Source organism: Paenarthrobacter nitroguajacolicus (genome assembly GCF_029952445.1).
Taxonomy (GTDB): domain Bacteria; phylum Actinomycetota; class Actinomycetes; order Actinomycetales; family Micrococcaceae; genus Arthrobacter; species Arthrobacter nitroguajacolicus_B.
This window is the reverse complement of record NZ_JAQPPK010000004.1, coordinates 1-115,343: the sequence shown is the minus strand read 5'-3', so window position 1 is coordinate 115,343 and position 115,343 is coordinate 1. Positions and strand designations below refer to the sequence as shown.

Annotated in this window: 105 protein-coding genes, 1 tRNA gene and 2 pseudogenes (1 of these 108 running past the window's edge); 47 read left to right on the top strand and 61 right to left on the bottom strand. The window is 61.8% G+C overall.

The genetic code is table 11. From position 1 onward, the window contains the following. The 4 genes in view from PJL15_RS04130 to PJL15_RS04115 are tightly spaced (at most 55 nt apart) and all read left to right on the top strand, a layout consistent with a single transcriptional unit that may run on beyond the window. Positions 1–591, top strand: partial view of a Gfo/Idh/MocA family protein gene (locus PJL15_RS04130; RefSeq protein ID WP_281449940.1) — the 3' portion only. Its footprint begins 429 nt before the window's first position; only the last 591 of its 1,020 coding nucleotides appear in the window; its start codon lies beyond the left edge, outside the window; it ends in the stop codon at positions 589–591. Then, positions 588–1,541 (top strand): ROK family protein, encoded by a 954-nt coding sequence (locus PJL15_RS04125; protein ID WP_281449939.1) that lies wholly within the window; start codon positions 588–590, stop codon positions 1,539–1,541. Before PJL15_RS04130 ends, PJL15_RS04125 begins: the two co-directional genes overlap by 4 nt. 15 nt (positions 1,542–1,556) lie before the next feature. Continuing rightward, the gene (locus PJL15_RS04120; RefSeq protein WP_281449938.1) at positions 1,557–2,336 is read left to right on the top strand and encodes a glucosamine-6-phosphate deaminase; all 780 of its coding nucleotides are present in this window, start codon (positions 1,557–1,559) and stop codon (positions 2,334–2,336) included. A 55-nt stretch (positions 2,337–2,391) separates the two neighbouring features. Further along, entirely contained in the window at positions 2,392–3,213 is an 822-nt protein-coding gene (locus tag PJL15_RS04115) for a CPBP family intramembrane glutamic endopeptidase (RefSeq protein ID WP_281449937.1), read from the top strand. Positions 3,214–3,257: 44 nt separating this feature from the next. Here the strand turns inward: PJL15_RS04115 and PJL15_RS04110 are convergent, their stop codons facing one another. The 5 genes from PJL15_RS04110 to PJL15_RS04090 form a co-directional block, all read right to left on the bottom strand. After that, positions 3,258–3,392, bottom strand: coding sequence for a hypothetical protein (locus PJL15_RS04110; protein WP_281449936.1), 135 nt, complete (start codon positions 3,390–3,392; stop codon positions 3,258–3,260). Then, complete coding sequence (locus PJL15_RS04105) at positions 3,385–4,038, bottom strand: hypothetical protein (protein WP_281449935.1); 654 nt, start codon at positions 4,036–4,038, stop codon at positions 3,385–3,387. Before PJL15_RS04105 ends, PJL15_RS04110 begins: the two co-directional genes overlap by 8 nt. Positions 4,039–4,067: 29 nt before the next feature. Beyond that, positions 4,068–4,757, bottom strand: coding sequence for a helix-turn-helix domain-containing protein (locus tag PJL15_RS04100; protein ID WP_281449934.1), 690 nt, complete (start codon positions 4,755–4,757; stop codon positions 4,068–4,070). A 107-nt stretch (positions 4,758–4,864) separates the two neighbouring features. Further along, positions 4,865–5,935, bottom strand: coding sequence for a substrate-binding domain-containing protein (locus PJL15_RS04095; protein ID WP_281449933.1), 1,071 nt, complete (start codon positions 5,933–5,935; stop codon positions 4,865–4,867). 59 nt (positions 5,936–5,994) lie between these two features. Further along, on the bottom strand, positions 5,995–8,016 hold the full coding sequence (locus PJL15_RS04090; protein WP_281449932.1) for a PQQ-binding-like beta-propeller repeat protein: 2,022 nt from the start codon (positions 8,014–8,016) through the stop codon (positions 5,995–5,997). A gap of 280 nt (positions 8,017–8,296) precedes the next feature. On the opposite strand from PJL15_RS04090, the gene PJL15_RS04085 reads away from it, so the two are divergent. From PJL15_RS04085 to PJL15_RS04065, 5 genes and pseudogenes are all read left to right on the top strand, one after another. After that, a complete protein-coding gene (locus PJL15_RS04085; RefSeq protein ID WP_281449931.1) occupies positions 8,297–9,610 on the top strand; it encodes an ABC transporter substrate-binding protein in 1,314 nt (437 codons plus the stop codon). A 55-nt stretch (positions 9,611–9,665) separates the two neighbouring features. Beyond that, positions 9,666–10,592 (top strand): carbohydrate ABC transporter permease, encoded by a 927-nt coding sequence (locus PJL15_RS04080; RefSeq protein WP_281449930.1) that lies wholly within the window; start codon positions 9,666–9,668, stop codon positions 10,590–10,592. Beyond that, positions 10,589–11,503 (top strand): carbohydrate ABC transporter permease, encoded by a 915-nt coding sequence (locus tag PJL15_RS04075; protein WP_281449929.1) that lies wholly within the window; start codon positions 10,589–10,591, stop codon positions 11,501–11,503. Before PJL15_RS04080 ends, PJL15_RS04075 begins: the two co-directional genes overlap by 4 nt. Continuing rightward, positions 11,500–12,513, top strand: a complete 1,014-nt coding sequence (locus PJL15_RS04070; protein ID WP_281449928.1) for a hydroxyacid dehydrogenase — start codon at positions 11,500–11,502, stop codon at positions 12,511–12,513. The genes PJL15_RS04075 and PJL15_RS04070 overlap by 4 nt, the downstream gene beginning before the upstream one ends. A gap of 206 nt (positions 12,514–12,719) precedes the next feature. Next, positions 12,720–12,878, top strand: a pseudogene (locus tag PJL15_RS04065) (SUMF1/EgtB/PvdO family nonheme iron enzyme); the annotation flags it as partial. Positions 12,879–12,903: 25 nt separating this feature from the next. Here PJL15_RS04065 and PJL15_RS04060 read toward each other — a convergent pair. From PJL15_RS04060 to PJL15_RS04025, 8 genes are all read right to left on the bottom strand, one after another. Beyond that, a complete protein-coding gene (locus PJL15_RS04060; protein WP_281449927.1) occupies positions 12,904–13,641 on the bottom strand; it encodes a VOC family protein in 738 nt (245 codons plus the stop codon). Positions 13,642–13,652: 11 nt separating this feature from the next. After that, positions 13,653–13,979: a PDDEXK nuclease domain-containing protein gene (locus PJL15_RS04055; protein ID WP_432443792.1), complete on the bottom strand. Its 327-nt coding sequence runs from the start codon at positions 13,977–13,979 to the stop codon at positions 13,653–13,655. 71 nt (positions 13,980–14,050) lie between these two features. Next, positions 14,051–16,486, bottom strand: a complete 2,436-nt coding sequence (locus tag PJL15_RS04050) for an AAA family ATPase (protein ID WP_281449925.1) — start codon at positions 16,484–16,486, stop codon at positions 14,051–14,053. 121 nt (positions 16,487–16,607) lie between these two features. After that, positions 16,608–17,615, bottom strand: coding sequence for a PDDEXK nuclease domain-containing protein (locus PJL15_RS04045; RefSeq protein ID WP_281450019.1), 1,008 nt, complete (start codon positions 17,613–17,615; stop codon positions 16,608–16,610). Between the two features lie 291 nt (positions 17,616–17,906). Then, positions 17,907–18,563, bottom strand: coding sequence for a GntR family transcriptional regulator (locus PJL15_RS04040; protein WP_281449924.1), 657 nt, complete (start codon positions 18,561–18,563; stop codon positions 17,907–17,909). Positions 18,564–18,701: 138 nt separating this feature from the next. Beyond that, positions 18,702–19,709 carry a transketolase family protein gene (locus PJL15_RS04035; RefSeq protein WP_281449923.1) on the bottom strand — a complete coding sequence of 336 codons (1,008 nt, stop codon included), beginning with the start codon at positions 19,707–19,709 and terminating at the stop codon, positions 18,702–18,704. Next, positions 19,706–20,599, bottom strand: coding sequence for a transketolase (locus PJL15_RS04030; protein ID WP_281449922.1), 894 nt, complete (start codon positions 20,597–20,599; stop codon positions 19,706–19,708). Before PJL15_RS04030 ends, PJL15_RS04035 begins: the two co-directional genes overlap by 4 nt. A 63-nt stretch (positions 20,600–20,662) precedes the next feature. After that, positions 20,663–22,000: an MFS transporter gene (locus PJL15_RS04025; protein WP_281449921.1), complete on the bottom strand. Its 1,338-nt coding sequence runs from the start codon at positions 21,998–22,000 to the stop codon at positions 20,663–20,665. Positions 22,001–22,204: 204 nt separating this feature from the next. Between PJL15_RS04025 and PJL15_RS04020 the strand changes: the two genes are divergently transcribed. The 5 genes from PJL15_RS04020 (at position 22,205) to PJL15_RS04000 (ending at position 26,632) form a co-directional block, all read left to right on the top strand. After that, positions 22,205–23,047, top strand: coding sequence for a sugar phosphate isomerase/epimerase family protein (locus PJL15_RS04020; protein ID WP_281449920.1), 843 nt, complete (start codon positions 22,205–22,207; stop codon positions 23,045–23,047). Between the two features lie 34 nt (positions 23,048–23,081). Then, positions 23,082–23,855 carry an SDR family NAD(P)-dependent oxidoreductase gene (locus PJL15_RS04015; protein ID WP_281449919.1) on the top strand — a complete coding sequence of 258 codons (774 nt, stop codon included), beginning with the start codon at positions 23,082–23,084 and terminating at the stop codon, positions 23,853–23,855. A gap of 40 nt (positions 23,856–23,895) precedes the next feature. Next, positions 23,896–25,632 carry a dihydroxyacetone kinase family protein gene (locus tag PJL15_RS04010; RefSeq protein WP_281449918.1) on the top strand — a complete coding sequence of 579 codons (1,737 nt, stop codon included), beginning with the start codon at positions 23,896–23,898 and terminating at the stop codon, positions 25,630–25,632. Positions 25,633–25,642: 10 nt separating this feature from the next. After that, positions 25,643–26,101, top strand: coding sequence for a ribose-5-phosphate isomerase (locus PJL15_RS04005; RefSeq protein WP_281449917.1), 459 nt, complete (start codon positions 25,643–25,645; stop codon positions 26,099–26,101). Between the two features lie 69 nt (positions 26,102–26,170). Further along, positions 26,171–26,632, top strand: a complete 462-nt coding sequence (locus PJL15_RS04000; RefSeq protein WP_281449916.1) for a phage tail protein — start codon at positions 26,171–26,173, stop codon at positions 26,630–26,632. A gap of 76 nt (positions 26,633–26,708) precedes the next feature. Here PJL15_RS04000 and PJL15_RS03995 read toward each other — a convergent pair whose 3' ends face one another. Beyond that, positions 26,709–27,440 carry a hypothetical protein gene (locus PJL15_RS03995; RefSeq protein WP_281449915.1) on the bottom strand — a complete coding sequence of 244 codons (732 nt, stop codon included), beginning with the start codon at positions 27,438–27,440 and terminating at the stop codon, positions 26,709–26,711. Between the two features lie 94 nt (positions 27,441–27,534). Beyond that, complete coding sequence (gene dnaB, locus PJL15_RS03990) at positions 27,535–28,920, bottom strand: replicative DNA helicase (protein WP_235518206.1); 1,386 nt, start codon at positions 28,918–28,920, stop codon at positions 27,535–27,537. A gap of 591 nt (positions 28,921–29,511) precedes the next feature. On the opposite strand from dnaB, the gene PJL15_RS03985 reads away from it, so the two are divergent. Further along, positions 29,512–29,985, top strand: coding sequence for a hypothetical protein (locus PJL15_RS03985; RefSeq protein WP_281450018.1), 474 nt, complete (start codon positions 29,512–29,514; stop codon positions 29,983–29,985). A 7-nt stretch (positions 29,986–29,992) separates the two neighbouring features. After that, positions 29,993–30,568 (top strand): hypothetical protein, encoded by a 576-nt coding sequence (locus PJL15_RS03980; protein WP_281449914.1) that lies wholly within the window; start codon positions 29,993–29,995, stop codon positions 30,566–30,568. On the opposite strand, the gene PJL15_RS03975 is transcribed toward PJL15_RS03980, so the two are convergent. The 5 genes from PJL15_RS03975 to PJL15_RS03955 all read right to left on the bottom strand — a co-directional run bounded on the left by PJL15_RS03975 (position 30,569) and on the right by PJL15_RS03955 (position 34,069). Continuing rightward, on the bottom strand, positions 30,569–30,949 hold the full coding sequence (locus PJL15_RS03975; RefSeq protein WP_281449913.1) for a zf-TFIIB domain-containing protein: 381 nt from the start codon (positions 30,947–30,949) through the stop codon (positions 30,569–30,571). It lies immediately after the preceding gene. 49 nt (positions 30,950–30,998) lie between these two features. Next, positions 30,999–31,625: an FMN reductase gene (locus PJL15_RS03970; protein ID WP_281450017.1), complete on the bottom strand. Its 627-nt coding sequence runs from the start codon at positions 31,623–31,625 to the stop codon at positions 30,999–31,001. Between the two features lie 90 nt (positions 31,626–31,715). Then, on the bottom strand, positions 31,716–32,561 hold the full coding sequence (locus tag PJL15_RS03965; protein WP_281449912.1) for an alpha/beta hydrolase: 846 nt from the start codon (positions 32,559–32,561) through the stop codon (positions 31,716–31,718). Between the two features lie 18 nt (positions 32,562–32,579). Next, complete coding sequence (locus PJL15_RS03960) at positions 32,580–33,662, bottom strand: alpha/beta hydrolase (protein ID WP_281449911.1); 1,083 nt, start codon at positions 33,660–33,662, stop codon at positions 32,580–32,582. Between the two features lie 200 nt (positions 33,663–33,862). Then, complete coding sequence (locus tag PJL15_RS03955; protein ID WP_281449910.1) at positions 33,863–34,069, bottom strand: hypothetical protein; 207 nt, start codon at positions 34,067–34,069, stop codon at positions 33,863–33,865. Positions 34,070–34,118: 49 nt separating this feature from the next. Between PJL15_RS03955 and PJL15_RS03950 the strand changes: the two genes are divergently transcribed. Beyond that, positions 34,119–35,369 (top strand): CaiB/BaiF CoA transferase family protein, encoded by a 1,251-nt coding sequence (locus PJL15_RS03950; protein WP_281449909.1) that lies wholly within the window; start codon positions 34,119–34,121, stop codon positions 35,367–35,369. After that, complete coding sequence (locus PJL15_RS03945; protein WP_281449908.1) at positions 35,366–36,316, top strand: hydroxymethylglutaryl-CoA lyase; 951 nt, start codon at positions 35,366–35,368, stop codon at positions 36,314–36,316. The genes PJL15_RS03950 and PJL15_RS03945 overlap by 4 nt, the downstream gene beginning before the upstream one ends. Here the strand turns inward: PJL15_RS03945 and PJL15_RS03940 are convergent. Further along, the gene (locus PJL15_RS03940) at positions 36,313–36,762 is read right to left on the bottom strand and encodes an SRPBCC family protein (RefSeq protein WP_281449907.1); all 450 of its coding nucleotides are present in this window, start codon (positions 36,760–36,762) and stop codon (positions 36,313–36,315) included. The two genes, PJL15_RS03945 and PJL15_RS03940, sit on opposite strands and share 4 nt — an antisense overlap. Before the next feature lie 185 nt (positions 36,763–36,947). On the opposite strand from PJL15_RS03940, the gene PJL15_RS03935 reads away from it, so the two are divergent. After that, complete coding sequence (locus PJL15_RS03935; protein ID WP_281449906.1) at positions 36,948–37,859, top strand: hypothetical protein; 912 nt, start codon at positions 36,948–36,950, stop codon at positions 37,857–37,859. Between the two features lie 8 nt (positions 37,860–37,867). Here the strand turns inward: PJL15_RS03935 and PJL15_RS03930 are convergent, their stop codons facing one another. Next, the gene (locus tag PJL15_RS03930; RefSeq protein ID WP_281449905.1) at positions 37,868–38,785 is read right to left on the bottom strand and encodes a diacylglycerol/lipid kinase family protein; all 918 of its coding nucleotides are present in this window, start codon (positions 38,783–38,785) and stop codon (positions 37,868–37,870) included. Positions 38,786–38,958: 173 nt separating this feature from the next. Here PJL15_RS03930 and PJL15_RS03925 point away from each other — a divergent pair, with 173 nt between their 5' ends. From PJL15_RS03925 to PJL15_RS03915, 3 genes are read left to right on the top strand one after another with little or no spacing between them, the layout of a single operon-like run. Next, entirely contained in the window at positions 38,959–39,165 is a 207-nt protein-coding gene (locus PJL15_RS03925; RefSeq protein WP_281449904.1) for a hypothetical protein, read from the top strand. Between the two features lie 46 nt (positions 39,166–39,211). Then, on the top strand, positions 39,212–39,889 hold the full coding sequence (locus PJL15_RS03920) for an ABC transporter ATP-binding protein (RefSeq protein ID WP_281449903.1): 678 nt from the start codon (positions 39,212–39,214) through the stop codon (positions 39,887–39,889). Position 39,890: 1 nt separating this feature from the next. Next, complete coding sequence (locus PJL15_RS03915; RefSeq protein ID WP_281449902.1) at positions 39,891–41,423, top strand: DUF6297 family protein; 1,533 nt, start codon at positions 39,891–39,893, stop codon at positions 41,421–41,423. A gap of 16 nt (positions 41,424–41,439) precedes the next feature. Here the strand turns inward: PJL15_RS03915 and PJL15_RS03910 are convergent, their stop codons facing one another. After that, positions 41,440–42,291 (bottom strand): PhzF family phenazine biosynthesis protein, encoded by an 852-nt coding sequence (locus PJL15_RS03910; RefSeq protein ID WP_281449901.1) that lies wholly within the window; start codon positions 42,289–42,291, stop codon positions 41,440–41,442. A gap of 58 nt (positions 42,292–42,349) precedes the next feature. Here PJL15_RS03910 and PJL15_RS03905 point away from each other — a divergent pair, with 58 nt between their 5' ends. After that, positions 42,350–42,778, top strand: coding sequence for a DUF1801 domain-containing protein (locus PJL15_RS03905; protein WP_281449900.1), 429 nt, complete (start codon positions 42,350–42,352; stop codon positions 42,776–42,778). A gap of 128 nt (positions 42,779–42,906) precedes the next feature. On the opposite strand, the gene rplI is transcribed toward PJL15_RS03905, so the two are convergent. The 4 genes from rplI to rpsF all read right to left on the bottom strand — a co-directional run bounded on the left by rplI (position 42,907) and on the right by rpsF (position 44,674). Then, complete coding sequence (gene rplI / locus PJL15_RS03900; RefSeq protein ID WP_018778531.1) at positions 42,907–43,359, bottom strand: 50S ribosomal protein L9; 453 nt, start codon at positions 43,357–43,359, stop codon at positions 42,907–42,909. An 18-nt stretch (positions 43,360–43,377) separates the two neighbouring features. Then, positions 43,378–43,617: a 30S ribosomal protein S18 gene (rpsR, locus tag PJL15_RS03895; RefSeq protein WP_003800144.1), complete on the bottom strand. Its 240-nt coding sequence runs from the start codon at positions 43,615–43,617 to the stop codon at positions 43,378–43,380. 128 nt (positions 43,618–43,745) lie between these two features. Next, positions 43,746–44,318, bottom strand: a complete 573-nt coding sequence (locus tag PJL15_RS03890) for a single-stranded DNA-binding protein (RefSeq protein WP_018778530.1) — start codon at positions 44,316–44,318, stop codon at positions 43,746–43,748. Positions 44,319–44,368: 50 nt separating this feature from the next. Further along, positions 44,369–44,674 carry a 30S ribosomal protein S6 gene (gene rpsF, locus PJL15_RS03885; RefSeq protein ID WP_011776755.1) on the bottom strand — a complete coding sequence of 102 codons (306 nt, stop codon included), beginning with the start codon at positions 44,672–44,674 and terminating at the stop codon, positions 44,369–44,371. A 243-nt stretch (positions 44,675–44,917) separates the two neighbouring features. Here rpsF and PJL15_RS03880 point away from each other — a divergent pair, with 243 nt between their 5' ends. Continuing rightward, on the top strand, positions 44,918–45,256 hold the full coding sequence (locus PJL15_RS03880; RefSeq protein WP_281449899.1) for a YnfA family protein: 339 nt from the start codon (positions 44,918–44,920) through the stop codon (positions 45,254–45,256). A 64-nt stretch (positions 45,257–45,320) separates the two neighbouring features. Here PJL15_RS03880 and PJL15_RS03875 read toward each other — a convergent pair. Next, a tRNA-Leu gene (locus tag PJL15_RS03875) sits at positions 45,321–45,403 on the bottom strand. Between the two features lie 117 nt (positions 45,404–45,520). Between PJL15_RS03875 and PJL15_RS03870 the strand changes: the two genes are divergently transcribed. Both PJL15_RS03870 and PJL15_RS03865 read left to right on the top strand, forming a co-directional pair. Beyond that, complete coding sequence (locus PJL15_RS03870) at positions 45,521–45,676, top strand: hypothetical protein (RefSeq protein WP_281449898.1); 156 nt, start codon at positions 45,521–45,523, stop codon at positions 45,674–45,676. Positions 45,677–45,690: 14 nt separating this feature from the next. Beyond that, positions 45,691–46,350, top strand: a complete 660-nt coding sequence (locus tag PJL15_RS03865; RefSeq protein ID WP_281449897.1) for a DUF1345 domain-containing protein — start codon at positions 45,691–45,693, stop codon at positions 46,348–46,350. A gap of 76 nt (positions 46,351–46,426) precedes the next feature. Here PJL15_RS03865 and PJL15_RS03860 read toward each other — a convergent pair whose 3' ends face one another. The 3 genes from PJL15_RS03860 to PJL15_RS03850 form a co-directional block, all read right to left on the bottom strand. Continuing rightward, the gene (locus tag PJL15_RS03860; RefSeq protein ID WP_281449896.1) at positions 46,427–47,842 is read right to left on the bottom strand and encodes an amino acid permease; all 1,416 of its coding nucleotides are present in this window, start codon (positions 47,840–47,842) and stop codon (positions 46,427–46,429) included. A 222-nt stretch (positions 47,843–48,064) separates the two neighbouring features. Then, complete coding sequence (locus PJL15_RS03855) at positions 48,065–49,372, bottom strand: M18 family aminopeptidase (protein WP_281449895.1); 1,308 nt, start codon at positions 49,370–49,372, stop codon at positions 48,065–48,067. Between the two features lie 63 nt (positions 49,373–49,435). After that, on the bottom strand, positions 49,436–50,323 hold the full coding sequence (locus PJL15_RS03850) for a 3,4-dioxygenase subunit beta (protein WP_281449894.1): 888 nt from the start codon (positions 50,321–50,323) through the stop codon (positions 49,436–49,438). Positions 50,324–50,499: 176 nt separating this feature from the next. On the opposite strand from PJL15_RS03850, the gene PJL15_RS03845 reads away from it, so the two are divergent. The 3 genes from PJL15_RS03845 to PJL15_RS03835 are packed head-to-tail and all read left to right on the top strand — an operon-like array spanning position 50,500 to position 52,487. After that, on the top strand, positions 50,500–50,949 hold the full coding sequence (locus tag PJL15_RS03845) for a hypothetical protein (RefSeq protein ID WP_281449893.1): 450 nt from the start codon (positions 50,500–50,502) through the stop codon (positions 50,947–50,949). Then, complete coding sequence (locus tag PJL15_RS03840; RefSeq protein ID WP_281449892.1) at positions 50,946–51,680, top strand: cyclase family protein; 735 nt, start codon at positions 50,946–50,948, stop codon at positions 51,678–51,680. Before PJL15_RS03845 ends, PJL15_RS03840 begins: the two co-directional genes overlap by 4 nt. 42 nt (positions 51,681–51,722) lie before the next feature. Beyond that, entirely contained in the window at positions 51,723–52,487 is a 765-nt protein-coding gene (locus PJL15_RS03835) for an IclR family transcriptional regulator (protein WP_281449891.1), read from the top strand. Positions 52,488–52,586: 99 nt separating this feature from the next. Here PJL15_RS03835 and PJL15_RS03830 read toward each other — a convergent pair whose 3' ends face one another. From PJL15_RS03830 to PJL15_RS03800, 7 genes are all read right to left on the bottom strand, one after another. Continuing rightward, positions 52,587–53,363, bottom strand: a complete 777-nt coding sequence (locus tag PJL15_RS03830; RefSeq protein ID WP_281449890.1) for an IclR family transcriptional regulator — start codon at positions 53,361–53,363, stop codon at positions 52,587–52,589. Between the two features lie 116 nt (positions 53,364–53,479). After that, a complete protein-coding gene (locus PJL15_RS03825) occupies positions 53,480–54,922 on the bottom strand; it encodes an amino acid permease (RefSeq protein ID WP_281449889.1) in 1,443 nt (480 codons plus the stop codon). Positions 54,923–55,098: 176 nt separating this feature from the next. After that, positions 55,099–55,788 carry a response regulator gene (locus tag PJL15_RS03820; protein WP_281449888.1) on the bottom strand — a complete coding sequence of 230 codons (690 nt, stop codon included), beginning with the start codon at positions 55,786–55,788 and terminating at the stop codon, positions 55,099–55,101. Next, positions 55,785–57,074 carry a sensor histidine kinase gene (locus PJL15_RS03815; RefSeq protein ID WP_281449887.1) on the bottom strand — a complete coding sequence of 430 codons (1,290 nt, stop codon included), beginning with the start codon at positions 57,072–57,074 and terminating at the stop codon, positions 55,785–55,787. The genes PJL15_RS03820 and PJL15_RS03815 overlap by 4 nt, the downstream gene beginning before the upstream one ends. A 26-nt stretch (positions 57,075–57,100) precedes the next feature. Next, complete coding sequence (locus PJL15_RS03810) at positions 57,101–58,000, bottom strand: ABC transporter permease (protein ID WP_281449886.1); 900 nt, start codon at positions 57,998–58,000, stop codon at positions 57,101–57,103. A gap of 5 nt (positions 58,001–58,005) precedes the next feature. Then, complete coding sequence (locus tag PJL15_RS03805; RefSeq protein ID WP_281449885.1) at positions 58,006–58,947, bottom strand: ABC transporter ATP-binding protein; 942 nt, start codon at positions 58,945–58,947, stop codon at positions 58,006–58,008. Between the two features lie 151 nt (positions 58,948–59,098). Further along, positions 59,099–60,604 carry a bifunctional phosphatase PAP2/diacylglycerol kinase family protein gene (locus tag PJL15_RS03800; protein ID WP_281449884.1) on the bottom strand — a complete coding sequence of 502 codons (1,506 nt, stop codon included), beginning with the start codon at positions 60,602–60,604 and terminating at the stop codon, positions 59,099–59,101. 55 nt (positions 60,605–60,659) lie between these two features. On the opposite strand from PJL15_RS03800, the gene PJL15_RS03795 reads away from it, so the two are divergent. Continuing rightward, positions 60,660–61,364 carry a phosphatase PAP2 family protein gene (locus tag PJL15_RS03795; RefSeq protein ID WP_281449883.1) on the top strand — a complete coding sequence of 235 codons (705 nt, stop codon included), beginning with the start codon at positions 60,660–60,662 and terminating at the stop codon, positions 61,362–61,364. Here the strand turns inward: PJL15_RS03795 and PJL15_RS03790 are convergent. From PJL15_RS03790 to PJL15_RS03780, 3 genes are all read right to left on the bottom strand, one after another. Next, the gene (locus PJL15_RS03790; protein ID WP_281449882.1) at positions 61,309–62,496 is read right to left on the bottom strand and encodes an MFS transporter; all 1,188 of its coding nucleotides are present in this window, start codon (positions 62,494–62,496) and stop codon (positions 61,309–61,311) included. The genes PJL15_RS03795 and PJL15_RS03790 overlap by 56 nt on opposite strands. Next, positions 62,493–63,260: a DeoR/GlpR family DNA-binding transcription regulator gene (locus tag PJL15_RS03785; protein ID WP_281449881.1), complete on the bottom strand. Its 768-nt coding sequence runs from the start codon at positions 63,258–63,260 to the stop codon at positions 62,493–62,495. Before PJL15_RS03785 ends, PJL15_RS03790 begins: the two co-directional genes overlap by 4 nt. 321 nt (positions 63,261–63,581) lie before the next feature. After that, positions 63,582–64,226, bottom strand: coding sequence for a TetR/AcrR family transcriptional regulator C-terminal domain-containing protein (locus PJL15_RS03780; RefSeq protein WP_281449880.1), 645 nt, complete (start codon positions 64,224–64,226; stop codon positions 63,582–63,584). A 107-nt stretch (positions 64,227–64,333) separates the two neighbouring features. Between PJL15_RS03780 and PJL15_RS03775 the strand changes: the two genes are divergently transcribed. Next, positions 64,334–64,711 carry an FAD-dependent monooxygenase gene (locus tag PJL15_RS03775; protein ID WP_281450016.1) on the top strand — a complete coding sequence of 126 codons (378 nt, stop codon included), beginning with the start codon at positions 64,334–64,336 and terminating at the stop codon, positions 64,709–64,711. Continuing rightward, positions 64,708–65,538, top strand: a complete 831-nt coding sequence (locus PJL15_RS03770) for an FAD-dependent monooxygenase (protein ID WP_281449879.1) — start codon at positions 64,708–64,710, stop codon at positions 65,536–65,538. Before PJL15_RS03775 ends, PJL15_RS03770 begins: the two co-directional genes overlap by 4 nt. A 208-nt stretch (positions 65,539–65,746) precedes the next feature. Here PJL15_RS03770 and PJL15_RS03765 read toward each other — a convergent pair whose 3' ends face one another. From PJL15_RS03765 to PJL15_RS03740, 6 genes are all read right to left on the bottom strand, one after another. Next, positions 65,747–67,429 (bottom strand): ABC-F family ATP-binding cassette domain-containing protein, encoded by a 1,683-nt coding sequence (locus tag PJL15_RS03765; RefSeq protein ID WP_281449878.1) that lies wholly within the window; start codon positions 67,427–67,429, stop codon positions 65,747–65,749. A gap of 68 nt (positions 67,430–67,497) precedes the next feature. Then, positions 67,498–68,754, bottom strand: a complete 1,257-nt coding sequence (locus PJL15_RS03760; RefSeq protein ID WP_281449877.1) for an FAD-dependent oxidoreductase — start codon at positions 68,752–68,754, stop codon at positions 67,498–67,500. A 14-nt stretch (positions 68,755–68,768) separates the two neighbouring features. Further along, the gene (locus tag PJL15_RS03755) at positions 68,769–70,748 is read right to left on the bottom strand and encodes a penicillin-binding transpeptidase domain-containing protein (RefSeq protein WP_281449876.1); all 1,980 of its coding nucleotides are present in this window, start codon (positions 70,746–70,748) and stop codon (positions 68,769–68,771) included. Between the two features lie 110 nt (positions 70,749–70,858). Further along, positions 70,859–74,707, bottom strand: a complete 3,849-nt coding sequence (locus tag PJL15_RS03750) for an NPCBM/NEW2 domain-containing protein (protein ID WP_281449875.1) — start codon at positions 74,705–74,707, stop codon at positions 70,859–70,861. Positions 74,708–74,843: 136 nt separating this feature from the next. Beyond that, positions 74,844–75,500, bottom strand: a complete 657-nt coding sequence (locus PJL15_RS03745) for a response regulator (protein WP_281449874.1) — start codon at positions 75,498–75,500, stop codon at positions 74,844–74,846. Continuing rightward, positions 75,497–76,777 carry a sensor histidine kinase gene (locus tag PJL15_RS03740; RefSeq protein ID WP_281449873.1) on the bottom strand — a complete coding sequence of 427 codons (1,281 nt, stop codon included), beginning with the start codon at positions 76,775–76,777 and terminating at the stop codon, positions 75,497–75,499. Before PJL15_RS03740 ends, PJL15_RS03745 begins: the two co-directional genes overlap by 4 nt. 195 nt (positions 76,778–76,972) lie before the next feature. Between PJL15_RS03740 and PJL15_RS03735 the strand changes: the two genes are divergently transcribed. Further along, on the top strand, positions 76,973–78,052 hold the full coding sequence (locus tag PJL15_RS03735) for an ABC transporter permease (RefSeq protein ID WP_281449872.1): 1,080 nt from the start codon (positions 76,973–76,975) through the stop codon (positions 78,050–78,052). Between the two features lie 24 nt (positions 78,053–78,076). Further along, positions 78,077–78,778: an ABC transporter ATP-binding protein gene (locus PJL15_RS03730; protein WP_281449871.1), complete on the top strand. Its 702-nt coding sequence runs from the start codon at positions 78,077–78,079 to the stop codon at positions 78,776–78,778. A gap of 48 nt (positions 78,779–78,826) precedes the next feature. Here the strand turns inward: PJL15_RS03730 and PJL15_RS03725 are convergent, their stop codons facing one another. Beyond that, on the bottom strand, positions 78,827–79,225 hold the full coding sequence (locus tag PJL15_RS03725; RefSeq protein WP_281449870.1) for a winged helix-turn-helix transcriptional regulator: 399 nt from the start codon (positions 79,223–79,225) through the stop codon (positions 78,827–78,829). An 83-nt stretch (positions 79,226–79,308) separates the two neighbouring features. Between PJL15_RS03725 and PJL15_RS03720 the strand changes: the two genes are divergently transcribed. Then, entirely contained in the window at positions 79,309–79,914 is a 606-nt protein-coding gene (locus tag PJL15_RS03720; protein WP_281449869.1) for an NAD(P)-dependent oxidoreductase, read from the top strand. A gap of 40 nt (positions 79,915–79,954) precedes the next feature. On the opposite strand, the gene PJL15_RS03715 is transcribed toward PJL15_RS03720, so the two are convergent. The 5 genes from PJL15_RS03715 to PJL15_RS03695 all read right to left on the bottom strand — a co-directional run bounded on the left by PJL15_RS03715 (position 79,955) and on the right by PJL15_RS03695 (position 85,835). Next, positions 79,955–81,400: a phytoene desaturase family protein gene (locus PJL15_RS03715; RefSeq protein WP_281449868.1), complete on the bottom strand. Its 1,446-nt coding sequence runs from the start codon at positions 81,398–81,400 to the stop codon at positions 79,955–79,957. Further along, positions 81,393–82,910, bottom strand: coding sequence for a glycosyltransferase family 87 protein (locus tag PJL15_RS03710; protein WP_281449867.1), 1,518 nt, complete (start codon positions 82,908–82,910; stop codon positions 81,393–81,395). Before PJL15_RS03710 ends, PJL15_RS03715 begins: the two co-directional genes overlap by 8 nt. Before the next feature lie 130 nt (positions 82,911–83,040). Continuing rightward, entirely contained in the window at positions 83,041–83,181 is a 141-nt protein-coding gene (locus PJL15_RS03705; RefSeq protein WP_281449866.1) for a hypothetical protein, read from the bottom strand. 606 nt (positions 83,182–83,787) lie between these two features. Continuing rightward, positions 83,788–84,369, bottom strand: coding sequence for a histidine phosphatase family protein (locus PJL15_RS03700; protein WP_189018653.1), 582 nt, complete (start codon positions 84,367–84,369; stop codon positions 83,788–83,790). Further along, the gene (locus PJL15_RS03695) at positions 84,366–85,835 is read right to left on the bottom strand and encodes a CCA tRNA nucleotidyltransferase (RefSeq protein ID WP_281449865.1); all 1,470 of its coding nucleotides are present in this window, start codon (positions 85,833–85,835) and stop codon (positions 84,366–84,368) included. The genes PJL15_RS03700 and PJL15_RS03695 overlap by 4 nt, the downstream gene beginning before the upstream one ends. Positions 85,836–86,031: 196 nt before the next feature. Between PJL15_RS03695 and PJL15_RS03690 the strand changes: the two genes are divergently transcribed. The 5 genes from PJL15_RS03690 to trxA all read left to right on the top strand — a co-directional run bounded on the left by PJL15_RS03690 (position 86,032) and on the right by trxA (position 91,933). Next, positions 86,032–86,535, top strand: a complete 504-nt coding sequence (locus PJL15_RS03690) for an NUDIX hydrolase (RefSeq protein ID WP_018778494.1) — start codon at positions 86,032–86,034, stop codon at positions 86,533–86,535. Between the two features lie 26 nt (positions 86,536–86,561). Then, positions 86,562–88,577, top strand: coding sequence for a murein biosynthesis integral membrane protein MurJ (gene murJ, locus PJL15_RS03685; RefSeq protein WP_281449864.1), 2,016 nt, complete (start codon positions 86,562–86,564; stop codon positions 88,575–88,577). 140 nt (positions 88,578–88,717) lie between these two features. Further along, positions 88,718–90,385: an ABC transporter substrate-binding protein gene (locus PJL15_RS03680; protein ID WP_281449863.1), complete on the top strand. Its 1,668-nt coding sequence runs from the start codon at positions 88,718–88,720 to the stop codon at positions 90,383–90,385. Positions 90,386–90,615: 230 nt separating this feature from the next. Beyond that, positions 90,616–91,572: a thioredoxin-disulfide reductase gene (trxB, locus tag PJL15_RS03675; protein ID WP_281449862.1), complete on the top strand. Its 957-nt coding sequence runs from the start codon at positions 90,616–90,618 to the stop codon at positions 91,570–91,572. A 34-nt stretch (positions 91,573–91,606) separates the two neighbouring features. Beyond that, a complete protein-coding gene (gene trxA / locus PJL15_RS03670; protein ID WP_281449861.1) occupies positions 91,607–91,933 on the top strand; it encodes a thioredoxin in 327 nt (108 codons plus the stop codon). A 6,119-nt stretch (positions 91,934–98,052) separates the two neighbouring features. Here the strand turns inward: trxA and PJL15_RS03665 are convergent. The 8 genes from PJL15_RS03665 to rpmH all read right to left on the bottom strand — a co-directional run bounded on the left by PJL15_RS03665 (position 98,053) and on the right by rpmH (position 103,707). Then, positions 98,053–99,288: a ParB/RepB/Spo0J family partition protein gene (locus tag PJL15_RS03665; protein ID WP_281449860.1), complete on the bottom strand. Its 1,236-nt coding sequence runs from the start codon at positions 99,286–99,288 to the stop codon at positions 98,053–98,055. A gap of 67 nt (positions 99,289–99,355) precedes the next feature. Further along, positions 99,356–100,411 (bottom strand): ParA family protein, encoded by a 1,056-nt coding sequence (locus tag PJL15_RS03660; RefSeq protein ID WP_281449859.1) that lies wholly within the window; start codon positions 100,409–100,411, stop codon positions 99,356–99,358. A gap of 87 nt (positions 100,412–100,498) precedes the next feature. Further along, positions 100,499–101,149 (bottom strand): 16S rRNA (guanine(527)-N(7))-methyltransferase RsmG, encoded by a 651-nt coding sequence (gene rsmG, locus PJL15_RS03655; protein WP_281449858.1) that lies wholly within the window; start codon positions 101,147–101,149, stop codon positions 100,499–100,501. A 5-nt stretch (positions 101,150–101,154) separates the two neighbouring features. Further along, complete coding sequence (locus tag PJL15_RS03650; RefSeq protein ID WP_281449857.1) at positions 101,155–101,706, bottom strand: protein jag; 552 nt, start codon at positions 101,704–101,706, stop codon at positions 101,155–101,157. Continuing rightward, positions 101,706–102,686: a membrane protein insertase YidC gene (gene yidC, locus PJL15_RS03645; RefSeq protein ID WP_281449856.1), complete on the bottom strand. Its 981-nt coding sequence runs from the start codon at positions 102,684–102,686 to the stop codon at positions 101,706–101,708. The genes PJL15_RS03650 and yidC overlap by 1 nt, the downstream gene beginning before the upstream one ends. 16 nt (positions 102,687–102,702) lie before the next feature. Beyond that, complete coding sequence (yidD, locus tag PJL15_RS03640) at positions 102,703–103,188, bottom strand: membrane protein insertion efficiency factor YidD (RefSeq protein ID WP_281449855.1); 486 nt, start codon at positions 103,186–103,188, stop codon at positions 102,703–102,705. Beyond that, positions 103,118–103,528 (bottom strand): ribonuclease P protein component, encoded by a 411-nt coding sequence (gene rnpA, locus PJL15_RS03635; RefSeq protein ID WP_281449854.1) that lies wholly within the window; start codon positions 103,526–103,528, stop codon positions 103,118–103,120. The genes yidD and rnpA overlap by 71 nt, the downstream gene beginning before the upstream one ends. Positions 103,529–103,569: 41 nt before the next feature. Further along, positions 103,570–103,707, bottom strand: coding sequence for a 50S ribosomal protein L34 (gene rpmH, locus PJL15_RS03630; protein WP_011776797.1), 138 nt, complete (start codon positions 103,705–103,707; stop codon positions 103,570–103,572). A 465-nt stretch (positions 103,708–104,172) separates the two neighbouring features. Here rpmH and dnaA point away from each other — a divergent pair, with 465 nt between their 5' ends. The 7 genes and pseudogenes from dnaA to gyrA all read left to right on the top strand — a co-directional run bounded on the left by dnaA (position 104,173) and on the right by gyrA (position 115,128). Continuing rightward, entirely contained in the window at positions 104,173–105,591 is a 1,419-nt protein-coding gene (gene dnaA, locus PJL15_RS03625) for a chromosomal replication initiator protein DnaA (RefSeq protein WP_281449853.1), read from the top strand. Positions 105,592–106,166: 575 nt separating this feature from the next. Then, positions 106,167–107,291, top strand: coding sequence for a DNA polymerase III subunit beta (gene dnaN / locus PJL15_RS03620; RefSeq protein WP_281449852.1), 1,125 nt, complete (start codon positions 106,167–106,169; stop codon positions 107,289–107,291). A 15-nt stretch (positions 107,292–107,306) separates the two neighbouring features. Then, positions 107,307–108,218: pseudogene (gene gnd / locus PJL15_RS03615) on the top strand (phosphogluconate dehydrogenase (NAD(+)-dependent, decarboxylating)); the annotation flags it as partial. A 23-nt stretch (positions 108,219–108,241) separates the two neighbouring features. Beyond that, a complete protein-coding gene (recF, locus tag PJL15_RS03610) occupies positions 108,242–109,435 on the top strand; it encodes a DNA replication/repair protein RecF (protein ID WP_281449851.1) in 1,194 nt (397 codons plus the stop codon). Beyond that, on the top strand, positions 109,422–109,976 hold the full coding sequence (locus PJL15_RS03605) for a DUF721 domain-containing protein (protein WP_281449850.1): 555 nt from the start codon (positions 109,422–109,424) through the stop codon (positions 109,974–109,976). The genes recF and PJL15_RS03605 overlap by 14 nt, the downstream gene beginning before the upstream one ends. A 338-nt stretch (positions 109,977–110,314) precedes the next feature. Further along, positions 110,315–112,393, top strand: a complete 2,079-nt coding sequence (gyrB, locus tag PJL15_RS03600; protein ID WP_281449849.1) for a DNA topoisomerase (ATP-hydrolyzing) subunit B — start codon at positions 110,315–110,317, stop codon at positions 112,391–112,393. Between the two features lie 65 nt (positions 112,394–112,458). Next, positions 112,459–115,128: a DNA gyrase subunit A gene (gene gyrA, locus PJL15_RS03595; protein WP_281449848.1), complete on the top strand. Its 2,670-nt coding sequence runs from the start codon at positions 112,459–112,461 to the stop codon at positions 115,126–115,128. Positions 115,129–115,343: the final 215 nt, after the last annotated feature.

Sequence of the window (115,343 nt, the reverse complement as noted above, 5' to 3'; positions counted from 1 at the left end):
TCACCCAAGCGTTTCACGCCGGAATTCCGCGCGGCCGTTTCCAGCGGCAGGCCTCGCCGGGTGGTCCTGGACGGGCCGCTACCGACCCAACCCGGACACCCCGGGTTCTCCTGGTACGGCGTGCACTTGGTGGACTTGGCCGTTGCGGCCCTTGGGCCCGGTGTCATCGCCGAAGGTGCAATCGTCGACGCCGGTGCTGCCGCGGCTGCCGTTCGCGACGCCGATGGTGCCTCTGACCGCAGCGGTGGCGCGCCGCCGTCGTACTGCTCCCTCAAGGCGACCATCCGCTGGGTTGACGGCCGGGAGGCAGTGTTGGGCGGGGACGTGGAGTGGAGCCCGCAGACCACGGGCCATCTCGAACCCCGGATGGACGGGAGCGCATTCTCGATCGAGGCCGGGGAGTCCATGCTGGCCGGGCTTTTGGAAGGCATCGTCGAGTCCGTCCGCACTGGAACCCCCAACGTGCCGTGGGCCGAAATCCTGGACATTGTGGCGCTGGTCGAGGCAATCAACCGGAGCCTCGATACCGGTTCCCCCGTCTCCTTCCGTTCCAGCTGCCTGTTGGCGCTGCAGCCAGAAAGAACACTGTGACTTCATCCACCACCGTCCGCACCGGCACCCGCACTATCCGTCTCGGGGCTGATATTGGCGGCACGAAGACCGAGGTTGTCGCTATCGATGACCACAACAATGTGCTGCACACCTTGCGCCGGCCCACGGGGTTCGGCAAAGACCAGGTCCTGGGCACTTTGTTCGGCTTGGTCCGTGACGTCCTCGGGGCCGAGACCTTGCTCGATCGGCCCGTTGCGGGCCTGGGCATCGGGATTCCCGGCATCGTTGACACGGATTCAGGCACGGTGGCAAACGCCGTTAATGTCGGTCTCAAGGACCTTGCATTGGGTTCCGTGGTCACATCCGCGCTTGGACTTCCCGTGTCCGTGGAGAATGATGTCAACGCTGCCGCCGTTGGCGCCCACCACCTTCTGGGCGCTGGTCAGGCGACCGGAACAAGCGCCTATTTGAACCTCGGAACGGGCCTTGCCGCAGGATTCGTGAGCAATGGCCAACTGGTCCGCGGCGCGTCGGGCGCAGCGGGGGAGATAGGCCACCTGCCCCTGCTTTCGGGTGACCTCGACACCGCCTGCCCGTGCGGGCAGACCGGTTGCCTTGAGCTGGTGGCATCGGGGTCCGGTCTTGCCCGTCAATGGTCAGGCTCCGGGCCGTGGCCGGCGGCCTCACTGTTCGACGCAGCGCTCGACGGCGATCCGCTCGCCCTGGACGTTCAGCAACGGTTTTTTGCCGGCGTCGCTGCCGCCGTCCGGGTCCTCGGCCTGACCTTCGACCCGGGCGTCATCTACATCGGCGGCGGCCTCAATTCGCTCGGCCAGCCGCTGCTCAGCGGAATTCGGCAAGAGCTCGCCCGCGCCGGTGCTGCATCCCCTTTCCTCGCCGGCCTGGCTCTGGGGCACCGTGTCCGATTGGTCCCGCCGGGACTTCCCACCGGTTCGGTGGGCGCCGCGATCTGCGGCAACAACAGCTAACTCAGGAGAAAGTCCATGGCAGAAGTCATCATCGTCCGCGATCAGGAAGAGGCAGGCAACGCCGCTGCGTCCCTCTTTGTTGAGCATTTGAAACACAAACCCGACGCCGTCCTGGGACTGGCCACTGGTTCGACGCCGCTGACCACGTACGCCGCCCTGGCCTCGGCTGTACGGGAACATGGCTTGGATGTTTCCAAAGTCCGGGGGTTTGCCCTGGACGAGTACCTCGGCATCCCACCGGAACACCCGCAGAGCTATCGGTCCGTCATCACCTCTGAAGTCGTGGAGCCGCTGGGGCTGACGCCTTCTTTGGTGATGACACCCCGGGGTACGGGTCCCAACGTAGAGGCAGCCGGGGACGAGTACGAACTGGCGATCCGCGCTGCTGGTGGAATCGACGTCCAGATCCTCGGCATCGGCACCAACGGCCACATCGCGTTCAATGAGCCGGGGTCTTCGCTTGGTTCCACCACCCGCCTCAAGGCACTGGCGGCACAGACCCGTGCCGACAATGCTCGATTCTTCGACTCCCCGGCCGAGGTTCCAAGCCATTGCATCACGCAAGGACTTGGCACCATACAGCGGGCCCGTCACCTGGTTCTGTTGGCCTTCGGAACAGCCAAGGCGCCCGCCGTCGCCGCCGCTTTGGAAGGACCGGTGTCCGCATCTGTCCCGGGTTCGATCGTTCAGCTTCATCCGTGGGCAACGGTGATCCTCGACGAGGAAGCGGCCTCCCAACTGATGCACGCCGATTACCACCGGCTGGCCCGTGCCGGCGTGGCCGGCCTCCGGTAGTTTGGAAACCGGGCCGGTTTCCAGCAGAGGGAACCGAATACAAGGGGGCAACAAAATGGGGCAAACAGGCCAGTCACGTTGGAAGTCTTTTTGGGAGAAGGGCGGCTGGTGGCGGGCCGTGCTGCTCGCCGCCGTCTACTTCATCCTGTATGAGCTGGGGTCCTTGCTCTTCGCGCCCCTTGCCCTGAGTATCAGCGACCAGGAAAGTGCGGCCTTCATCCTTGCCGTCTACGGGCTCCCGATCCTGCTGGGTTGCATCCTGCTGACCCTTTTCGGCTGGTCCGTTGGCTGGCTCCGCGGGCTCTTTGCCCGGCAGCCCATCCATGGGCGTGGTTGGATGTGGATTGCGGTCATTGCCGTACTGGCGTTCAATATCCTCCGCATGGCCACCATCGACTACAACTCCGTTGGTCTGGATGTTGTGGCCACTTGGCTGCTTGCCGGACTCTTTGTGGGCTTCGCCGAAGAGACGCTGACCCGCGGCTTCGTCATCAACATGCTGCGCAAAGCGCGGTACCGGGAGATCGTTGTTGCTGTTATTTCGGGTGGCATCTTCGCGGGATTGCACGCGGGCAACCTGCTCTCCGGACAGTCATTGTTCGTGACGCTCTTCCAGTTGCTCTACACGTTCGCGTTTGGCATCTGCATGTATCTGGCTTTGCGGCTGTCCGGCTCGTTGATCGTGCCCATCCTGCTGCACGCCAGCACGGATCCCAGCATCTTCCTGCAAACGGCACACGCCGCCGAAGGCCCACTTGCCGCGATTGCCGGGCTCGGAAACATAGTGGTGATCGTGGTGGGGCTCGGGTCGTTGTTCTTCATCCGTGGTCGGGTGGACGCCCCGGTTTTCGACGCAGCACTGCAAGCCCAGCGCTGACAGGCCACCAATTCGATGGCACAGTTATCGCGCGGCTCCTCCTGCTACCCCTCTTTGAGCCTGTTCACCGGCAGGAGCTGCTGCGGGTTGCTGGCCAGGATGCGTAGTGCATCCATCGCAGTTGCCCGATCAGCTTCATCAAGGAGTTGCCAGGAACGGTGGCCCGGATTCTCAAGCACCCTCTGAATTGTCAGTATGCGGCCGGTCGCTGCCGCCCATCTCTTTGGCGGTGGCAAGTGGCGTCTTGATGGTGGCGCACAGGACCACGGCGTCGTCGAGGTGCCGGTCCCGGTCGCGGGAGTCCTCCCGGTAGGCCGCACCCTTCAAGACCAAGGCACCAAGCGCGTTGGGGATGCTGATGAGGACAGGCTTGCCGTCGCCGCCCACAAGTCGGCAGTTAACCGTCCGTTTGAGCGCCTGCGTGCCGCCGGAGACTTGGAAGGGCTTGCGGCCACCGATGCTGGGAACCTTTGACTCCGGCAGATGGTCGGCGATCATGACGTCGATCTGCTGCTTGCCGCGGACGAACCGGTGCGCGGGAGCGTCATGATCGATGGATTTCTGTAGGGTGTAGCCCAGCCCGGTGAGCACTGCAGATACGGACGACGTAGTGGCCGCGCCGGTCTCGATGTGCAGCACGATGTCTACATCGGCGGTTGGCCGGGTGACGGACAGGCCGGCGACGGCGGAGTGCAGCTGGACCATGAGGCCGCCCACGAGCGTCCACTGAGTGGAGGGGAGCGCCCTGGCCAGCTCGACACACTGCGGCCACGGCGCGGCCCCCGCCTCCCGGCAGTACGGAGACGTCCCAAATTTCCCGTTCATTGGCCGCGGCCATCGCGGCCAGGTTACGCTCAGGCATGAAGCAGCTTCTCAATGATGCGCTTGCCGGCGCTGCGTTCCCGGGTGGCCAATGACCCCATCAGGTCCACTGCGACGGCGGCGACAGGTGCTCGGCCTTCGGCGAACGGCTCTGCCAGTTCGACCTCATGGATGATGACATTACCGGTCGGGTCCCCGACAAGGCCCAATGAATCAGCCAGCTCCTGGGCGTCCCCGGTCATGACATAACCTTCGGCGATGCCGCTGCCGCCAGCCATGCCGAACGTTTCGGCAGTGGATTCGTCACGCATGGCGGCGGCCCCACTGGGGATCAGGTAATGGCTGAGGCGATCCAGAGCTTCCTGTGTAGCTCTGTACCGAAAAGTGCGATCCTTATGCCTGGCGAGGGTGCAGACAGCGGCTGCATCGAGATGCCGCAGTCTGCTTTTGAGCCGGGATTTCTCCGACGATGAGATCCACGCGGGGTTCTGCCCGGACAACAATGCGAGCGCCGCCCAAGCTGTCTTGACTGTCCACGCCCTGCCTCGACGGGTGCCGACCGAGGACAGCCGCTCAACGGAGGCCGTGTCAACGAGGATGGACCGGCCCACTCGCCCTGTGGCAATGAGCTGGCCCGATTCCACGAGCTGGCGCACGGATACCTGAGTTATTCCAAGACGTTCCGCGACTTCTGCCGTTGAGAGTCCTTTGATTCCTTCCATGCTCTAATGCTTTCTCGTGGCGGTATTTGTGTCAATACGCTAAAGCTTTCTCGAGAGAGCAATAGTGTCAGCATTGATTGGGTAGTTCTTCTCTCTAAGCCAAAGTCCTAGTCCTCTGCCGCAGACGATTCCCTGACAATCAATTTCGGGGCCAGGTTCACGCGGCGCAGGGCAGGCGTGAGTGAAGCCCCCTGCTTGCCGGCCAGGCGCTCCATGCACATAGTCACCGCGGCATGCCCCACGTCCCGCTTGGGTGGCGCGATCGCGGTAAGAGGCACAGCAGCGAGGTCCGCCACCTCGTCGTCGTAAGCCACGATTGCGAAGTCGTGCGGAACGTCCAGTCCTGCGTCCTCCGCAACATGGATCAGTGTGATGGCTTCCTCGTCCGGAAGCACCAGCGCCGCGGTGGTCCCAGTGCGACGGCAGTCATCGAGGAACTGCGTCATCTCGGCCTGGTTGTTGCTCAAGCCCGGGCCAAGGCGCTCGTACTCGAGGATGGGCGCGTCGCCTTCCAACCCCAGTTTCGACACCATCCGGGCATGGCTTTCGCGAAGCCACGGAGCAGTGGCACTCCTGGCTATGGCCAATCCGATCCTGCGATGACCTTGTGCCGCCAAATGTTCAATCGCCAGTTCGGCTCCGTAGCTGTGATCCGACATGACCGATTCGAAAGCCCGGCTGGACCGTTCAACCAGGACCACGGGGATCTTCAATCCGGCCAAAAGCTCGAATGTTGGCGCACCCGGTTCCAGCGGCCCCGCTGTGGCCAAGAGGATTCCGTCCACTGAGTTTGCCACCATGCGTTGGAGTTGGCGGTGCTCGTCCTCAACGGAGTAATTGCTGACGCCAAGGATGAGCCGGGCGTTCAGGGACCGGGCAGCAGCCTCGGCACCACGGATAACTTCGGGGAAGTAATAGCCGGTGGTGGGGACGATCAAGCCGAGCGTCGCCAGGGGTTGCCGGGACCGCCGGTATTCAGCGTCGCCGGGCCGCTCGGAGGTATTCCTGACGGCCCCGCCGTGGACCCGGCGCAGGAGGCCTTGGCCGGCCAGTTGCGTCAGGTCCCGGCGGATTGTCATGGTGGAAAGGCCGGTTTTCGCGGCGAAATCGTTCACGGTCAGTGTGCCGCGCAACTCCAGTTCACGCAGGATCTTCTCGTGGCGTTCCCCGCTGAGCATGCCGCCCCTTCCGGAATCCCAATGTTCAAACAAGCATAAGTGAGCGAATGATAACCGCGTTACTTCCGTGGGTGGTCGTCGATCCGCACCAGGTTCCGGCCGCGCATCGTGTACAGGTTACCGTCCTCGTCGTTGTTGATATGCGCCCCGCTGTACCAGCCGCCGTCGATATCCGCCACGACCGTAGCCACCGCGAAAGTCTTGGGATCGAAACGGAACACGTGCGTGTTGGAGGCGCCATAAACCACGCCACGGTTGGTCACCAGGGCAGCGAATCCGTAGCTGACGGAGCTGATGTCCGAGCGGTGAACCACGGCGCGCTTGGGCAGGTCCAGGACAAAGAGTCCGCCCTTGCGGGTCACGCCGTAAAGGTACCTGCCCTGCACTGCGAGGGCAGAAATACCTGCGCCCGCACCCGCGTCCAGCCGCCACAGTTCCTTTCCGGCAACCGGGTCGAACGCCACCACGGTCCCCAGGCCGTCGAGCCCGGGGTTGCCACCGCCCAAGTAGGCCACGCCGTCACGCGTAGCCACTGCCCGGAGCAACTGGACCTTGTCGATTGGGTTGACGAAGAAGCCCTTCTTGCAGTTTTGGGGATCGTAGGTCCACAGCGATCCGCCGCCCTCGGTGTCTGCCTGCGCTGCCACGAGCACCAGCTTGTTCGCGTCGTCCCAGCAGACGTCCAGCGGCCGGTTCTGTTCCTTGGGGAAGTCCGCCACCTGCGCGATCGGCTTACCACTGCGGGGATCGTAGCTCCAGATGCCTTGGCCGCTGTACTGGCCCGTGTACAGGGCGCCGTTTACCACCACGGCGTCCTTGGCTTCACCCGGGGCGGTCAGGTTGGTCACCTCACCAGTGCTTAGGGAGCGTCGGGAAATCACGCCGTTGCCGCCCACGTAAACGTAACCGGCGCCGGCCGCGATGCCCATGACCGCTTGCGGATCCGACGGCGCACCCGCCTCGCCGAGGTCGGTTGTTCTCGTGGCACCGGAGACGGCGTCGATCTCGGCAACAAAGCCGTAGCCCGAGGTCACCAGCAGTTTGCCGTCGCGGGCGTCGACACCCCAGATTTCACCTAAAGACGGTCCTTGATACGGCATCGCCGAGACCGTATTGGCGGTTGGGCTGTACGCCAGCACCCCGGTCTCGTTGGCGAAATAGACCTTATCGCCCATAGCGGCGAAGTTCTTGGCCGTCTTGCCCTCGGATGTAACCAGCGAGTAGGACGCCGGGGTGGCCACGCTGAGTGCCGCCACTTTGGAGTTCTGTACCGAACCTGCCGAGCTCACCAGGAGCTTGTCACCCACGATGCCGAGGTCCCGGATGCTGGGATCCACCAGCATCTCGGCCGGCGTGACGTTTTTAAACGACTTTGCAGCGTGGTCGTAGGCGAACAGACATGCCCGGCTCGCGCCGCTGCCACCGTTGAGCGTGCTGCCTGCGCCGAAGAAGATGGTGGCGTCCGTAGCCGCCACGGCCCGCGCCAGCGTCGCGCCGGAATCAGGAATTCCCAGGCTGACGATCTTCTCCGTCGCGGGGTCGTATTCCCAGAGCGCCGGCGCCGTGGGGCTGCCACCGCCCACCGCATAGACACGGCCATTAGGGGCAACGCTGATATCCCGAACGTCCCGGTCCCCGATATAACCCAGCGCCTTCGCGGCGGTACCGGGGGCGGACAGGTCCCAGCGGAACAGGTTTGGCTTGGTCCCGACATCCTTCTGCAGAACGCCCGCGTACAAGTATCGACCCGACGCATCGGCAGCAAGTGTCTGGATGGAATGCCCATTGCTGAGTTCGGTCTGGCCGGTGACCTTCCCGCTGGGTACGTGGAACGCGATGATGCGGACCGGATCAAGGTTGCGCGAACCGATGTACAGCGTGTCGCCCACCAACAGCCCGCTCATCAGCGAGAACTGTACGACGGCGGGACCCAGATCCAGGACATTCGTCCCGTTGGGCTTGGGGTCGGCTTGGGCGGTGGCCGACGCCGGTTGGCCGGCTGCGAGGCCGAGGACGGCGGCGAGCGACGCTGCCCCGCCGGCCTGCAGGACGAGCCGCCTGCTGATGTTGGTTGTCTCCATGGAGATCCCCGTTTCGTGGATGGTTTGGGTTGGGAACGTGTCCGAAAGTTCTAGCAGCCCCAAATAAACACCGTCCAGCAATTCTGTTCGTTCAAACAGAAGATTTCCGAGAGTGCTTCGCAACACCAAGGCGTTGATGCACCCTTTTGGCCGTGCATGCGTGTTTGAAAATGTTTGAAATGTTGAAGATGTTCGAAACAGCAGCTTTCATGGATTCACTGACATGTGGCCCAAACCACAGATCTCCCCCCTCGCATCGCAAGTTTCAAAGGAGAACACCATGAAGCGTCGCCAACTCTTCGCAGGAGTGGCCGGTCTTGCCGCCAGCACGCTCCTGCTCGCTGCCTGCGGCACGGGCCCCAACCCGGCGTCGGCTCCTACACCGACCGAGGACCCCAGCGGCTCCATTACCTTCTGGTCGTCGCTGGCCGGAATGGACAAGGTTGCCGCTGCCTTCAACGCCAGCCAGGACAAGATCAAGGTTACGTTCGAGACCATCCCGAACGGAGCCAACGGCGGATACGCCAAACTGTCCACGGCCATCACGGCAGGCAACGGTCCCGACGTCTCCACCATCGAGTACCCGCAGCTGCCCCAATTCGTCAGCAATGGACAGGTAGTTCCCTTGGATGGCCTGATCGACAAGCCCGCCTCGGTGGACAAACTCACGGACGAAACCAAGGCCCTGGTCCAGTTCGGCGATAACACGTTCGGCCTCCCGTATGACGCAGCCCCTATGGTCATGTGGTACCGCAAAGACATGCTGGCCAAGGCCGGCGTCGACGTCCCCAAGACCTGGGACGAGTTCGAAGAAGCCGGCAAGAAGCTTCAGGCCGCACAACCTGGAGCCTACCTCGCGAGCTTCAATCCGAACGAGGTAGCTGCGAGCGCCGGCCTTGCATGGCAGGCCGGCGCCAAGTGGTTCGGCACGGAGGGTGATAGCTGGAAGGTGGGCGTCAACGACGCCGCTACCCAAAAGGTCGCCACGTACTGGCAGAAGCTGATCGACGAAAAGATCGTCAAGGTCAGCCAGGCCTACAGCGATGAGTGGAGCCTGGACCTGGCCAACGGCACGGTTGTTGGCGTGGTCGGCGCGAACTGGAGCGCCACGGGCATTCAGAAGCGCACCGAAGCCAGCGGCCAGAAGGGCCAATGGATCGCTGCGGAGCTCCCCAATTGGGGTTCGGACGCCGGCGCCTTCTATGGCGGCTCCAGCTTCAACGTGACCAAGAGCAGCAAGAACCCTGCCGCTGCAGCGAAGTTCGTCGAGTTCCTCACCACCAATCCGGAAGCCATCAAGGCGCGCGGCAACACAGGTTCAGCCTTCCTTGCCTTCCCCGGACTGACCCCCGTGGCGCAGCAGGCCTACGACGCCAGTTACTTCGGCAACGACATCTATGGCGTGTTCAGCAAGGCCTACGGCACCATCACCCCCGGCTGGCAGTGGGGACCCAACTGGGACTCCACCAACACCGCGCTCAAGGACGCCTACGGGAAGTTGACCACTGGCGGCACCATCCGTGAAGCCGTGGATACGGCGCAGCACGCAACCGTCGCCGGGTTGAAGCAATCCGGCTTGTCCGTCACTGAGTAGCCACATCAGCTTGGGGGTCCCTGCACAGGGACCCCCAAGCAGCGAGGAGAATCCCATGGCCACATTGGCCCCCACTACGCGCCGCCGAGGCCGCGCACTGGCAGGAACCGGCGGGCCCACTGCCGCATTGTTCCTGGTTCCGTTCTTTGCAGTCTTCGCACTCGCCATGATCGCCCCGGTGATCTATTCGCTGGTGCTGAGCCTCCATGCCCAGCAGAAGTCCGGCCTCGGGTTCAGCGAACCCAAGACAGTTTTTGTTGGCCTGGAGAACTACCTGCAGGTGTTCCAGTCGGAGACCTTCATGGAAGGCATCGGCAGGCTCGCCCTGTACTGCCTGATCTATATCCCCTGCATGGTGGGCGGCGCCGTGGTGTTCTCTTTGCTTCTGGATGCGGGCGTTGCCCGGGCACGCAAGCTGTTCCAGCTTCTGGTGTTCCTCCCCCACGCTGTTCCCGGTGTCATCGCGGCACTCATCTGGGCGTACCTGTACACACCGGGCATCAGCCCTCTGGTCCAGGTGCTCCAGGGTGGTGGAATCCAACTCAACTTCCTTGATGCCCATCTGGTGCTGCCGTCCATCGTGAACATCGGCGTGTGGGAGTGGACGGGCTATAACGTGATCATCCTGTTCACCGCACTCCAGGCAGTGCCCCGGGAAATCCTGGAAGCCGCCCGTGTTGATGGCGCCGGCGAGATCCGCGCAGCCTTCAGCATCAAGTTCCCGCTGATCCTGCCTGCCTTGAGCGTCATCATGCTCTTCACCATCATCGGCACGCTGCAGTTGTTCACCGAGCCCTCCATCATCTCGAAGGCGACGGCTTCGGTAACCAGCACGTGGGTTCCAAACCTCTGGGCTTACGACGCCGCTTTCATCCGGCACAACCTCAACCAGGCCGCAGCAGCTTCCATCATCATCGCCGGCCTCGCCGCGATTCTTTCCCTGGCCGTCACCCGCATCAGCTCGAGGATGAACAAGTCATGACCACCACCCTCACCCGACACCGGGGCGCTACCACTCCGCCCCCGCCCCGCAGCAGCATGAAAAGCACGACGGCGGCCGGCAGCTTCGCCAGCAAGCTCACCGTCAACGGGCTCCTGATCCTGGGATCCGCCTACATGGTGGTGCCGGTACTGTGGCTGGTCTTCGCGTCCACCAAGAATGCGGCAGACCTCTACGGAACCAGCGCGTACGCCTTGGGTAAATTCTCCCTGTTCGACAACATCGCCGCAGTGGCCTCGCAGGACAACGGCGTGTTCTTCCGATGGCTTGGAAATTCCATCCTCTACGCAGGATGCGGGGCAGTGTTCGGTGGGCTCATCTCAGTCATGGCCGGCTACGCCTTCGACAAGTTCCAGTTTCGCGGCAAGAACTCCCTGTTCGGCTTCGTCCTGGTGGGCGTCCTCATTCCCAACACCGCCACCGTGCTCCCGATGTACCTGTTGGCCTCCGTCTTCGGGATCACCAACACCATCTGGGCCATCATCATCCCTGTACTGTGCAATCCCTTTGGTGTCTATCTCGCCCGCGTGTACTCGGAGTCCTACGTTCCGGGGGAGACCTTGGAAGCGGCGCGCATGGATGGAGCCGGTCCCATCCGATCCTTCTTCTCCTTGGGGCTTCCCATGATGATGCCCGGCTACGTCACCATCGCCCTTTTCCAGTTCGTCGGCGTCTGGAACAACTTCATGCTCCCGCTGGTGATGTTGCAGGACCAAAAGCTGCTCCCGGTCAGCGTCGGCATCTCCATCTGGCAGGGCTACTCGGTCCCGCAACCGGAATTCACCCCCATGGTCATCACCGGCTCGCTGCTTTCCGTCATCCCGCTGCTCGTCGCCTTCATCCTCCTGCAGCGTTTTTGGAAGTCCGGCCTTACCGCAGGGAGCGTCAAATGAACCACACCCCCTTGAACGTCGCGTTGGCCATGGGACCCGGCGTGGCACCCCGGATCTTCCCCCCGCACCGGCTCGCCCAACTGGTTCCCGAACTGCTCCTCCTCAATACCGAACCGATGGAGGAGTTCGCATCCCCGGAATCACAGGCCATCCTGGCCCGAACCGACATCCTCATCACAGGTTGGAACTGCGCAGCCATAGATGCAGACGTCCTCCAAAAGGCCCCCCGGCTTAGATACATCCTGCACGCCGGCGGTACGGTAAAGCATCACGTGACCGACGCCTGCTGGGAACGCGGGATCCAGGTCAGCACAGCAGCCGAGGTCAACGCCATCCCCGTGGCTGAGTACACAGTGGCCATGATCCTGTTGGCCAACAAGCGTGTCCTGCAGGTGGCACGGAAGCTGCATACGGATAGAACCACCGTTGAACCGGATCAGGTGTTCCCGGACATGGGCAACTACGGCAAGCGCGTGGGCATCATCGGCGCGTCGAAGATCGGTCGCCACGTCATCCGCCTGCTCGCTCCCTACGACCTCGACGTCGTTGTCTCCGACCCCTATCTGGACAACGCCGCGGCGGCCGCGCTCGGCGTCGAGCTTGTCAGCTTGGACGAGCTCGTGGCGAGTTCCGACGTCGTAAGCCTCCACGCGCCGTCGTTACCGTCCACGGAGAACCTCATTGATGCCGGGCTGGTGGCGGAACTGCGGCCAGGCGCTACCTTCATCAACACCTCACGTGGCGAACTCGTGGACCAGGACGCGCTGCTGGACCGCATCCAGCGCGGCGATCTCTACGCCGTCCTGGACGTGACCACGCCCTGGGTCCTTCCACCGGACTCCAAGTTCTACACCCATCCCAACGTGCTCCTCACGCCGCATATGGCTGGCTCGCTGGGAACAGAACTTGGACGGATGGCGGCGAGTACCATCGATGAAGCACTGAGGGTGGCCCGCGGGAAGCCGTTGCTCCACGCGCTACATCCGAACGACCTTGCGTTCACGGCGTGAGCCACGGGAGAAGCTGTTGCGCGCCGGCCCGGGAGGCCCAGGTTCCAGTGGCTATGGCACTCAACCTGTGACCCACCCCAGGAGCGCAAAAGCCGCATCACGAAGATGTCTTTCTTACAGGTGGCAGGTTCAGGATGGGAGACGCTTTCAGCGAGGGATATCCCAGCGATGGCGAGCTGCCCGTCCACGAAGTAGTGATCACACACAACCCGGCCGGCCCCATGATCGGGGCAGGGAGAGTCATGCGGGGAGGGTCGTACCTCTGCTACGACTCGTACTGCAACCGTTATCGGGTGGCTGCGCGGACATCGAACACGGCAGAGTCCTCAAGTGGAAATTGCGGTTACCGAACAGTTGCCCGCTAACGGGAACGCCGCTGCAGGTCCGTCCCTAGCCCGCCCTCAGTACGCAGAAGTCGTTTCCCTCCGGGTCCGTGAGACACTTCCACGGCACATCACCTTGGCCGACGTCGGCATCATGCGCCCCGAGGGCGTGGAGCCTGGCGACCTCAGCCGCTTGATCGTCGCCGGGGTATGGCATCAGGTCAAGATGGATGCGGCTTTGCAAGGCGTCCGGATCGGAGGTGCGAAGAAGCTCCAGATAGGGTCCGACTCCCGACGACGACCGCAGCCTGGCATGCTCATCATTCACTTCGTGGAGGGTCCAGTCGGTTGCCTCACACCAGAAATCGGCCATGACACGGGGATTCTCACAGTTGACCACGACCGTGGCAATGGGCCCGGTGTCCTGATAGATCGGACGGGGTTCCAACACGCAGAACAGGTTGCCCTCTGGATCAGCCATCACCACCCATGGCACGTCTCCTTGGCCAATGTCGGCAGGGGTGGCACCGAGTTCCGTCAGCCGTCCAACAAGCTCCTGCTGATGCTGGGCAGAAGTCGTGGCGAGGTCCAGGTGGACCCGGTACTTCACCGTCTCGGGGTCCGGAACCGTGACAACATCCACGCAGACAGCTGCGGGATCAGGCCATTTGAAATTGAGCGGCTCCACGTTGGTGACTCCGGGTCCTTCGCTGGAAACACCCCAGCCAAGCGCATCCGCCCAGAACTGCCCGAGAGCCGAGTCGTCCCGGGCCTTGATATTCACTTGAACCAGTCGCAGTGCCATGGTTCACAACTCTAAGCCTGGACCGGGCCGGAGGCCTGGAACTTATCGCTGTCGGCACGCTCTGCCCACTCGAGAGCGGCCACCAGATGCCCTTCGTTGGGAAGCACCCGCTTCTCGGCCATAGGGAGTCTGTCATAGGTGTAGCCAGCCACCGCCATCGGTGAGGCCGAGCGGCCAAGACTGTACCGAACGCTCCTGTCGTTCTTGGTACCGCAGATCAAGATGCCGATGGTTTCGTTGTGATGCTCCCGACGCAGTACGTCATCAACAAGGGCCACATAAAAGTTGAGCTTTCCTGCGTGCTCGGGCTGGAATTTACCCGTCTTGAGTTCGATCACCACATAGCCCCTTGACCGAACTAATTGTGGACGAAAGCGACCCGGGCAAGAAGCGCTGGTCCTTCCTTCATCTACTTTTTCTTGCGGCTGGGCGCCGGAGCCTCAACAGGAGTCGCCTGTATGACCGAGGATGCCGGGTCCGTGGTTGCGTCGTCTTGATACAAAATTCGCTCGCTGGAACTTAGCGCTTTAATCGCTTCCCGGAAGCTATCAAAGCGAGGGACGTTGTTAGTGCTGAGGTCCCCGAGTTCGAAGTCGCGGGCGATACTTGATAGCTGCGGGCGGATCGCATCCCCGACTGGTGAGGCGTCGAGAGCGGATTCGAGTTCTCTCATCAACTTCTTGGCTTCGTGTTTCCTCATGCCTTGCGGATGGTTGCGTAGGAAGTTGTTCACTGCACGCTTCATACGATCATCGCTGCGGTTTCTGTCTTCTTCCGCCGACGCATCATCTAAGCGCTCAGCAAGGAAGCCTAGGAGAGCCGCAAATCGGCCTCGGAGTTCCTTGGCGCCTTGAACATTTGGGGAAACCGCCAGAAGCAAGATCACTTCTCGCGCTAGCCCAGCCTTCTCTATGTGTTCTTCTGGGAAGGCACTTGTGTACGCCTTTTCTACGGCGTCCCAGAGGCGGCCGCCGGTCTCCAAGAGATTCTTGCGTATTTCTTCAGCCGTGAAGGACTCCGTGTCCTGGTCTTGAAGATCCTCGAAACGAGCCAGGTAATTCAGCGCAGCCCGGTGTGCGATATCAATCGGAAGAAGGTCTTCGATCTCCAGAACACCAACCCCGTCGTCGACCTTCAAGCCCGACTGCGCAGCCCACGTATCAAGGCGAATTATGTATTCATCACGAAGCACGCGCTTACGTCGCGCTTCCCCCCGTCGAAGTACGTTCTCGGCTATCAGACCTGATTTGTCACCGTCCAGCAGCGCAACACAAGGGGGTTTGATCACATCCCTCCCCCTCGCCAAATAGGCCATGTACGGAATACTGTCTGCGCCCCCACAGGCTACGACCGTGACCTCATTCAGATCCAGAACTCCGGATGTACTCTGTTCTCTCTTCGCAATGTCAGCTGAAATGCCGGCCAACAGGATTTGATCCCCAGGTCCTTCAACGAAGAGATTCTTGCCGCCGATGAAGGTGGTTTCTGCAAGATTGGTGCCGATTGAAGAACGCAAAGGCTCGTATCGGTTGTTGGCGGCGTCGCGGACCACACGGGTTCCCTCGTCTTCGGAGCCTTTGTCCAACACTCTGATCCTGTGGGGCGCATTCTTGTCGATCAAGAACGGTGAATGCGTCACGTAGACAACTTGACTTTGCTGTCCATCGTCCTCGGGCAGAGCATAATCGTGCAGCACCCGCAGCAGGTCTTGCTGGCCGACGCTTGATAGGAAAGCATCCGGCTCGTCCAACAGGAGTATGTCGGGTTTGCCGTTCGTCAGTCGGTGGGCCGTTAGCTGTACAAAATAGCTCAAGAAGAAACGAAGTCCTTGGCTTCTTTCCCCGAATGAATACTTCGATCCGGTCCGATCCAAAATCGTGAACGCCAGCTCGTGTTCCCGCGCCTCAACCAGGAGCTCGAAGTCGCGGTCCTGTGACCACCAGCGCTGGACGTTTAGGTTCTCCTTGATAGCCGAGTTCATTGCCCCAATGATTGCCTCAACCTGGCCCTCGCGCCCGGACCTAATCGCCTCTTGCAACTCCGTGAAGGCTCGTCGATCTATACCGGCGGCGTCGATGAGTAGCTGGCGTGCCAACTCGAATTCCGCCTTGCGTTTCACTTCGGCTTCAACACTGGCGGGATCGGTACCTTCAGTAAGCGCCGGCAGAACCGCTGCTCCGGCTGCCTCCGCGGTCAGGGGAACGAGGCTTCCTAGCTGTTCTAGTATGTCGGTACGGGTTTTCCTGAGGTGTAGCTGACGGTGAGGCTGTCCGGCGAGCTCGGCAATGGAGACACTGTTCGGAATGGCCAGGTCAGTTCTCAGCTCGTGATACGACGGGAGGGCCGCTTCCAAGCGCTCAAGTTCGTCTGCACCTAGTGGGGTCTTCTCACCATTGACGAGTAGGAAGGGATCCCCTGCTCCCGGACGGTAGAAGCTGAACTCTGTCGCTCCCTCGAGGGCGTTGATCCCGGCTCGATTTTCCGCCGGATCGAGTTCAAAGGTGCAACCAAACTCAGGCAACCTAAGCTCATTGGTCTTCACTGAATACAACTCGCTGTAACGACAAAAGTCTGAGCGATCGATTGGGTTACCTGTTAGAGCAGCTTTGATTGCAGTCAGTAACTGACTCTTGCCAGACTCGTTGGCTCCAACAATCGCCGTGATTTCCGGATCCAAAGGTATGCGGACAAAGGGATACCACGCCGGATCAACGTCCTCCCAAGGTGCTGGCTGATTCTTGATCCGAGACTTCAGCTCGTAGTCGTAGTTGAACGAGCGAAAGAACCGGACATCCAGTCTCCTAAACTTCATGATCTCCCCAAGCACCGCGTATTTTCGAGTCAACGCTTTGATGCGAGCTTAGAGCATGCGGCAGACAACATCCGGACGACCGCGTAGGAGTCCTTCAAACGAACGTGGTGTAAGAAGGGTGTTGCCGTGCACCAAGCGTTCGGTCCCATACCCCTCAGTCCTCGCCCTCAGAGTCAGTCACAGTTCCCTGCTCAAGCGCAGCAGTAATTGCTTCCGGAGATGGCAGAGCTGCCCTCTCCTCCGGAGGAAGGGAATCGTAAGTGTATGAACTTACTGCGACTGGCTGGGATGACCCTTCCAGCGCGTACCTCACTGTTGGTTCGTGCTTGGAACCGCAAACCAAAATTCCGACTGCAGGAGCCATACCCGGGAATTTCACCAGGTCGTTGACTGCAGCCACGTAGAAATTCAGTTGCCCAAGATGTTCAGGCCTGAACTTGCCGGACTTCAACTCCACGACCACAAAGCGGTTCGTCGGCACATGAACTAAGAGAAGGTCTATGTAAAAGTCCTCGCCTTGGGCATCGAGATGAAACTGCCGGCCGTAAAAGGCAAAACCCCTGCCGAACTCGGCGAGTGTCTGAGACATCCGCTGGGTCATCGCCTCCTCCATGGCCAGCTCCTCGACTTCCTTGGTTAGCCCCAGGAAGTCGAAGACCAAGGGATCCTTGGCAACACTGCGCGCCAAGGCCGCCCCATCTTCGGAGAGACGCTCTTTAAGGTTGTTCGGCGCTGCACGGGCTCTGCGGTGCAGCCCAGTCGTGATCTGGTGCTCGAGGACTTCAAGCCTCCAGTTGAGCTCACGCGCTTGTTCCGCATACCAGTTGCGGATGTGCGGGTCCTTAATTTTGAGCAGTTCAATGATGTGGCCCCAAGGCAACTCGCCAACCCGCCCACGGTCGGCGGTGTCGGACAGGTCCCAGGCCGCTGCGAACGCCCTCATGTAGAAGAGATTGGAACGAGAGAAGCCACGCATGTGCGGAAAAGCGGCTTTAAGGTCTGCCGCCAGCCGCTGCAGAATCTTCGCACCCCATGGCTGGGCTGCTTGTCGTTCCAGGATCGTGGATCCGATCTCCCAGTACATTTGAACCATGGCGTTGCTTGCGGCCCTCTGCGCGCGAACCTGGGCCGATCTGACGAGCTCCTTAAGGGAACCAAGCATACTGGCATAGCCATTGGGCAGTTCAGGTTCAATCTCAGGCACGCCCCTACCCTAGCCGCTGGGTCCGACAGAATCCGCCGGGACGATGGCCTCACTATTTGTCCAAAGGACTTTGGACAAATTGAAATATCGGTCCTGTCCGCCGCTATCCATCCAATAGTCCAAAGAACTTTGGACTATTCACCTTCTTACCAAGGCAACGCCAGCGTTGACGTTCTCCAGCCCATCCGAAGCGCTGTGTCCCCGGGTCCAGCCAGGCCCCGACAAGATCGCGGGATCAAACTACCGGAACTACCCCACCAAATTCTCTGCCGCACCATTCATGTGCTCAATAATCGTTTCCCGCGCCTTCGCGGCATTCCCGGTCTCGATCGCCGCGACAATGTCGTGGTGCCGGCCAACACTCATGTTGCGGGTAGCGCGTTCCAGACCTGCGAACATGATGGACATCCGGATGGAGCCCTCCAGCGATTCCCACGAATGCAGCAGCGTCTCGTTTCCGGACAGCCGGCACAGGGTGCGGTGGAACTCCAGGTCGGATTCGATCCGCTCCTCCAAGGAAGATGCGGCGGCCTTGTCCATCGCATCGACGGCGGCACGCAGCTCGGTGAGCACAGCTTCCTTGTCGGGCATGTCACTCAGGGTGCGGGCGGCCAACGATTCCAGCACGCCGCGGACAGCGAAGATATCGCGTATTTCCTTGACGTCCAGGTGCCGGACAGACATCCGGCCGCGTGGTCCGGCGGAGATGAGCCCTTCCTGCTCCAGTTGGCGCAGGGCTTCGCGGAGCGTGCCCCGGCTGATCTGGAGCAGTTCGGAAAGCTCGGTTTCCACCAGGTGCCGTCCAGGCTCGAGCTCGCCACTTGTGATCGCGGTCCGCAGGGCTGCAAGCGCCTGTTCGCGCAGGCTCTTCTTCTCCAGTCCCAGCAGGGAGGCGGTGACGGCCATGGTGTGTCCTCGGTTCTTATGGGCGACTGCTGACAGTCCGGTGTTAACTGTCGATACTACGGGCACGCGAGTTGTTGTACAGCTAATGGCCTTTAGAAGCGGTTTTAGGGGCATTAGCCGTACAACAACCCAAGAGTGTCAGCCCAGTTCGGCCAGCACCTTCGCAACGATCCGGTCAACAGAGAGTCCGTAGCGTTCGTGCAGTGTGGGCAGCGCCCCGGCGTCGAGGAATTGGTCCGGAAGCGCGATCGGAACCACGCGCTTACCAAGACCGGCGGTTACGACGGCGGATGCAACAGTTTCGAACAGACCGCCAACAACCGTGTGGTTTTCCAGGGTGACGGCGAGTCGATCCGTGTTCAGTTCAGCCAGCACGGTTGCCGAGTCGAAGGGCTTGATGGTGGGAGTGTGCACCACGGCCACATCCACATTGTGGGCAGCAAGGGCATCAGCGGCCTGCAAAGCCCGCATGGTCATCAAGCCGGAGGAGACAAACACGACGTCGTTGCCTCCGCGCAGGACCTTGGCCTTGCCGAGCTCGAACTTGTAGTCGTACTCGTCCAGGACTGTGGGCACATTGCCGCGCAGGAGCCGCAGGTACGTGGGCCCGTCGGAGGCTGCGAGCTGCGGGACGGCCTGTTCGATGTCCACGGAGTCGCACGGATCCACGATGGTCAGGTTCGGCATGCCGCGGAAGATCGCCATGTCTTCGGTGGCCTGGTGGCTGGGACCGTAGCCGGTGGTGAGGCCGGGAAGGCCGCCGACGATGTTGACGTTCAGGTTCGGCTCGGCGATGTCCAGGCAGAGGAAGTCGTAAGCCCGGCGTGCCGCAAACACAGAGTAGGTGGATGCGAACGGAATCAGACCTGTCTCGGCCATGCCTGCAGCGGCACCGAACAGGAGCTGCTCGGCCATGCCCATCTGGAAGAAGCGGTCCGGGAAGGCCTTGGCGAAGATGTGCATATCCGTGTACTTGCCAAGGTCCGCGGTCAACCCGACAATCGCAGGATTGGCCTCCGCTGCAGCAACCAACGCGTGCCCGAACGGGGCAGACGTAGTCTTTTGCCCGGGGTCGGCGAAGGACGCAATCATCGCCGAGGTCTTGAGCTTCGGCTTGGCAGCCGCGGTGGTTGTGGTGGTGCTCATGCTGAGGCCGCCCCTTCATATCCTGCGGTCAACTGCTCACGGCAGATTTGCCATTCGTTTTCTTCGATGCGCATGAAGTGCGCTTTTTCGCGGGTTTCCAGCAGCGGCACACCGCGCCCAACCTTGGTGTCACACAGGATGACCGAGGGCCTGCCCACAGCAGCCGCAACAGCGGCGATGTTGTCGAACGCAGCCAGCAGCGCACCGACGTCGTTCCCGTCCACCCGCTGGGTGTACCAACCGAACGATTCCCACTTTTCCGTGACCGGTTCGGTGCGGAGGACTGTGTTGGTGGCGCCGTCGGCCTGGAGGGCGTTGATGTCAACCATGGCGATGAGGTTGCCGAGCTGGTGGTGGTGGGCACCCATGGCGGCCTCCCAGGTGGAACCTTCGTCGAGTTCGCCGTCGGAGAGGAAGTTGATGACGCGGGAGGCAGAGCCCTGTGCCCGCAGGCCAAGCGCCATGCCGACGGCGATCGTCAACCCATGTCCCAGGGAACCGCCGGAGATTTCCATGCCTGGCGTGTAGGTGGACATGCCGGACATGGGCAGCCGGGAATCGTCGGAGCCGTACGTTTCGAGTTCGGAAACCGGCACGATTCCGGCTTCTGCCAATGCGGCGTAATGCCCGATTGCGTAGTGGCCCGTGGAGAGGAGGAACCGGTCGCGGCCCTCCCAGTGCGGGTCTTCGGCGCGGTAGCTCAGTTGGTCGGCGTAGGCGGCGGCAAACATGTCAGCTGCACCAAGTGCCTGGCCGACGTAGCCTTGGCCCTGGACCTCGCCCATGTTCAGCGCGTGGTGGCGGATCCGGTACGCAGCGGCACGGATGCGCTCCACGCGCTCCGGCGTAGGAGCAGAAACGGCGGCCGTTTCAACGGATGAGAGAGTCACTGGATTCCTTCCGGAGTCGGGCGCGTACCGATGGGGAGAACGCGCCCGACGTCGAGTGGTGCTTTAGGCGTTTATGGTCTGGGGAGTTTTGCTGGCGGCTTCTTCGGCGAACTGACGCTCGCGCTTGCCCCAGGTTTCCTTGGTGACCAGCGCGGCCCAGAGACCGATTGCGCCGTAGATGCTGAAGAGAAGTGCCGGGCCCATCCAGCCCATGCTGACGAAGAGCAGGGTGGTGATGAAGGGCGTGAAGCCAGAGACCATGGCCGAGATCTGGTAGGACAAGGAAGCGCCCGAGGAGCGGGTCTTTGCCTGGAACAATTCCGGGAACCAAGCGCCCTGGGCGCCGGCGAGGGAGTTCTGGCAGACGGCGTAAGCCACCACGATCGTGGCGATGATCAGGAAGAACAGGCCCGTGTTGACCAGCATGAACATGGGGATTCCGAAGAGTACCGCGAAGGCCGTGGACCAGACGTAGACCGGACGGCGGCCAACCTTGTCGGTCAGTTTGCCCCAGAAGTAGGTGGCGAAGATTCCGATTCCGGCAGCGACACAGAGTGCCACGAGTGTCTCGGTCTTGTCTGCCAGCTTGTTCGTGTGCAGGTAGGAAATCATGTACGTCACGGACACTGCGTAGCCGGCGGTTTCTGCAATGCGGAGGCCGATGCCGCGCACGATGTTGCGCCAGTCGGTCTTGATGACTTCCACGATGGGAGACTTCACGATGTCGCCCTTGTTCTTGACGTCCTCGAACACCGGGGACTCGGGAACCTTGGAACGGATGATGAGGCCGACTGCCACCAGGACGATGCTGGCAAGGAATGGTACGCGCCACGCCCACTCGGAGCCGAGGCCCACACTGCTCAGGAACACCAGGTTGGCCAGCAGCAGGCCAACGGGGAAGCCTGCCTGCACGATTCCCGTGAACTGGCCCTTCTTCCGCCATGGTGCGTGCTCGTAGCTCATCAGGATCGCACCGCCCCACTCAGCGCCGAAGGCCAGGCCCTGGATAACGCGGACGAGGACAAGCAGCGCGGGAGCAAGGAGGCCCACCTGCTGGTAGGTAGGCAAGAGGCCGATCGCGAAGGTTGCCAGGCCCATGAGGATGAGCGAGGCCACCAGCACCGGCTTGCGGCCAAGCTTGTCACCCAGGTGGCCACCGATGATGCCACCCAGTGGACGGGCAGCGAAGCCGACGCCGAGGGTCGCGAAGGAGGCCAGGGTGCCGGTAACCGGGTCGGCGCCCGGGAAAAAGGCCGTACCAAAGTACAGTGCGGCGGCGGTGCCGAAGCCTATGAAGTCATAGGTTTCGATGACTGCGCCAACGCCTGAGCCGACGGCGACGCGCTTTGCTTCCTTGGTTCCATGAACCGGACCACGCATGGTCAGAGCTTCATTGCTCATGTGTGTTTTTCCCTTTCAAGAGTGCGGTGCTTCTTCGGCAACCCCACTGTCGACAGTCAACATAATACGTCAACTGTGACCTAGAGCACCACCAATGTCAACAGTCAACCGCAAAGGTTGACTGTTGACAGTCAACGTCTATAGAGTGGGCTGCATCACTAAGGCGCTTCGCTGGCGAAGCCCCCAACTTGAGGATCAACGACGATGTTCCATCTCCGACTTGGCTGTTCTTCCATCAGCTTCCGGCACCAGGACCTGGCAACCGCACTGCGCACCATGAGCGGCCTCGGCTTCGAGGAAATCGATCTTGGCGCGCTCCCCGGCGTCTGCGACCATGTGCCATACGTACTGGACGCCGAGGCAGTCGAGTCCGTCGCCGCCGTCGTGCGTGAATCCGGCCTGCGCGTCCGTTCCGTCAACGGCGACGTCGGGGACCTGAACGCAACGCTCGACGCCGGAACGCGCCAAGAGCGCGAACGGCACCTGGACATGCTGCTGACCTTGGCGGCCAAGACCGGGGCGAAAGCGCTGGTCCTGCCGTGCGGTGCCATCGGCCACGAACCCGTGCGCAGCCTCGAAGAGGACATCGACACCGTGGCCGCGCAACTGATCCATGCTGCCGGCCGTGCTGCAGAGTTCGGCGTCGAGCTGTGGACCGAGTCCCTGCACTACTACCGACTCTGCTGGAACACCGAACGCGCCCAACTGCTCGCGGATCGACTGGACGGATCCGGCGTCGGAATCGTCATGGACTTCAGCCACATCGTTGCCTCCGGCGGCGATCCCGTGGACTTCGTGTCCCGGTTCGCGGGCCGCATCAAGCACGTCCACCTGCGCGATGCCGTGCCGGCTACCGCAACGGAGCCGGGGAACATCAACCTCAGCATCGGCAACGGACAAGCGGACTTCGGTTCGGGCCTGGCCGCCCTGCGGGATGCCGGCTACACCGGCCACTTCTCGCTGGAACTCGAAACCCGGGACGTCACCCACGACGAACGCCCGGCAGCCACGGCCAAAGCGGCCAGCTTCATCACAGACCTCATCTAAACCCCTCTCTTCACCGAACATTCAAGGAGCACCAATGACCACAATCCAGCGCACCGCCGTCCTCACCGGAGCTACCTCCGAGCGCGGCATCGGCCTGACCACCGCCCGCCGCTACGCCAACCAGGGCTGGGGCATCGTCATCCTGGACCTCGACGGCGAGAAGTCCGCCAAGGTTGCCGCCGAGATCGCCAACGAGTTCAACGTTCCAGCTTTCGGCTACGAAATCGACGTCGCCAACGAAGCCTCAATCATCGCGGCCCAGGCCGCCGTTGCCGCCGAAGTCACCGCCGGAAACCTCCCGCCCGTGGGCGCCCTGGCCAACATTGCCGGCATCACCTCCCCCATTCCGTTCCTGGAGACCACCCTCGAGCTGTGGCACAAGGTCATGGACGTCAACGCCACGGGCACCTACCTTGTCACCAAGGCCTTCCTGCCGGACATGATCGCCAACGGTTGGGGCCGCATCGTGAACATGTCCTCCGTTTCCGCCCAGCGCGGCGGCGGCGTGTTCGGCAAGGTCCCCTACTCCGCAGCCAAGGCCGCGATCCTCGGTTTCACCAAGGCCTTGGCCCGCGAAATCGGCGAAACCGGCGTGACCGTCAACGCCATCACCCCCGGCGCCGTGGACACCAACATCCGCGTGGGCAGCACCGACGAGCAGGAGGCCGCCATCAACGCAGGCATCCCGTTGGGCCGCAACGCCACCACGGAGGAAGTCGCCGCAGTCATCACGTTCCTCTCCTCCGAGGACTCGGCCTACCTGACCGGCACCACCATCGACATCAACGGCGGCAGCCACATCCACTAGTCCTCCCCAGGCCGCCCGGAAACCAGAACCAGGACCCACCATGACCAGAATCTTCAACGATCCCGCCGACTTCGCCGACGAAGCCCTTGCCGGTTTCTGTGACGCCCACTCGGACCTCGTCCGCCAGGTCGAGGGCGGCGCGGTTCGCCGCGGCCGTCCGGCTGCGCCCAAGGTCGCCGTGATCACCGGCGGCGGCTCCGGACATTACCCGGCCTTCGCAGGCATCATCGGTCCGGGCTTCGCCGACGGAGCCGTGGTGGGCAACATCTTCACCTCACCCTCCACCCAGCAGGCCTACTCCGTGGCCAAGGCAGCCAACTCGGGTGCCGGCGTGGTGTTCACGTATGGCAACTACGCCGGGGACGTCATGAACTTCGGCATGGCAAGCGAGCGGCTGAATGCCGAGGGAATCCGGGCGGAAAACGTCCTGGTGACCGATGACATCGCCAGCGCCTCCCCCGCGGAGATCGAGAAGCGGCGCGGTATTGCCGGGGACTTCGTGGTCTTCAAAGTCATGGGTGCGGCCGCCGAGGCCGGGCTGGACCTCGATTCGGTGGTCCGCCTGGGACGGAAAGCCAACGATTCCACCCGAACCATCGGCACTGCCTTCAGCGGCTGCACTTTCCCGGGCGCCGATCAGCCGTTGTTCCGCCTTCCGGAGGGACACATGGGCCTGGGCCTGGGTATCCACGGCGAGCCTGGGCTGTTCGATACCGAGCTGCCAACCGCCGTCGAACTTGGCCAGGAACTGGTCCGCCGCGTGCTGGAGGAAGCACCTTCCGACGGTCCGGCCCGCCTCGCTGTGATCCTGAACGGCCTGGGCTCCACCAAGCACGAGGAATTGTTCGTCCTCTGGCGCACCGTGGCTCCCCTGCTCCGCGAGGCCGGCTACACGCTGGTCATGCCGGAGGTGGGCGAGTTGGTGACCTCCCTGGATATGGCGGGCGCTTCACTGACGCTCACCTGGTTGGATGACGAGCTTGAGCAGTACTGGACAGCCCCGGCGCTGACACCGGCCTACCGTCGTGGGTCAGTTGGTTTCGACGTTGCCGCCTCCGAGGAAGCTCCCGAGGACCTTGTGGCAGAAGCGGCCGACTACTCCTCCACAGAGCCGTCCCGCGAATATGCTGCGAAGTGCCTCTCGGCCCTGGACACGACGGCCACCCTGCTGCGCTCGGCCGAATCGATGCTTGGAGACTTGGACGCGATTGCAGGCGACGGCGACCATGGCCGCGGCATGGTCCGCGGATCGGCGGCGTCGTTTGAGGCCGCAAACCTCGCCTACTCATCCGGTGCGGGTGCCGGGTCCGTCCTGATCGCCGCTGGCGACGCGTGGGCAGACAAAGCCGGTGGCACGTCGGGCGTCCTCTGGGGTGCGGGGCTGCGCGCTTTCGGCGAGCGGATCGGAGACGCAGAAATTCCGACGCCGGAAGTCCTCGCCCAGTCGGTTCGCGCCTTCGCGGACCGCATCGCGAGCCTCGGAAAGGCCGAGATCGGCGACAAGACCATGATGGATTCGCTTCTGCCGTTCGCTTCCTCATTGGAGGAGCGAGTGGCTGGTGGTACGCCGGTGGAGCAAGCATGGGAGGCCGCGGCGGATGACGCACGCGAAGCCGCGGCCGCAACCGCGGATCTTCGACCCCTCAAGGGCCGCGCCAGGCCACTGGCGGAGAAGAGCCTTGGCACGCCCGATCCCGGGGCGACGTCGCTCGCCATGGTGTTTGCCGCCGTCGGGCCCCATTTCACCGAGGTTCCCGTAGCTGCCGCCACCAAATAGGAGAATGACCATGCGCATCATTGTGGGCGCCGACGAAGCCGGCGTTGATTACAAAGACCGAATCCTTGCAGACCTGCAGGCCGACTCCCGTATCACGGAAGTGATCGACATCGGCGTGAACCGGGCAGACGAAGACTTCACCAGGCCCTACCCATACGTTGGAATCGCTGCCGGTGAGATGATCCGGGACGGCAAGGCAGACCGGGCAATCCTTTTCTGCGGTACGGGGATCGGCGTGGCCATCGCAGCCAACAAGGTCCCGGGAATCCGGGCGACAGCTGCCCACGATTCGTTCTCCGTGGAACGCTCGATCCTGTCCAACGACTGCCAGGTGCTCACCATGGGCCAGCGCGTCGTGGGCGTGGAACTGGCCCGCAGGCTGGCCAAAGAGTGGATCGGCTACGCGTTCGATCCATCCTCCGGGTCCGCAGCGAAAGTGAAGGTGCTGAGCGACTTTGAGGGCTGCTAAGCGGCTTTGCAGGTGGTTGCGGCCCTGACGTCAGTAGCATGGGTGCAAACAGGCCTAACAGGAGAGCTGATGCCCTACATCGTTGACTTCAAGAACGTATCCACCGTGGGACTCGAGTCCTCGCCCGTGGCCGAGGCCGCTGCCGGACTGAGGGCCAACGAAGCCCGCTATTACAAGAACAAGTACGACCACGACTTTACGGTGAGTCCGGCCGGGGAACTCCCCGAGGTTGTGGACAGGGTGAGTCGCATTCTCAAGGAAGAACGCGACATCGTGATCAACTCCCGGCCCCTGGAAGCCACGTCTTTCCAGGTGGAGGACTTGCAGATGGCCTACGTCTTCTACGAGTCCGGCCTCTCCATCAACGTCATGTACAGCACGGGTGATGGAAAGCGGGCTGTTGGCTTCAAACTCTCCGACGGCATGGAAATCCCCGAGGAACTGGAATCGAAGTTCAAGTTTGCCCGGCAAAAGTCGAAGCTGGCGGGCACTATCCGTGGATCCTACTTCGTCATCAAGGGCGAATACTGAACCCTTCAGCGAGCACAGCAGCCTGAAGAAAAGGCCGTGCGGGCGGGTGATCCCGCCCGCACGGCCTTTTCCGATGCTATTTGACGAGTGCGGCGGCTTGGTCCATGAGCGCACCTGCTGCGTCCGGACCACCGGCTGCGCCTTCGGTGCCCGAGGCAGTGGCCGAGATCATGACCCCGTCCTTGACGGCGTAAGCCGTGTAGATCGCTCCGGTTTTCCCATCGGGGAACACCATAAGCGTCTTGAACGCAATGGTGCCCGGCACGCTCCCGACGCCGTCGATCTTTTCGGTGGAGGCGTTCACCGCGTCTCCCTCTGCTGAGAACGTGATCTTCCCGCATGTCTCTGCCTCAGACTTGCTGTCTTCCACAATCTCCTGCAACTTTGAAGCCTCGACGCCGGACGTCAGCGCCACACTGGTGATGAAGTCGCCCACCTTGACCCTGGCCGTTCCAGCGGAGGTAGAGCCGGCAATGGTTTGCGGGACCCCAAGCACGTGCAAGTCCTTGCAGCTTTCCGGTTCGATGGTTGCCTTGCCGAAGCCGTTCACCAACGAGTCATACTGGCCCACGAGTTCCTCACCGTTAAGTACGGCCGGGCTGCTTCCGTCCGAGGCCTTGATCTGGCCCGCCAAGGCGGCGAGTTCTTCATTCGTGTACTGCTTTGCGGGCGTAGGCGTGCTGGAGGCTGATGCCGCGGGAGACGCCGACGTCGCTTCCTGGGATGCGGCAGTAGAGCCACCGCATGCCGTAAGAGTCATGGCCAGCACAGCTGACGCCCCAAGCCCGAGCAGCAAGTTCTTATTCATATTTTTCCCCAATATGTAAATGTTGAGTCCGCGAATGCGGACCGAATCAACACTACTGGCTGGGTTAATGGCGCGGAGCAGGGGCACGCGGGAGCTAGAAGCCGCCCCCACCACCAGCGTCGCCGGCCATGTTGGCGAAGCGCGAATAGTGGCCCTGGAAGGCAACCACGATGTCCTTGGTAGGACCGTTACGGTGCTTGGCGATCAGGATGTCAGCTTCGCCTGCACGCGGGGATTCTTTGTCGTAGACGTCTTCGCGGTGGAGCAGGATGACCATGTCGGCGTCCTGCTCGATGGAGCCCGATTCACGAAGGTCGGAAACCATGGGGCGCTTGTCCTGGCGCTGCTCGGAACCACGGTTCAGCTGTGACAGGGCGATCACGGGAACCTGCAGCTCCTTGGCAAGCAGCTTGAGTGCACGCGAGAATTCGGAAACTTCCTGCTGGCGCGACTCCACCTTTTTGCCGGAGCTCATGAGCTGGAGGTAGTCGAGGATGACAAGTTTGAGGTCGTGCTGCTGCTTGAGGCGGCGGCACTTTGCCCGGATCTCCATGAGGGACATATTGGGGCTGTCGTCGATGAAGAGCGGGGCATCGTTCATGCGACCCATGGTGGTGGCGATCTTGGACCATTGTTCGTCCTTGATGGTGCCCTTGCGTAGGTCCTGCAGTCCGATGGTGGCTTCTGCGGAGAGAAGGCGCATCGCAATCTCGTTCCGGCCCATTTCCAGGGAGAACATGACAGTGGCCAGGTTGTTCTTGATGGCGGCAGAGCGGGCAAAGTCCAACGCAAAAGTGGACTTACCAACTGCGGGACGTGCTGCAATAACGATCATCTGGCCGGGGTGGAGGCCGTGCGTCAGCTCATCGAGCTCATAGAATCCTGTGGGAACACCCGTCATGCCCTCACCGCGGTGGCCCGAAGCTTCGATCTCATCAACGGTTGACTCCATGACGTCCTTCAACGCCACGTAATCCTCGGCAGTGCGCTTTTCGGCGACAGCGTAGACCTCGGCCTGTGCCTGGTTGACCAGGTCTTCCACTTCGCCGTCCTGGCCGTAGCCCATCTGGACGATCTTGGTTCCGGCGTTGACGAGGCGGCGGAGGACGGCCCGCTCAGCCACGATCTCGGCGTAGTAACCGGCGTTCGCCGCGGTGGGAACAGTCTGGATGAGCTCGTGGAGGTAGGCCGGTCCGCCGATCCTGTTGATCTCGCCGCGCTTGGTCAGTTCGTCCGAGACGGTCACGGCGTCGGCAGGTTCGCCACGGCCATAGAGATCGATGATGGACTCGTAGATGGTCTCGTGGGCAGGACGATAGAAGTCATGGCCCCGGACGATCTCGACGACGTCGGCGATGGCGTCCTTGGACAGCATCATTCCGCCAAGCACGGACTGTTCGGCAGGGATATCCTGGGGAGGTTTCCGGCTCGAGTCCGAAGCGCGTGTGCCCTCGATTGAGTCCAAGTGCGTAACTGACAAAGCCGTCCTCCAAATATGTACCGCTGCCGGGTTGTACTCCCTGGCGGTCTGTAAAGCGCAGTGTGTGGTCACGTTGTCCGCCAGGTGCCCTGACAATGTCAGGCAGGTCCGACAGAATAGCGATATCCACAAGTTATCCACAGCAGCTTCCCGGAGCCTGCCACGACGAGTGACTTTTAGTGGCCCTGGAAACCAATTGCCGGGATTGTCAGTGCCCAAAATGGACACTTCAGACACGTTACAGCAGGTGCCGGTGGGCCCCTGTGGATAAGCTGTGGAATACCATCCCCACGTTGTGCACAGACTGTGCGTTACTCTGTGGATAGAGAAATTCTTTTACCGGAATTAATGCTCTGACCTGCGAAAACGTTTGCCACAAGGTGTGGACTAAAGAAAGTTTTGGCGGGAAATCATCCACAGCCACCAAGGATGACGCAGCCCCAAGAGTGGGGAAAAGCACCATAAACATGCCTCAAATGTGATGGGTCTAACATTCCGGCCCTTAATTTGACACTATCCTCTCAGAAGCCTATGCCCGCCGTGGAATGTGCTGTGGATAACGCACTTCTGGCATAAGCTCTAAGCATGGGGATGAACTTTGGTGACGTGTTGACGATTGCCCTTCCGCTTCTCGTCCTCCTGGGCCTGCTGTGGGCGCTGAACGCGGCCTTTAAACCGCGGGATACAGGAGTGTCGGACGCCGAGCGATACCAACGCGAACTCGCGGCCCGCTCCGCCGCGCACCAGGCTTCCCAGGTTCAGGAAGCGCTGGCTCTCCGTGCCCGCATTGAGGCCACCACCAAGCCCAGCCAGAACGAAGCCCAACATAGCCAGCAAACGCAACAGAACCGCACGGCAGTCCAGGCCCAGGCAGCACGCTCACAGGCCGCCGGCCAGCCAGGCCATCAGCCGGCAGTCCTTCCCAACGGCCAGCTAAACCCGCAACTCGCCTTCGAGCTGCAAAACCTGGTCCGTAGCGGAAAAAAGATTGAGGCCATCAAAGTTCTTCGCCAAGCCACCCACTCAGATTTGCTTACCGCCAAGAACTACGTAGATCGGCTCTGACAACGCCATGGATTCCATCCTCATCCCGCTCCTGATCCTCATTGCGGTGGTTGCGGGAGTACTCCTGCTCATTCATTCCTTCACCAAACGCTCCGCTGAAACGAAGGCGAGCACGGACGCTGCAAACTCCCCGACGGATCCGCTGGAACTGGCGAAGGAATCGGCGGCCAAGCTCAACCAGGAGCAACACCGTCAGCTGTACTCGCTGATCGCGCAGGGCCAGGGCATGGCAGCCATCAAGCTCTATCTGCAGGCCACAGGCGAAGGCCTGCGGGCATCACGCAACGCCGTGGGTGCACTGGCAGCGCACCCGCAGCCCTTCACCCCGGAAGCGCCGGCCAAGGACCTGCTGGCCGATGATGACGATGAGCCCGAGCGATTCCCCTATCGGTACAGGGCAATCGTCAGCAAGGGCGATGTGACCCGCGAAGTCAGCAGCAACATGCTCAACGACGAAATCTATGGACGGATCCGGACGTTGGCCAAAAGTGGGGATGTGGAAGGTGCGGCACTGGCCCTGACCCGCCACTCCGACATCAACATCAAGCAGGCCCGTGAATTCATTGAGCTTCTGGACGACTAGCTAGAAGTCAAAGAGGTCGCCCAGGAAGCCTTCCTTCTTTTTGCGCTTGCGGCCGTACTGGTCACGATCATCCCGTCGGTCGTAGCCACGGCGGTCATTATCCCGTCGATCAAAGTCGCGGCGATCATAATCCCGGCGATCACGGTCGTCATACCGCGGTTCCTGCGGACGGGACTCAAAAGGGTTGTACAGCGGCGGCGGCGCGATGGGCGGCTGCGCCGGAGCGGCGACGGGCCGGGACAGACCCGGACCCGTTTCTGCCGCCACGCGGTCGATGATCTTGTCCAGCTCCCCGCGATCCAACCAGACACCCCTGCATTGCGGGCAGTAATCGATCTCCACGCCGCTTCGTTCGCTCATCACCAGGTCAATGGAATCCACAGGACACTTCATGCTTGCCCCAACGAGCGGACCCGGCGAAAAGTTCGGCCTACCTGCCTGACGAGATTCCGGCGAGGAGCTGCTCGAAGGGCAGCGATTCCAGCGCGTCGTTCTTGCGGTGCGGCTGGGGGCCGCTGAGCAGTTGCACGAGTTCAGCCGCTGCCCGGTCCACCCGCGACGAGAGAGGGGAGCCGCCGTCGTCGGTGTTTCCCCAGTCCTGGGGACCGGCGAAGACGCCGGTGGCCGCAATCCTGGTGCGCAGGTAGGTGAACAGCGGGCGCATGGCGAAGTCGAGCACCATCTGGTGGCGGTCGGTGCCGCCGGTGGCGCCCAGCAGCACGGCTTTGCCGTCCAGCGACTTGGGGTCAAGGACGTCGATGAACGACTTGAAGAGTCCGCTGTACGAGGCACTGAAGACCGGGCTGACAGCGATGATGGCGTCGGAATCCTCGACGCCGGCAATTACCTCAGCCAGGCGGGGGGCGGCGTAGCCGGTGACGAAGTTGTTGGCGATATCCACGGCGAGGTCGCGCAGTTCGACGACGTCGATACTCACCTCAAAGCCGCCACCGCGCAGCTGCCGCTCGGCGGAAGCGGCCAGCTGGTCGGCCAACAGCCGGCTCGACGACGGGACGCCGAGTCCTGCGGAAAGTACGGTGATGCGGCGGGTTTCCATGGCATTCTCCTGTTGTTCGTTCATCCAGCTTACATGCATTTGCATCTATATCCATGAACAGGGGCGTCCCCGAAAGTATTCCCGCCGGGGTTACCGCTCCTGGAGCTGTCGCAGGAACCCAACCGTGGCATCGGAAATCTCCGCCTGCGCCACCTCCCGACCGACTTCAGGCGAACCGTCCCCGGGCTGGGGGCCGTAGCTCCCGAAAAACGCATGGTTTCCGCCCTGAACCGCAACATACGTGGCATCATCCGGCAGCAATTCCCGGGAGGCGTCGATCTTCGCGGGCGTACTCAGGCCGTCCTTGGTCCCCGAAATGGACACCACCTTCAGCCCCGCACGCTCCCGCAGGGAATCCAGGGGGTAGGAGGCATAGAGGAGCAGGCCGTCCACGTCGGAGTTGCCGAGCGCGAAGGAACTCGCACTCACGCCACCCAGCGAGTGCCCTCCAACGGCCCAGATGGCGACGTCAGGATGGGCAGCAATAGCGCCACCGGCCTGGTTTCCGTCCAGCAAGCTAAGGTTCAGCGGTTCCTTAAGGATGACTACCAGGAACCCGGCATCGGCTGCCGGCTTGAGGATGTCCACGTAGGCGCGGGCTTCGGGCGGTTGGTACGCGAAGGGGTTCAACCAAACGAGCACCGCGACCAGCGCCAGGGCTACTACCCTGCCGAACCAAGCGCCAATCGCCCGAAGTGTGGAACGCCGCAGCGTCGCGTGGCGGCGTCGCCACAGCCGTACCGCCCAAAGGATTCCGACGACGACGGCGACCGCCAGGAGCGCTGGCAGCAGCGGATGGCCGCCAAGTACTGCGGGGTTGCCCAGGAGCATCCACGCTGGAGCCAGGATGAGGGCCGCGGCGCATACGACCGAAGCCCAGTAGAGAAGTGGCGTACGCGTGCCGGAAGCTGAGGCGCCCTCAGGGTCGGAAGTCATTCTCCAATAATAGTTCCATCATGGAGATACTTTGCCCGTATGTGAGGCAAGGAACTCAAACGTCTTGTCCCGCGCCTCCTGCGCCTCGCCGAAATTCAGGTGGAACTGGTATTCGTGGGGCAGCTCGGGCTGATGGTTTGCGGGCCAGAACAGCTCCTCTACGGGCACGCCGGCGTCCTTGAGCCTGTTGCTGTAGGGCACCGACTGCAACCAAGTGAGTCCGTCGCCATTACCGCCACTGATAAACGTGGGAGGGAAGTCCGCGGTGACAAAGTCGATGGTGGACATTGTGGCCCCAGCATAGGTGGCGGACCAGTCCTTGGTGCCCGTGTAGGCCCAGAGGGAAGTCTTGAAACCCCAGGCAACCAGGCCACTCAGGTCCGCCATGGCCCGAAGATCGTAGACACCGCAATGCAAAATGGTGGCTGCAAGCTCCGATTTCCGGAGGGCCGGTTGGATGCCCATCAGATTGGCGTACTCCGGGTTGACGGTGAGCGTAGTCATCTGGCTGGCCAGCTGGGCTCCTGCGGAATCCCCGGCGAGCACGATGCGGCTGGTGTCCACGTTCAGCTCGGCAGCGTGTACCTTGATGTAAGCCAAAGCCTCATTGATGTCCCGCACGGCCGTGGGGTACGTGGCCTCGGGTGCAATCGGGTAGCTCATGCCGATGGTTGTGTAGCCCTGGCCGGCGATTATCTGGAGATACGGGTTCACGTCCCGTTGCGCCCCGGAGATCCAGGCGCCACCGTGAATCCATACGACGGTCGGAAGTGGTGCAGCCGTCCCTTGGGGGCTGAAAACATCAAAAGTGGAGCCGGATTTGTACACCACTCCCATTTGGCTTTGGAGCGGCGTATCGGGAACGTAGGGCGTCATCTCGTCGATGGTGGACTGGGCGCCCCGTTCAAAAACGCTGCGGATCAACAATGCCGACGGCCAAGGCGTGGCGGAAAGGGCCACGGCCACGATCAAAGCCAACAGGATGGCCAGTTCGAGCTTGCGTAAACGTGAGGAGCGCTTCCGTGGAACCTTGGAAGGCGTTCGCGCCTGAGCTGGCTCGGCTTTTCCTGCACTGGCTTGAATCGAATCCAACAGCCCCATTGCACACTCCCCCGGTCGGCGCATCCCTGGACCCATGCTAAGGCGCTGGGGCGTTGCCCGGGGTCAGGCCGGCGGCCGCGCCGCCATGAGCAGGACTCACTCGCCGCCGTCGAACGTTACTGCGTGGAAAGCAGAGCCGCGCGCAACCTCCTCGAAACCCCACCTTCGGTGCAAGGCAAGCGAAGCATGATTGCGGGCGTTCACGACGTACCACGCCGAATCTGCCCGGCCCCAGATCCATTCCACCGTTCGGCCACCAGGACCAGCCGGCCCGGATCGGCGATCGCGGCTCCGATACGTTCCGCGAAGGCGTCCGCCCGCGCCGCCGATACACGCCCCGCAGCGCTCTCCACGGTCACAATGCCGGGAACGTCCGTATCAACCGCGTGACGGATGGCGTATCTCATGGGCCTAGTCTAGGTTTGCAAAAAAGGCATTGCCGGATGGAAGAGGACCATGACACAGCAAGACATCGCCCCGCTGGCAGGGGTCCGGGTCCTCGAACTCGGCAATTACATTGCAGCTCCGACGGCCGGGCGGCTGCTCGCCGACTTTGGCGCCGAAGTCATCAAGGTGGAGCGGCCCGGAACCGGCGACGAAGTGCGGAACTGGCGGCTGCACAAGGGCACCACCTCCATGCTGTACCGCACCCTTAATCGCAACAAGAAGTCAGTCGTCCTCGACCTCCGCACGGAAGCCGGCAAGCAGGCGGTCCTGAAGCTGGCTGCCACCTCCGACATCCTTCTGGAGAATTTCCGCCCCGGCACTTTGGAGAAGTGGGGGCTCGGCCCGGAGGTCCTCAATCAGGCCAACCCGGACCTGGTCGTCACGCGAATCTCGGCTTTCGGGCAGACGGGGCCGTTATCCGGGCGGCCCGGTTTCGCCGCCGTCGCCGAGGCCTACGGAGGTTTCCGCAACCTGGTGGGCGATCCCGACCGCGCGCCGGTTCGGGTGGGCGTCTCCATCGGAGACTCGATCGCGGGCCTGTACGCCGCCTTCGGCTCAGTGATGGGCCTCTACCAGCGTGAAGCACGACGCCGGGACGCAGCCGGCGCTGTTCCGCTCACCGAACGCGTGATCGACGTCGCCCTGCACGAAGCAATGTTTTCCATGATGGAATCGCTGATTCCGGATTACCAGGCGTATGGCGTGGACCGTCAGCGCGTGGGTGGGCGGATGGAGGGAATCGCCCCCTCCAACGCCTATTTATGCAAGGACGGCGCCAGCATCGTGGTGGCGGGAAATGGCGATTCGATCTTCCAGCGGTACATGCAGACCATCGGCCGTCCGGATCTTGCCGAACACCCTGGTTTGCAGACCAATGCCGGACGCTGGGCCCAGCGGGAGGAGCTGGACCACGCGATCGGTGAATGGACCGCTACCCTGCCGGCCGCCGAAGCGCTGGAGGCATTGGAAGCCGCCGGTGTTCCCGCGGGACCCATCTATACCGCCGCGGACATCAGTGGTGACAGCCAATATGCGGCCAGGAACATGATCCAGAAATTTGATGTTTCCACCGGCGAGGAAACCCTCCCCGGAGTTGGCTTCCCGGGCGTGGTTCCCGTCATTGGCGGGCAATCCCTGCCCATCCGCAACCTCGGGCCGGACCTCGGTGAAGACACCCACGAGATCCTTGGCGGCCTCCTTGGAATGACGACCGACGAAATCGATGCAGCTTCCGGCCGCGAGGAAGCGGTCAAGCCATGAACCACTTTGAAGGCCCCTTGGCCACAACTTTGGGCAGTGCCATTTTGCGTGACGTCACGCTCCGCGACGGCCTCCAGTTGACGGGCAAGCTCCTGCCGACGGAACAGAAGATCCAGACAGTGCGCGAGTTGCTGCGGCTGGGTGTGCCTGCCATCGAGCTTGGCTCCATGGCCCGCCCGGACCTCGTCCCCACCATGGCCAACACCTTGGAAGTGGTGCAGGCGCTGACGCCCGAAGAGCTCGAAAAGTGCTGGATTTGGGTAGCAACACCCGGACATGTTGCGAAGGCTGCGGCAGCCGGCGCGCGGAATTTCCAGTACTGCCTGTCTGCCTCGGATTCGCACAACAAGGCCAACATCGGCCGGACCACTGATGAGAGCCTCGCCTCATTGCCCGAGGCGGTGGAGTACGCACGCGAGGTAAACGGCCGCATCCAACTGTGCATCGCCACCTCCTTCACCTGCCCATTTGAAGGCTATGTTCCCGAAGAACGCGTCCTTGCGATTGCCAATGATCCACGCGCCGAGGGCACTTCAGACATCGTCATCTGCGACACCTTGGGGCAAGCGGTTCCCACGCAGGTTTCGGCCCTGATCAGCCGGGTGAAGGACGAGTCCCCCGCGCGCAGGATCGTCTATCACGGCCATGACACGTGGGGTTTGGGTGTGGCCAATACCTTGGCCGCCATCCAGGCTGGCGCTGCCATGGTGGATGGCGCCCTGGGTGGCCTCGGTGGATGCCCCTTTGCCCCCGGCGCCAGCGGCAACACCTCCAGCGAGGACATCCTGTTCGCGACCCGCCCGAACTGGCTGACCCCGGAAGTCTTTGGCGAGCTGGTGCTGCTTTCGGAGAATTTGCTGGCAGAACTCGGCGAGCCAAACCGCTCCAAGGCAGCCCAGGGTGCGCGGTCCAAGGCCGGGGCATTTGATTGGGTAATGCGCTCCTAGCTGCGCCTGCCAGCCCCGCCCAATGCCATGAGTTCCAACCGTCTGAGGGTTTCGCGGTTGCGAACGGCAATGAGGGGATCGCGCAGTTTCCTGGGCACGAGCTTCCCGGGGCCACGAACGGCGTCTTCGGCGATGGAAACCCTGCATTGGGAGTCGCCAAGGTCTTCCAATGTGATGAGGACCTTGGCTTCGCCCAAGGGCCACCCCCTCGCGAGAAGCTCCAGCCTGCGCCCGGATTCGACGGCGGTGACGCGGCTGCTGTCGTCGATGAGGAACGGCCAGGACCCCACGGAATGGTGAAGCCGGGACCCCTCCGCCGGCCAATGGTCGTCGACGGATCGGATCCTTGAGGCGCCCACCACCCAGCCTGAGTACAGCCAGCCTTCCTGAATGACTTTCCAAACATCTGCGGCAGGGGCGTTGAACAGCTGGGTCACAGTGGACATGTGAAACCTTTCTGCGCGCTTATTGATCAGGCCGTAGACGTTAACATAAGCATGCTTAGTGTTTGATGGCCAGTGGTGGCTCGACATCACGATGATGGCTGACTGGCCTCCCCGTCATGGGCGGAGTTGATGGACGTTCGTGAGCGACATCGTACCCGCGCCGCAGGGGCACCTACACTGATCGCATGGCGTGCCGAAGGTCGCGATTCCTCGCCGGGCTTGTTGCCCTCGCCGCGATGCTGCCTGCCGTTTCCGCGTGCGATTCCAGCGTCCCCTCCATGCAGCCATCGTCGGGTTCCGTGAAACAGTCGTCGGAAGGCGCCGCGCCCATCACCGTAGAGGTCAACCAATCCCGGGACCAATACGGGAAACAGGCCATCCAACTCCAATTCACCAACACCACGAACAACACCCTGACAGTGACCGCAGCCCGGCTCCATTCGTCCCTCTTCGAAGGGGACATCCTCTGGCAGAGACCCGGCGACGGCCTCGAGCTGCCGCCCGGGCAACCGAAGAGTGTGCCTACGCCACTCCCCGCCGCGGTCTGCGGGACGTCACAGGCCGCTTCCACGGAAGGGGCCAGCGCCACCGTGGAGTACGCCGAACCCGGCAAGGAAGCCTCGGAAGAAACCACTGACGCCGCTGATCCCTTCGGAGTACTGACCAGAAACGCAGCGGAGCTTTGCATCGCGACTGAAGCCGCCGCCGTCGCCACCATGGCCCTGGACCCCGGACTCGAGGTGGCACCGGACGGGCAGACCGCCGTCGTGCGTTTGGTCATCACTCCGGCAGGGCAGGGTGGGGCGGCAGAAAGCCTTATCCTGGAGTCGATCGATGAGACCACTTTGCTGGCCCAATCCCCCAGCGATCGGTGGCCCAGGAATGTCACTGTGGGTAGGGAAAGACAGGAGCTGCGCCTTACCATCCGGCCTGCCCGCTGCGACCCGCATGCCGTCGCCGAGGACAAAGTCGGCACGCTCCTCCCCCTCCGGATCAAGCTGGGAGAACGGCAAGGCTTGATAAAGGTGCCGGCGTCAAACGATCTTCGCGGCCGCATCTACGACTTCGTGACAGCCGCTTGCTCCCCAGCCGGGTAAACTCGCGCCTAGCCGAGAGTTGCCAGGGCCCCCGGAGCGCACTCAACCCGGACCTTGACGTTGGCCTCCACGCTCTTCACCTCACCATCCATCTGGTAGGGCAGCGGCTTGAGGGTGGTGAATTCGTAACTGCTCACGCTCGGCTGGTCACCCAAACCCTGGGTGGTGGCTTTGAGCGCCGTCAAAAGGACCCGCCACTTGGGCATGTGCGGGAAGATAATGACTTCGAACTTCCCGTCGGAGGGGTGGTCGGCTGCCTCGCTGAGGGTGGCGTACTTGGCCATCTCGGGGATGTTGGCAAACACAAGGCTGTCGAACTTGTGGCGCTTTCCATCAGCAAGGCGAACGGCAAACGGCTCGAACTTGGAGAAGGTCTGGATCACGGTGACCATTTCCTTCAGGGCACCTTTGCTGCCCTTCTCAAGTTCGGTGGCAACCACGGGCGTCAAGCCGAACCCGATGTAGGAATGGGCGTATTCAAGGGGTTCATGCTCTGCTTGGCCGGTATGGATGCGGAGGAGGTCGATGTTGTGGACAAGGCCCTCCGCAATTGCCTCTTCCAACGGTTTGGTGGCGATGATCCTGCTGTGATCGTTGGCGTTGCCCGCCGCCCGGACAGCACACACGGCCCGTGGGTTCCCGGCCTGCATGACTCCATTGACCACCTCGTTGTAGCCACCATCGCCACTGACTGAAACCACCAGGACATCCCCGCCCTTCGCCGCAGCCTCCCGCGCCAGGTCCACGGCGTGGCCTGCATGCTCGGTGGGCTGGAGGATGATCTCCGGCTGGTACGTGAGCAGTTCCTTCAGCTTGAGATGGAGTTGCTGCGCCAGCTCCGGCGCATCCCCTGTGCTGTTGGGGTTGAAGATGATGACGATCGACTCAAAGGTCCGGGCAGAATCCACGATGTACTCCTGATTCATTGCGAGGTCCCTTATTCAGGCGGCTGTTTCCCTCGGAAGTTCCCATAGTATTCGCAACCTGAAGGGGTTTCGGATATACACCGAACGTGAAACCATGAAAACAGGTTCCGGGAAGTGAACCTACATCAATCAGCTGCGCGCGGTGTGGTGCTGCGGCAGCGGCCGGGAAACCCATGGACTCACGTCAGGCAGCACGAACACTCGTCCTTGAGCATGAGGTCGCGCTCGATGATCTATGGGCTTGGTACTGGGCCAATGGTGGAAATGCCAAGCTTTGGGATTTCGATGCGTACCTGTTCGGGATCCTGGAACGCGATCCCTTCGACCTGAGGATCCTCGGTTGGGCCATGGAAGACCTCGAAGCCCGTTCGCTCCTCTGAGTGCACCCGTCCTCTAAGTGTCCAGGCGCGCCGGTAGGGTTGCACCATGGGGACAGTACTTGAAGCCGAAGGCCTTCTTGTGGGATACGCCGGCGCTCCAGTGTGCGGAGAAGTGTCGGCCACCGTGGGGGCCGGACAGATCTTGGGAATCGTCGGCGTCAACGGCGCCGGAAAGTCGACCGTAGCCCGGACCATCGCAGGACGCCAGTCGTCCCTGGCCGGCGAAGTGAAGGTCCACGGCCTCCTCATCGATCCCGACGCAGTGCCGTTCCGGCGCCAGGTGTCCGCGGTCTTCGACGACGACCTTTTCTTTCCCTCGCTGACCGTCCGGGAACATTTGCTCCTCGTTGCCCGCGGACATTCCTTGGCTGACCCCGAGGGTCGGGTGGAGGAGGAACTGGAGTTCTTCGGCCTGCAGGGAAGATCCCACGCAATCCCGGACGCCCTCTCTTCCGGACAACGGCGCAGGTTGTTGCTTGCAGCGGGACTTATCCGCCCGTCGTCGCTCCTGATCCTCGACGAGCCGGAACAGCGGCTCGACCCCATGATGCGTGTGGCCCTGGGTGAGCGGATCGCTGAGCACGCCCGGAATGGCAGCGCCGTGCTCCTGGTCACCCACGATCCTGATCTGTTGCTCGCCACGGCGTCCTCGTGTCTGGTCATTGACGACGAAGTCCGCGAGTTGGAGCCGGAGCAGGGAGCTTCGATCATTGCCGGATCCTGACATGCTGACACGTGAAAGCCCGACGCCGGACCGTCGCCTCGCCGCGGAGATCGTCAGTTTCACCCGTCGATCCGCCCGCCGGTACAAACGCAGCCGGATTTCGTGGGGCGAACGCTTTGTGGATGCCTACAGCTGGGGCCTGGGCATCGCCGTCTCGCTCACCATCGCTGCCTCGTTCGTCCTGGCGCTGCGGAACGAGATTGCCGGCCGTGCCTCCACAGGCAACAGCATCATCGGAACGCAGTGGCTCATCCTTCCGGAACCCGTGCTGTGGTCCGCTGTTACGTATGCGTTCTTGCTGGTGGTAGCCAACCTCGCCCGCAAACTAGGACCCATAACGGTGGGTGGGCCGGAAAGCACATGGTGGCTGTCCCTGCCCATCGACCGTCGACCCATGGTCCTGCCACCATTTCTCCGCAAGGTGGCACTCACCGGGGCCGGCCTTGCAGTTGTGTACCTGCCGTTCAGCATGGTCACCGCCGTTAACCGCACCGCCGCCGAGCACCTCGTTGCATCAGCCACCTTCGGAGCAGCCGGGGTCATCGCAGTGACGTTGGCGGCCTTCCAACAGCTGGACATGCTCGGCCCCAGAGCAGGCAGGGCGGCGACTATGACAGCCCTGCTGGCCTGCGCGGTCCTTCCTGCGGTCCCTGCATCCCCCTGGCTGGCCGCGGTGGCGGGGCTTGCCGCCGTCGTTCTTCTTGCCGTTGCGGGGCCTCGCACGGGTGAGGTGCGCGGTGAAGAGCTGATCCGTGGCGGGGCCGTAGCCGGTCACACTGGCGCGTCCCTGTTCATGATGGACACCAACGAGGTACTGCGCGCGTTGGGCGGCGGACGGAAAACGGTCGACGGCGGCAGGGCAGCGGGCTTCTTCGCCAAGCCTGTGGGCGGACCGCTTCGGGCGCTGATCCGCGCCGATGTGGTGGCGTTCCTGCGGCTGAATCCTCCCTTGATCCCATCGCTGCTGTGGATGCTCGCCTGCATCGCCATGCTGCTGGTGGAAGGTGGACTCCCGGAGTTCGCGCAGCTGGCCATCGTCGTTATAGCCGGCTGCGCCACGGCGTCCGGGATGGGAGGCGTGGCCCGCAAAACGGCCCTGGTCCCCGAGCTCGATGCGCTGCTCCCCCTCCATCCGGCACTCGTCCGAGGCAGTCGCACCCTCATGCCGTGCTTGGCGATGGCTGCTTGGATGGCTGTGCTCAGTGGGCTCCTGGTTTTCCTGGGCGCATCTGATCCTGCCCTGATTGCCGTTGGTGCCCTGGCAGGTGTCGGCATGGGAGCGGGAACGCTCCGCTCGGCCACCAAAGCTGCCCCCGACTGGTCCGCTCCCCCGGTGGACACTCCCTTCGGACCCGTGCCGCGCGCGCAGCTGGGAACCCTGATGCGGGGCCTGGATGTGACTATCCTGGCGATGGTTCCACTGCTGGTTGGGCTGTATCTTGGCTACACGCCGGGGATCGTCGGGATTGTCCAGGCCCTGTTCAGCGCGGGGATCGTGCTGGTTTCGGTGTTGTCCAGGCCCAAACGGGCGTGACACCGCTGGCGTAAGCCTAGAGAAGCACCGTGCCTTGGATGCATGTGGTCGACGCACCACCGATCCAGATCTCGCCGTCCTTCGCTGTGACCTGGATGCGTCCAGCCCTGCCCAGGACGGTGCCCTGGGCGGCCACATATTCGTCGGGCGCCCGTCCGGAACCGATCAGCCACTGCGCCGCTCCGGCGTTGAAGCTGCCCGTCACGGGGTCTTCCACCATGGCATCACCGGGAATGAACGTGCGGACTTCGAAGTCGACGCCGGAGCCCGGCTCGTGCGGTCCGATCACCCCAACCTTCAACGTGCCCATGGCCGCCAGGTCCGGCTCCACGGCCAGCACCTCATCCGCTGACTCCAGGAGCACTCCAATCCATTCCGGACCATTGACCAGCCAGGACGCATCCACAATGGCCTCCTCCGAAAGGCGCAGCCCGGCAGCGAGTTGCGCGCGCACAGCATCGCTAACCGGGCCAAAGCGCGTCAGGGGCGGAGCGGCGAAAGCCAACCGGCCGACGTCGTGCTTCACCCTAACCAGGCCAGCACCGCACTCCTGAACCACAACGCCGTCGTCCTTCGGCACTCCCCCGGCCTGCAGCCATGTGTGCGCCGATCCCAGCGTGGGATGCCCCGCAAACGGGAACTCCTCGCTGCACGTGAAGATCCGCACCCTGTAGTCGGCCCGGGGATCAGTTGGCGGAAGGAGGAACGTGGTCTCGGAGAGGTTTGTCCAGTTGGCGAAGTGCTGCATGGTTTCGGTACTGAGGCCATCGGCGTCCACCACCACGGCCAGCGGATTTCCCCCGTAGCTCGCATCCGAGAAAACGTCGACTTGGTGGAAAGGACGGATGCGAATGGGTTCTGTGGTCACCGGTGAAGGCTATCACCGGTGCTGGCTGGCGTGGCCGGTAGTCTGCCAAACTACCAGCATGGCAGAGAACAAGACCCAGCCCACCGCGATGTCCGTGGACGAATTCCTGGCAACAGTGGAGCATCCCGTCCGGCGTTCTGACGGCTTGGAACTGCTGGAGATGATGCGTGGGATCACCGGTCAGGAACCCGTCATGTGGGGTCCCACGATTGTTGGGTTCGGGAGCTATCACTACAGGTACGCCAGTGGCCGCGAGGGTGATGCGGCCGCCGTCGGATTTTCGCCGCGAAAGGCCAATCTGGCGCTGTATGGACTCACGTATGGTCCAGACGCGGATCGGCTTCTCCCGGAGCTGGGTAAACACAAGACCGGAGCAGCCTGTCTCTACGTGAACAAGCTGGACGACGTGGACCGTGATGTCCTGGCAGAAATGATCCGGACAGGCTATCAACACGTGATGTCGGAGCTCCACACCCCACCTTCTTAAAGCAACGCGGGGTCACTTATGGCCCATGTTTGGCGGCAACATGGGCCATAAGTGACCCCGCGTTGGTCTTAACGGAAAGGCCCCTGCCACCGGAAACCGGTAGCAGGGGCCTTTCTTGCAGTCAGAGACTACTTGCTGGCAACGACCTCGAGGTCGATAACAGCGGAAACATCCTCGTGCAGGCGAACGTTGGCCTGGTACGAACCGACAGACTTGATGTGGTTCGGCAGTTCAACGTTGCGCTTGTCGATGGCGCCGAGGCCAGCGGCCTCAACAGCAGCAGCGACATCGGCCGGCTTGACGGTGCCGAAGAGACGACCGGACTCGCCGGCCTTCACCTCGAGCTTGACCTTCTTGGAGGAAAGAGCCTGGGCCTGTGCCTGAGCAGCTTCAACAGAAGCGTGGGCACGAGCAGCGCGGGCAGCCTTGATGGACTCAACCTGCTTCTCGCCACCCTTCGACCAGGTCAGGGCGAAACCGCGGGGCAGCAGGAAGTTACGTGCGTAACCGTCCTTGACCTCGACAACGTCGCCAGCAGCACCGAGACCGGTTACTTCGTGGGTCAGAATGAGCTTTGCCATGTTAGTTAATCCCTTCCCTTAGCCGCGGCCAGCGCCGGAGTAAGGCAGCAGAGCAACTTCGCGGGCGTTCTTGATTGCCTGGGCGATCTTGCGCTGTTCCTGAACGGTAACGCCAGTAACGCGACGAGCGCGGATCTTTCCGCGGTCGGAGATGAACTTGCGCAGCAGTGCTACGTCCTTGTAGTCGATGACAGTGATGTCAGCGGCCTTCAAGGGGTTGGACTTTGGTTTGGGCTTACGGAGTTCAGCCTTAGCCATCGTGGAGCTCCTTTTCTATGGAGCCCGTGGATATTGATCCACGGGATGGTGGTGTTCGACGGCGGTGATCGCCAAGGTGCCTTGCGGCAGTCGAGGCGAGCGTCCGGCGTCGGACTTTTATTTGGTGTTTAGAAGGGAGGTTCGGAATCCGGGCCGTTGCCCCAGCCGCCAGCATTGCTGACACCGGGCGTTGCCCAAGGGTCATCCTGCTGTTGTGCGGGCTGGTTGCCGCCCCAGCTTCCACCGGAGTTGCCGCCACCCTGGTTTCCACCAGGAGCGCCACCTCCAAAGCCACCGGAGTTACCGCCGCCGAAGCCACCCTGCCCACCGCCGGAGCGCTGGGTACGGTTGACCTTGGCGTTTGCGTAACGCAGGCTGGGGCCGATTTCGTCGACCTCAAGCTCGATTACGGTGCGCTTTTCGCCTTCTTTGGTTTCGTAGGAACGGCTCTTCAAACGGCCGGAAACGATGACGCGCATGCCCTTGGTGAGGGACTCGGCCACGTTCTCGGCTGCTTCGCGCCATACCGATGCGCGGAGGAACAGGGTTTCCCCGTCCTTCCATTCATTGGACTGGCGGTCAAAGGTCCGGGGAGTAGAAGCGATGGTGAAGTTCGCTACTGCTGAGCCAGACGGGGTAAACCGCAGCTCCGGGTCATTGGTCAGATTGCCAATGACCGTAATAGTGGTTTCGCCTGCCATCTACTGCCTCCTTGTTCGTTCCTGCGGGTTAAAGATCTGGAAGGGGCTGATTACTCAGCAACGACCTTCTGGTCTTCGGGGCGGATGATCTTGGTGCGCATGATCGTCTCGTTGAGGGACAGCTGGCGATCAAGTTCCTTGGCGGTAGCCGGTGCAGCGGTGAAGTTCACCACGGCGTAGATACCTTCGGACTTCTTCTTGATGTCGTATGCCAGGCGGCGACGGCCCCAGATGTCAACCTTTTCGATGGTTCCACCATCGGTGGTGATGACATTAAGGAACTTCTGAAGCGACGACTCTACGGTACGCTCTTCGACCTCGGGGTCGATGATTACCATCAATTCGTAAGGACGCATATGTGAACCCACCTCCTTTGGGCTAAGCGGTTACGGTATTTCCGTAACAGGAGGTTCATTTGCGATGCTGTACAGCGCTCCCCCGCCGAAGATTCGGAAGGAGGGCGTAACACAGACTTCAATATCTTAGTGCATCTCCTGCACTCAAAGCTATTCGAGCCTCCGCACCCCCGAAACAGGCGATCGGCCGTATGTGGATAACCCTCCTCAGTGGCGCTTAATCCGGCAGTGAATACTTGATCCATGACCGTCCTGAAGTCCGTCGTACTCTTTGTCCTGGCCGCGGTCGCCGAAATCGGCGGTGCTTGGCTGATCTGGCAGGCCGTCCGCGAAGGCAAGGCGTGGTGGTGGGCCGGACTGGGCATCGTAGCGCTTGGAATCTACGGCTTCTTCGCTGCCTTCCAGCCGGATGCGCACTTCGGCCGGGTACTTGCTGCATACGGCGGCGTGTTCATCGCCGGCTCCCTGGCCTGGGGAATGCTGGTGGACGGCTTCCGTCCGGACCGATGGGACGTCATAGGCGCCGTGATCTGCATTGTGGGCGTCGGCGTCATCATGTTCGCGCCGCGGACGGGAGCCTGACCCTTCGCCGGCTCCGGAAACGACAAAACCCCCGGAAGATCATTGATCTCCCGGGGGTTCTCTGTGCGCGGAGGGGGACTTGAACCCCCACCCCCTTTCGAGGACTAGCACCTCAAGCTAGCGCGTCTGCCATTCCGCCACCCGCGCAAGGTGATCAGGAGAAGCGCTTTCGTTTTTCTCCTTGACAGCGACAAAGACAGTAACACGAACATGGCCATTTCGTGGATTCCTGTCGCCATGGGGAGTCCCCGTTAGAGTGGCGCCATGGATGCCACACCGTTGAACAACCTGGTCCTGACCATTGTTTTTGCCGCGATAGCCCTTTACGCCCTGTACTTCGTGGTTCGTGCCGGGGTGCGGGACGGCATCATCCAGGCGCAGAAGGTCTCCCGCGACTCAACCTCGACGGAACAACAGTGAACGGCGCCCGGCAAGTGAAAAGCTCCAGGGTCCGGCGCAGCAGGCTGCGCTTTGTGGCCATGCTGGTGGCAGGTGCAACCGCTTTCTTCGCCACGGGGATGACGGGGAGCTGGGTTGACGCACCCGCGGTGGGATGGGCGACGGCCGCGCTGATTTATGTAGCGTGGGTCTGGTTGGTGATCGCGAGGATGGATCCAGCCCAAACGGAACAGCACGCAACCTCCGAGGACCCTTCACGCGGCGTCACCGACCTCCTGATCCTCATCGCGAACCTGGCCAGTATTGCTGCCGCAGTGGCGGTGATCGTCAACTCCCATAGCGAGGACAACGGATCGCGCCTGTCCTCGGGTGCGCTGGCGCTTACGTGCGTCGCACTGTCCTGGATGCTGGTGCAAACGCTTTTCACGCTGCGCTATGCCGAGCTCTACTACAGCCCCGCGGAAGAGGCCGGCGGAGAAGTAGGCGGCATCAGCTTCAACCAGGAACGGCCGCCCCAATACACGGACTTTGCCTATCTGGCGACGAGCCTGGGCATGACCTACCAGGTATCAGATACCAACCTGGGCAACCATCGCATCCGGGCTGAGGCCCTGAAGCACAGCCTGCTCTCGTACCTGTTCGGCACCGTGGTACTGGCCGTCACGATCAATCTGGTGATCGGCCTGGCCCAGTAGGCCAAGCCGCGGTAAAAGCGGAACGGGGCAGCCGCCGTCGAACTCCGACGGCGGCTGGCCCGTTGTTTAAGGATCCTTACGACGCCGGGCCGGAACCGATGTCCTGGCGCTCGGCTTCAGCACTGGTCGCCACTGCCGGAATTGCGCCACGGTTGCGGTAGCGGAGAACTCCGATGGCCACCACAACAACAGCCAGGCCCAGGGACAGGAAGAGCGACTGACGAGTGGACTCGATGATCACCATTCCGATGATGAGGGCCACGATGGCGCCGATGGCAATCCATGTGAGGTACGGGAAGAACCACATCTTGAGGTCAAGCTCCTTGGCCGCCGCACCCATGCGCTTGCGCAGGATGAGCTGGGAGCTCGCGATGACCAACCATACGAACAATGCGATGGCACCGGAAGTGTTCACCAGGAACAGGAACACGTAGTCCGGGGCGACGTAGTTCAGGCCCACGGTCACGAACCCAACTACGGTGGAAGCGAGCACGGCTGCGGCCGGAACCCCGCGTTTGGAAATCTTCATCCAGGACCTGGGCGCATCGCCGCGCTGGGATAGCGAGAACAGCATGCGGCTTGCAGTGTAGAGCCCGGAATTCAGGCAGGAAAGCACCGAGGTGAGCACCACGATGTCCATGATGGTGCCCGCGCCCGGGATTCCGTACAGCTCAATGACTGCTACGTACGGGCTCTTTGCCACCGATGCGTCGTTCCATGGCAGGAGGGTCACAACAATTGCGATGGATCCGATGTAGAAGATCAGGATGCGCCAAACGGTGGATTTCACGGCCTTCTTGACGGCATCCACGGGGTTCTCGGATTCGCCCGCAGCGATGGTGGCGATTTCAGCCCCGAAGAAGGAGAACACCACCACGAGGATGCCCGCAAGCACGGCACCGGGACCGTTGGGCATGAAGCCGCCCTGGTCCAGGAGGTTGGCGACGCCCGGAGCCGAGACACCCGGTATCAGTCCGAGAATGGCTGCGATTCCAGCGAGCAGGAAGATGACGATCGCCGCAACCTTCACGGAGGCGAACCAGAACTCAAACTCGCCGTAGGACTTTACGGAACCGAGGTTGGTCAGCGTCAGGAGCACCATGAGAAGAAGCGCCCAGATCCATTGGTCGACGCCGGGAACCCAGCGGTGCATGATGGCGGCGCCCGCCGTGGCCTCGATGCCGAGGACGATGATCCAGAACCAGGCATAGAGCCAGCCAATACTGAACCCGGCCCAGCGGCCAAGGGCCTTGTCAGCGTATGTGGAAAACGAGCCGGTTTCGGGGTTGGCCGCAGCCATCTCACCAAGCATGCGCATGACGAGGATGACCACCAAGCCTGCGGCCAGATAGGCCACAAGGATGCCGGGACCGGCCTGCTGGATGGCAGCACCGGAGCCAACGAACAGTCCTGCTCCAATGACGCCGGCAATGGCGATCATGGAAAGGTGGCGGGGCTTCAAGGATTTTGAGAGCTGTTGGTCAGCGTGCATGGATCGGCGCCGTCCTTTGGGGTTTGGGTTTGGCCGCGAGTGTGTGCCACGGGCCACATGACTTACCCACAGTAGCCAGCCTCGAAAGTCAGAATCCTGTGCATCTGGACATTTTGATGGTCACGAAAAAGGAATGCTGCACAAAATGTATAGCCACAGAAAACTAAAGTTTCCCTGCGAAAACAATGGAAATACGCCCGAAATGAGGGTTTGACGCTTTCGCTACGCCGCGGTCCGGAAAAACAGCTCAGTGACCGATGCGAGGTAATACGGATCCTGGACCCCGCAGAGCTCACGCGCCGAGTGCATGGACAGCAGCGGGACACCGACGTCCACAGTCCGGATTCCCAACCGCGTCGCAGTCAGGGGCCCGATGGTTGAGCCGCAGGGAAGATCGTTGTTGGAAACGTATTCCTGGTAAGGAATCTCTGCGTCAGCGCACAACCTGGCCCAAAGCGCAGCTCCCGCGGCATCGGTGGCGTACCGCTGGTTGGCGTTGATCTTAAGCAGTGGACCACCGTTGAGCACCGGCTTGTTCACGGGGTCGTGCTTCTCGGAATAGTTCGGGTGAACGGCGTGGCCGGCATCTGCGGAAACACAGAACGACGCCGCCACGGCCTGCCGCCGCTCCGTCACCGAAGCGCCTAAACCATCGGAGATACGCACAAGAACGTCCTCGAGAATGGGACCGCAGGCGCCGGAGCGGGAATTGGAGCCAATCTCCTCGTGGTCGAACGCGGCAAGAACAGCGATCGGTCCGTTCTTCGGGGAGGTTGCAGCATGCGCTATCAATGCCACCAGCCCCGCGTGCGTGGAGGAGAGGTTGTCCATGCGGCCTGAAGCGAAGAACTCGCCCTTGGCCCCGAAAATCGCAGGTGCCTGCGTGTCCGCCACCACGACGTCGTATCCGCCGATTTCGGAAGCATCCACCGTGGCGCCTCCAACGCCTTCCGCCAGCAGCCCCAAGAGATCCTCACCAACGGGATCACCCTGGCCGAAGATCGGGTTCATGTGCTGCTGCTTCGACAGGTGAAGCCCGTTGTCGTTGACGCCCCGGTCCAGGTGGATTGCCAACTGGGGAAAGCGCAGGAGGGGTCCTGTGGAGGTGAGGTGCTGGGTGCCGTCGCGCATCACCAGGCGGCCGGCGAGCTGCAATTCGCGGTCCAGCCACGAATTAAGGAGCGGACCGCCGTAAACCTCCACACCCGCTTGCAGCCAACCGAATTTGCCCGTGGTGGGCTTGGGCTTCAATTTGAACGACGGCGAGTCGGTGTGGGCGCCCAGGATGTTGAAAGCCGTGGTGGGTCCTGCGTCCTCCGGGGTCACCCAGGCGATCAGCGCGCCGTCGCGGATGATGTAGAACTTGCCCGCCCCGCCCTCCCAGGGCTGACGCTCGTCCAATCCGGTGAAACCGGCCGCGTCCAAGCGGCGGCCCGCTTCGTGCACTGCGTGGAAGCTCGACGGCGACGCCGAGACATACGCACCGAGATCCTGGATGTGGTCAACTGCTGCGGAGTCGTTTGAAGGCATGTCCCCGAGTCTAGCCGGATGGGTTGAGCAGAGATTCCGGGCTGGTTCCGGACTCCGTACGGGCTAGATGGTGACGCTCAAAGCCGCGGTATACCCGCCGGCAACTGAACCCGAAATAGTCGCCAATTGGTATATGCCTCCATCGTCACCAAAGACGTTATCGGAGGCCAGTGTGGTCTTCGGGAAACTGCGGGCACTCGCCTCGTAGCCTGCGGTGGCGTAGACGGTCTTGCAGGCGCTCTCAGTCAGGGCAATCTGTGAGACGGCCAGCACCTGGCCTGCTTTGCTCGTGTTGCTCAGGGACTCAAATACCTCAAAGTGAATATGAGGCCAGCGGCCCATGTAGGCGCCCGGATAGATGGTGCTGAACGTCAGCTGGCCGTTGGCATCCGCCTCCTGCACGCCTCGGAGGTAGTTCTCATTTTCCAAACCCCGGTCGTAGAGCGAATACTTGCCGTTCTGGTCGCAGTGCCACACGTAGACAGCCGCGCCGGCCATCGGCGAGCAACCGTTGGCGTTATCCAACAGGGTCAGGGTGACGGTCAAGGGCACTCCGGCAGCCTTCGTATCCGAGGTGCCGAAACTGGACCTGATGTCGCGTCGCACCACGCCCGAGGCCTCCAGCACATTCGGTCCGTTGGAGCCGTCGCCGGGATAGGGGCCCAGGGTTTCCCCGGGGATCTCCACACCGCATTCGGCGAAGGCACGCGTCACGGTACTGGTGGCCTGGGCGGAAGGCGAGGTGGCCGCCGTCGTGCTTTGCGCTGGGGTGACGGTCCCGCTGGAGGTTCCCGACGGCGTCGCGCTGCCACCTCCAGGGCCAGGAGTGCAGGCGGCAAGCGCGGCAGCCGTGCCCGTGCCCAAAAGCACGCCCAAAGTACGCCGCCGGCTGAGCAGTGTGGAGAGGTCGAACGCCAGGCCCCTGTCGTGGTTCGAGTGGGGAGATGTCATGACTCCATCAAACCCGCGCAGGCTATGCCTTGTACATGGGGAAAGCATGGCGGGAGTGCGGCTGAGCATGGCTTCCGCCAACCAGCATGTGCACAATAAGCATTTCCATATGCTTGTAATGCTCGTCACGTCATGGCACGATGGCATGCAACAGCAACTGACGGAAGGCCCCTGCCATGAATATTGAACTGAAACCGGTGCGGAAGCTCCGCATTCACTGGCCCATTCCGGTGGAGACCATGACCCAACTCGCCAGCGGCCAACTACACGCCCTCGAGGCTGATTCCGGTATTGCCTCCCTGCTGGACGCACTAACCGCAATCCCTGAACTCGGCGGCTTCGGCAACTACCACCATGTATTCGAGTCCTCCGCCGGTTTTGAAGGGTTTACCGTGGCAGAAGGGGCCAACCCCACCCTGGGCAGCGTAGGCCAGCGCACCATCTCCCCCACCTTCGTGTTCACCACCTACTTTGACGACTCCCTGGACGACGACGCCGTGCAAAGGCTCGTCCAGGCAATTGTGGACATCCACCCATGGGAGGTGCCCGTCATTGAAGTCTCGGGACCCCTGAGCGTTTCCAGCAGCGTCGCAGCCTCCAGCCCGGAAATGCGGGTGGCGTCATGAGTCTCTGGGAAGAAGTGGCGCCACTTCTCCGCAACAGGACTTTTACTGACCTGACCCATGCCTTCCACCCCGGACAGCCACATTTTCCGGCCTTCCCCGATGAGACCAGGGAAGCCCTCTTCGACATGGAGAAGGGCGACGGTTTCACCGCCCATAGGTACTCCATAGTTGGCCAGTGGGGCACTCACGTGGATCCGCCGTCGCATTTTGTGCGGGGCGGCCGGACCCTGGACCAGATACCTGTGGAGGACATGATGCTGCCACTGGTTGTCCTGGACATCAGCCCCCAGGTCCGAAGCAATGCGGATGCAACCCCCGCCCTCGAGGATGTCCGGCAGTGGGAGGCCCGGAACGGCGTCATTCCCGCAGGCGCGTTCGTCGCCTTGCGTACGGGTTGGAGCAACCGCTGGCCCGACGCATCAGCCATGGCCAACAAGGACGACGACGGCGTCAGCCACACACCGGGGTGGTCCAAAGAGGTCCTGCAATACCTGATCGAGGAGCGTTCCGTTTCTGCAGTGGGCCATGAGCAGACGGACACGGATCCGGGTATGGCAACGTCCCGGCAGGACTTCAGCTTGGAGACCTACGTCTTGGCTCAGGACAAGTGGCAGATCGAACTCCTGGCAAACCTGGATGGGCTCCCCGAATCCGGCGCCATGATGATCGCCACGTGGGCAAAACCCTTGGAGGGCAGCGGATTCCCGGCTCGGGTCTTCGCCATCCACTAGACCCCGGGCTCGGCGGCCCATTGGGGTAGCTAGAATCAATCCATGTCAAAGACCTCCAGCATGGGCCGCGGCATGATGGCCTTACTCAGCGTTGGGGCGCGTCATGCTGAAGGATTCGACGGCGGTACGGTGGCGGACATTGCTGCCCGCCTGGACAAGGACCGCAGCCAGGTGTCGCGAAGCCTCAAGGGTGCGCAGCAGGAAGGCTTCCTCACAAGGACCGACCAGCGCGAGTACTGCCTGGACTGGTCCATCCTGACGGACGCCCAGTTGGTCACCGAGCAACGGCTGAAAACTGACGGTCTGACGGCCCTGGAGGGCCTCGCCTCCGAGACCAACGAAGCCTGCTTCCTGGGTGTGTTGAGCGGAAACAGCACGGTCACTATTGGTGAGCAGGTGCCCGAGAGCGCCAACCTCGTGGGTTCCTGGCTTGGCCGCCCCTACCCTGCCTATTGCAGCGACGCCGGCCAGGCACTCCTGTGGGATGCGCCTGACGCCGAAGTCCGAAAGATCTTCGATGGGGTTGAATTCGTAAAGCACGGGCCCAATACTCCGGTATCCGTCGACGACCTCCTGGAGCGGCTGACGAAGGCACGCCTGCGCGGCTACTCAATCGTGGACGAAGAAGCGGAGCCGGGACTTTACTCCCTGTCCGCCCCCGTTCGGGATTTCAAGGGCGAAGTTGCCGCGGCCCTGCAGATTGTCGGCCCAAAGTCCCGGCTGGAACCGCAGCGTGACGCTTTCGCCACGGCTCTCGCGGCATGGCGGGACTGGCTCGAGTCCACAGTGGGCGGCCGCCCGGGGTAACCGGTCAGTTCTGAGCCGCGCCAGTTCTGGGCCGGGTCACGTCTGCGCCAGCCAGTTCTGGGCCGGGTCAGGTTTGGGCGGCGTCAATTCTGGGCCGGGTCAATTCTGGGCCGCGGACGCAGCCGCCGTGCCGAGTCGATCGGCCGTGGACTGGAGCACCGACGCGATGTCCGATGCTGCTTTCTCGAGGTCGGCTCGGCTGCCAAGCACGCTGACTGCCGCAACAATGCGACCCCCGCCCGATCGCACAGGAACTGCCAGCTCCCAGATGCCGTGCTCAAATTCTTCGGCAGCAAGGACGAACCCCTGAGGCTTGTCACGGTCCATCAGTGCCGCGACTTCTGCTGCCGAATGCGCTGCTGCCGGGCCGCCGACGCCGATGAAGTTGACTTCGCGGAGCAGCTCTTCGAGCTCCTTGGGCGCGTGGTCCCAGAGCAACGCCCTGCCTGCTCCCGTGCACCAGACAGGAGTCACCATGCCGGGCTTGGCGAAGCCGCCCAGCACAGAGTTGTTGGAGGAAGAGCGAAGCAGGAGTACCCGGACATCGTCACGTACGGAGAGCCTGGACCTCAGCCCGAAAGATGCCACCAGTTCTTCCAGCTCGGCCCTTGATTGGTGGACCCAGCCGGCGTTCAATGAAGCCGCCAACGTGAAGAATCGCGGACCTGTCCGGAATGGACCCCGTTCAACTCGTTCCAGCAATCCAAGATCACACAATTCCTGGGCCAAACGCGAAACACGACTTTGCTCCATGTCCAGTTCAGCAGCCAACTGGGAGACTCCCAGGAGTTGGCGCCCCTGTTTTTCGCGGTCCGTGACCAGCCGGACCAAACGGAGGCCCTGCGCCAACGACGAAGCCTCTGGTGACACATCCACGAATCAGGCTCCTTTCCACCAAGCGCTCACGCCATTCTCACATGGAGGCAGCAGCTCCGGGGGACGGCTGCGCGGCCGGGCAGCGTTGCCCGGCCGCGCGGCCTTTGAAGCGGGGATCAGACCGACTGCTTGACCTTTACCCCACGGCCGTAGCGGAAGTAGTAGTACCCGTAGCAGGCGGCCACGAACGGAATACCGAAGTAGAGGGCCGCGATCTGGGAGGGATCAGAAGCAATACCCACCAGGGAGAGCAGGCAAAGCCCGAAAGCGAGGATCGGGACCACGGGGAAGAACGGTGCCTTGTAGGCAAGATCAGCCACTTGCCCGCCATTGCGGATAAAGGCCCGGCGGTGGAAGAAGTGAGACGCGGTAATGGACATCCAGACTCCGACGACGGCGAAGCCGGCTATGGAGACGAGGGCCAGGTAGACGGTCTCCGCGGCAGCCACGCTGCTAACCAAGGAGGCCAACCCTCCCACCATGCTCACGGAAAGCGCAAGGAGTGGAATTCCGCGCCGGGTGACGCGCTTGAGTGCCTTGGGAGCTTGTCCCTCCTCGGCCAGGGAGTAGAGCATGCGGGCACAGGAGAACAGGCCGCTGTTCCCGGCAGAAAGAAGGGCCGTGATGATCACAAAATTCATGATGTCGGCAGCAAAGGGAATGCCAACTGACGAGAAAACAGTGACGAACGGGCTCTCATCCAAGCCCACCTGGTCAAAGGGAACAGTTGCTGCGATAACGGCGATGGCGCCAACGAAGAAGATGAGGAGGCGGATGACTGTGCTCCGCATGGCCTTGGGGATGCTCCGGGCCGGATCCTTGGTTTCACCTGCCGCAACTCCAATCAGCTCCGAGCCGGAGAATGCGTAGAAGACCGCCAGTGCAGTGACCAGGACGCCGGAAAAACCGTTGGGGAAGAGGCCCGCCGAGGTGTTGAAGTTCTCGAACATGAAGGGGTGGTGATCGGTGTCAGAGAGCGGGTGGAACCCGAACAAGGCCGCGCCGCCAAACACGATCAGCGCAATAATCGCTCCGACTTTGATGATCGAGAACCAAAATTCCGATTCACCAAAGAACTTGGAGGAGAGCGCGTTGAAGCCGAAGAGCATGGCTGCGAAGACCAGGCACCAAACCCACACTTCAACACCGGGGAACCACCGTTGCATGAGCAAGCCGGAGGCCGTGAACTCCGAACCGATTGCCACAGCCCAGCACAGCCAGTAGAGCCACGCCGTGGTGAACCCCGTTGCCGGACCGATGGAGCGGGAAGCATAAATGTGGAAGGCGCCTGAGACCGGGTAGGCAATGGCGAGCTCACCGAGGCAGGCCATCACCAGATAGACCACGAAGGCTCCCACGAGGTAGGCGAGGACTGCGCCCAGTGGACCTGCCTGGGAAATGGTGTAGCCGGAGCTCAGGAACAGACCCGATCCGATCACACCTCCCATGGCGATCATGATCAGGTGCCGCGGCCCCATGGAACGGCGCAGGCCTGTTTCCAAAGGAGCCGGAGGGGCGTCAGCGGGGTGGTCCAGTTTCAGGGGTGTTGATGATTCCATGACTTGTCTCCGATAAGTGACAGATGCGATCGGGACGCCTGGGACTTCCTGGGCGGGGTTGCCGGAGGCGTGCTTGTAGTGACGAAGGTAACACAGAATCGGAGCAAATAGTCATTAAAAACATTTATGAATGCATATAACGCACACTCACATCAGCGCTGAAGTGGCCTCACCGATCAGTAGTCCGGGTTGCTGGGCACCACCAGACCGGTCTCGTAGGCGTAAACCACCACTTGCACGCGATCCCGCAACTGCAACTTGCTCAGGATCCGGCGGACGTGCGTCTTCACTGTCGCCTCGGAAAGGAAAAACTTGTGTGCGATCTCCGCATTGGACAAGCCCTCGGCAATGGTTGTGAGGATCTCGGTTTCACGGGGAGTGAGTTCGCCAAGCAGCGGATCACGATGCGGGGCGGGCGGATGGCCCGGCGCGGCACCGCCGCGAACATACGTCTCCAGGAGCCGTTGCGTGACGCGGGGGGCCACCACAGCGTCGCCGCTCGCCACCAACCGCACCGCATGAACGAGCTCGGCGGGAGCAACGTCCTTGAGCAGGAACGCTGAGGCTCCGGCCTGCAAACCCGTGAAGGCGTACTCATCGAGATCGAATGTGGTGAGGATGATGACCCGCGCGTCGGAACCGGAATCCGAAATACGCCGCGTTGCCTCAATCCCATCCATCGTTGGCATGCGCACGTCCATCAGCACTACGTCGGGCTGCAGCGCTCCCACCTGCCGGACGGCCTCGGCGCCATCGGATGCTTCACCCACTACATGGAAATCCTCTTCGCCTTCCAGAATGAGCCGGAAGCCCATCCTGAGCAGCGGCTGGTCATCCACGAGCAGCACTTTGATGTCATTGGTCATGATTCCCCCTTGTCGCCGTTCCAGCGGAGGTCGGCGTGGACCGCCCAACCTCCCCTTTTTCCTGGACCGGCAGTAACGATTCCAGCATAGATTCCAGCACGTTCATTCATTCCGGCGATCCCAAGCCCAGTGCCCAGGCTGCCTATCGATTCGCTGCCACCATCCCGGGTGCCGCGACCGTCGTCGAGGACGTCAATGGTGACCAGATCGCCGTCGCGGGTCACTTGCACGTCCACCCGGCTCAGCGAGCGTCCATAGCGCAGCACGTTCGTCAGGGATTCCTGCACGATTCTGTAGACGGTGAGCTCGAAAGCCGGATCGGCCGGCAGGGCCGGGCCGGTGTGGGCATAATGCAGCGGCAGGCCCGCCGTGCGGAAACCCTCCAGGAGCTTGGCAAGGTTGTGCCCGGACTCGAGCGGGGTCAGTGGGGCCGGTCGTCCCGAATCATCGCGCAGGACCCCCAAAACGCGGCGCATGTCCGCCAACGCGGTGCGTCCCGTTCGCGAGAGTTCACCGAGAACCTCACCGGCGCGTTCCGGATCCTTCTTGACCACAACTGCCGCGCCGTCCGAGAGACTGATCATCACCGTCAAGGAGTGGGCGACGACGTCGTGCATTTCGCGTGCAATGCGGTTGCGCTCGGTGACCTTGCCCAGCCGTGTGGTCCGGGCAGCCCACGCGGCGATTTCCGCTTCGTGTTCCCGGCGCTGGCGAACCGAAACGCCAATGCCCGTTGCCAGCAGGTTCGACAACATGATGGTCACGGCAGTAGCAATGTTGTTGATGAGGTGGAAGTTTTCCGGGACGTCCTGCAGCGTGTCCATCTGGGCCGGACTTGTCCACATGAACAGGTACAGAAGGCTCAAAGGCAGGCTTGCCGCAACGAAAACAACAAAAGTAATCCGGCGCCTCCGGAGCGACGCAACGGCGTAGAGCGCGAACCAGAGCCCCGCCGAAACGTTGGAGCCCCATGGGTTCAGGATGGTGGCCGAAATTTCCAAGAGGGCGACGGCGAGAACCACCTGCAGCGGGAACTGCCGCCTGAAAACCAAAGCCAGGGCAATCAGAAGGAGGATCGCCACCACCAGCCATTTACCCTCAGCTATCGAGGGGATGATGGTGGGCAATGCCAGCAGCACGTAGCAGAGCACCACCACGGCATCCATGGCCCGGGGACGCTTGAAGAAGAAACGCCGGATCCTGCCTCGACGGCGCTGGGCAATTTCAGCGAAGGACGCGTCGGCCACAACGGCCGACGCGTCCTTCGTCTGTGGAGCTTCAGTCATGGATTGAGCCTAGACGGCACGCCGACTTAGACGTCGCGCTTCTTGATGACGATCATGGCCGGGATGAGGAACACCAGCACATAGCCCAGGAAGATCAGGCCACCCTGCCACGGGTCGATTACGCCATCGGTGTGCCCGATGGAGAGAAACCTGCCACCGGCTTCACTGGGGATGTACTGGGGTACGTACTTCCAGAAGTCGCCGGGTACCAGGGACAGGAAGCCCGACGCGATCGACAGGACAAAGAACAGCGCGACGAGCACGGTAACTCCACCGGCGGAGTTGCGCAGAAGCGTTCCCAGCGACAGTCCGATCAGCGCAACACCGGCAACATACAGGCCACCGGTGAAGATGCTGTACATCACGCCCTCCGTGGACCACGTCAGATCAATGTCGAGGCCCTGGAAGACGGGCATGGCGATCAGGAACGTGAGCACCGCGGCCACGGTGGTGATGACATAGGAGATGACTACCAGAAGCAAAGCCTTGGCCGCGAAGGCCGGAATGCGCTTGGGTACCGCGTTCATTGTTGAACGGATCATGCCCGTGGCGTACTCGGAAGAGATGAAGAGCACGGCGAGGGAGCCAAGGACCAAGGTGCCGATCTGGATGCCGGCGTTGGGCAGGTTGTAAAGGTCAAAGCCGGAACCTGGCGGGAAGGACTTCGTCAGCATCTCCGCGGTGACCGGCTGGCCGGCCTCCTTGGCCTGCTTGATCATCTGGTCCAGGAAGGTGAAACGGATCAAGACGGCAAGGGCGCCGACACCCACTGTGGCAACAAGTGTCAGAGCGAGCAGGATCACGGTGGACGTCAACGAACGGAGCTTGATCCACTCGGACTTGACCACTCCCCCAAAAGTAACGCCGCGGACACCGGCCGATGCGTGGGCCGGAGTATTGGTGCGGTTTTCAGTCATGGTGCTCATTGTCCTTAGTTTCCTTCCTGCGCGGCAGGGACAGGTTCACCGGACATGTGGGAGTGGTATTCCACTTCGTCCTTGGTGAGATTGAAGTAGGCATCCTCAAGGGAGGAAACCTGCGGCGTCAGTTCGTAAACCAGCACGTTGTTGTCCAAAGCGACCTGGGCGATCTCGCGCGGCTGCAGGCCCACGACTTCAAGGGTTTCGGTTTGGCTCTGGTCTACCCTGACGCCGTCGCCAACAAGCAAGGCCGACAACTGGCTTGCAGCTGAGGTGCGAACCAGGGTCTTGGCTTGCTGGGCGCCGGCGATGATGTCCTGCACGGGAGCATCCGCGATGATCCTGCCCCGGCCGATCACGATCAGGTGGTCAGCGGTCTGTGCCATTTCGCTCATCAGGTGTGAGGAGAGGAAAACGGTCTTTCCCTGGCTGGCCAAGTACTTGACCAGGTTGCGCACCCACAGAACGCCTTCAGGATCCAAGCCGTTGACGGGCTCGTCCAGAATGAGGGTTTGGGGGTCACCCAACAGCGCGGCGGCGATGCCGAGGCGCTGGCCCATGCCCAGCGAGAATCCGCCGGCTTTCTTCTTCGCCACGGCCCCGAGCCCGGTCATTTCAATGACTTCGTGAACGCGGGCGGTTGGAATGCTGTGCGTTGCGGCCATGGCCAACAGGTGGTTGTACGCACTGCGGCTGGTGTGAACGGCCTTGGCATCCAGCAATGCGCCCACCTGGTGAAGGGGAGCCTTGTGCTGGGCATAGTGCAGGCCATTGACCGTGACATCTCCCGACGTGGGAGAGTCCAATCCCATGATCATGCGCATCGTGGTGGACTTACCGGCACCGTTCGGGCCAAGGAAGCCCGTCACCCGTCCAGCTTGGACAGTGAAACTGACGCCGCCGACGGCAGTCTTTTGGCCGTAGACCTTGGTCAGGCCTTTTGCTTCGATCATGGAAGCGTTCCCTCCTCGGAGCACGTGAACGTGCAGGTGAGTTTTGAATGTACTCACAACGCTACTCAGGGAGGGCGCGTAATTCGCCTGTCTCAGGGATGATTCAGGGTTCAGTCAGGGTAATCCTCCCGGATGACCCCCAGGGGCCGTCCTACCCGGCAACCGGCAGCGGCGAATAGACCCGGAGAACCCGGGGCTTGACGGTAAAGGTGGCTTTCCGGACACCGGGCTTAGGTTCACCGTCCACGGCCAGCACAAGGGGTTGTCCGATAGCTTCCACGGTGATGTCCGTGGCCTCAGTGAGGTGCGTGACCTTGGACGCAGTCACTGTGCCGGTGATAACTGCCCACAACAGTCGGGCGCGCGCAAAAGGCTCGTCCGCGGTGATCATCCGGAGGTCGAACACGCCATCGTCCAGCACTGGCCTGCGAAGCGGGGCATGGTCGCTGGGATAGAACCTTCCGCGACCCATGTAAAGGATCCAGAGTTTGTGCCGCTGGCCATTTACCAACAGGGTGGTGGGCGAGTTCACGCCGAATGTCCGCAGTGATGCCACCACACTTGCGAGCGGCTTGCCCATGGCGGGCTGGAGCCGCTCACGCCGCCGGACCAGGTTGGGATACACGCCCACGCTGGCAGTATTCAGCATGGCCAGTTCCGAGATTTCCGGCGAGTCAGGCAGGCCGCGCTCCACCACAACGCGGCCCAGGTCAACCGATGCCGCGTAACCATTGCCCAGCGCATCAAGGACGTCGTCGATGGACCCTGCGCCAAGGTCGCGGGCAAAATGATTGAGCGTCCCGCCCGGAAGGACAGCCAGAGGCAGTGAATGCTCGACGGCGGCGGCAGCGGCCGCACCCACCGTTCCGTCACCGCCCCACACACCCAGCGCCACGGTCCCGGGCCGGGTTGCCGCGGCATTGACTTCTTCCGCAACATCCTCACCCTCGGAGATCTCGCGTATATACGCCTTGGGGAATATCTCTCGGAGAAGTTCGCCGGTTTCGGGGGAGTATGACCCACCGAGGACGTTGACTGCGATACTCAGCCCTTCGCCGTCGTGAATCGCTGGCACTTCCGCCGGCGTGCGGCGCGGGGACGGCTCCGCTGGCCTGGCCGGCCACCACTTGCGGGTGAGGAGCGCAGCGCCGGCACCCAAAGCGGAACCGAAGACAACATCCGAGGGCCAGTGGGCGCCCGTGTGGACACGCGAGTAGGCAACTCCGACGGCGATGGGAGCCAAGGCCACACCAATCGCAGGCGAGACGATGCCCGCACCCACCGCGAAGGCCACGGCGGACGCTGAATGGCCGGACGGCATGGAGGAACTCGTGGGCTGCGGGTTCACGAACCGGAAAAGTGGAAGGTGCTCAGGAAGCGGGCGCCTCCGCGGCAATGCCCGCTTGAAAATGACGTTGGTAACGCCGGAGGCAACGCCCAGGGCGAGCAGTCCATGAAGCGCCGCCCTTCGGGGCCTGCCCGGCACCGTTGCCATGATTCCGGCGATACCGAACCAGAGTTTTCCCTTGGTCGCTGCCGAGGAGAGCCTGCGGAAGAAGACGTCGTGGTCTCCTTGCGGTTGCCGGGAAACAGCCCGCACCAGGAAGTGGTCGAGTTTCACAACACGTTTGGGGCCTTTGCCCACGAAGCCTCGCATCCCCTCACAGTATCGCCTGCCGGTACTGTGAGGCCGCCATGGCTACGATGAGTTGATGATTCGCGTCCTGACTCCGCACAGGCAGCCGGATAGGCAGCTGGTCGCCTCCGGGCTGCTGCTGTTGGGCGCCTTCGCGGTTCCGGGGATCATGATCCTGGTCGGACAAGGCGATCCGGCCTTCAACCGAGTGGACACGTGGTGGCAGGCCTACTCCTTCACGTTGCACACGACTTTTTGGGACGGTGTGAACGGAGTCCTCAACTGGGTGGGCTACGTGGGAATGCTGTCGTGCCACGCTGTGCTGGCACTCGTGCTGCTCATCTGGAACCGTCCGAGGACAGCTGCTTTCGTTACGGTGTCCGGGGTAGTCGCCCTGGCGCTCACCCAGCTGGCCAAAGCCGTGGTTGGCCGCGCCCGTCCTGAGGGGGCCAAGGTCCTGACCGACACTGGTTCATACCCTTCGGGGCATGTATCTGCCACCACAGCCCTGCTGTTGGTGCTTGCGTTCCTCGTTGGCCGCTGGTGGATGTCATCACTGGCAGCTTTGGGAGTCATCGCCATGATGATCAGCCGCACCTATCTGTCCGCACACTGGCTGAGTGACGTTCTGGGCGGTGCCTGTCTCGCGGCAGCCGTAGTGATTCTGATGTGGTGGCGTTTCCGCGATGCATGCATCCAAGAGAATATGAATGCCGGCACCACGACTATTTGGGCGGCAAGGGCTTCGCGACGCCGGCGAGCAGGAGAGCAAGCACAATAGGCGCGCCAATGGCCAGCAGTGCCAAGTGGATCCCGGTCTGGTCACCCAGGTAACCCAGCAAAGGTGGACCCGCCAGGAACGCGATGTAGCCGATGGTCGACACCACCGAGACCCGGGCGGCAGCGTGCTTGGGATCGTCAGCGGCGGCGGACATACCCATGGGGAAGGCCAGCGCCGCCCCAATGCCCCAGAGAGCCGCACCGATGCCGGCCACAACCACGTTGCCGGCGAAAACGAACAGCGCCAGGCCCAAGGCAGCGGCGGCCATGCTGGCGCGGAGAACCGTCACCCGGCCGAACTTATCGATCGCCTTGCCGCCCAGGAACCGCATGACGGTCATGGCCAGGACAAACAGGGCGAACAGCAAGGCCCCGGTGGACTCCGAGGAACCCAACCCATCCACCGCGGCTTTGGCAATCCAGTCATTGCCCGCACCTTCGGTGAGGGTCGCACCCAAAACCACGACGCCGATGAGCAGCGTCCTGCCGTCCCGCCAAGCCGTGGGACCCTTCTCAGCCGTCCCGCCGCCGTCGTCAATTTCCACCGCTTCGTGCGGAAGGAAGAAGCGGGGGACCGTCAGCGCCAAGGCGACCGCAATGGCGGCAATGACCAGCAGGTGTTCCGGCAGGCCAACCCCTAGTTGGGAAAGCCCGGCGCCAATCAGCGCGCCCAGGAAGGCGCCACCACTGAAAGCGGCGTGGAATTGCGGCATGATGGTTCGCCCAAGCCGGTGTTCCACGTCAGCACCCTCGATGTTCTGAGCAACATCCCACAGGCCGATACCAATGCCGAAGAAGAAGAGGGCCACCGCCGTCGCAGGCACCGAAGCAGCCATCAGCGAGAAGGCTATGGCCGCGCCGGCCACTCCCACCACGATGCCAGCCACGCGAACAGTGTTCGCAGTACCGATCCTGCCCACGACCCAACCCGCCGACGGCAGCGCCAGCAGGGAGCCGACCGCGGTGCAGAGCAAAAGCGTGCCCATTTGGCCGGACGTCAGGCTGAGGGCCTCGGTCACTGCCGGAATACGGGCAGCCCAACTGGCGAAGACCAAACCATTCATGCCGAAGATCAGGAACGTCGCCACTGCCGCAGCGTTGACGTTGGTGGTGCTTCTGGTGTTGGTGGTCATGCAATCACAACTTCCACGGAGAGTTTGTTCAGTCGGGCAAGGTCTTCGGGGGACGGTTTGAGGTCCGTTACGATCACATCCACGCTGTCCATGGCTGCAACCAGGGCTCTTGCGCTGGCATTCCATTTGCTTGCCGCGGCAGCGACGATCACCCGCGCTCCCGATTCCAGTCCGGCGCGCTTCACGGCGGCGTCGTCGAGGTCGTGCGCAAGGAGCCCGTCCTTCAGGTTGAGCGCGCAGGGAGTCACGACGGCGGTGTCGAACCTCAGGGAGCGAATATTGGCTTCCGCCATTGGACCCCGGAAAGACTGCTCACCGGTCGTGAGGCGGCCGCCGGGGAGGATGAGCTCGGGTGCACGTCCGTCCTTGGATTGCGTCAGGGCCTCAACGCTGTAGAGGGACATGGGCATCACAGTAAGTTCACGTTTGCTGAGTCTTCGTGCGACTTCCGTAGCCGTGGAGCCGCTGTCCAGCCAGACATGCTCGCGGTCCCGGATTAGTCCTTCCACGGCTTTGGCTATGCGGGCCTTGGCGTCTTGGTCTTCCAACTCGCGCTGGCCATAGCCCGGATTTTCGCCGCGTGCCAGCAAACTGCGTGCGCCGCCGTGCACCCGTTTGAGGACACCGTTGGCTGCAAGGATCTCGAGGTCGCGGCGGATCGTGGCCCCTGAAGCTCCCGTGGCGGAGACGAGTTCGTCGACAGATACTTCTTCTTTCCCACGCAGCAGCTCGCCGATGAGCCGGTGGCGGTCAGTGGTTCCCATGCCACCACCGTAACAGGGATGTGCTCACTTAATCATGTTGAGTGATCATTTGCGCACTTCCGATCCTCTCTCACCTAAACCCCCTTAAACGCGAACGCTCTCGCAGTCGAGTGCTGGGGCACAGGTTTCCAAACGGTTCCCAGCTCGATGGCGCCAGATGGTCGCCAGGCAGCCAAGATAGTGAGGTGCGAGGGACCATCCGGTCGGAACCGAACTCGTACTTGGTCCAGGTCGAGGGCCGACCGTGGCATCTCACAGGTTAGGGAATATGAGCACCGCCCGTACGCTGAAACCTGACGCTCCCTTCCAGGTCAGCCACCCCTATGAGGTGCGATGGCTGGCGCGAATGCCGTTGAGGATTACCTGCATGCCGGACTCAAATTCATTGTCCGGGGTGCTACTCGCACTTTCCGTCATCAGTTGTGCAGTGAGCGGGTACCGTTGCATGTCGATCCCTTCAACGATGCGCCCGGATTGATAAGGCCCACCGCCGGAATAGTCGGCGCCAGCGCGCGCCTGTTCCTCTATGCAGAAGCTCAGAACGTAATGGGTCAACGCGGAGACGCCGCCTGCGGCATCCCGCAGGCCGAACCCCGAGTCTTGCATCGTACGCAGGATCAATTCCGAGGTCCGTGCCATCGCCGGATGGTTTACATAGGTACCCGCGAAAACGCGTGCGCCGTCCCTGTAGCGAAGCAACGTCTGCCTCAAGGACCGCATATAGTCCGCGAGCCACACCTCCCACGTGGTTTCCCGACGAGGCGCCTCCAAGTCCTGCGTTGCCTCGACGAACATGAGCGTGGCCATAGCGTCGAGGAGTTCCTGCTTGTCCCTGACGTGTCCATAGATCGCCGAAGCTCCCACACTGAGCTCTCTTGCGAGCATTCGCATGGTTAGTCCGTTGAGCCCAACATCGGCCAACATGCTCAGCCCTGCCTTGGCAATCACGTCAGGATTGAGTCCCATCACGTGCCTTTCCGTAGGTTCCACTTGACAAGATAACACCGTTATCTTCATAGTGAACAACGTTCGTATTTGGAGAACAGTGTTCATATAGGAGATTCAGAGTGACTATGCGCGTATTGATTTCAGGAGCAAGCATCGCAGGACCCGCACTGGCACATTGCCTGCTCGGCCACGGGTTCGACGTGACCATTGTCGAGAAGGCGCCGCAATTGCGCCCGGGCGGTCAGGCCGTGGATATACGTGGGCCCGGCAAAGAAGTCCTGCGAAGAATCGGCCTCGACCAACCCGTCCGCGCTGCCCGCACATCCAGTCGAGGAATGTCCCTGGTGGATAAGGACAACAGAGAACGGGCACAACTGCGGGCCGACATGTTCGACGGCGACGGCCCCATCGCCGAGACCGAATCCTTCGCGGTGACCTGGCGTCTCTCTTGCATGAGGCCACCGGGCACCGCGCTGAATACGTATTCGGCGAGCAAATCGTGAGCATAGAGCAGACGAAAGACATGGCCGTGGTTGGATTTTCAAGCGGTCGAAGGGACTCATACGACATCGTGATTGGCGCGGATGGGCTGCACTCAGGCGTGCGGTCTTTGGTGTTTGGTCCAGAGCAGCAATACGTGCGTGACCTTGGTTACCTGACCGGGCTGTTCACCGTGCCAAACCGTCTCAAGTTGGACAGTTGGATGCTGGGCTACGTCGAGCCGAACTATTCCGCCGGGGTCCATAGCATCAGGAATAACTCCGAGGCGATGGCCGCGCTCAGCATGCCAGGTGATCGTTCAGATTACGACCATCGCGATATCCGATCTCAGAAAGCACTCCTGCGTAAGCACATGAGTCACATGGCATGGGAAGTTCCATGGCTCCTTGATCAGATGGATGAAGCAGAGGATTTCTACTTCGCCTCCTGCAGTCAAGTACATATGCCGACTTGGTCAGCTGGCAGGATTGCACTCCTCGGCGATGCCGCATTCTGTCCCTCTCCAACCTCAGGACAGGGCACGACCTTGGCAATAGTCGGCGCCTACGTCTTGGCGGGAGAACTAGCCGAAGCCGGCAGCTACGCAACAGCCTTCGCCCAGTATGAGACGAAGATGAGAAAGTACGTGACCGCAACGCAAAAGATGGGTGCGGATAATGCCAAACACTTCATCGCCCAAAGCCGTTTCCAGGTCTGGATGCAGCAGCAAATACTGCGCGCTCTGCCACACCTTCCGGGCAAAGCTCTGATGATGCGCAAAACGATGCAGATCATCAACGGCATCGACCTACCGGTTTACCCAAAGATGGTCTTGAACTTGGGAACCTAAGCTATTGATGGTCCGGACTGCGACAACCGCCTGCTGCCCTCGGAACCGGACCAGCCCAGGGTGGGCAGACCTCACACTTATCCGGACGGGCAAGCGAGTTACGGGGCGAGCGACGACCTGAACACCCCGGCAGATGCAAGAGCGTTGGCTTGAAGGGGGTGGAATGTGCGAGAGCGTTCCCTTGAAAGGGGAGTTTGGTGAGAGACGGTTAGCGGGCGCGCTCCACCCGCTTCTCGTCCCACACGGGCTCTTCCGACTCGTAGACCTTGCCATCGGACCCGAAAATCAGGAAGCGGTCGAAGGACTTGGCGAACCACCGGTCGTGTGTGACCGCCAGGACCGTGCCTTCAAACGCGTCGATGGCCCGCTCCAGAGCCTCGCCCGAGTGCAGGTCCAGGTTGTCGGTGGGCTCATCCAACAAAAGGAGCGTGGCACCGGAAAGCTGGAGCAGCAGGATCTGGAAACGCGCCTGCTGGCCGCCGGAGAGGGACTCGTATTTCTGCTCCGACTGACCGGCCAGGCCATAGGAATCCAAGGCTCCAGCGGCGGATTCGCGGGGGAGGCCCGAGCGGTGTTCGTCGCCCCGGTGCAGGATCTCCAACAGGGTACGGCCAAGCAGATCTGGACGGACATGCGTCTGCGCGAAGAACCCGGGCCGGATGCGTGCGCCCAGTTTCACAGTTCCTTCGTGCGGCACTTCCGCGATGACGACGTCGGACACGGGCAGGTGCTCGCGCTCCGGGTCGGTGCCACCGGTGGCGAGCAGGCGCAGGAAGTGGCTCTTGCCCGAGCCGTTGGAACCCAGCACGCCAACACGGTCACCGAACCAGATCTCCGTGGAAAACGGCTTCATGAGTCCCGTCAGTTCCAGCTTCTCAGCCACGACGGCGCGCTTGGCAGTCCGGCCGCCCTTGAGCCGCATCTTCACGTTCTGCTCGATGGGCAAGGCCTCGGGCGGTCCTGCCTCGAGGAACTTGGCCAGGCGGGTCTGCGCTGCCTGGTACCGGTTGGCCATGTCGGAGCGGAAGGCGGCCTTGTTCTTGTACATATTGACGAGTTCTTTGAGCTTGATGTGCTCCTCGTCCCAGCGCTTGCGGAGTTCTTCGAAGCGGGCGTTTCGGTCTGCCCGGGCCTCGACGTAGGATCCAAAGCCGCCACCGTGGATCCAGGCACCGGCACCGTTGATTCCCGGTTCCAATGTCACGATGCGGCCGGCCGCGTTATTCAGGAGCTCCCGGTCGTGGCTGATGAAGAGCACTGTTTTCTTGGACTCGTTGAGCTTGCCCTCGAGCCAACGCTTGCCGGGCACATCAAGGTAGTTGTCCGGCTCGTCCAGGAGCAGCAGCTCATCCGGTCCGGCAAAGAGCGCCTCGAGCACAAGGCGCTTCTGCTCGCCACCGGACAGAGTGGAAGCACGCCGGAACTGGGCTTTGTCGAAGGAAATCCCCAGTGCAGCCATGCACACTTCGTCCCACACGGTCTCGACGTCGTATCCACCGGCGTCGCCCCAGTCCACGATCGCTTGGGCATACTTCATCTGCGTGGGCTCGTCGTCGTGCTCCATCATGGCCAGCTCGGCTTCTTCCACCGCTTTGGCCGCTGCTGCGAGCCCGGCCTGTGCAGTGGAGACGAGGAGGTCGCGGACGGTGGACTCGTCGCGGACCTGTCCCACGAACTGCCGCATGATGCCCATGTTTCCGGAGCGGCCCACGGCGCCTTCGTCGGGCGTGAGGTCCCCGGAGATGATCTTGAACAGCGTGGTCTTGCCGGTTCCGTTGGGTCCGATCAGGGCTGTTTTTGTGCCATCGGGGACCTTGAAGGTCACGCCGTTGAGCAGCTGGGTGCCGTCGGAGAGGAAGTAGTCGATGCCGGAAACGTCAATATGGGCCACGTTTCAATCCTCCCATGCCGGGCTATTCACGCCCGACGGCGGCAATCGCCTTGGGGGACGACGCGCCGCTAGGGCTGTCGCCGGGCAAAGTCCGGGGCGTGCTCGGGTCGCGGCCCGAAGGCGATCATTCGGGCGGGGAGCCTGGAAAATCCGGGCAAGCGACGAGCCATCAGGACCAGGAGCTTGGGCGGTTTGGGCTGCTTGCCTGCCATGACCTTGGCAAAGACCACGCGATGCAACAGCCGCTGGAACGTTTGAACCACCACCGTAGGAAGCCACCGCCGCTTCTGGACTGCGGCGAGGTGGCCGTCGTCGAGCGTTTCACTCAGCAGAGGGGCCGCAATGATGCGCGCGGCCGCAACCGCGTCCTGCACCGCGAGGTTGATTCCTACGCCTCCCGCCGGCGACATGGCATGGGCTGCGTCGCCAATCAAGAGGAGCCCCGGTTGATGCCAACGGGCCAGCCGGTTGAGCTTGACGTCCAGCAGATGGAGCTCGTCCATGGACCTGATGTGGCCCACCCGGTCGGCCAGGTCCGGCCTAAGCCGCGCAACCCTTGCCCGGAAGGCCTCCACGCCTTCGGCCCGGAGCTGGGCGTCCAAGCCTTTCGCGGCAAGATAGGCGATCTGGTGATAATCCTTGCGGGTCAGGCTCAACAGAACGTCGGATCTGCCGAAGCGTGGCGCGATGGATGCCACGGGCTCGTCCTCATCGGGAGTGCGGGGGAGCCGGAACCACCACGTGTCGAAAGGTACCGGGTATTCGTGCGGAACCATTCCGGCCTGCCGCCGCAGCACGGACCCACGACCATCGCACGCTACCGTCAACGACGCCCGCAGTTCGCCGCCGCCCACCGTGGCACCCGTCAGCGGATCCCGGGTGCTGTACCGGACGCCGGTCACCACCCCCGCTGGGTCCCGCAGCAGGTCCGTGACCTCGGTATTCATCCGCAGGGTAAACGTGGGTTCCTGCTCGGCAGCAGCCACCAGGAAATTCAGCAGGTCCCACTGAGGAACCATTGCCACATAGTTATATGGCTCTTTCAGGAGTCCGAAATCGGCAAGCACCACTGAATCTCCGCCAGCAACAGGCAGACGAAAATTCTCGAGCTTGCTTTGCGGAAGTGCCCGGAAGCCCTCCCCGAGACCCAACTCGTCCAGCAACCGGATGGTGGATGCATGGACGGTATCGCCCCTGAAATCCCGGAGGAAGTCCGCGTGCTTCTCCAGAACAGTGACCTGCACGCCGGCCCGGGCAAGGAGCAGCCCCAGCATTATTCCGGCCGGACCCCCGCCGGCCACCACACACTGGGTACTGCTTTCCATGGTTCTCCTCCGGATCAGCCCGCCGCGGTAAGGAACGATTTCAGGAGCGGTCCACTGGTGGTGGCACCCAAGCCGCCGTCTTCCACGAACACCGCGACCGCAAGGTCCCCGTGGGTGGCAACAATCCATGCGTGCGTCTTTGGCGGGTTTTCATTGCCGAATTCTGCCGTTCCCGTCTTCGCACCAACGGGAGCACCCGGCACCGAGGCAAGGAAACCGGCGTGGCCGGACGTTACTACTGCCCGCATCATGTCAGCCAGCGACGCCGCTTCTTCCTTGGTGATGGGCTTGGTGGAGGCCGGCGAGGCCGGGAGCGCGCTGGCTGATGCGGAATCGGGCGACGGCGTGGCGGAGCCACTTTCGGTGGGCGTGGCACTGGATGTTGCGGCACCGGCCGGGACCGCATCAGCATTGAGCACCAGCTGCGGGGAAACGGGAGCACCGTTGGCGACGGAAGCTGCCATGACTGCGGCCGAGAGCGGCGAGAAGAGCACCTTGCCTTGACCAATCATGGAAGCGGCGTGTTCGGTACCCTCGGCAGATCCGGGGACGGAGCCCAGGAACGCATCTGCACCAAGCTTGGGGGCTTCAACTGCCACACCCAGGGCCTGGGCCGCGGACTCCAGTTGGTCCTGGCTGACGGTATCGCGCGCATTGATGAAGGCGGTGTTGCAGGAGTGTGCAAACGCGTCCCGCAAAGCAACAGATCCCAGTGAGCTTTCGGGGTATCCCTCGGCGTTCTTGAAGGTACGTCCGTCAACAGTCACGGTCGGTGGGCACTCCACCTTGGAATCAGGAGTTGCGCCATTCCGGAACATCGCCAGGGAATCAACCATCTTGAAGGTGGAGCCTGGGGCGTACTGGCCCAGCATTGCCGTGTTGTAGCCGTTGCTCCCGGGCCCGGAGGCGGCAGCAAGCACAGCACCGGTTGAAGGCCTGAGCGCCACAATGGCCGACGCCGGTCCAACTCCGGCCAGGGTTTCCTCCGCAAGCTGCTGCAGTTTCAGGTCCAGGGTGGTCTTGAGCGTAATGCCGGGTGCGGGGAGGGACGAGAAGAACACCTTGGTCCCCGGCGTCTGCCCCTCAGTCTTGGCGCTGGCAATAACCTCGACGCCGTCCTTGCCGCGCAGCAGGGTGTCGTATTTCTGCTGCAGGCCACCAGTTCCAGTGGTGTCGCCGGCGCGCAGTGCACCGTTGGACTTCTCAATCTGCTCGGCACTGGCCTGCCCGACGCTCCCGAGCAGCGCCCGCGCGAAGGTCCTCGTTGGTGCCAGGGCCATCGAGTCCAGGATGCTGGAGCCACCGGGAATGGCCTGGATCTTGGCCTCGGTGATCTCGGGCGTGTACGCCCGAAGAACCAGGCCTTCCACGAACGCCTGCGGGCCCGAAGCTGCTACTTGCTTGGCATACTCTTCAACGTCCAGTCCGAGCAATGCAGCCATGGCACGCGCGGAGGCATCCGCTTGTTCCGCAGGAATCTTGGTCTTGTCGATGCCAACCCGGAACACGGGACGGTCCTCCACGATCGGGGCATCGCCCGCGCCGAGGATCTGTCCACGCTGGGCGGGAACGGTTTTGACGGACAATGTCTCGCCGTCGGAGAGTTCGGGGGCAAGCAGGGTCGGGCTCCATTGCACAGCCCATTTGTCGCCGGACTTCTTCAAGGTGGCCTCGGAGCTGTACTCCCACTTGGCCGACCCGATGTTCCAGCTGTAGTTAAGGGGGAAAGTGGCGGTATCGCCGTCGAGCTTTACCTGGCCCGATTCAACCGCCGGCTTGGCGTCGAGTCCCTCGAACACCGCTTTTAGTTCCTCATTTGCCGCGCCGGCATCCTTGCCCGCCACGGTGAGCTGTCCGACGTCGAGCGCTGACAGGGAGGATGCCAGCTGCTTGGCTGCACCTTCCGCGCCTGAGCGTCCGTCATCGCATGCGGTCAGTGAGCCTGCCATCACTATGGTGGCCAGACCAATGATCAAAGTACGTGCTTTCCCCATTTGCCACATTATGCCCGGTTCCCCTGACAGTTTCTTGTCGTGCCCGGAAGATGGCCACCGCCTGCCGTCCCGGATGGAGGCGGCAGGCGGCGGCCATCAGCACAAGCAAGTTATGGAGCGCAGGTGAACTTGGCATCACCCCAAACGCCGTGTGCGCCATTGATGGAACCGGAAGGCTCAACAACCAACTCCACGTAAGCCACGCCAGTCAGGTCAACGGACACGGACTCCGGAGCGAATCCCGGCGTGTACGTACGCGACTGGTACTTGTTAACCCCGTCGGCATCGACCTTGAAGATAATGTTGCCGCCGAAGCCGCTTTCGAGACCCACTTGTGAGGTGAATGAGGTGCACTTTCCACCCACGTAATACGTGATCTTGGAAGCCGCATGGACGCCCAGCCCCTTGGTGAAAACAGGCTGCTGGCCAATGGTCGGATCGGTGTAATTGATGGCAAGCGGCTTGTCCGGGGAGGACGCCGAGTCCTTATTGGCGACGTTCTTGCCGATCACGCCGTAACCGTTCAAAGCCTGCACCCACGGAGTTTCCGAGGCATATGCCGTTCCGTGCGGTACATCGGGCAGCGGCTGTGAAACCACCTTCCAGTCGAAGAACTTCACCCGGGTGTCGGTGGGCAATGTGACCGAGGCAAGCTCCTTGGTGGGGTTCAGACGGACTGTGTTGGAAAACGCCTGGTACTTGTATTGCGTGTACTCCGGAGAGGGTCCGTTGGCATTGTTTCGGCCTTGCTCGGATACCGCGAGCGTGGCCCCGTTCAGCACTGAGGGCTGCAGCCAGTTGGGGAAGAAGATGGACTGTTTCTCTATGCTTCCATCGGAATATGTCAGTGTCAGCACCGGGCTCGTTCCGTTGCCGACAGCGGCCGAACCCAACACGGCCAGATGCGTTCCCTTGCCCTTTACGGAGATTGTCTGCGCAGACAGCGCCACGGAGTTGGGGACGTCCGGTCCCACTGCCGGCCACGTGTAGTCGACTTGCGTCGGCTTCCCTGCATCTACAATCACGGCGCTGCCCGGACGGACACCGCCTGCCGGAACTGTAGCGGCAGCCAGCTGCTCGGCAGCGAAGGTGGCGCCACCGCCGTCGAAGTTTCCGAGGGCCTTGCCGGCCACCGTGGTGACAGAGACGGTGTTGTACGCCGCTGCCAGGGAACCGTAGGCGACGTAGATCTGGTTGCCGCCGGTCACCGATTGGGTCGAGCCGGACGCACTGTACGACGCCGATACCCGCACCGTCTGTTGACCCGCCTTCGCGCTGGAGCCGGGCTTGATGACGAACGTTCCGGTGGTTGAAGCGCCGGCTTCCACCTTGGCCGCCGTTGCGCCGGAGGACGAGACGACGGTCCAACCTTCAGGAAGAACCGGAGTGAGGACCACGTTGGCCTTGGCCTTGGATCCCGTGTTCACGAAAGCCGCCGTAACGGTGGTTTCTTGGTCCTGGAACACTTGCTGCCCGGTTGTCACGCGAACTTCGGCAGCGGTGTCTTCCTGGCTCTTGCCGCCCAGCGGACCGGCCTGCTGGAGCTGGACTGTCGCGGACTGGTTGGAGGCGATTGATCCGGTCTTCACCCAGATGGTCCCGTTGTTGGCCTCATCGAAGTACCAGCCCGTGGTTGCTGAAGCGTAGGCCGCCTGGGTGGTGTGCTGGGTGAGTTTGGTTCCGCCGATCTTGACGTCCTTGGGTGCAGCGCCGGCATGGACTTTCAGCTCATAGGGCCGGGCCGCAGCCTTGCCGGTGTATTCGCCCTTCCTTTCACCGATGGACACCTTGACACTGCTGTTGCCTGTACCCGGGGCGTCCACTGCGAAGACCTGGCTTGAAGACTTGCCGTCCTTGAACTCGCGGGTGACCTTGTCGTCTTCGTAGAGCGTGAAAGTGTCCTGGCCCTTGGCGTAGACGTCCAAGGTGATCATGGAATCTTCCGGCACCAAGGACGCATTGCGGGCCACTATGCCTTGCGGGATCACCGCTCCGGCCCGAACGAACACTGGCAGCTTGTCCAAGGGTGCGTTGTAGCCGTTGAGGATCTGACCGCCCTGGTAGAGCTTGCCGGTCCAGTAATCCACCCATTGCTGGCCGGCAGGGAGGAAGATGCCGTTGCGGACATTGGTCTGGGTGAAAACGGGTGCCACGAGGAAATCGGAGCCCAGCATGAACTGGTTGTTGGCTTCGGCACCGTAGGACCACTGCTGCTCGGGGAACTCCAGGGCCATGGAACGCATCATTGAAACGCCGCTGGTGGATGATTCCTGGGCCAGCGTGTAGATGAAGGGCATGAGCTGCTGGCGGAGCTGGAGGTATTGGCGATTGATTGCCGTTGCTTCTTCGCCGTAGAGCCAAGGACGCTTGTCCGTCGCGGCCCAACCGGACATGGAGTAGAGCGCCGGAGCGAAGGCCTTCCACTGGAGGTCGCGGACGTAGGACTCCGGGGAGCCGCCGAAGATGCCGTCGACGTCGCCGGTGGTGAAAGCCAGACCCGAGTTACCGGCTCCGGTGAGGGCCGAAACCTGCCAGCGAACGGCGTCGAGGTTTCCTGAATGGTCACCCGTCCACTGCATGCCGCAGCGCTGGGAGCCTGCCCAGCCTTCAACCATCAGAGAGGTGCCGCGGGCTTCCGAGAACTGTTCAATCCCGTCGTGCGCGGCCTCGCATCCGGTGAGGGCTTGGCGATAGCCCTGGCCCACCCACGCGACGTCGAGCTTGCGGAGCCGGACCCCGGCCTCGCCCACTTCGTATTCCTGGTTGGTCAGGGAGCGCTGCGTCCAGAGGCCCACCTTGAGGTCGGTTTCTTCCTCGATGTTGCCCACGGTTTCCGGGAGCTGTTGGTACTCACAGCCGTAGCCGTCGTTCACCAACATCCAACCGGCGGGCATGTCGTTCTCCACGAACTTCCGCGCTGTTTTGATAGCGTCGGGGGTCCGCTGCTTGGCGCCGTCGGGATCGCCGTAGCCGGAGGAGGAATACCCCGGGTTTGAGCGGTTGTAGCAGTCTGCGTCACCGTATTCCAATGCGTAGACCGGAGGCATCATGGGCTTGCCGGTCAGCGTGGTGTATGCGCCCAAAGCCTGCTTGTAATCGCCCACGAAGTAGTACGCATCGAAGCGCTCTTCCTCGTGGGTAGTGGTTGGATCGCCGCCGAAGTTGTAAGAGCCCCGGGCAAACGTGTCGCGAAGGACGCCGTAGCCCATGGACGACATGTAGTACGGCACTGCGTTGGGGTAGCCGTCGTCGTCCCAGTCGAAGTTCTTGGCGATGTTGATCAGCGCGCCGGTGTGGACGGAACGGCCATTCTGCATGCCGCCGCCAATGAATTGCTCGCCGTCCTGCTGCTTGAGGTGCTGCGTGGCCGAGTTGGCGCCGAACGTGATGGGCGCGGACTCTTCCAACACCAGTGATCCGTCCGCCCGCAGCACGCGGAGCTGGGTAGTGGTCTTGTTGATTTCCACACTGATTTTCGCGGTCTGGAGGACCAGCGAAGCGCCGTCGATGACCGCGGGTTTGGTCCCGGCAAATTTGTCCTTGCCCACCACGATGTTCGCGGTCCTGGCCGGATCGCCCTGGTCGGTGTTGGCCGGGTCCGTGAACTTGCCGCTGGGGTCCGCTTCCAGGCGGAAGTTCCCATCATCGAGGAAGGTAACGCGGATAGCGCCCTTTTCGGTGGAGAGGTCGACGATGTTGCCGGACTGCGTGAAGCCGGTCACCGCCCCAAGGGGTACCCCGGCGGAGTCCACGGGAACCTCCGGCGTCACGGCTTTGATGGTGGCGGGGTCGCCCGGAGCCGCGTCGGCGGCCGCGATAGTCAGGGCTGGGATGGATCCGGCAAGAAGCAGGGAAGCCAGACCGAGGGCAGCAGCCTTCGTGGTTAACTTCCTGGCTTTTTGGGTTTTCCCGCGACTGCTGGGGACAGCACGGGATAGCCCTGTAGAGGGTGCGGACATGAGGGGCCAACTTTCGACGAGTGACAGTTTGTGATCTAACTCATAGCGAAACGTGCACTAATCGTCACTGCTTCCAGGCCAAAGGTCAACCGTTTAACAAAAATTGATGCGCCATCCCAAGCGAAATATGGGTGCGTCAGTGGCCGCGGATGATCCGGCGTTGCGTGGCGGTTGCGATAGCCGCGGTACGGTTGTCCACCCCGAGCTTCGAGTAGATGTGCACCAGATGCGTCTTGACGGTGGCCTCGGAAATAAAGAGCTGCTTGGCGATTGCCCTGTTGCTCATCCCGGTGGCGAGCAACTCGAGCAACTGGACCTCCCTGCCACTCAAAACCTGTGAGGGATTCCTGATCTGGCCCATCAAACGGGCCGCAACCTCCGGTGCCAACGCAGTCTGCCCCGCGGCGGCCGACAACACGGCCTGCCGGATCTGCTCCGGGGGCGCATCCTTGAGCATGTAGCCGCTGGCACCGGCCTCAACGGCGGCGAGTATATCGGCGTCGGTGTCGTAAGTGGTCAGAATCAGAACCGGCGGCGGGGGAGTTCCAGCCTCTCCGGCCCTGATCTTTTGCGTGGCCGTCACGCCATCCATCCCACTACCCATCTGCAGGTCCATGAGCACCAGGTCCACGGGTTCCCCGAGGGTGTGGAGCTTGCCCAGTTCCGCAAGCGCGGCGTCACCATCAGCAGCCTCGGCCACAACGTTCACACCCGGAAAGTCGCCGAGCATGGCGCGGAGTCCGGCCCTGACCACGGGATGGTCATCCACCAGCAAAACCCGGATGCTGCTCATTGCGTTCCTTCCCCGTTGGGCAACGGCACGCGGATGGCCACTACCGTGCCCTCGCCCGGCGCTGATTCCAGGTCCAGCCTGCCTTCGAGCGCGGCCAGTCTTTCGCGCAGGCCCAGAAGCCCGACGCCGGTGCCGTCACCACGCGCGGCGCCGATCGCCGTCGTCGGCTCAAAGCCCACGCCGTCGTCGAAAATGTCCAGTGTCACCTCGGAACCGAGGAAGGACAGGGTCACGACGGCGGCACGCGCCTTCGCATGTGCCCAGACGTTCGCGAGGGAAGCCTGGGCGGCCCGAAGCAGGGTGGTCTGGTAGGTATTTGGCAGCTCAACCGGGGTGCCCACCAGTTCAAAGCGGCAACGCAACGCGGTCCCACGGGCAGCTGCCTCTGTTTCGGTCTTTTCGCAGAGCCGGCGGAGCGTATCCACGAGGCCTGAGTGCTCAAGATCCGGCGGCCGCAACCCCCGAACGAAACTGCGGGCCTCCGCCAGATTGACCGAGGCCGTGTCCTGGACAATCCTGAGCCGGTCCTTTGCTGATTCCGTGTCGCCACCCTCCAACGCTTTCTCGGCGGATCTGCCCATCAGGACGATACTGGAGAAACCCTGCGCCAGGGTGTCGTGGATTTCACGGGCCAGGCGTTCGCGCTCGGCCAGCATCCCGGCGTCGTGCTGCGTTTGGGCGAGCTCGTCGCGGGTCCGGCGCAGTTCCTCGGCGACAAGACGCTGGTTCTCCGCCTCCAGGAACAATGCCCGGTACGCAAGGCCGGTGACAACGGCGAAGGCTGCCCCCAACACCGGTCCGAGCACCATGGCGAGCTGCAAGCCGCCGTCGGCCGAACCCCTGCTGTGGAACCACAAAGCACCCACCAGCAGGACGGTGCTCAGCGCAATGGCGGGCAACGCCAGGCGGCGCGGGAGCAGGTGAAGCTGCAGGAAGAAGAGTGGGAAGGCCACCCAGGCGAAGTCTGCGCTGACCAGCAGCAGGAGCAGCCAGAGAAGCATGACGGCGGCCAACCACCAGAGCGCATATGGCGTCGGGTTGAACCTGGAGGGGTCGCCCGCATGCCGCTTCTCGAGGATGGTTCCAGCGAGGTACACCAGAGCCAGCAGGGCTGAGAGCCCCAAGCCGGCGATCACGGCCACCGGAGAAGGAGCCCCGGCGGCGCCAACGCCGGCCACCAACCGGACGATCGCCACCAGCAGCAGCACGGCAAAACCAACGTGCAGGCACACGCGCAGGACGCGGAGGATCGTGGTGGCGCCGGTGGGGGACTGCATGCCTTCCAGCGTATCCCCGGCCACCGCCCGGCCAGCCCGTTTTCCCTGCTGCGAGGCCTGAATCAACCATTTGGATGACCCCCGCTTCAACCTCCCGGCGCGCGCCAATCCATCCGGCTCCCGATGCCCGGGAGGCCCATCGCCGGAAGAGTTGAAAGCACCGGGACCAAGCCCGCATCCAACAGAAGGAATCCGATGTTTCTCGCCATCCGCGACATCCGTTTCGCCAAAGGCCGATTCGCCCTCATGGGCAGCGTGGTCGCGCTCATCACGTTGCTGCTCGTCATGCTTTCCGGGCTGACGGCGGGATTGGGCAACCAGTCCACGTCGGCCATAGCTGTCCTGCCTGCGCAGCAGATTGTCTTCGGAGCGCCTGCGGGCGGCGAACCGAAGGCTTCCTATACGGAATCGGAAGTCACCGCGTCCCAGCTCCAGACCTGGCGTGAACAGCAGGGCGTCAGCTCGGCGCAGGCCTTGGGGATCAGCCAATCCCGCGTTCAATCCCTGGCCGACGGCGGTATCCCGAGCGGCACGGCGAACGTCGCAGTCTTCGGCGGCGCGGACGCTCCGTCGACTGTGGAGGACGGGACCGTCGTCGTAGGCGAAACGCTGGCCAAGGAGCTCAACCTGGCAAAAGGCAGCCGGCTCCGCCTGGGCGGCACCGATCTCACCGTTGCTGACGTTGTGGAGGACCAGTGGTACTCGCACACTGGCGTCGTGTGGACCACGTTGGACACCTGGCGGTCCATCGCCCACGCCGCCCCCGGCACGGCCACCGTCCTGGCCATTACTTACGACGGCGGTGCTTCAGTCAACGTCGACGCCGCCAACGCTGCGGCGGGCACAGTCAGCACGGATCCCATCGGATCCTTCCAGGCGCTGGCCTCCTACAAGAGCGAGAACGGATCACTCCTCCTCATGCAGGCCTTCCTCTATGGCATCTCCGCGCTGGTGATCGTGGCCTTCCTGACGGTGTGGACCGTGCAGCGTACCCGCGACATCGCCGTGCTCAAAGCCCTGGGCGCTTCCTCCGGTTACGTGCTGAGGGACGCGTTGGCGCAGGCGGCCCTCGTGTTGCTGGCAGGTGCAGCGGTAGGCGGAACCGTGGGCCTGGCAGGGGGAGTGCTGGCCGCCCAAGCCGCGCCATTCCTGGTCACCCCGCTCACCACGCTGCTGCCCGTAGCCGGGATCGTCCTTCTGGGCCTCGGCGGCGCGGTTCTGGCTGTCCGCAAGGTCACCACCGTGGATCCGCTGCTTGCACTCGGCGGCAACTAAAACATTCTTCGAAAGGTATACATCATGAACAACGCACTGAGCCTCGTCAATGTCTCCCTTGAGTACCCCGATGGTGGATCCACGCTCAAGGCTTTGGACTCCGTTGACCTGGTGGTAGGCCGGGGGGAATTCCTCTCCCTGGTTGGCCCCTCAGGCTCCGGCAAGTCTTCCCTCCTGGCCGTCGCCGCGACCCTGATCAAGCCCACCGCCGGCTTGGTGGTGATTGACGGCCAAGACGTTTCGGGTCTCAAAGAGGCTGAGCGGACCGCCCTGCGCAGGGACAAAGTGGGCATCATCTTCCAGCAACCCAACCTGCTGCCGGCCCTGACCGCCGTCGAGCAGTTGCTGATCCGTGAGCATCTGCGCGGCAAGCCCTTGAAGGATGCGCGGCGCAAGGCGGTGGAACTGCTTGACGTGGTGGGCCTGTCCGCGACCATGCACAAGAGGCCGCACCAGCTCTCGGGCGGGCAGCGTCAGCGCGTGAACATTGCCCGGGCCCTCATGGGGAGTCCCACGGTCCTGCTGGTGGATGAACCCACCGCCGCGCTTGATCACGAACGGAGCGAATCGATCGTCCGGCTCCTTCGCAAGGTCACCGACGATTTCCGGACGGCAACCGTGATGGTTACCCACGACACCGAGTTCCTGCCCCTCACCGACGCAGTCGCGACCATGCGCGACGGACGGATCAGCCGCGCATCAGTTCCGTCGATCCTGCCCAACTAAGTAACAGCAAACGTCGCTACGGTGCCTCATTGGAACAAGAGCTGTCACTTACTTGGGTGAGGCGAGAAGGGCTTCGTCCTGCGCATCGTCGTAGGCGTCGCGCGCTTCCATGATGGTGGGCACGTGGCTCTCGGCCCATTCGCGCAGCATGGACAACGGCTGCAGCAGGGACTCGCCCATGGGGGTCAGCTGGTAATCCACGCGCGGCGGCACTTGGGCGTACACAGTCCTGGTGATGAGGCCGTCGCGCTCCAAAGTCCGCAGCGTCTGCGTCAGCACCTTGGGTGTCACGACGTTCACCATCTTGCGCAGCTCGGAAAAGCGCACCGGCCCGTCGCCGAGGACCTGGATCACCAGAGAGGCCCACTTGTCGCCGATGCGCTGGAAGATCACGCGCGACGGGCAATTGGGATCCAGGATGTTCGCGGGGAGGTCTTTAGTATCCATGAGGTAACTGAGTTCCTTTGAAGCTATCAGTATCCAATGGATACCGTTGTCTTATTGCAAGGATACCAACCCCAAGGAGAGCAATGAAAATCGCAGTCTACGGCGCAACGGGCATGGTCGGCAGCCAGATCGTCAACGAATCCATCACCCGTGGCCACGAGGTCACCGCCATTTCCCGCAAGGGTGCAGAGGTTCCCGGTGCCGCAGCCCAGGCTGCTGACCAGGCCGACGCCCAGACGTTCGCGTCCATTGCAAAGGATCACGACGTCGTAGTGCTGGCGACGGGTCCCAGCCGCACCGGCGGTGACCATGCAGAATGGCTCAACGCCATGTCCACGGCCTTCAGCAACGCCGAAGGAACCCGACTGATGATCGTGGGCGGCGCGGGCACACTGGAAATCGACGGCGTCCGCCTCCTCGACTCACCGGACTTCCCTGAGGCCTACAAGGCTGAAGCCACCACTGCAGCCAAGGCCCTGGAAGCCGTGAAGCAGACCCCCGAGTCCCTCGACTGGACCGTCCTGGCACCCGCACCCGTTATCCAGCCCGGAGAACGTACGGGCGAATACACGGTTGCCAAGGACTCACCTGCCGGCAGCACCATCTCCACGCAGGACTACGCCGTTGCCATGCTGGATGAGATCGAAAGCCCTGCCCACCGCCGCGCCCGTTTCACGGCAGCCAACTGACCCCGGTCGGTTTTAGGGCAGCGGTTAAGGCCAGCACCGGCTAAAGCCCCAGGCCCAGCCCGGGTACCTGCGCGTTGAATATGTCCTTGAGGGCATGTTTCGCCGCATGGTATCCGGGCATTCCTGTAACCCCGGGCCCGGGCGGAGTTGATGATGAGCACAGGTACACGCCGGCAATGGGTGTCCTCCACGGCACATTCGACACCACCGGCCTTTGCACCAAGCCGCGCAAGTCGAGCATTCCTGCGCTGAAGTCCCCACCCACGTAGTTTTCGTTGTACGCGGACAATTCCGCCGCCGTCGTGGTTTTGGATGCCACCACAACGTCACGGAACCCTGGGGCGTATCGCTCTATGCGGGCAGTGACGGCCTCGGCCATGTCCACCGTGGAGTTGGCCGGAACGTGGCAGTAGGTCCAAAGCACGTGGCGCCCGGCAGGGGCCCGGGTTGAATCCACCAGGGACGGTTGGGACACCAGGACATAGGGTTCCTCGGGGTGCCTGCCCATGTCCACCAGGTTTTCCGATTCAGCCATGGCTTTCCGCGAACCGCCCACGTGCACTGTTCCGGCTTTCGCCAGGCCCGGGTCGCGCCAGGGGACGGGACCGGAGAGGATGAAATCCACCTTGCAGGCAGCATTCCCGAACCGGAATGCTTCAAGCGAACGCCGGTAGCGGTCCGGGAGCTCGGATCCGCCCAAACGAACCAGCGTAGGCGGGGCAACATCCAGCAAAATGGCTTTTGCGGGGCGGACCTGGTCCAGCGAATCCACGCGCTCACCCACCTGGATGGTCCCGCCGTGGGAGGTCAGGTCATCCGCCATCGCCCTCGCAATGGACATTGATCCGCCAACAGGCACTGCCCAACCGCCGGCATGGGCCAGGACGCTGAGCAGTAGCCCCGCTCCGGTGGAACTGAGCGCCGGCTGCGATCCGAGGGCATGGGACATGACACCCGTCAGAAGTGCTGGAGCTGCCTCCTCCTCGAAGCGCCGGTTCCACGCAGGCGTGCCCTGGTCCAAGGTGGCCAGGCCGAACAGCAGGGCGGCCAAGGGATCCTTCGGCAGGCGTAATAGTTGGTTGGAGGTGAATTCCACAACACCGTCAACCCGTGCCAGCAAGGGTCCCAAGAGCCGGCCATAGGCGGGACCATCCACGCCAAGCTCCGCAACAGTCCGCTCCAAGGACTGATAGGCCAACGCGGCGCCACCAACGTCCAAGGGGGTCCCGTGTTGAACTTCGGGGATACGAAGTTCAACACGTCGGGAGAGCTCGAACGCGCGGAAGAACGGTGAGGCCAGGGCCATCGGATGCACTGCGGAGCATACGTCGTAGAGGTAGCCGGGCTCGATCAGCTCGGTGGTGCGCGAACCCCCGCCGATGTCCTCAGCGGCCTCGTACACTTTCACGTCCAGGCCCGCACGGGCCATGACCACTGCAGCTGCAAGCCCATTCGGTCCGGCACCGACGACGGCGACATCAACCATCGCTGCTTACCTCCGATCGCTGGGCTGCTTTGCCTTCGCCGGTCGCCGTGGCGTGTTGCGGACGCCAAGGGAGCTCAGAGCGCGATGGGCGGAAGATGTCGATACGCAACCAGTCCCGCGCGCCGTCGAAAGGTCCGCCATGGGGATCATCCTGGCCGGCGAGCCGCAGGGGATCGTGGGCAGGGCTCCAGATATCCATGGCAACGCGGGCCATTAAGTACGCGGTGACCACCATGTGGAGGCCCACGGCAAGGACGTAGTAGGACATATCAAGGTTGTGCTGGACGGACCCGCCACTGGTGGCTTGTCCCAAGTACATCCAAACGGCCGCCCAGTGCAGGCCTTCGGCTGCTTGCCAGATGAGGAAGTCCCGCCAGCGGGGTCTTGCCAAAGCCAGGAGTGGAATGAGCCAAATGACGAACTGCGGGGAGTAGACCTTGTTGGTGAGGATGAAGGCAGCGACGATAAGGAAGGCCAACTGGGCAATGCGCGGACGCTGTGGCGCACACAAAGCCAGGACCCCGATGAGCGCGCAGGCGGCAATGAACAGGTAGAGGGCCAGCGTATTGATGGTCGCGGCGTTCATCTGCGTCCACTGCAGGCGATCAGCCACCAGGTTGTACGCGAACCACGGCGAGCTGTAACCGGCGGGACGGGATTGGGTGAACTCGAAGAAATACCGCCACCCGGAGGGGTTCATCGCGGCGAGAGGCAAGTTCACTGCCAGCCAGGACGCCAGTGCCGCCCCAGCGGTGACGAAAAAGACCCGGAGCTTTCCGCTGCGCAAAGCCAGGACCAGGACCGCACCCAGGATCAAAATGGGATACAGCTTGGTTGCGGTACCAAGGCCGATACATACACCGGCGAGGATCAAGTTGTCCCGGGCGAAGAAGTACATGCCCAAGGCCAGCAAGCCCACGGCCCACATGTCCCAGTTGATGAAGCCGGCAAGGATGATTCCGGGGGCCACGGCCACCATCGCCGCGTCCCACGGGCGGCGCTTGTTGATCCGGGCCGTCAGCAGGACCGTGACGATCCAAACGGCCACGATCAGCGTGGCGTTGACGTCGAAATACCCAAGGATCCGCTCGCTTCCCACACCCCGGCCGGGAACCAAAAGGGCAGTGATGCCAGCAATGATCCCCATGAGAACCGGGTATTCAAACAGGCTGCCCTGGGTGAAGAACGGAAACACGCCATCGCCCAAGCCCCGGTTCTTGAAGAGCTCGGGGAAGTCCGAATAGCAGGTGGCATAGAACTGGCCTGGGGTGTCCCAACCGTTGACCCGGCAGTAGTCCTTCACGAGCACGGCCAGAAGAGCTGCGATCACGGTAAGGACAATGAGCACCCGTTCAACGGTGAACGGGTGCGCCGGGACCTCGCCAGGGGAAGAATGCTTGCCCAATGGGCCGCCCACAAGCTCCGTGAAGTTTCGAAGCAGGGAGTCACTGCGGCTGGGGACTACAAAGCGGGCACTTTTTCGTTGCCGGTGCGGCTTCGTCTCCTGCATGAATCGAGCTTACAGTCATGCCCGAACGCGACCCAGTTAAAAGGGAGGAGCCCACGCGTAGCCGCGTGGGCTCCTTGAGGTTCAGCGTGAATGTGTGGCATCTGAACTCCTTCGTGGCCGGCTCAGGGAATCAACGGATGAGTCCCATCTGGTGCAGGACAACGTAAACGTCTTCACGGCGCTGGTCGAGCAGCTGGCCGTTAAACAGTGTGCGTTCCTTGGGAGCATCGCTGCTCTTGTAGAAGCGCATCTCTTCGGGGCGCTTTCGCATGGTTCACCTCCTTTCGCTGGTAACTCATCGGAATTTGGGCGCAACAATTAAAGGCCATTGAGATTAATAAAAATCAACGCCAAAAGAGGGCACAAATAGCCGAAGACAAATAAAGGGATTTAGCGGACCGAACCAGGAAAAACCTGGATCGCCTGCACAATTGCGCGTGCTTCCGGCAGTCGACCCAACAAGAAGCTGGTTCCGAACTATGGGGAAACTGCGCACCCGCGGCATGCTGCGTGGGTCCGCGCCTACAACTGACTACTCAGCCATCCAGGGAAAGGATGGCCATCTATGAACACCGCCGACAATACGCCGGGCCAGTGAATCAGGAGTGGGTCAGAGAGTTAAAAATGGCGTCGATCATCAGCAGAGGCCGGGGTAGCAGTGACGGTCAACTTCCGTCCGCTAGTCAAAGTAATCATTTTCCCAACCTCCTTTTCCGGTCACAGGGACCTGCTGTGGCATCTTCCCGGATGACTGACCGGTGAATGCGCGCCTGGTTCCCGGCGGGTCGCTCTGGGAACAAGATACAAACTACCCCATGAAGTTGGAGTTTGACCAGCACAATTGGCTAATTCGCCAAAAGTTTTTCCAAATTAATTTCTAGAGGCCCCAGCGGACAATTGCCGGAGTGCGTTTGTCCCACCCAAGGGTGCATACCTTCGCAGTCCCGAGAATGAAGTGCCGTCCTTCGCGCGCGTCCATTTCGAGCCATCGCGCGGTGAGAATCCGGGAGAAGTGTCCGTGGGCCACAACCAGCACATTGTCCATGCCCGATTCCAGGACCCGGCCAATGATCTTGTCGGCCCGCGCAGCTACCTCGTCCAGCGTTTCACCGTTGGGCACGCCGTCGGTCCAGATGAGGTAGTCCGGGTTGTCCTTACGGATCAGGTCCGAGCTAATGCCTTCGTAGTCGCCGTAATTCCACTCCACAGCCAGCGGTTCGTGGACAGCATCCGGGTAGCCTGCCAGCTCTGCAGTCCGCCGGGCACGGCGAAGCGGTGAGGTCAGGACAAGGTCGAAGTCGATGCCCTCCAACACTTTGCGTGCCTCCACGGCCTGCTGCTCGCCCTCAACGGTGAGGGGGAGATCGGTCAGACCTGTGTATTGACCGCTTTTGGACCATTCAGTCTCGCCGTGGCGAAGGATCCAAAGTTGCGGACGCGGGGAAGTCACTGCGTTCATGAGGGCTCCTCAGTTTCGGTCAAAGGCTCGACGACGGCGGACTCGGGTTGCGCTTCCCACCAAGCCAACAGCTTTTGCTCGGCTTCCTCCGGTGAGAGTGGGCCATGTTCCATCCGCTCTTCGAGGAGGAACTTGTAGGCACGTCCCACTACGGGTCCTGGTTTCAATCCCAGCAGGGCCATGATCTGCGCTCCGTCAAGGTCGGGCCGGACAGCGGCCAGCGATTCCTGTTCCAGGAGCGCCGCGATGCGATGCTCAAGGTCATCGTAGGCGAAGGCCAGACGGTCGGCCTTGCGCTGGTTACGCGTGGTGACATCGGAACGGGTGAGCCTGTGCAGGCGTTCCAGCAAGGGACCGGCGTCGGTGACGTAACGGCGCACCGCTGAGTCGCTCCAGCCGGCGTCGCCGTAGCCGTAGAACCGCATGTGCAGTTCAACCAGGCGCGAGACAGCCTTGATCGACTCGTTGTCGAACCTCAGCGCTTTCATTCGCTTGGCGGTCAGTTTGGCGCCCACCACATCATGGTGGCGGAAGCTCACCGCGCCGCCCGGTTCGAAGCGGCGCGTAGCCGGCTTGCCGACGTCGTGCATCAACGCAGCGAACCGCAGCACAAAGTCGGGGCCGGGGACCGGACCGTCGGGACCTGTTTCCAGCGCAGCAGCCTGCTCAAGGACCTGCAGCGAGTGCTGGTACACGTCCTTGTGGCGGTGGTGTTCGTCGGATTCGAGCCGGAGGGCAGAAACCTCTGGAAGCACGAACTCGGCAAGCCCGGTATCCACCAGCAGGTCGATTCCGACACGCGGGTGGGCACCGTTGATGAGTTTGACCAGTTCCTCGCGAACACGCTCCGCGGAAATGATCTTGATGCGGTCGGCCATTTGGGACATGGCGAGCCGGACGTCGTCGTGCACCGACACGCCCAACTGGGACGCGAACCGGGCTGCGCGCATCATACGCAGGGGATCGTCGGAGAAGGAAGCTTCCGGCGCGCCCGGCGTTGCCAGCTCGGAGGCGTGCAGATCGCGTACTCCGCCAAAGGGATCCACCAGTTCCAGGCTTGGCAGTCGCAGCGCCATGGCGTTGATGGTGAAGTCGCGGCGCAGGAGGTCGTCGGTAAGGGAGTTGCCGAACGCGACTACCGGCTTGCGGGAATCGGGGTCGTACGCCTCGGCGCGGTACGTGGTGATTTCGATCTGGAAGCCGCTCTTACGCATTCCGATGGTGCCGAAGGCACGCCCGATTTCCCAGAAATTGTCCGCCCACTTCTTGATGATGGCGATTGTCTGGTCCGGCGTCGCATCCGTGGTGAAGTCGAGGTCCGGGGAGGTCCTGCCCAGAAAGAGGTCACGTACGGGTCCGCCCACCAAAGACAGCTCGAATCCGGCATCGACAAAGCGCTGCCCGAGGTCGAGCACCACCGGATCGATGGTGAAGTTAACAGAAGAGCTGTCCAATAGGTGCGCCATAGTCCCTTAAGCTTGGCAGATTTTTGCGCCGCATTGGGCCACTGTTCCATGCGAAATCAGGCATGCGTCCGCCGGGCATCTTCTGCAGTCCATCTTGTGGCCATGTCCCGGTCATCACTCCGGGGCAAGAGTCGTTAGAGTGGACCACATGGCCAACCCGATACCGAGCGCTCCCGGCAGGAGGACAAACGCACCGTTGCCGTCGGCAATCGGTGCCCACGTCGCGCCTGCCCCGCAGCACCCGGTGCAGGCTTCGCTGCCCACAGTTGAGGAAGTGTCCGCGGGCGGCGTTGTGGTTGACACGTCCGACGGCGAACTCCGGGTCGCGATCATCGCGCGCCTTAACAGGGGTGGCCGGCTCGAGTGGTGCCTGCCGAAGGGACATCCGGAGGGCCGGGAGAACAACGAAGAAGCCGCTGTACGTGAGATCGCCGAGGAAACCGGGATCGAAGGCAGCATTCTGGCACCCCTTGGAAGCATCGATTACTGGTTCACCGTGAGTGGCCACCGCGTCCACAAAACGGTTCATCATTTCCTGCTCAGGGCAACGGGCGGCGAGCTGACCATTGAGAACGATCCGGACCAGGAAGCCGTGGATGCTGCGTGGGTTCCCATCCAGGAATTGGCCCGAAAGTTGTCCTTCCCGAATGAACGCCGCATCGCCGACCTGGCACGGGAAGTGCTGCCCGAACATCTCTGAGCCGGGTACATGGGACGATAAAGGCGATGTCTGAAGCCAAAACAACCCAGTCCGTTCAATCCGGAGAAGCACGTTCCAGCGCCATCATGGCTGCGGGAACGTTGGTTTCCCGGTTCCTTGGCTTCGCCAAAACCTGGATGCTCGGTGCCGCCCTGGGCCTTGGCTCCACGGTCAATGACACGTTCATTAACGCGAACAACCTGCCGAACCTGATCTTCCTGCTGGTGGCCGGTGGCGTCTTCAACGCCGTCCTGGTTCCGCAGATCATCAAGGCCAGCAAGGCTCCCGACCGTGGCGCGGACTACCTCAGCAGGCTGCTGACGTTGGCTGTGCTGGTGCTTCTTGCGCTCACGGCCCTGGTGACCCTGGCAGCACCGATCGTCATCGACCTCACAACCCAGGGATACTCCGAGCAACAAAAAGCCTTGGCGGTCACTTTCGCCCTGTGGTGCCTCCCGCAAATCTTCTTCTACGGGCTCTATGCCCTGCTGACGCAGGTCCTCAATGCCCATGGTGCGTTCGGTCCCGCCATGTGGGCTCCCATCCTTAACAACGTGGTGGCCATTGCCGGCCTCGGGTTGTTCATCTGGATCCTCGGCGCCAACATCACCAACCCTCACACACTGGATAATTGGGGACCGACTCAAACCTTCCTGCTTGCCGGGTTCTCCACGTTCGGCGTGGTGGCACAAACGGCCATCCTGCTGATTCCCGTGTTCCGATTGCGCCTGGGCCTCCGGCCCCGCTTCGGCTGGCGCGGCGTTGGACTGGGCCAGGCCGCCAAGCTGAGCGTATGGACCCTGGCGACTGCCGCCGTCGGGCAGTTGGCATTCCTGTACATCATGAGGATCGCGACGATCCCCGGTGCGGAACGCCTCCGTCTGGACAACGCAGGGGATAAAGCAGCTGCGGCCGTGCTTCCCGGCAACGCCGTATTGGAAGTGGCAAGCCAGCTCTACCTGTTGCCGCACTCGATCATCGCCCTGTCGCTGGCAACGGTCCTCTTTAACCGCATGGCGCGCGCCTCCCAGGACGGAAATAAAGCAGAACTCCGGGATGCCCTGTCGCATGGCCTCCGCACCATGGCAGTTGCCACAGTCTTTGGTGCCTTGGCGCTGTTCGCCCTGGCCGGACCCTTGGGAATGTTCTTCTCCGGTGGTGAGCCGCGGGACGGCGTCATGCTTGCACAGACACTCACCATCCTGGCGCTCAGCACACCATTCCTTAGCGCGAACTTCATGATGTCCCGCGTGTTCTACGCCAACGAGGACGCCCGCACGCCGCTGTATGTCCAGTTGTGGCTGGCGGTGATCTACGTTGTGGGCGCCTTCTTCATCCAATTCCTGCCCGTCGGCCAGATCATTTACGCGATCGCCATTCTCTACACGCTCGGCAACATTCTCTCCGTGGTTATCAGCGTGGTGTTCCTGCGCCGACTGCTGGGTCACCTCGACGGGCCCCGGATCGCCAATTCGTACATCCGCATGGGATATGCCGGCCTCGGTTCTGCGCTTGCCGGCGCTGCGGCCCTGTGGCTCCTGGGCTCCTACCGTGCCGACGGCTTCGCGTGGAGCAGCCGCCCGGCCGCCTTGGTGACTGTCGTCGTCGTCGGGCCTGTCATGCTGCTCGCTTACCTGGTCCTGCTGCGCGTGTTCCACGTCACCGAACTTCGTGACCTCCTGCGTCCGCTGATGAGCCGGCTCGGCCGTGGCGCCCCGGCGCCTGAATCCGCGGGCGGTGTGGAACCCACGACGGCGGCACGGGCCACGGTCTCGGACGATACCGGTTTGATTCCGCGCATCTCGGGCGAGTTCGACGCCGCGTCGTTCCGCGCGGGGCCGGCAGTGGCACCCCAGCGTGCCCCCGAACCGGCCAGGGGCGAACCGGACGCCCCGAAGAGCTATCTTCCGGAGGAAGACGAACCCAGCACAGCCCGGGGAGGCAGGTTCCGTCCATCAGTGCCGCTTCCGGGCAGGCGGACCTACCAAGGCGACGCCGGCCGGAATCCATACTTCCCTGCCGAGCGAAACCGCAGGAAGTAAGCCGGTGGCGCCAACATGGGCGCTGGGCATCAATCCGCTAGGCTAGAAACGAATATAGGTAGTTGCAAAAGCGGTTGAACTGGCTCGCCGGGCCATCCGTGTGCAGGACCCGCAGCTCCCGGACAGCCTAGGAGGAACACGTGTCCCACCCGATCGACGTCGGATCAGTACTTGGCGGCCGCTACAAGGTCACGGCCAATGTGTTGACCTCGCATGACCAAGATCAGGTGCTCGACGGCGTGGACCAGGTCCTCAACCGTCCCGTGAGCATCCTTGTTGCGGGCCCCGGAAATGCCGAACAAGTTGCCCAGAGTGCTCGCGAAGTAGCCACAGGGGAGCGCCCGGGACACGTCCAGATCCTGGACCTCGGCATCAGCGACAACACCACGTACCTGATCACCAACCACAGCACCGCACCGGACCTGCTGGACCTGGTGGTGGCCACCAACCCGCCATACATTGAACCGTTCTTTACGGAAACGCTGGGCAGCGAAATCTTCGGCCAGCCCCGCACGTACGAGCCCGAAACCTACGACGGCCTCTACGAGGACGACGAGCACGACGCCGAATACATCCAGTACGACGAAAACGGCTACGCCATCGCCCCTGAGGCGGATGAGGAGCCCGAACCCGCAGCACCCACGCGTAGCGCGCCGCATGTACCCCCGATGCCTGCATCGAACCCGTCGTCGTCCAAAAGCGGTATCGCGGGCAAGCTGGCCGCGGCCGCAGCCGGTGCTGGCGCGGCCGGTGTTGCAGCCGCTGCCGCGCTGAAGAACGCCGGTTCAAAAAACCACGACGCCGATGCTGCCGCCGCGTCCGGTGCGGGCGTGTCCGGTGCGGGCGCCACGTCCGGTGCGGCCAGGCCTTCTACGGCGACCGAGCCGCCCACGCAGGCTGTTTCGTCCCAGCCGATTCCTTCGCGGGACGCTCCCAGTCGCGAGCAGGCACCTGAGCCTAAGGTTTCCCTCTGGTCCGAAGAGGACTACGGCTTCACGGAAAGTGGTGCCGCTGCTGGTGGCGCCTCAGCCGCGGGTGCCGCGGCTTCCAACCGAGGCAACGACTCCGGTTACGACCGGGCGGCAAGCAGCTTCCCGGCGTCGTCGGCTGTCACGGAGGATTACTCAGACCAAGACGACGTCTACGAGGATGAGGCTCCCGAAAAGGAACCACGGTCGCTGCGTTGGCTCGTGGGAGGTCTCCTGGCTGCCGTGTTGATCGTAGGGCTCGTCCTGGCTGTCACCAATTTGGGAAGCCTCCTGCCCAGCGGCAAACCGGCCGCCACCCAGACCACCTCCACGCCTCAGTCTTCTGAGACTCCCAGCGAAGAACCCCCGCCCACAGAGACTGCTGCGCCCGCGGTTCCGCCGGCCATTGGGGAGATCACCCGACTGGGTAACTTCCCCTTCGCGGCCACGTTCGATAAGGACCTAGGCAAAGCCTTCGACGGCAACGCTGCGAGCTACTGGTCGGACATGGAGTTTGCTACGGCGAACTGGGGCGGACTCGCCGAGGAAGTGCCCCTCATGATCAAGCTGAAGGAACCGGCGGACGTCAAGTCCGTGGTCCTCAACCAGCTTGGCGGCTCGGGTGGAAACATCAGCGTCTTCACCAATGATCGTCCCGCCATGGACGGTGCCAAGCTCGTGGGCACCAACAGCTTCACTTCGCCGGAACTGACCATACCCCTGGCTACGCCCACGAAGGCCCAGTACGTAATTGTCGTCATCAAGGCGCTGCCCAAGCTGGCCGCCCCCAAGACGCAGTACGGTTTCGGCCTCCGACTGGCTGAAGTAGCCGTTCAGTAGCAGCACCCCCTGCCCTTGCAGGAAGGACCGTTTTGATTCGTCAGAACGGTCCTTCCTGCTATCCGCATTAGCGTCACCGCTTTAGATATGGCACGTGTCCAGACGGTACCCTGAATGATGGTGGCTTTTAGGGTCTCCAACTCCAACGGAATATTTGGAGCGCATCAGGGGTTGAGTCAGGTGGCTGCCCCGAAAGCCGCAGCATCGACTAAGGAAGAGGTTCACGCCACGTGAGCATTGCAGAAAACAGCGCATCGCAGGTGCGTGACGTCATCATCGTAGGTTCAGGCCCTGCCGGCTACACAGCCGCTGTATATACCGCCCGCGCCAACATGAAGCCTCTGCTTATCGCTGGTTCGGTCACTGCTGGTGGCGAATTGATGAACACCACCGATGTTGAGAACTACCCGGGATTCCCTGACGGCATCATGGGTCCGGACCTCATGGAGAACTTCGAGAAGCAGGCTGCCCGTTTCGGCACTGAAATCCAGTTTGAGGATGTCACCGAACTGGATCTCGACGGCGACATCAAGACGGTCACTATCGGCACGGGGGAGACGTTCCAGGCGAAGGCCATCATCCTCTCCACGGGTTCGGCGTACCGCGAGCTTGGCCTGGCCAACGAGAAGCGACTCTCCGGCCACGGTGTTAGCTGGTGTGCAACCTGCGACGGTTTCTTCTTCAAGGACCAGGACATCGCCGTAATCGGTGGTGGCGACTCCGCCATGGAAGAAGCTCTCTTCCTCACCAAGTTCGCCAAGTCCGTCACGGTGGTGCACCGCCGCGACACGCTCAAGGCCTCCAAGATCATGGGTGACCGCGCTCAGGCCCACGAGAAGATCAAGTTCGTCTGGAACACGGCCGTTGAGGATGTTCTTGGTGAAGACAAGGTCACTGGCCTGAAGCTGAAGAACCTGGTGGATGGAACCGAGTCCGAACTCGCCGTCACCGGTGTGTTTGTGGCCATCGGCAACGATCCCCGCACGGACCTGATCAAGGGCAAAGTCGACCTCACTCCGGAGGGAACCATCGCCGTCGAGGGTCGCAGCTCCCGTACCAACATCAAGGGTGTCTTCGCTGCTGGCGACGTCATCGACCCCACCTACCGCCAGGCCATTACGGCTTCCGGTTCCGGATGTGTGGCCGCCCTCGATGTTGAGCACTACCTCGCAGACCTGCACTCCTAAGCTGCCACCAAGCAACCATACGAAGGGAAAAGTTATGAGCAACGCAAAAGACGTAACTGACGCAAGCTTCAGCACGGATGTCCTGGCTTCCGAGAAGCCGGTCATCGTGGACTTCTGGGCAGAGTGGTGTGGCCCCTGCCGCAAGCTCGGCCCCATCCTCGACGAGATCTCCGTTGAGTACAGCGACAAGGTTGAGGTCGTCAAGCTGAACGTCGACGACAACCCGGCCATCGCTGCCGAGTACGGCATCACCTCCATCCCTGCTGTGTACCTGTTCAGTGGGGGAGAAGTGAAGAACACCGTCATCGGCGCCAAGCCGAAGCAGTTCTTCGAAAAGGAATTCGCGGACGTCCTGTCCTAAGTTCTTTCGGCCTTAGCCGGATCATTGAAGGCGGCGGTTCTGCTCCCACTGGGGAGCGGGGCCGCCGCCTCTTTGTTTGTATCGTCGGATTGAACTGGAATAGGTTCCTTTTCGAAGCTTGAAGTCGCTGAAGGCCTTGAGATGCCCGGACTTTCGTTTCATGAGCATTCCTTGACTGGAGTAGGCGGAAAGGGACGGTTGGTGGGTAGTTTCACGCCTGGATGCTACGCCCCACTGGTCTATTCACCGCTTTGCGAGCCAGGCTTGGTTAGGTGTCCTGAGTGATCACTTAGAACGTGCATTGAGTCTGACACAGCTCGGCCCTGCGGCAATTCGCAACAGGAGGAGCCGTGTTGCTTTGACACAGCGAGTCCTTCTTCTGTGCCCCTGGTTGAACCTGGCCGTGCGCGGGTAGCCCCGGCGCTGCTACTGAAACTTGGGGTCTGGTGCGTTTACTGCAACGCGATGCACTGAGTTCTAAGCAGACTGCATGTTGCCGCGATGGGTACCGGGGGCTCACTGTTCCTTGTTTGTTCTCCTTCTTCGGTTCACCTAAGTCCGGGTCGCGGGCTGCCCCAATCACTTCCCAGATGGTCCAACTGAATGGGTTGATGGTGTTGGTGTTCGCACTCCCGATGAAGTGCACTAGTCCTCATTGCGTAGTCAGTCAGCCGAGAACGCGTGATTTCCACGTAACGATTTCACGTGAAACAGCGCCCCGACCCGGAATTGTGGGGGATGGTGAGCGGGGTTAGGTTGGCTGCTGTCCGCACGTTTCACGTGAAACAAGGAACCACTCCGCATATACGCGGTGATTCTGAAGTGTGTTGTCCGTGCCTGCCAGCCTAGAACGTACTCGCACCAACACACTCCGGCGCAATTTAGTGCTTCTAAGCCCAGGAACACCAATGCTTCACGGGGGGACCGATGCTCCTCTGCTCCACAAGGGACGCTTGTTGACCCCAGAAGCGCTCAGAGGCCGCAGTAGCTCTTCATCATCCCTGACGCTCTCCATTGCCCGACAGGGTCCACCAAACCGCTAGTCACAGCAATTGCGATGTCGCCCCCGCAGCCTAGGTGTGGAAAGTATGGACAGAAATGCATCATTGCCCGCAATGGTGACTGCATTCGCAGCTTGATGCCGGTACTGCCTCCCAGCTGCTCCCAAGCGGTTTTGCATGGGCTCGCCTACTGCGTTTCTTGCAATTCACGTATCAGTGAGGATCAGGAACGGTGAAATAGCCTCCGAGACGAACATGGAACAGCTCTCGGCCCGTGGACGCTGAAGAACCCTGTCTGCAGGACCGCTGCAGGAGCTGTTTCACGTGAAACAATGCACCGCCGAGCAGCCACAGAGCCTCAACCGGGTGAAGCTTGAGAATCCTCACAGCACGCTCACCCGGGCATCGGCGCCCTAGTGAAGTCCCTATGCCAGCGCCCCCAGCCCCCTGAGCCCTAAACCCTAAACCCTAAACCCTAAACGCAGAATTTCAGTACCAATCGGTGGCTTTTCAGTCGAAGCAAAACCGACCCGCTGCCTCCTTTGCGGAAATGTCACCTGATAGCTGGACAATCCTGGCAGATCTCTCAGCTAGGGCACGAGAAGGGGGCTTGGTATTGCTGGAATGACGCTGATGAGTCGCGGCCAACGCCGCTAGACCCTCTGCCAGGCCCTCTGCCTGGCCCTGCCGAACCAGGCCACAGTAGCGACGCCAGCGCCCCGTAGGAGCAATTCAGCGGGACTTACGAGGTGGTAGCAGCGTCCCTCTGACCTGCCCCACACGGCCCTCACTGCTAGCTGCCATCCTCACGCAGATCACACTCCGCGGCCCCATGTAGAACCTCCAATTTCAACCCACCCCAAGACATCGGTCACAGGCAAACTCCGATCCGAGAGAGCCAACCTCAACGACCAACAGCACTAGGGGATTCCAGAACAAATTGGCCTACGACTACCCCGACTTAGTCGCCACACCACAGGTACGACCCAGCTTCCGCTTGATTCTTAGGGCTCCAGACTACGGTTACGCGAACACACTGTGGCCACAGTGCTGAGCTGTGCACAGAAGCTCCCACGCCCATTCGACGACCCTCAACAGGGCCCCCAACGCGACTGACTGACGAGCGGCGACTCTTGGCCCTAGACCCCGGCGACTGTTATGGCGTGCCGCTCCGCGCTTAGGGCGGGACCAGGTCTCCCAACGGTACAGCTCACGGTCTTTCAGCGGAGAGTCGGGTCGTACCCAAACGATGGGGCGTCGTCGGAGCTGCACCGCGACATCGAAAATGAACTATTAGCGCAATGTATCCCTGCGACCAGTGCAATCACCGCGTGGCATGAGGCGACGCGGCCAGCGTCCATTGCGCGCCTCGATGGCACGAGTAGTCATCGCCTGTTACGGCACCCGATGGCTGGGACGGTCGGACAGCCAAAACGCACTGGCGCCTATCTCATCCTGACTGCCACAGTCCCTTCACGACCAAAGGTGTACGACCGCGGGAAGCCATGCGTATCGTCACGGCCCTCTTCGATGTGTTTTCCCTCTTTGGATCTGCTTTCTTACGAGCCATGTTTCACGTGAAACGGAGCCATGCCCCGACGGAATTTGGGTCCCACTACAACCGCCCAACAGCCCGGTGTCCTAGCTGACGGCCCATCCCAGTTCCAGGTCATATTCCCTACCAGACTCCCGAGTCAACAGCGTCCTTGGGGTCAAGACTTCCCGACGCCACACGAGCAGAACGGCGGCATAAGTGGGCGAACAGCCAGCGGTGCCGGCATAAGCGGGGAGGGGATCCAATGCCGTGTTGCCAGGCTCAGGCTGCGTGCAGGGGACTTAGTAATGGACGCAGTGTACTGCTCCACCGTCTGGTCAAATAGACATCCGATCAATGGCGACCACGACCTGCCCAAACCCATTCCTGCGCCGGCGGCCTCTTCATAGCCAGGAGAGTAGAAGTAGCACCTGGAAGATTGGGGACGCGCGACCGATCCCCCGACGCACGATTTCGCCGCACCCATGCAAGGCCCTATGGCTACTCCCAGCTGCTCCTGGCCCCTACCGAACACTATGGGACTGGCTCAAGAGCCAAGGCTATGGTGAGCCGCTACTAACAGGGGAACACAGAGTTGTTCACAGAGTTATCCACAGGGTTATGCACCGATGATGAGATTGCCCACATCCACTGCTTGGAGGACGGATGCATGGAGCGTGCGACTCAATATTGTGCTCTACTTCATCGCTTACGTCCGACCGCAGTTTACGCCGCGAATTCAACACAGACATACGCCTAAATCCCATGAAATACCGCTGTAAGACGTTCAATTGCAGTCCTGTTGCGACGGCTTCCCACCATGGCGAAGAGTAGTAGGTCCAAATAGGTGACTTTTGTCCACGACTGAACTAGTCGACGTCTTTGGTTCGCGCCGAGTCGTGAGATAGCGTCGTGGTGGGGCGGACGTTATCCCCAAAGTTTTCCACAGGCTTATCCACTGTGATTTGCACAGCGCATGGGGGAGTCCCGCAACAGCAGAAGGCTCGGCTGCCTGCGCTGTTTCACGTGAAACAGTGACAGCCCGCGGACCCATTCGACGATGCCCGTAGCTCTAACCGTGTCCGTGTCGTCATCTCCGTTCTTCCCGGGCGCAGCTCTTCGCATTCGCCTAAGCCCCACGATCCATATGGTGAGTGCACTAGCTTCCTTTCATCACTCGAAGTAGAGCGCCAACATCGGATCTATCACTACCGCGCTAGTGTGAGACCGTCTCCCTCCGGTGACTACAAATTGAAGGGCTGCGGATTTTGGCAGCAGCCTATCCCGCGGAACTCCGTTCCCACAGCTGCTCGCGGTGAACAAAGAATGTCCCCTATCTGCTCGGCAATCGACGTGTGCGGTCTCTAAGTACTCAGCTGACGGTACGTAATGATGCCAAGGCTAGGTCCGACATGCAGGGCCCACTTGCGGAACAGGCTTGGCTCTTTGGTACACCGGACCTACCTGCAGAGGTTCGACCCAGGCAGCCCAGTAATCAGCGTCAGGTCTGGTCCCAGCACCCAAGGGCAACCACACATGCTCACCAAGGATGTGGATCCTTGAAGCCAAAGCAACGAATAGGGTCACCAACAGCGGGTACCGAGCAGAGCCTCAATGCTTTGCAGCCCATCCGGCGACTGTGTATCGAGAGGTTCCTTTCCCCGGGGCCACCGGCAGAAGAGTCACGTTCGTGCTGGTTCCTGATGAGAAGCGACTACATCCCATGGCCACGTCCAAAAATTGAAGCAGTATCGATGCACGCTTCTCGTACCGAGAGCGCTCCTTGGAACGGCAAAAGCAGCGTGGTGCCCCTCCTGATGGAGGGGCGCTGGGTTGGGCTGTTCAGAGACAGGACATCCGGGGAAGGCCAGAAGCGGCGAGTAGCGGCATCCACGTGCCGGCGTACAGCCATAAGGACAAGCTTGGGTACATGAACCCTGCCGGTGCTGCCAGCCCCGTGTGGGTCCACCTATCGCTTGCACCGCGTTCGTTTCATGACGGCTTTCTACTCGCATGAGGAAGCACTCGGAAAAGCGGGTTATTCCAGCCCCTGCTTCACCCTTCAGCCCCGCTGCTTCGAAAGCACTACCGAATCTGACGCTACCCCCGTTTCCGTTGGGCATACGCGGAGCTTCGCGTCCTAAGAGCAGTAAGTTCTCAGTGTGGATCCAGCCGATCATTGCAATGCAGCTGGTGCAGCTAGGCGCTGCTTGTGGTGACCCTTCTTGCTAGGTGAGTGTGGCTATAGGAGGGTGCGAGACTCTAGTTATCTTGCCCTGGAGGAAGAGAGTGACTCTTGGCGTGTTGGTCCTCTTGCTTTCTTCGAGTAGGAGGTTTCGAGCAGCGGCACTGATACTTCTTGACTTCAACCCAAAAACGATTCTTGCCCGGAAGCCTAGTGTGTTTCACGTGAAACAGGGCAACGAGTCCACTCCTCACCCCGTCTCTAACTGCGCGATGTAGCAAGGATGCAGGTAGACGGTGTCCACGAAGGGCGTCTGTCTGTCGGTGGAGTCGGCCGTCGTAGGACGCCCGGCGCTACCGGCTGGACAACACTGGACTGAAATTTGGAGGTCAGCGCACGAGTGTTGATGCCCATCTTCCTGCTGATAATCGGACTAACCAGGAGTCCAGACGCGGGACCAAGGTTTGCCGGATTGGACCTGGTCATCTTGAAAATCAGAGGCGGAAATGGGCGTGCGATTGATTCGATCCCTGTACGGAGAGGCGCTAGACCCGGACTTGCATTGAAGAGCCCCTGAAATGCGATTTAGCGAACTCCGTTGTCGTTTGGTGTCTACCCCAGCATCGCAGCGTGTTTCACGTGAAACACGCAGCAGCGCTCAAGCTGCTTCCCTGCAAGCGGGACTGCTTCTACAGACATGGAAGCTCTATCGGGAGTGGGTCGAACACTCATGGCATGGAAGTGACGACGCCTAACGAATGCTGCGAACGGCCCCCAACGCTGGTCTGCCGTCGAATTTGGGAACGCTATATTGCACTATGAACAGGAAATCCCTCAATGCAGCGTCCGCTTGGGCCAGCAGAACACCTACAGTCCCCGCTCGTAGCTCCCCAAGAGAACGTTTCACGTGAAACACAGGCCTAACTGACCCGCGGGGTCGTCCAGAGTAGCTATCAACTACTCATCCCAAGGAGCAAGCCGCGGAACGGAACTGCGCGACCAGGTTTACGGACCTCGACTCGAGCTCACAACATGAGCAACCAGCGTCAATTCGACACACATCTCCGCTGACCAGGCCAAGTACTGCGCACTGATTCGTTCACCTGATCCAATTCCGGACCCTAAAGAAGCTAGAAGAGCCACCAGCCCGTGGGGGCAGAATGGTTGAGGAAGCGCAGCCGACAGCACAAAAGCCTAAGAAGGCGTTCCGAGCCCAGAGTTACCACTCGTCCATGCCCAGCAACGCAGGGTCGCATCGGCTTCGCCACATCGTTTCACGTGAAACGGCGCCAGCTCACCGAACTAGCGAGGCTGAACCCAGTGTTGAAAGAGCAGCGGGCCCATAATGAGAAAGAGCCCCACTCGGTGAGAGTGGGGCTCTTTCAATATCCAGATCGCGTCAGTCTTCAGCGCCAGGTCCGAGAACGTCCATAATACGATTGAGGTCCTCTACACTGGCAAATTCAATGCTTACGCGTCCCTTACGGGCGCCCAAAGTGATCTTCACATTGGTATCCAAACGGTCAGAAAGCGATGAAGCCAAGTAATCCAGCCGCTCGTGGCGGGCATTCGGCTTGGGAATGCTGTTCTTTGCAGGAGTTGTCGGGTCTTGGTAAAGAGTTACTGCCTCTTCTGTAGCCCGCACCGACATACCTTCAGCTACGATTCTCTGAGCCAGGCGCTCCATTGCAGCAGCATCGGGGAGGGCCAGCAACGCCCGTGCGTGGCCGGCGGAGAGGACACCAGCGGCCACTCGACGCTGTACCAGGGGCGGGAGCTTGAGCAGACGAAGAGTATTGGACACCTGGGGGCGTGAACGGCCGATACGGTCAGCCAGCTGCTCGTGCGTCGTCCCGAAGTCCTCGAGGAGCTGTTGGTAGGCGGCTGCCTCTTCCAATGGGTTCAGCTGGCTGCGGTGGAGGTTCTCCAGCAACGCATCGCGAAGAAGGTCATCGTCGGTGGTGTCACGGACAATCGCAGGTATGGTTTCGAGCCCTGCGGCCTGTACCGCTCGCCAGCGGCGCTCACCCATAACCAGCTCATACGGTTCTCCACCCTTTTCGGTTGAAGTACGTACAACAATTGGCTGTAAGACGCCGATTTCACGAACAGAATGCACCAGCTCGGCCATGTCATCTTCATCGAAGACTGAACGAGGCTGTTTGCGGTTCGGATGGATATCGCCGACAGGAATCTCGGCGAAGCGGGCCCCCGGCACCTCCACCAATTCGACGTCGTTCGTTTGAGACGCAATGGGCACCTTAGCCGCAACTGACGGAGTCTGAACATCCGTTGCATCCTCAGACTGTTCAGCTGCCGGAGCCTGAGAAGCAGCAGACTGCCGCGTGCTCGGCTTGGTTGGCGCAGCCTTAGCGGACGCACCCTTGGCGGGAGTCTTCGCAGCGGGAGCCTTGGTCTTGGCGGCCGTAGGGGATGACTTGGCTGCCGACGTCGTAGCATCCGGAACTACTGTGTCCTCACGAACGGCGTCGACCGTGGGCTCAGCGGTTTTCCGGGCTTCCGGGAAGAACAGGTCCACGGGACGGGAGGGAGCGGCGCCGTTTCCCTGGGTCGCGGCCGAGCTGGGAATGAGAGCCCCAAGACCCCTGCCGAGGCCCCTTCGCTTTTCGCTCATTGATTCATCCCTCCGATGGAATAGCCGAGCACGGAATGGCCCAGGCTGTTGCTGTGTTTCAAGAATTCTAACGTTCAGCGATTTCGGCTGCGGCTTCCATATAGGACAGCGCGCCGCTCGATGAAGGATCGTAGGTCATGACGGTCTGCTGGTAGCTCGGCGCCTCGGAGATGCGAACGGAGCGAGGGACCACTGCACTGAGAACCTGCTGCGGGAAGTGTTGGCGAACTTCTGATGCGACCTGCGCTGCAAGGTTAGTCCTGCCGTCGTACATCGTCAGAAGAATGGTTGAAACCACCAGATCAGCGTTGAGGTGCTTCTGGATCATTTCAATGTTCTTGAGGAGCTGGCTCAAACCTTCAAGGGCGTAGTACTCGCACTGAATGGGAATGAGAACCTCGCTGGCTGCACAGAAAGCATTGACCGTGAGCAGTCCCAGGCTTGGCGGGCAGTCGATGAAGATGAAGTCCAGCCGGCCCTCGCCATTCTTCTCCCGCTCCTTGGCGTAGACGTCGATGGCGCGGCGGAGCCTTTGCTCACGCGCCACCAACGAAACGAGTTCAATCTCGGCACCTGCCAAGTGGATGGTCGCCGGCGCGCAGATCAGATTCGGGATGTCCGGGCAGGGGGCTACGACTTCCTTTAGGGGGAGGTCGTTGATGAGGACATCGTAAATGCTGTCCACATCGGCGTGGTGCTCTATGCCCAGGGCGGTAGAGGCGTTCCCCTGGGGATCGATGTCGATCACCAGGACATTAAGTCCTGCAGATGCCAGGGCCGCTGCGATATTTACAGTAGTGGTGGTCTTGCCAACCCCGCCTTTTTGGTTGGAGACCGTGAAGATGCGGGTTCCGTCCGGCTTAGGGAGTTCCCTGCCAATCAAACGCTCGCGACGCCGCGTTTCATTTGCGAGCTGCCGCGCGATTGGACTGGAATCATCGATGGAATCCATGACGTTCTGCACTCCATCTGAGACGGTTTCACGTGAAACTGCAGCATTTGCAACTGAATCAGTGCGCACAATCGCGGACTGGAGAGACGCAGAGGGTGTAGCCATGGCCCGCGCGGACCCCAAAGACATAAACGGGGGGATTCGCTGCGTGGAGGTTTCACTACTGCCCACTGGTCACACTCTCACTCTCATTCGGCGCTTGCTGCCGATCTCTAGCCTAACCGCTCGGCAGCCGACACGCGGGAAACCAAACGGGATCTACGCCGTCTTTCCGTGCTTCTTGACGATAATCCTCACCACAGTGGTGGGTTCCTCCAAGAGCTCCTGTCCACAAACCACAACGGACGTTTCCACGCCGCCGAGCTTGCGGATGACTTTGGCAGCCTTCTCGATTTCCTCGGCCGCGCTTCGGCCCTTGATGGCCACCACTTCACCACTGCCGTTGAGCAACGGAATGGTCAGTCCGGCAAGATTGCTCAGGGCGGACACTGCCCTGGCTGTAACGACGTCGGCGTCCACCATTCCAACGGCCAATTCGGCGCGGGTCCGCATGACGGTGACGTTGTCCAAACCCAGGTCGTCCACCACTTCCTGGAGCCAGATGACACGGCGTTCCAGGGGTTCGATCAGGGTCAATTCAAGATCCGGACGGGCAATGGCAAGGCACAGTCCCGGAAGGCCAGCGCCGGATCCGACGTCGGCCACGTGGCTGTTCCTAGCGATCGCGGACTCGATGACCGCGCAGTTAAGGACATGCCGGCTCCACAAACGAGGGATCTCGCGCGGGCCAATCAATCCACGTTCCGTGCCTGACGTAGCCAGATGTTCAACGTAGCGCTTGGCGAGATCCAGTCGCTCCCCAAAAATCTTCTCTGCCGCTGTCAGTTCAGCTGCGGTGATTTCGACCATGGGCTCTAGTCAGCCGAAACGACGATGTGGCGGCCGGCGCCTTCGCCTTCGGACTCGGAGACAAAGCCAAGATCAGCCACGGCGTCGTGGACAATCTTGCGCTCGTAAGCACTCATCGGTTCGAGGGCTACCGTTCCACCGTCTGCCTTGACCTTGGCCACGGCGTCCTCTGCGATCTGCTGCAGAACGCCTGCGCGCTCCTTGCGGTAGCCGTTGATGTCCAGCACCAGGCGTGAGCGGGTTTCGGTTGCCGAGAGAACCGAAAGCCGGGCAAGTTCCTGAAGGGCCTCAAGGACTTCGCCGTCGCGCCCAACCAGGCTGTCCAGGGCAGCCGATTCTTCATCGGTACCAATGGAGATGTAGGTGCGGCCATTACGGACCTCGATGTCGATGTCGCCGTCGATATCGGCAATATCCAGAAGTTCTTCGAGGTAATCTGCGGCGATGTCGCCTTCCTCTTCCAAGCGGCTGGCCGTCTTGGATTGCGTCTCTTCCTGGGAGTCTTCCTGCTCTTCGGTCACGGCGGCGGTAACTTCTTCAGTGCTCTCGGCAGACATTACTTCTTCTTCCTGTTCTTACGTTGTGGCTGGACGCGCTGGGCCCGGATTTCGGCCGCTGCTGCTGCTGCAGCAGCTTCGGCTTCAGCGGCGGCGTCCGCAGTCTTCTTTCCACCCAGGAGCGGGGGCAGGCCCTTGGCCGCACGGCGTTCTTCCAGAGCCTTCGCAGCGGGAGAACCCGGAGTGGGCATGCGGCGAATGACGAAGAACTGCTGGCCCATGGTCCAAAGGTTGGTGGTGGTCCAGTAGATGAGGACACCGATTGGGAAGTTGATGCCACCGATACCGAACACGAGCGGCAGGATGTACAGCATCATCTTCTGCTGGCGCATGAACGGGCTGGCCATAGCCTCTTCGGACATGTTCTTGGCCATGATCTGCTTCTGGGTGATGAACTGCGAGGCCGTCATGGCCAGGATCATGATGATTGAAAGTACCCAGACCGTGACGTCATTGCCGCCAGACCCGCCGTGCAGCAACGAAGCTGACAGAGGCGCACCGAAGATGCTGGACTGATCAAACTGAACCACTTGTTCGTGGCTCATCGCACCAACGCCTTGGCCTTCCTTGGCATTGGTGGAGATACCCGACAACACCTGGAACAGCGCGAAGAAGAACGGCATCTGGATCAGCATCGGCAGACAGGCCGAGAAAGGGTTTGTCCCGTGCTTCTTGTACAGCGCCATCTGCTCCTGGGCCATGGCCTGGCGGGAGAGCTGGTCGGTCTTGCCCTTGTACTTGGTCTGCAGCTTCTTCAAGTCCGGCTGCAGGAGCTGCATGCCGCGCTGCGCCTTGATCTGCTTGACGAATACAGGAATCAGGGCGGCACGGATCACCAGCACAAGGCCGATGATGGACAGAGTCCACGTCCAGCCGTTCGCGGCCGGCAGGCCAATGAAGCTGAGTCCGTCGTGGAAGCCAACCATAATGATTGACACCAGCCACTTGAACGGAAACATGATCGTTCCAAAGAAGTCCATACGATATCCCTATTCGTTAGGCCGCCGAGCGGCCTTCTTCATCAGCCTGAGCAGCCAGGAACTGGTCCGGATTGTTCAGTACAACAATTGTGGGCGTCCGGCCTTCGGGCCAGTGACGATGGCCGGCGGGGACATGGTCCACTCCACCGGCATTCCAGGGGTGGCATTTGGCGAGCCTCTTGGCTGCGAGCCAGCTACCCTTCACGGCGCCATGCACCGTTACTGCTTCCAGGGCATACGCCGAGCAGGAGGGAAAGAAACGGCAAACCTGGCCGTACAGGGGAGAAATCACCTTGCGGTATGTCTTCAGCAGGATGATGAGGATGTTGCGCGGCAACTCCCAGAGGAAGGTACCCACCGCCGCCGAAAGGCTCCGCGGCGGAACATTCCCGGAGGGGTCGCTTGAGGAAGGAACGACGGCGGTGCTTATGTCATGCACGCGGTGTCCCTTCCGTTGTGGTGCCGTTGTGTTCGGTCGAAGCATTGCGTGGAACTGAGCCACCCAATCGCTTCGTCGTCACTGCCAGTGCGGCGTTGTAATCCGAAAGCAACTGCTCCCAGCTCGCATTTGCAGCTGCGGGCAGTGCCCGGACCACGACCGCCAGGCCAGTTCCATGCGTATGCAAGGAAAGTGCGCCTGCTTCTCTCAGTCTCCTCTTAACGAGGTTCCTGGTCACGGCGTTCCCGACGGCTTTGGAGACAATGAAACCGATTCGACTCGGCTCCCCGGCTCCGATAGGAGCCGTATATAACACTAAGTTCCGGCGTCCATTGCGGACGCCGGAACGTACAGTTGTTGAAAAGTCGGTAGACGTCCGCAGACGGTTAGGGGTGGCTAGCACCGTCGAACCCGCAAATAGACCCTGACCGACAAGTCAGTTATTTAAGCCGACAGTTCGACGCGGCCCTTGCCGCGACGGGCAGCCAGGATGGCGCGGCCGGCACGGGTGCGCATACGAAGGCGGAAGCCATGCTTCTTGGCCCGACGGCGGTTATTCGGCTGAAAAGTCCGCTTGCTCACGTTAGTTACTCCAGTGGATCAAAGGTGCGCCCACCCGATCAAAAAGGGGAAGAACTGGCCGACGCTAAGTTTTGTATGTGCCTGCCGCCGTTGCCTTCCGCACGGTGAACGTACGGGGTTACAACTGATCTCAAAAGCGGACACAAAGGACTTCACAACGTTAGGGCAAAAAGGCGCCCACAGTCAAACCGGGAGCCTGCCGCATGCCTATCCACAGTTGTGTCCAACAACAGTTTCCAGCCTGTGGATGAAGTGGCTCACAGGCCGCTTTGGCGAACCACAATGGTGTAATTATCCACAGGCAACTTCCCAGCTATCTTCTGGCGATTCCATCCCCTAGAGTGGCTCAGTAGCCCATTGTCCACCCGCTGTGTATAACTCTGTGGATTAACGCCCAGACCTGCGCCCGCCTGAGACACCTCGGCTGCCAGCAATGCCGGCAAGCAAGAATTTAGGAACTGATTGATGACAGTAGACGAAGCCAACCACGCCAACACTGTCGGAAGTTCCTGGCGCAGGGTGCTGAGCCTCCTTGAACAGGACGACCGAGTCACACCCCGTCAGCGTGGTTTCGTCATTCTCGCCCAGGCCCAAGGCCTCATCGGCTCCACCTTGTTGGTGGCAGTTCCCAACGAGCTCACCCGCGAAGTCCTCCAGACCCAGGTCAAGGATGCTTTGGACGACGCCCTCCGCAACGTCTTCTCGGATGACATCCGCTGCGCCATCGACGTCGACACCGACCTGGTGCCCGTCCATGCCGAGCCGGAACCCGCCGTCGAGCTTTCCGCGGTTCCCGACTTTGCCGAACCGAAGCCGCAGCCGACTCCGCCGAGTACTTCGCATGAGTTCGGCCGCCTCAACCCGAAGTACATCTTCGACACTTTCGTGATCGGTTCCTCGAATCGGTTCGCGCACGCTGCCGCCGTCGCCGTCGCAGAAGCGCCGGCCAAGGCGTACAACCCGCTGTTCATCTACGGCGATTCCGGCCTTGGCAAGACGCACCTGCTGCATGCAATCGGACACTACGCCCGCCGTCTCTACAGCGGCATCCGGGTCCGCTACGTGAACTCGGAAGAATTCACCAACGACTTCATCAACTCCATCCGTGATGATGAGGGCACCAGCTTCAAGACCACGTACCGCAACGTGGATGTCCTCCTGATCGATGACATCCAGTTCCTGGCAGGCAAGGACCGGACGCAGGAAGAGTTCTTCCACACGTTCAACGCCCTGCACAACGCCAACAAGCAGGTTGTCATCACCTCGGACCAGCCACCCAAGATGCTGGCCGGCTTCGAGGACCGCATGACATCCCGCTTCGAATGGGGCCTGCTGACGGACATCCAGCCGCCTGAACTCGAAACGCGTATCGCGATCCTCCGCAAGAAGGGCCTCAGCGAGGGCCTTTCAGCCCCGGATGACGCTTTGGAGTACATCGCTTCAAAAATCTCCAGCAACATCCGTGAACTTGAAGGCGCCCTGATCCGCGTCACCGCTTTTGCGAGTCTGAACCGCCAACCGGTGGACGTGGCCCTTGCCGAGATGGTCCTCAAGGACCTGATTACCGACGACGGCGCCCAGGAAATCACGGCGAAGCAGATCCTCGACCAGACCGCTGACTACTTCAAGCTCAGCATGGAAGAACTCTGCAGCAAGTCCCGTACACGCACACTGGTGACCGCACGCCAGATCGCGATGTACCTCTGCCGCGAGCTCACGGACATGTCCCTGCCGAAGATCGGGCAGGAGCTTGGCGGACGTGACCACACCACCGTGATCCACGCCGATCGGAAGATCCGCGAGCTGATGGCCGAGCGCCGTGTGATTTACAACCAGGTCACGGAACTCACCAACCGGATCAAACAGCAGCAGCGCGACTCCTGAAATCCACATCGCGTCCGCCACTACATACCTTATTAACAGGTGCATGTGGATAAGCCTGTGGATACTTAAGGGGACAAGCGCGGTTAATGGGCTTAAAACCCTTAAGGCGTCTGTGGATCGTTAAAAACCGGCTTCGGAGTTGTCCCCATCCACACCCTGTTTAAAACCCAGTTAACGCACAGTCCATGAACAGGGCTTAACCGCGGATCTGAGCCGCAGGATGGGGTTATCCACAGTTTCCACAGCAGTTATTAACACTACGAATCCCAAAAAATTGAAATCCCTCAAATAACAATCTCGATCCACGCCCCACCCGACTGTCCGAAGGACAACCAACTTGCCGGCCAAGGCCAGCCTGCGGCTGTCCACATAGGACGGGTCGGAGCAAACGGGGATGGGTTAATCGCGGATCTTCCGGCTAAGCTGTCACCAGCGCTCCCATCCTTGGGTCTTGTTTGTAGTTCGCTCAGTGCGGACCATGCAGGTTCCGATGCCGGATTGCGAAGATTTAGCGGGTTCCAAGCAGGAATCCGCAGCTACTACATGGCAGCAGCAATGAAAGGCGGCACCCTTCCGTGAAGTTCAGAGTCGACCGCGACGTCCTGGCAGAAGCCGTTACGTGGACCGCGCGGTCGTTGTCTCCGCGGCCGCCCGTACCTGTGCTTTCCGGCCTTCTCCTCAAAGCAGAGGCTGGAACCGTAAGCCTCTCGAGCTTTGATTACGAGACATCGGCCCGCCTGGAAATCCCGGCGGATATCGCCGTCGAGGGCACCATCCTCGTCTCCGGCCGCCTTTTGGCAGATATCTGCCGCAGCCTCCCCTCCGCCCCGGTGGAAGTCGAGACCGACGGAAGCAAAGTCACTCTGACCTGCCGCCGAAGCAGCTTCCACCTGGCCACCATGCCCGAGTCCGAGTACCCTGCGTTGCCGGCACTGCCCGCAATCAGCGGCACCTTGCCCGGTGACGCCTTCGCCCAGGCCGTTTCACAAGTCATCATCGCGGCGAGCAAGGATGACACCTTGCCGATTCTGACCGGTGTGCGCATGGAGATCGAAGACGACCTCATCACGCTTCTGGCCACCGACCGTTACCGCCTGGCAATGCGTGAAGTCCCGTGGAAGCCCGTGACTCCCGGCATTTCCACCAGTGCCCTGGTCAAGTCCAAGACCCTGAACGAGGTTGCCAAGACCCTCGGCGGCAGTGGTGATATCAACCTGGCCCTCGCCGACGACGACAGCCGCCTCATTGGTTTCGAGAGTGGCGGACGCACCACTACGTCCCTCCTGGTAGACGGCGATTACCCGAAAATCCGCTCACTTTTCCCGGATTCCACGCCAATCCACGCGACTGTGCAGACCCAGGAACTGGTGGAAGCTGTACGCCGTGTTTCGCTGGTTGCAGAGCGCAACACCCCGGTCCGGCTCGCCTTCACACAGGGCCTGCTGAACCTCGACGCCGGCACCGGTGAAGACGCCCAGGCTTCCGAAGAGCTTGAAGCGCAGCTCTCCGGTGAAGACATCACAGTGGCCTTCAACCCGCACTACCTCGTTGAAGGCCTGAGCGTTATCGAGACCAAGTACGTCCGCTTCTCCTTCACCACGGCACCCAAGCCGGCCATGATCACGGCCCAGGCAGACGCCGATGGCGATGATCAGGACGACTACCGCTACCTCGTGATGCCGGTCCGCCTTCCCAACTAATCGGCAAACACCCAACCCCATTCGCAGAAAAGAGTCCACGCTGTGCACATCGGATTGATCGGCCTTGGAAAAATGGGTTTCAACATGCGTGAACGCATGCGGAAAGGCGGGATCGAGGTCACCGGCTTCGACCGCAATCCGGAGGTCACCGATGCCGCTTCGGTAGATGAGCTCATCGCTGCCCTTCCCACTCCGCGGATCGTGTGGGTCATGGTTCCCTCCGGCGAGATCACCGATGCCGTCATCACGGAACTCGGCGAGAAGCTCAGCACCGGCGATATGGTGATCGACGGCGGGAACTCACGTTTCACCGAAGACCAGAAACACGCTGCCGCACTCGCCTCCAAGGGCATCCGCTTCGCGGATTGCGGGGTTTCCGGCGGTGTTTGGGGCCTCCAGAACGGTTACGGCCTCATGGCCGGCGGAGCGGACGAAGACATCGAACTTGCCCTGCCGATTTTCGACGCACTGCGTCCTGAGGGCGAACGCGCGGACAGCTTCGTGCACGTTGGCGGCGTTGGCGCAGGCCATTACGCCAAGATGGTCCACAACGGGATCGAATACGGCCTCATGCAGGCCTACGCCGAAGGCTACGAACTCCTGGCAGCCAAGGACATCGTCAAGGACCTTCCGGGAACGTTCCGGGCATGGCAAAAGGGAACCGTTGTCCGTTCGTGGCTCCTGGACCTCATGGTCAAGGCACTTGACGAGGATCCGGGCCTGGCCTCCATTGACGACTACGTGGAAGATTCCGGCGAGGGCCGCTGGACAGTGGAAGAGGCAATCGCCAACGCTGTGCCGGCTCCGGCCATCACTGCGGCACTTTTCGCACGTTTCGCGTCCCGTGAGGACAACTCACCTGCCATGAAGATGGTTTCCGCCTTGCGTCACCAGTTCGGCGGCCACGCCACCCGTCCGGCCAGCTAGGCCGCAGGAGTCCTGCAAACGGCGTGTACCTCGAACATCTTTCGCTGACGGATTTCCGCAGCTACGCACAGGTGGACCTGAAGCTTGGACCAGGCGTGACGGTCCTGGTTGGCTCCAACGGGATCGGCAAGACCAATCTCATGGAAGCAATCGGGTATCTGGCAACTCTGAGTTCCCACCGTGTGAGCACGGATGCCCCGCTGCTGCGTTTTGGTACCGAGCGCGCAATGATCCGGGCCCGGTTGGTCCGTGGCGAGCAGTCCACGGTCATCGAGCTTGAAATCAATGCTGGACGTGCCAACCGGGGACGAATCAATCGCGGAAATCCGGTTCGTGCGCGGGACATCCTGGGCATTTGCCACACAGTCCTCTTCGCGCCCGAGGATTTGGCCCTGGTGAAGGGCGATCCTTCCAACCGCAGGCGTTTCCTCGATGAGCTGCTGGTGAGCCTCATTCCCCGGCATGCTGCCACCCGCAGTGACTACGATCGCGTCCTGAAACAGCGGAACGCCCTTCTGAAATCGGCCCGTTCGGGCAAATTCACCGCAGGCCATGAAGCAACCCTGGATGTGTGGGACCAGCACATGGCCCGGGCCGGCGCCGAACTCCTGCACGCCCGGCTCGAATTGGTGGAGCGGCTGCGTCCGCACTTGAACAGTGCCTATGCGCAACTTACGGATGGTTCCAAGGATGCCGGCGCGGTGTACCGCTCCACCATCCAGGACATCCTTGACGACGACGGCGGTCCAGCCGACAACGGAACGGAACCTTCGGCGTCGGTTGAGGACCTCCGGCTGCTGTCCGTTGATGAACTCACCGAACGCTATGTCCAGGCCTTCGCAGCTTCGCGGAAAAAGGAACTTGAGCGCGGCATTTCCCTGGTTGGCCCCCACCGCGATGAACTGGAGCTCGTCTTGGGACAGGCTCCGGCCAAAGGCTATGCCTCGCACGGGGAAACCTGGTCCATGTGCCTGTCATTGCGGCTTGCTTCCTACTACGTGATGTTGGACGACGCCCGCACCGGAGGCACCGCACCGATCCTCATCCTGGACGATGTTTTCGCTGAATTGGATGTCCAGCGCCGGCGTAAACTGGCAGCAATAGTGGCCGGCGCCGAGCAGGTTCTGGTGACTGCCGCCGTCGATGCCGATATCCCCGAGGAGCTGGCCGGACGGCGCGTAACCGTTGTTCCGGGAGGCATCGATGGCGAAGGATAGCTCCGAGGGACTTCAACCTGGCCGGGATCCGGACGAGATTGATGCCGCCCAAGCAGCGCTGAACCGCATGCGCGAGGCCGCCGCCGCCCGCGGCGAAATGAGGCAGCGTGCCCCCCGGCCGGGATCGGCCCCCAAACGCAAGGGACTTCGGGACACCAGGGGTTTCACGCAGTTTCATGGCAGCGGCCGAGACCCCCTGGGCCTGGGCAACGTGGTGGGAAGACTGGTGGCCGAACGTGGTTGGACTTCACCGGTTGCCGTCGGTTCCGTCATGGCCGAATGGGAAACGTTGGTTGGTCCGGACATCTCTGCGCATTGCACTCCGGAGAGCTTCACCGACACCACCCTGCATGTCCGCTGCGATTCGACTGCGTGGGCCACACAGCTGCGTTTGTTGAGTACCAGCCTTCTGGAGATGTTCCGGAATGAGCTGGGTGAAGGCGTGGTCACCAGCATCCAAGTACTGGGTCCGTCCGCGCCAAGTTGGCGGAAAGGCGGCCGCAGCGTCAACGGCCGCGGCCCACGGGACACGTACGGCTGAACGGCGTGCAGGGCGTTTCAACGCCCCCGAGTCGTATAGGCACCCATCGGGACCTCCACAGGGCCATTGCAGATAGGGCCAGCGGCCTCCCATCGGCATATTCAGCTCTGGGCTGCCCCCGTATTTGCAAGGATTCACGCGTTTCCACGATAGAATTGCCGTAGATCACTGAGCGCCGGTGAAACGTCGTCGGGTCCTGAATCCACTCCTGTGGCCGTTCGGAACGCCCCTCGTCGGAGTAATCGGCGCAATCAGTCACGTGCCCGTTGGCGGCCGCGGTTCGCCGCGGGAGCTCCCGGGAACGGCCGACATCGAGTACAGAGGAGTCGAAAGCGCCTGTGGCTAACGACAATGCAGAGACCTTGGCAGTAGAGCCCGAAGAGGAGACTGTTCCCACTCCTGATACGCCCGCGGAGGCGCCCAGGGAGTACGGTGCCAGCGATATCACCGTGCTGGAAGGCCTCGAAGCCGTGCGCAAACGCCCCGGCATGTACATCGGTTCAACCGGTCCGCGCGGCCTGCACCACCTGGTCTACGAAGTGGTGGACAACTCTGTTGACGAGGCACTCGCCGGCTATTGCAGCCACATCGAAGTAACGCTCCGCGCTGATGGCGGTGTCCAGGTGGTCGATGACGGCCGCGGAATTCCTGTGGACATTCACCCCACCGAGGGAAAGCCCACGGTTGAAGTCGTCATGACCATCCTGCACGCCGGTGGCAAGTTCGGCGGTGGCGGGTACGCGGTTTCCGGTGGTCTCCACGGCGTTGGTATCTCCGTAGTGAACGCCCTTTCCCGTCGAGTAGACACGGAAGTACGCCGCCAGGGTCACGTCTGGCGCATGACATTTGCCGACGGCGGCAAGCCCCAGGGCGAACTCGTCAAGGGAGAAGAAACCGAACGTACCGGAACGTCGCAGACGTTCTACCCGGACGGCACCATCTTCGAATCCACCGAGTTCGATTTCGAAACCCTTCGCGCGCGCTTCCAGCAAATGGCCTTCCTCAACAAGGGCCTGCGGATCACGCTGACCGATGAGCGTCCGGTCAACCGCGATGGCGATGACGATCTGGACCTGGACGCGGTAGCAACCGAAGGCGAAGTAGCCGCGGAGCACCGCACGGTTGTCTACGAATACCCGGACGGCCTCCTGGACTACGTCAAGCACCTGAACTCGAACAAGAAAGTCGAGATCGTCCACGAGGATGTCATCGCTTTCGAAACCGAAGATACTGAGCGGCACATCGCCGTCGAGGTCGCCATGCAGTGGACCACCGCATACTCGGAAAGCGTCCACACGTATGCGAACACCATCAACACCCATGAGGGCGGAACGCACGAAGAAGGCTTCCGCGCTGCGATGACCTCGCTGATCAACCGCTACGCGCGCGAGAAGAGCATCATCAAGGAAAAGGAAGACAACCTCACCGGTGATGACATCCGTGAAGGCCTGACTGCGGTTATCTCGGTGAAGCTTTCCGAACCGCAGTTCGAAGGCCAGACCAAGACCAAGCTGGGCAACTCCGAAGTCAAGGGTTTCGTCCAGCGCGTGGTCACGGACCAGCTCGGTGACTGGCTGGAACGGAATCCGGGCCCGGCCCGCGACGTTATCCGCAAGGCCATTTCGGCTGCACAGGCACGCATGGCGGCCCGTAAGGCGCGTGATAACGCGCGCCGGAAGAGCCCGCTCGAGTCCTTCGGCATGCCCGGCAAGTTGTCCGACTGCTCTTCCAAGGATCCTTCGCGCTGCGAGGTCTACCTCGTGGAGGGTGACTCGGCCGGCGGTTCGGCCAAGCGCGGCCGCAACCCCGAAACCCAGGCGATCCTGCCGCTGCGAGGCAAGATCCTGAACGTGGAGCGTGCGCGCCTGGACAAGGCCCTGGGCAACGCTGAAGTCCAGTCCATGATCACGGCCTTCGGTACGGGCATCGGCGAGGACTTCGACATTTCCAAGCTTCGGTACCACAAGATCGTGCTGATGGCCGATGCCGACGTTGACGGCCAGCACATCACCACTTTGCTGATGACGCTGCTGTTCCGCTACATGCGCCCGCTGATCGAGAACGGCTATGTCTACCTGGCCCAGCCGCCGCTGTACAGGATCAAGTGGTCCAACGCGGCACACGATTACGTCTACAGCGACCGCGAGCGGGATGAAACCATCCGAAAGGGTGCCGCAATGAACAAGCGACTCCCCAAGGACAACGGAATCCAGCGCTACAAGGGTCTCGGCGAGATGGACTACACCGAACTTTGGGACACCACCATGGATCCGGAACGCCGCACGCTGCTGCAGGTAACAATGGACGACGCATTGGCTGCTGACCAGACCTTCTCCGTCCTGATGGGCGAGGACGTCGAGTCGCGCCGTAACTTCATCCAGCAAAACGCCAAGGACGTCAGGTTCCTCGATATCTAGGCTTCCATTTTGGGCACCGAAAATATTCCAGAGCTGACATATACCTGAAACGGAAACCTTAGATTATGAGTGACGAAACTCCCGAAGTTCCGGCATCGAACGACGCCGAGGATATTGTTCTTGAGGGCGATGTGCTGACCGACCGCGTGGAACAAGTGGACCTGCAGACGGAAATGCAGCGGTCCTACCTGGACTACGCCATGGCCGTCATTGTTGGCCGTGCCCTCCCGGACGTGCGTGACGGCCTTAAGCCCGTGCACCGCCGCGTTTTGTACGCCATGTTCGACGGCGGATACCGCCCCGACCGCTCCTTCAACAAGTGCGCACGCGTTGTGGGCGACGTCATGGGTACCTACCACCCGCACGGTGACATGGCGATCTACGATGCCCTCGTCCGCTTGATCCAGGACTGGACCATGCGTTACCCCTTGGCTCTTGGCCAAGGCAACTTCGGATCACCCGGAAACGACGGCGCGGCTGCCCCGCGTTACACCGAAACCAAGATGGCCCAGCTGGCCATGGAAATGGTCCGGGACATCGACGAAGAAACCGTTGATTTCCAGGACAACTACGACGGCAAGAACCAGGAACCCACCATCCTGCCGGCGCGTTTCCCGAACCTGCTGGTCAACGGCTCCTCGGGTATCGCCGTCGGCATGGCCACCAACATCCCGCCGCACAACCTCCGCGAGGTCGCTGAGGGTGTCCAGTGGGCATTGGAAAACCCCACAGCCACCCGCGAAGAGCTCCTTGAGGCATTGTTGCTGCGGATCAAGGGACCTGACTTCCCCACGGGCGCCACCATTTTGGGGCACAAGGGCATCGAGGACGCCTACCGCACCGGCCGTGGTTCCATCACCATGCGCGCAGTGGTCAACGTGGAAGAACTCCAGGGCCGGACCTGCCTTGTGGTGACGGAACTGCCGTACCAGGCCAACCCGGACAACCTTGCCATCAAGATTGCCGAACTGGTCAAGGACGGAAAGATCCAGGGCATCGCCGACCTCCGCGATGAAACCTCCGGCCGTACCGGCCAGCGACTCGTGATCGTCCTCAAGCGCGACGCCGTGGCCAAGGTTGTCCTGAACAACCTGTACAAGCACACGCAGCTGCAGGACAACTTCTCCGCGAACATGCTGGCAATTGTCGACGGCGTACCGCGCACCTTGAGCCTGGATGCGTTCATCCGTCACTGGGTAGCGCACCAGATGGACGTTATCGCGCGCCGGACCCGTTACCGCCTGCGTAAGGCTGAAGAAGAAGCGCACATCCTCCGTGCGCTCCTCAAGGCACTGGACATGCTGGACGAAGTCATCGCGCTGATCCGCGCGTCCAACACCACCGAAGCCGCCCGCGAAGGCCTCATGGAACTGTTGGAGATCGATGAACTCCAGGCCCGGGCAATCCTGGACATGCAGCTGCGCCGTTTGGCTGCCCTGGAACGCCAGAAGATCCAGGACCGCCATTCCGAGCTCGAAGCCATGATCGAGGAATACAACTCGATCCTGGCTTCAGAGGAACGCCAACGGCAGATCATCAGCGAGGAACTCGCCGAAATCGTGGCCAAGCATGGCGATGACCGCCGGACGCACATCCTCATGGGCTTCGACGGCGACATGTCCATGGAGGACCTGATCCCCGAAGAGGAAATGGTTGTCACCATCACCCGCGGCGGCTACGTCAAGCGGACCCGCAGTGACAACTACCGTTCGCAGCAGCGTGGCGGCAAGGGCATCAAGGGTGCCCAGCTGCGTGGCGACGACGTCGTCGAGCACTTCTTCGTCACCACCACCCACCACTGGCTGCTGTTCTTCACCAACCTGGGACGCGTTTACCGCGCAAAGGCTTATGAACTTGCCGAAGCAGGACGCGACGCCAAGGGACAGCACGTTGCCAACCTCCTGGCGTTCCAACCGGACGAGCACATCGCCCAGGTACTGGATCTGAGGGATTACCAACAGGCTCCTTACCTGGTTCTGGCCACCAAGAACGGACTGGTCAAGAAGACGCGCCTGGAAGACTACGACACCAACCGCACGGCCGGCGTCATCGCCATCAACCTGCGTGATGGCGACGAACTGGTCTCGGCCCAACTGGTCAGCGAAACGGATGATCTCCTCCTGGTCTCACGCAAGGGCCAGTCCATTCGCTTCACCGCCACGGACGATGCCCTGCGACCCATGGGCCGCGCAACGTCCGGTGTGACGGGTATGAAGTTCCGTGAAGATGATGAGCTGCTGGCCGCTGACGTGGTCCAGGACGGTTCCTTCGTGTTCATCGTGACCGAGGGCGGTTATGCCAAGCGGACGGCTGTGGATGAATACCGACTTCAGGGCCGCGGTGGCTTGGGTATCAAGGTAGCCAAGCTTGCCGAGGACCGTGGGGACCTTGTTGGCGCCTTGATCGTCCAGGAAGAGGACGAAGTCCTGGTGGTCATGGAAGGCGGCAAGGTGGTCCGGTCGGCCGTGACCGGGGTCCCAGCCAAGGGCCGCGACACCATGGGCGTCATCTTTGCCAAACCGGACAAGAATGACCGCATTATTGAAGTTGCCCGCAACAGCGAACGCGGTTTGGAAGGCGAAGAGTCCGAGGACGAAGCCGACGATGACGTAACGTTGGCTGCAAACGACGGCGCCGCTGCGGTGACCGTAACGGCCGCAACGGAAAACGACGCAGACCCGGAAAATGAATCGGGCGCGGAGCTGAACGAAGACAATACCGGAGGTAACGAGTGAGTAATTCCGACTCATATCCCAAGCCGAGCACAGGTGTCCCCGGCGGACTCCGGCAGCCCTCAGGCAATTCGCAGGGAACCCCTGCACGGCCGCAGCAGCGCCCCGGAGCAAGTTCCTCCGGAGCCGGTGCAGCAGGTGCGCGTCCGGCAACGGGGGCAAACACCGCGCCCCGTCCAGCTGGCGCCCCGGGACAACGTCCAGCGCAGGCGGGTCAG

Coding starts and splice junctions, on each gene's coding strand:
- PJL15_RS04120 (WP_281449938.1), top strand. CDS start 1,557: ATGGCAGAAGTCATCATCGTCCGCGATCAGGAAGAGGCAGGCAACGCC.
- PJL15_RS04115 (WP_281449937.1), top strand. CDS start 2,392: ATGGGGCAAACAGGCCAGTCACGTTGGAAGTCTTTTTGGGAGAAGGGC.
- PJL15_RS04105 (WP_281449935.1), bottom strand. CDS start 4,038: ATGAACGGGAAATTTGGGACGTCTCCGTACTGCCGGGAGGCGGGGGCC.
- PJL15_RS04100 (WP_281449934.1), bottom strand. CDS start 4,757: ATGGAAGGAATCAAAGGACTCTCAACGGCAGAAGTCGCGGAACGTCTT.
- PJL15_RS04095 (WP_281449933.1), bottom strand. CDS start 5,935: ATGCTCAGCGGGGAACGCCACGAGAAGATCCTGCGTGAACTGGAGTTG.
- PJL15_RS04090 (WP_281449932.1), bottom strand. CDS start 8,016: ATGGAGACAACCAACATCAGCAGGCGGCTCGTCCTGCAGGCCGGCGGG.
- PJL15_RS04085 (WP_281449931.1), top strand. CDS start 8,297: ATGAAGCGTCGCCAACTCTTCGCAGGAGTGGCCGGTCTTGCCGCCAGC.
- PJL15_RS04080 (WP_281449930.1), top strand. CDS start 9,666: ATGGCCACATTGGCCCCCACTACGCGCCGCCGAGGCCGCGCACTGGCA.
- PJL15_RS04075 (WP_281449929.1), top strand. CDS start 10,589: ATGACCACCACCCTCACCCGACACCGGGGCGCTACCACTCCGCCCCCG.
- PJL15_RS04070 (WP_281449928.1), top strand. CDS start 11,500: ATGAACCACACCCCCTTGAACGTCGCGTTGGCCATGGGACCCGGCGTG.
- PJL15_RS04060 (WP_281449927.1), bottom strand. CDS start 13,641: ATGGCACTGCGACTGGTTCAAGTGAATATCAAGGCCCGGGACGACTCG.
- PJL15_RS04045 (WP_281450019.1), bottom strand. CDS start 17,615: ATGCTTGGTTCCCTTAAGGAGCTCGTCAGATCGGCCCAGGTTCGCGCG.
- PJL15_RS04040 (WP_281449924.1), bottom strand. CDS start 18,563: ATGGCCGTCACCGCCTCCCTGCTGGGACTGGAGAAGAAGAGCCTGCGC.
- PJL15_RS04035 (WP_281449923.1), bottom strand. CDS start 19,709: ATGAGCACCACCACAACCACCGCGGCTGCCAAGCCGAAGCTCAAGACC.
- PJL15_RS04025 (WP_281449921.1), bottom strand. CDS start 22,000: ATGAGCAATGAAGCTCTGACCATGCGTGGTCCGGTTCATGGAACCAAG.
- PJL15_RS04020 (WP_281449920.1), top strand. CDS start 22,205: ATGTTCCATCTCCGACTTGGCTGTTCTTCCATCAGCTTCCGGCACCAG.
- PJL15_RS04015 (WP_281449919.1), top strand. CDS start 23,082: ATGACCACAATCCAGCGCACCGCCGTCCTCACCGGAGCTACCTCCGAG.
- PJL15_RS04010 (WP_281449918.1), top strand. CDS start 23,896: ATGACCAGAATCTTCAACGATCCCGCCGACTTCGCCGACGAAGCCCTT.
- PJL15_RS04005 (WP_281449917.1), top strand. CDS start 25,643: ATGCGCATCATTGTGGGCGCCGACGAAGCCGGCGTTGATTACAAAGAC.
- PJL15_RS04000 (WP_281449916.1), top strand. CDS start 26,171: ATGCCCTACATCGTTGACTTCAAGAACGTATCCACCGTGGGACTCGAG.
- PJL15_RS03995 (WP_281449915.1), bottom strand. CDS start 27,440: ATGAATAAGAACTTGCTGCTCGGGCTTGGGGCGTCAGCTGTGCTGGCC.
- PJL15_RS03985 (WP_281450018.1), top strand. CDS start 29,512: ATGAACTTTGGTGACGTGTTGACGATTGCCCTTCCGCTTCTCGTCCTC.
- PJL15_RS03980 (WP_281449914.1), top strand. CDS start 29,993: ATGGATTCCATCCTCATCCCGCTCCTGATCCTCATTGCGGTGGTTGCG.
- PJL15_RS03970 (WP_281450017.1), bottom strand. CDS start 31,625: ATGGAAACCCGCCGCATCACCGTACTTTCCGCAGGACTCGGCGTCCCG.
- PJL15_RS03965 (WP_281449912.1), bottom strand. CDS start 32,561: ATGACTTCCGACCCTGAGGGCGCCTCAGCTTCCGGCACGCGTACGCCA.
- PJL15_RS03960 (WP_281449911.1), bottom strand. CDS start 33,662: ATGGGGCTGTTGGATTCGATTCAAGCCAGTGCAGGAAAAGCCGAGCCA.
- PJL15_RS03955 (WP_281449910.1), bottom strand. CDS start 34,069: ATGAGATACGCCATCCGTCACGCGGTTGATACGGACGTTCCCGGCATT.
- PJL15_RS03950 (WP_281449909.1), top strand. CDS start 34,119: ATGACACAGCAAGACATCGCCCCGCTGGCAGGGGTCCGGGTCCTCGAA.
- PJL15_RS03945 (WP_281449908.1), top strand. CDS start 35,366: ATGAACCACTTTGAAGGCCCCTTGGCCACAACTTTGGGCAGTGCCATT.
- PJL15_RS03940 (WP_281449907.1), bottom strand. CDS start 36,762: ATGTCCACTGTGACCCAGCTGTTCAACGCCCCTGCCGCAGATGTTTGG.
- PJL15_RS03935 (WP_281449906.1), top strand. CDS start 36,948: ATGGCGTGCCGAAGGTCGCGATTCCTCGCCGGGCTTGTTGCCCTCGCC.
- PJL15_RS03930 (WP_281449905.1), bottom strand. CDS start 38,785: ATGAATCAGGAGTACATCGTGGATTCTGCCCGGACCTTTGAGTCGATC.
- PJL15_RS03925 (WP_281449904.1), top strand. CDS start 38,959: ATGGACTCACGTCAGGCAGCACGAACACTCGTCCTTGAGCATGAGGTC.
- PJL15_RS03920 (WP_281449903.1), top strand. CDS start 39,212: ATGGGGACAGTACTTGAAGCCGAAGGCCTTCTTGTGGGATACGCCGGC.
- PJL15_RS03915 (WP_281449902.1), top strand. CDS start 39,891: ATGCTGACACGTGAAAGCCCGACGCCGGACCGTCGCCTCGCCGCGGAG.
- PJL15_RS03905 (WP_281449900.1), top strand. CDS start 42,350: ATGGCAGAGAACAAGACCCAGCCCACCGCGATGTCCGTGGACGAATTC.
- rplI (WP_018778531.1), bottom strand. CDS start 43,359: ATGGCAAAGCTCATTCTGACCCACGAAGTAACCGGTCTCGGTGCTGCT.
- rpsR (WP_003800144.1), bottom strand. CDS start 43,617: ATGGCTAAGGCTGAACTCCGTAAGCCCAAACCAAAGTCCAACCCCTTG.
- PJL15_RS03890 (WP_018778530.1), bottom strand. CDS start 44,318: ATGGCAGGCGAAACCACTATTACGGTCATTGGCAATCTGACCAATGAC.
- rpsF (WP_011776755.1), bottom strand. CDS start 44,674: ATGCGTCCTTACGAATTGATGGTAATCATCGACCCCGAGGTCGAAGAG.
- PJL15_RS03880 (WP_281449899.1), top strand. CDS start 44,918: ATGACCGTCCTGAAGTCCGTCGTACTCTTTGTCCTGGCCGCGGTCGCC.
- PJL15_RS03870 (WP_281449898.1), top strand. CDS start 45,521: ATGGATGCCACACCGTTGAACAACCTGGTCCTGACCATTGTTTTTGCC.
- PJL15_RS03860 (WP_281449896.1), bottom strand. CDS start 47,842: ATGCACGCTGACCAACAGCTCTCAAAATCCTTGAAGCCCCGCCACCTT.
- PJL15_RS03855 (WP_281449895.1), bottom strand. CDS start 49,372: ATGCCTTCAAACGACTCCGCAGCAGTTGACCACATCCAGGATCTCGGT.
- PJL15_RS03850 (WP_281449894.1), bottom strand. CDS start 50,323: ATGACATCTCCCCACTCGAACCACGACAGGGGCCTGGCGTTCGACCTC.
- PJL15_RS03845 (WP_281449893.1), top strand. CDS start 50,500: ATGAATATTGAACTGAAACCGGTGCGGAAGCTCCGCATTCACTGGCCC.
- PJL15_RS03840 (WP_281449892.1), top strand. CDS start 50,946: ATGAGTCTCTGGGAAGAAGTGGCGCCACTTCTCCGCAACAGGACTTTT.
- PJL15_RS03835 (WP_281449891.1), top strand. CDS start 51,723: ATGTCAAAGACCTCCAGCATGGGCCGCGGCATGATGGCCTTACTCAGC.
- PJL15_RS03825 (WP_281449889.1), bottom strand. CDS start 54,922: ATGGAATCATCAACACCCCTGAAACTGGACCACCCCGCTGACGCCCCT.
- PJL15_RS03820 (WP_281449888.1), bottom strand. CDS start 55,788: ATGACCAATGACATCAAAGTGCTGCTCGTGGATGACCAGCCGCTGCTC.
- PJL15_RS03815 (WP_281449887.1), bottom strand. CDS start 57,074: ATGACTGAAGCTCCACAGACGAAGGACGCGTCGGCCGTTGTGGCCGAC.
- PJL15_RS03810 (WP_281449886.1), bottom strand. CDS start 58,000: ATGAGCACCATGACTGAAAACCGCACCAATACTCCGGCCCACGCATCG.
- PJL15_RS03805 (WP_281449885.1), bottom strand. CDS start 58,947: ATGATCGAAGCAAAAGGCCTGACCAAGGTCTACGGCCAAAAGACTGCC.
- PJL15_RS03800 (WP_281449884.1), bottom strand. CDS start 60,604: ATGCGAGGCTTCGTGGGCAAAGGCCCCAAACGTGTTGTGAAACTCGAC.
- PJL15_RS03795 (WP_281449883.1), top strand. CDS start 60,660: ATGATTCGCGTCCTGACTCCGCACAGGCAGCCGGATAGGCAGCTGGTC.
- PJL15_RS03790 (WP_281449882.1), bottom strand. CDS start 62,496: ATGACCACCAACACCAGAAGCACCACCAACGTCAACGCTGCGGCAGTG.
- PJL15_RS03785 (WP_281449881.1), bottom strand. CDS start 63,260: ATGGGAACCACTGACCGCCACCGGCTCATCGGCGAGCTGCTGCGTGGG.
- PJL15_RS03780 (WP_281449880.1), bottom strand. CDS start 64,226: ATGGGACTCAATCCTGACGTGATTGCCAAGGCAGGGCTGAGCATGTTG.
- PJL15_RS03775 (WP_281450016.1), top strand. CDS start 64,334: ATGCGCGTATTGATTTCAGGAGCAAGCATCGCAGGACCCGCACTGGCA.
- PJL15_RS03760 (WP_281449877.1), bottom strand. CDS start 68,754: ATGGAAAGCAGTACCCAGTGTGTGGTGGCCGGCGGGGGTCCGGCCGGA.
- PJL15_RS03755 (WP_281449876.1), bottom strand. CDS start 70,748: ATGGGGAAAGCACGTACTTTGATCATTGGTCTGGCCACCATAGTGATG.
- PJL15_RS03750 (WP_281449875.1), bottom strand. CDS start 74,707: ATGTCCGCACCCTCTACAGGGCTATCCCGTGCTGTCCCCAGCAGTCGC.
- PJL15_RS03745 (WP_281449874.1), bottom strand. CDS start 75,500: ATGAGCAGCATCCGGGTTTTGCTGGTGGATGACCATCCCGTGGTCAGG.
- PJL15_RS03740 (WP_281449873.1), bottom strand. CDS start 76,777: ATGCAGTCCCCCACCGGCGCCACCACGATCCTCCGCGTCCTGCGCGTG.
- PJL15_RS03735 (WP_281449872.1), top strand. CDS start 76,973: ATGTTTCTCGCCATCCGCGACATCCGTTTCGCCAAAGGCCGATTCGCC.
- PJL15_RS03730 (WP_281449871.1), top strand. CDS start 78,077: ATGAACAACGCACTGAGCCTCGTCAATGTCTCCCTTGAGTACCCCGAT.
- PJL15_RS03725 (WP_281449870.1), bottom strand. CDS start 79,225: ATGGATACTAAAGACCTCCCCGCGAACATCCTGGATCCCAATTGCCCG.
- PJL15_RS03720 (WP_281449869.1), top strand. CDS start 79,309: ATGAAAATCGCAGTCTACGGCGCAACGGGCATGGTCGGCAGCCAGATC.
- PJL15_RS03715 (WP_281449868.1), bottom strand. CDS start 81,400: ATGGTTGATGTCGCCGTCGTCGGTGCCGGACCGAATGGGCTTGCAGCT.
- PJL15_RS03710 (WP_281449867.1), bottom strand. CDS start 82,910: ATGCAGGAGACGAAGCCGCACCGGCAACGAAAAAGTGCCCGCTTTGTA.
- PJL15_RS03705 (WP_281449866.1), bottom strand. CDS start 83,181: ATGCGAAAGCGCCCCGAAGAGATGCGCTTCTACAAGAGCAGCGATGCT.
- PJL15_RS03700 (WP_189018653.1), bottom strand. CDS start 84,369: ATGAACGCAGTGACTTCCCCGCGTCCGCAACTTTGGATCCTTCGCCAC.
- PJL15_RS03695 (WP_281449865.1), bottom strand. CDS start 85,835: ATGGCGCACCTATTGGACAGCTCTTCTGTTAACTTCACCATCGATCCG.
- murJ (WP_281449864.1), top strand. CDS start 86,562: ATGTCTGAAGCCAAAACAACCCAGTCCGTTCAATCCGGAGAAGCACGT.
- trxA (WP_281449861.1), top strand. CDS start 91,607: ATGAGCAACGCAAAAGACGTAACTGACGCAAGCTTCAGCACGGATGTC.
- PJL15_RS03665 (WP_281449860.1), bottom strand. CDS start 99,288: ATGAGCGAAAAGCGAAGGGGCCTCGGCAGGGGTCTTGGGGCTCTCATT.
- rsmG (WP_281449858.1), bottom strand. CDS start 101,149: ATGGTCGAAATCACCGCAGCTGAACTGACAGCGGCAGAGAAGATTTTT.
- PJL15_RS03650 (WP_281449857.1), bottom strand. CDS start 101,706: ATGTCTGCCGAGAGCACTGAAGAAGTTACCGCCGCCGTGACCGAAGAG.
- yidC (WP_281449856.1), bottom strand. CDS start 102,686: ATGGACTTCTTTGGAACGATCATGTTTCCGTTCAAGTGGCTGGTGTCA.
- dnaA (WP_281449853.1), top strand. CDS start 104,173: ATGACAGTAGACGAAGCCAACCACGCCAACACTGTCGGAAGTTCCTGG.
- PJL15_RS03605 (WP_281449850.1), top strand. CDS start 109,422: ATGGCGAAGGATAGCTCCGAGGGACTTCAACCTGGCCGGGATCCGGAC.
- gyrA (WP_281449848.1), top strand. CDS start 112,459: ATGAGTGACGAAACTCCCGAAGTTCCGGCATCGAACGACGCCGAGGAT.